Origin of the sequence: Paenibacillus sp. ACRSA (assembly GCF_022346845.1) — a bacterium.
Classification (GTDB): Bacteria; Bacillota; Bacilli; order Paenibacillales; family Paenibacillaceae; genus Paenibacillus.
Window position 1 is genome coordinate 57,672 of record NZ_JAKRNP010000009.1, and the last position, 115,343, is coordinate 173,014.

A 115,343-nucleotide genomic window follows, 5' to 3' on the forward strand; every position below is an offset into this window, starting at 1 on the left:
AAACAGATTGCGATCGCGGCTGGCGGAGGATCGGGTATGGCAATGCGGCTACCTCTGTCTGAACAGTTGCTTCGTGATGAAGCAGCCTCGGTAGGGCAAGCAACTGCTCTTGCATCGACAGTTATAACTGAATTCATAACGTATGGCGATGCTTTCGCCTCTGAACAATATCGTAAACAAACTGCTGGTAATTTGCTTGGTGCGGGTCTGTGGGAAGCATTGAATTGATTGAGATCTAACCGATCAGGAAGGGGGAGACGAGGATGTTATTGAATCGAGAGGTTAGTGGGAAACGCTGGCATTTGCGCCCAGATGGGATCGGTAAAGTGACAGGACAACTCCAATATCTGACGGATATGACACACCCGGAAATGGTCTATGGAAGAGTGCTTCGAAGCGTCTATCCTTATGCACGAATTCTTTCGATTGATACGACCGAAGCGGAAGCTATGGAAGGTGTTCTGGCTGTTCTTACGTCGAAGGACGTACCTGGCCTGAATCGTTTTGGCATCGCAACGCCAGATCAACCCGTATTCTGTGAGGATGTTGTACGTTATGTTGGAGATGCGATAGCAGCGGTGGCTGCCATCTCTCCTGAGCGTGCAGCACTTTCGCTGGATGCCATTCGTGTTGAATACGAAGAATTAGCTCCATTGGACAGTACAGATGAAGCACTTGCTCCAGGTGCACCTGAACTGCATGAGCATGGGCCGGGCAATGTATTACATCGTACCGAAATTAAACGTGGCAATATCGAGGAAGCTTTTGCAGGCTGTGAACATGTGGTGAGTGAGACGTATTATACACCTCGCCAGATGCATGCATATATGGAAACAGAAGGTGGACTTTTTGTTCCCGATGACGCGGGTAGGCTTCACGTGTATGCAGCTACACAACACGGGTATAAAGACCGGATGCAGCTCGCACGAATTATTGGCTGTCCAGAGGAAGATATCCGGGTCGTATCCTCGCCGATCGGTGGTTCTTTTGGTGGAAAAGATGAATTGAACGTGCAGCCTTATGGTGCACTCTTAGCTCTTCGCTGTTTACGGCCTGTGAAGATGCATAATTCGCGGAATGAATCTGTTCGTGCTGGCCTGAAACGGCATCCGATGAAGATTGAGATGCAAACAGGCATGAGTCGCGAAGGTATTATTCAAGCTCATCGAGTTCGAATTACGGCGGATACGGGTGCATATGCCACGTTAGGAGCGCCCGTGCTTAATTTTGCAACAGAGCATTGTCTTGGTTCCTATTCTATTCCGCATGTTGATGTGGAAGGGGTCTCTGTGTATACCAATAACGGTTTATCTGGTGAGTTTCGTGGGTTTGGTGGGAATCAGGCGATCTTTGCAATGGAAGGTCAGATGGATCGTCTGGCTGAAATAATGAATATGGACCCATGGGAATTCAGGAGACGAAATATGAGAGGGAAATCAGATCCCGGACCACTTAATCAGCGCATTCTCGTTACAAATGGTCTCTCTCAGGTGTGGGAGGCAATGGAACGCTCTGATCTATGGCAAAAATATCAGCAGCCACCGCCCAATTCGTCGCTGCCTCCATGGATCAAACGTGGAGTAGGTGCAGCTCTGGCTATGCATGGCGCTGGGTTAGGCTATGGAATTCCTGATCCTGCGGGAGGCCGCTTATCCTTGAATAAGGATGGCAAGATAGAGGTGGCTTTCAGTTACGAGGAGTTTGGTCAGGGTCTCATTGCTACATTGGAAATTATGCTCTGTGACTTGTTTCAATGCAGTACGTCGGATCTAAGCATCATCATAGGAGATACAGATCGGGTACCACACAGCGGTTCCAGCACAGCATCACGTTCAACCACGATGGCGTGGATGGCTCTGCAACGTTTGCATACACCATTTCGTTCGAAACTGTTGTCAGTCGCTGCGGCGAGTGTTGGGATTGCAGAAGAAGAACTTGTAACCGGACCTGGAGGGATATGGCTGAAAGGTCAGCTACAGTCAACCGGAATGCTGGTATCCTATGTGGATCTAATGCAGCAGGGTGAAGAGGAAGAATGGATTTTCGATACACAATTCGCATACCCAACAACGCCAGATCAGGTCGTAGGTGGACATTATCTATACACGTATGCAGCCGTTGCTGCAGAGGTTGAAGTCAACACATTGACTGGTGAGGCCAAGTTACTGGATACGCATCATGTCGTTGCCGCAGGTCCTGTCATCAATCCCATGGGTTTCATTGGACAGATTGAAGGCGGCAGTGTGATGGCACTCGGGTTTACATTAACTGAGGATGCACTCATGCAGGATAGCCGTTATGTAACAACCAACCTGGATACCTACTTAATCCCAACTATTCGAGATATTCATACTGACTTGAAAGTAGAAGCGATTGAAGATCTACCTGAAGGAGATCCATTTGGACCAAGGGGAATTGGTGAAATCGGATCTGTAGCACTAGCTCCAGCAATAACTGCTGCTATTCAGCAAGCGACAGGTGTATGGGTGAACCGCTTGCCTGTACCACGTGAACAACTGATGAAGCCTGTCGATGTACCGTTACAGGAAGGAGTACAACCCTCATGAGTAAACCGCTAGCTAACTTCTGGACAGCCGTTATTAATGGGGAAGAGCAGCAATTACAGATCACTCCAACGACTAGGCTTGTTGATATTCTAAGGACGCATTTGAATCTAACAGGTACAAAAGTATCTTGCGAGGTAGGTCGCTGCGGGGCATGCATGGTTCTAATGGATGGTGACCCGGTAAATTCCTGCTTATTGATGGCTTATCAATGCCAAGGTCGCGAGATCACAACGATTGAAGGACTGAGCGGAAATCAAGAAGGGGATCTGCACCCCATTCAACAAGCTTTTGTTGAAGAAGGGGGATTTCAATGTGGTTACTGTACGCCCGGGATGGTGATATCCACCAAAGCATTACTGGATCAACATCCGCAACCAACGCAAGAACAGATCGAAATTGGTCTCTGTGGTAACTTGTGTCGTTGTACTGGATATGGCGGAATCCTTCGTGCCTTAAAGAGGGCAGGGGGGAGCCAGAGTGAAGCGGATAAGATTACGGAAAATACGGAGAAGGAACGGAATGATTATGATGTCGTGGAATCTTAGGCTCATAACGTTAATAAGACCGGGTGCTGGAGTGGAGTTTTCCATAGCGCACCCGGTCTTTTCTGCGGAAGGCTCGTTCTAATTAGGTATATAAAAACGAAGCTCCATCTCTAACGAACCCAGTTGGACTTAAAGGCGGCAAAATTTCATTATCGGAATGCTAACGAATCGTTGGCACGTTAATACGTATTTTGGGCACGAGGATTAGCTCCATTTGGCGGTATTTCTTCATAATAAGCATTCTCAGATTCGATATTATGATAATTTGCTGACTTGAAAATGAAGCTATCCAAAAAATATCGCAATTGACTCGTATTTTATATACATAATAAATATTATGTAAACTTATTATTTTCGATATCAGCCATAAGCTCTGTCTATAAGCTTTTAGAAATCCATAGGTGTTTTTAGGGGCTAATTGAGCTGTATTTTGGTCTTAACGATGGAACAAAACGTATTAAGTTATTTCCCTTAAAATTTCTAGAATTAATGATTATATTAATCAATATGACGAAGTTTATAATCGTTTTCGATATGCAACATTAAAATTTATTTTTCTCCTTGCAATCTAAAATGTTTTCTTATTTGATCGTTGTTTAACGAACTAATCACACAGGAATCAAACGATAATATTGATAGTCTGATTAATAATGTAATTATATGGATTAAAAGGAAGTTTAGACAGGCGTTCTTTGAGAAATACAACTCCATTTTTGCTTCGAAACAGACCTTGAAGATGTAAAAATACAGTCCTGATTCGCTTATGACATGATGAAGCGAAAAGATGAGAAATGCGGCTATTACGCGGTTTTTAGATCATTCCCATATGGATTTGCGATGGATTTAGCAGCGCTTTCAATGTATGCTTTTGAAAACTGGAAAGGAAGTGGGAAAATGGAACGCGAACTGGCGTTGGAAATTGTCAGAGTAACAGAATTGGCTGCTTTAGCCTCAGCACCATGGATGGGAAGAGGAGATAAGAACAGCGCAGATGAAGCGGCTACTTTGGCCATGCGCGCCATGTTCGATTCCGTGTCTATTCGCGGCACGGTAGTAATCGGTGAAGGTGAAATGGACGAAGCGCCCATGCTGTATATCGGTGAGGAAGTGGGCAACGCGGAAGGACCTGAGGTTGACGTAGCTGTAGACCCTCTTGAAGGTACGGAGATCGTAGCTAAAGGTCTAAATAATGCTTTATCGGTTATTGCGGTGGCTGGGAAAGGAAACCTGCTCCATGCACCGGATATGTATATGGAGAAGCTAGCTGTTGGTCCTGCTCTAGTAGGCAAGGTCAGCATTGAGGATCCTGTTGAAGTCACTTTAGAAAAGGCAGCCGCCGCTCTGAACAAAAATATTTCGGATTTGACTGTCATGATCCTGGATCGTGTCCGCCACGAAAGTACAATCAAAACGCTGCGTAAGGTTGGGGTACGGATCAAATTCCTCAGTGATGGTGACGTTGCAGGTGCGATGGCTCCAGCTTTCCCGGAAGCGGGTATTGATCTGTATGTTGGATCGGGAGGTGCACCAGAAGGTGTGCTGGCTGCCGCTGCATTATCATGCTTAGGTGGCGAAATTCAAGGTCGCTTGATGCCGGCCAATGCCGACGAATTTCAGCGCTGCTTGCAGATGGGAATTGATAACCCCTATAAAGTATTAACGATGCAAGATATGATTGGCACAGAGGATGTTATTTTTGCTGCAACAGGTGTAACCCCAGGTGAAATTCTGGGAGGTGTACGTTATTTAGCGGATGATCGGGCTGAGACGGACTCCATTGTGATGCGCGCCAAAACGAAAACGATCCGTTTCATTCGTTCACAGCATTTCCTGCCGAACAAGGAAGTGTTGCACAAAGTAAGACAGCTACAGTCCATCCCAGAACCGTCTGATCGTATCCCGAGTCATATGAAGACAATGGAGCAGGCGGAGTTTAGCCAATCCTCTGTAGACCATGGTCTAATGACTTCAGCAGAACACGGATGAAGGAAACGCGCGACAGATCAATAGGGTTATAGAATAATAGGAGCTTTTATTAAATGGACTTTCTGAAACTAAATAAGATGGGGATTCTGCCTTGCGCAGATCCTCATTTTTTTGTGTAAAAAGCATTGACAACGTTTACAACCCATGAGAAAATGTACGCGCGTACATAAAATGATGAAATTTTAAACTTATATGTGAATTCTGACATGATTAACGATCATGTTCTATTCATTCAGTTCAGTTAAAGGGGGTGAATGTCGTGGCATCACGTAAAGAAGTGGCTGAGCTTGCGGGTGTCTCTGAGGCTACCGTGTCCCGTGTGTTAAATGGAGTTGGGCCGATAAAAGAGGAAACCAAGCGCAAAGTTCTTCAAGCTTCTGAGCAACTTGGATACGTTCCGAGTGCACTCGCTCGCAGTTTTGCCAGGAGTAAAAGCGGTAACCTCGGTGTAGTGATGCCTTATGTTCCTAAAGCTCATTTGTTCTCTGCCTATTTCTTCTCTGAAATGTTAAGTGGTATTGGGAACAAGGCGCGGGAAAGTGGAATGGATCTGCTCGTTATGTTTCGAACACCGGATGAAGTCATGAATTACACAGATCTGTTTCGCAGACAAAAGATAGATGCTTGTATCATTCTCGGTGCGAGAAACGATCCGGGAGAACTGTCGGCACTACAGCAGCTTCATCAGGAAGGGCATCCATTTTGCGTCATGAACCAGCATTTTGCAGGTCAATCCTTCGTCGAAGTGGATGCGGATCATATTGAGGGTAGCCGGCAAGCGATTCGCCATCTCACCGATCAGGGCTACCGCAAGATTGCTTTTCTCAATGGACCAGACAGCTATTCCAACAGTCAAGAACGGTTGCAGGGTGTTCAGATGGGGATGCAGGAAGCCAAAATGGAGCTAGATCCCAGCCTGTTATTGGAAGGTAACTACAGTAGACGAAGTGGTCAGGAAGCTGCGGGGCGAATTGCTGAACGCCTACATGAGATTGATGCTGTATTTGCAGCAAACGATCGGATGGCCATTGGGGTAATGCATGGGTTGCGAGAGCGCGGTATACCGGTTCAGGACTTTCCTGCTTTTGTTGGTTACGATGACTCCGATGCAGCCGAAATGGCAGTTCCACCACTAACCAGTGTACGGGTTCCCTTTTATGCGATGGGGGAGCTTGCTGCCAAGAAACTCATTAATGAGAAGGTAGGCAATCCATCTGCTAACGTCTCTAATTTATCTTCAGTCTCAACTAGACATCTATTACCCACCGAGTTAGTTGTACGTGCTTCATCGATCCGTTAATGGTAGATAATCACATAGATTCCCAAGGAGGAAATGATCATGTCAAAACATCTTCGTGTAGGAATGGTCGGATACAAATTTATGGGGAAAGCACACAGTAACGCGTATCGAAGCCTACCCATGTTTTTCCCGTCAGCACCTTTGCAGCCTGAAATGTCCGTCATCTGCGGACGTAACGAGCAAGGTGTTCAGGAGGCTGCTAACCAGTTCGGATGGTCTGAGAGTGTAACGGATTGGCGTGAGCTGGTAAAGCGAGATGATATCGATCTCATAGACATTAACGCGCCAAGTGATGCACACAAAGAGATTGCAATTGAAGCTGCACGTCAGGGTAAGCACCTATTCTGTGAGAAACCCTTGGCACTATCACTCGCGGATTCCCGTGAGATGCTCCAAGCTGCCGAGGATGCGGGCATCGCTCACATGGTAGGGTTCAACTATCGTTTCTCCCCAGCAGTGCAGTTAGCCAAAGATCTGGTGCAGAGTGGACGCTTGGGTAAAATCTATCACTTCCGTGCATTTTTCCTGCAAGATTGGATCATGGATCCGTCCTTTCCGCTCGTATGGCGATTGCAAAAAGAAGTCGCTGGCTCCGGTTCGCATGGCGATCTCGGCGCACATCTGATCGACCTAGCTCGCTTCCTAGTAGGGGAATTCAAGGAAGTTATCGGTATGAGCGAGACGTTTATCAAAGAACGTCCACTTGCTTCGGAAATGACCGGGTTAAGTGCCAAAGGCAGTGCAACCAGCGATGCACCGAAGGGCGAAGTCACCGTAGATGACGCAACACTATTCTTGGCGAAGTTCGCAGATGGAGCACTGGGAAGCTTCGAGGCTACACGTTTTGCAGCCGGTCACCGCAGCACCAATTCCTTTGAGATTAATGGTAGTCTCGGAAGTGTGCGGTTCGACTTCGAACGAATGAACGAATTGGAAGTTTATTTCACCAAAGATGAAGAAGATGTGCAAGGATTCCGCCGTGTACTTGCAACCGATCCAGCGCACAAATATGCCGAAGCTTGGTGGCCTGCTGGACACACGATTGGATTTGAACATACGTTCACTCACGAGATGTTAGAGCTTGTTACTGCAATATCGGAAGGTCGTCAGCCATCACCAAGTTTCCATGACGGTGTAGCCTGTCAAGCAGTGCTTGAAGCCGTTGAGCGCTCCATTGATGAGCGACGTTGGGTATCCCTTGAAGAGATGTGAGTCTAAGTGCATGTAGCTAAACTATAATGATAATTTAGGAAAGCGAGTGATTAGGTGATGAGTAAAGCATTGATCGTATGGGGCGGTTGGGATGGACACGAACCGGAGCAGGTAGCATCTATTTTTGAACGTATTCTGAAGGAAGAGCAGTTCGAAGTTGAAGTGTCCGATACACTTGAGGCCTATGCAGACGCTGAGAAGCTGCTTGGTCTTGATCTAATCGTACCGCTCTGGACAATGGGACAGATTGAACAAGAACTGGTCAACAACGTATCTGCAGCTGTTCAGAGTGGTGTAGGCTTGGCAGGTCTGCATGGTGGGATGTGTGATGCATTCCGTAATAATGTAGATTGGCAATTCATGACGGGTGGCCAGTGGGTTGCACATCCAGGTAACGATGGCGTAGAGTACACCATTAATATGAAGCGTGGCTCAAGTCCACTGCTTGACCACATTGAAGATTTTCAAGTAAAAACAGAGCAGTATTATCTTCACGTAGACCCTGCTGTAGAAGTGTTAGCAACAACACGTTTCCCTATCGTTAATGGTCCTCACGCTGCAAATGGACCTGTAGACATGCCCGTCGTCTGGACGAAGCGCTGGGGAGCAGGGCGAGTATTCTATAATTCACTTGGACATCATGCCGATATCGTTGAGATGCAGCAGGTAACCGAGATGATGAGAAGTGGCTTCAAATGGACAGCCGCAGGCAAACAACTTGCGAAGCAAAATAAAGATACGAAGAATGAAGTGTATACAGGTATGGCTGACAACCAAACGTAATGAGATAGAAGGACAGTAGTAGACCCACTAACAAGCTGGGTTATAACTAACGTGTATCAGACATTTTAAGCGTTTACGTATCAGTATAATCATATTAAAACATCATTTTATGTTTCCACATTTCTGTTCGATGGTGAAGGGAGCCCAAGTATGAGCGTTATGAAAGTTGGCATTATTGGCTGTGGTAAAATTAGCGGCATTTATATGGAGAATTGTCATCGGTTTGACGTGCTTGAACTCGTGGCAGTTGCAGATCTAGATCAGAAGCGAGCTGAGGAACAAGCAGCAGCTTATCAAGTTCCCAAAGTGTATACCGTAGAAGAAATACTGGCGGATCCTGAGATTGAACTGATTATCAACCTGACTATTCCTTCCGTTCATGCGAATGTGTGTCTGCAAGCACTGGAAGCGGGCAAACATGTGTATGTGGAGAAACCACTTGCGGTTACTCGTGAAGAAGGTCTTGCCGTACTAGAGACAGCCAAAAGAAAAGGATTGTTGGTGGGCTGTGCACCCGAAACTTTCTTCGGTTCAGGTATTCAAACTGCCCTTAAATTAGTTGAAGATGGTGTGATTGGCAAACCTGTTTCGGCAACAGCTTTCATGATGGGCAGAGGTCACGAGCACTGGCATCCGGATCCTGAGTTCTATTATGCATCAGGTGGCGGGCCGATGTTTGATATGGGGCCGTACTATCTCACAGCACTGGTGCAACTTCTGGGTCCGATCTCAACTATTGCTGGTATGACGGGTAAAGCAATGAACGAACGGACAATTACGAGTGAGAAAAAGCGAGGACAAACCATACCTGTTGAGATTCCAACACATGTAACAGGCTTGCTGCAGTTCGAACAGGGCGCTATAGGTACACTCATTACAAGCTTCGATGTGTTTGGCGGCAGTGTGTTGCCTCCGATTGAAATCTATGGAACGCATGGTACATTACAAGTACCTGACCCTAATACCTTCGGAGGTCCAGTCCGTTATAGACTTCTTGGAGAGCAAGAATGGACGGAGGTACCCCTACTCTCAGGTTACCAGGAAAATACACGCGGAATTGGTGTAGCAGATATGGCATATGCAGCGCATAGTGGCCGGGCACATCGAGCAAGCGGTGAGCTTGCGTACCATGTCTTAGAAGCTATGTGGGCATTCCATGATTCGTCGGATGACCAGACATTCTATCAAATGAAAAGCACTTGTCAGCGTCCGGCGCCACTGCCGGAGAATCTTCCTCTCTACACGCTTGATCAGTAACTTTACTTATGTTACAAATTGCAGCCTGGTGTCCTTGTATAAAGGGTTCCAGGCTGTTCCTGTTCACTACGGTTAAGCAGGGTGACTTCATTCTGAACGAAAATTAAGCTACAATGGACAATAATATAGAAATGAAAGAGGTAGGTAAACATGGTACGTTTCGGAGTCGTAGGCACCAACTGGATTACAGAAAGACTACTTGAGGCCGCAGCACATGTGGAGGGCTTCACACTGACGGCAGTTTACTCTCGGAGTGCTGAGAAAGCAGATGCATTTGCAGATCAATATAAGGCTGCACACCGATTCACGAATCTCGAAGAGATGGCAGCGAGTGATGAGATCGATGCCGTATATATCGCAACGCCTAATACATATCATGCGGAGCAGGCAGAGTTGTTTCTAAGAAATAAGAAGCATGTATTGTGCGAGAAGCCGCTAGCTGCAAATAGTGAAGAAGTTCGCCGATTAGTGGATGCTGCTCGTGAATCCGGGGTTCTGTTAATGGAAGCGATGAAATCAACACTAGTACCAGCATTCAAAACGGTTCAGTCGAACCTTCATAAAATTGGGCCTGTTCGCAAGTATATCGCAGGATACTCCCAATACTCTTCACGCTATGACAAGTATAAGGAGGGCATTGTGCTAAATGCATTTAAGCCAGAGCTAGCTAATGGCGCACTTATGGATCTGGGCGTATATTGTCTATATCCATTGATTACGCTGTTTGGTGCCCCTAATCAAGTACAATCCCAGGCGTATATGTTGACATCCGGCGTGGATGGTCAAGGGAGTGTTATTCTGAATTATGATGAGATGGATGCGGTTGTAACCTATTCCAAAATCTCTAATTCACATGTGCCTACTGAAATTATGGGTGAACTCGGCAGTATTTTAATTGATAAAATTGGATCGCCCGAACATGCCGAGATTCGATACAATGATGGTACGGTGGAAAAACTAGAAGCAGAGCAGAATTATCCAACGATGTTCTACGAAGTTCAAGAGTTCGTAAACCTCGTTGAAGCGGATAAACTAGAATCGGATATGAACACATATGAACGTTCCTATGAAACCATGTTAGTTATGGATCAAATCCGGAAACAGATCGGACTTGTTTTTCCAAATGATAAATAGGTAGAAGGAGGGTTACCGGATGCAAAAGGTATTAATTCTTGGGGGCACACGCTTCTTCGGCAAACGTCTGGTGGATCACTTGCTGTGGGAAGGTAAATCACAGATCACGGTGGCAACTCGGGGCAAAACGCGTGTGGATTTCGGGAGTGAAGTGAACCGGATTAAGATGGATCGGGAAGATCCACAATCTTTGGCAAAGGTTGCTCAAACAGACCAGTGGGATGTGGTGTATGACAATATTTGTTATTCACCCGATGCGGCCAAATCGGCATGTGAAGCATTCGCTGGTCGGACCAAAAGATATGTTCTAACATCAACACTCTCTGTGTACGGTGATCCTAAACCAGGATTTACAGAGGATGACTTTGATCCATATACTTACCCGCTGCAATATGGGAATCATGAACAGTTTTCTTATGGGGAAGGCAAACGTCTTGCTGAGGCTGTATTTTTCCAAGAAGCCGAGTTTCCGGTTGTTGCCATGCGAATTCCGATTGTGTTAGGGATTGATGATTACACAAGACGACTGCATTTTCATATTGAACATGTGCAAAAGGGAAAACCGATTGGCATGCCGAATCCGGAAGCCGAGATTGGATTCATTAATTCCACGGAAGCGGCTAGATTCCTCGCCTGGCTTGGACATTCTTCCATTACTGGGCCGGTTAATGCTGCCTCACAAGGAGCGATTAAATTATCAGAAATGATGAAGCTAATTGAATCCGTAACGGGGATGCAGTCCCAGATTCTATCCGAGACAGGTAAGGAAGATATGTCACCTTTTGGCATAAGTGAATCTTGGACGATGAGTACAGATAAGGCTGAACAAGCAGGTTATACGTTTGAATCATTGATGGACTGGTTTCCTGGTCTCGTTCGTGAAGTGGCTCTGGCTCTACAATCTGAGAGTTAATTACATCCGTCTTTTTTCACCACCTATTGCATATCCTGAAATACCGAGTATAATACTTGGTAAATAGACGAAAAGGGGATGCAATAAACGATGAAAACACATGCTGAATTGAACTCGCTTCTTGTTGACGATTATCTGGATCTCCTGAATATGGCTAAGCAATTAGGGGATAAGGAATGGGAACAATCCATTCTAACTGCACTGAAAGAAGAAGTTGAAGCTAATCGCCACCTGGATTCTATGGAAGTAAGACATGATCTATGGATGCAGTTTGAAGATATAAACGAGCAGATGCACGCGTTGTTAATTCAGTTGAAACATGCAGAGGATGCTGAGGATAAAGAACAGATTATCGAGTCGATCTGGGGATTGAAAGTGGATCGTACTGCGATTACGCGCAAGCTTGAGACGATGAGCAGGTCTAAATCCGGTCAATCTTAATCACTTCATTTTCATAATAAAATAAAAAAATATACGTGAGCCCACTTGCTTCCTTCCATGGAGATATGCAAGTGGGCTTTTTATAGTGATTGATTGAAGTTGTGTAAAAGCATGAAATGGATTACTAAACGGTTATAGTTGTTCGCTTAGGGTTATTTTGATAATGTATGTATAAGATATACAAGATACGTATGGTTTCTAACGATAACGAAGATGAGTGGGTTGAGCACACATGGGAATAGATCTGGAGAAACAGCGACTAAGTATAGAAGCAGCCAAATTGTATTATCAGTCTGATTATAGCCAACAGGATATTGCGGTCAGGCTCGGTGTATCACGTCCGACCGTATCTCGACTGCTGCAGTATGCCAAAGACCGGGGTTATGTCCGGATTGAGATTATGGATCCTTTAGAGGATATCGATATTATTGCTGGGGAATTAAAAGCTAAATATGATCTCGAAACAGCGCTTGTATGTTTCGCACCTCTGAAGAGCGATGATGAAATACAGAAGCAGATCAGTAAGAGAGCTGCTGATTATCTTCAGGATACTGTTCAAGATGCGGATATTATTGGTGTAACCTGGGGAACAACGATGCATGCTGTCGCTCGCCAGCTTCGTCCTAAACAGGTCAAGGGCGTAGAGGTTGTTCAGTTAAAGGGAGGCGTCAGTCACTCGCATGTGAATACCTATGCAGCTGATATCGTACATCTATTTGCGGAAGCTTTCCATACTGTGCCTCGATATCTGCCCCTACCTGTGATCTTTGATTCTATCGAAGTGAAGAACATGGTGGAAGCTGATCGACATATCGGTAGAATTGTAGAGCTTGGCCGGCAAGCGAATATCGCAATTTTTACGGTGGGCACAGTGAAGGAAGATGCACTTTTGTTCAAACTTGGTTACTTCAGTGAAGAGGAGCAGCAACTGCTGATACATACAGGAGCAGGTGATATTTGCTCACGTTTCTTTGATAATGAGGGGAAGCTAATCAGTGAAGAGATCAATAGCAGAACTGTAGGTATCGACCTGTCTGAGCTGAAAAATAAGGAGAAAGCTATTCTTGTTGCAGGTGGTCAACGCAAAATTGAAGCGATTCATGCTGCACTCCAAGGCCAATATGCAAACATTCTAGTTACGGATCAATACACAGCCCAAGCTTTGCTTCGTCTCTAATCGAAAGAGTGACAACATCTGCCATGTGCTCATGGCGGATGTTTTGCTGTGTAGAGCGAAAGCTAAGATGTGCAGTAATTGGGTAAGTACAAGTATTAGTTGTAATTAAGTAGAGCTTCATTCGCACAATGTGAACAAAAGTTCAGTTTGATTATTACATATGTTCATGTTAGTGTAGGATATAGAATACATCGTTTATATAAAGGGAGAGATATGAATGACTACACCACAATTAGCTAAAATGATCGACCACACTTTGCTTCGTGCAGACGCTACGCAGAGCGAGATGGTTAAACTGACAGAAGAAGCAAAACAATATCAATTTGCATCCGTATGTGTGAATCCAAGTTGGGTTGCTTATGCTGCTGAACAATTAAAAGGTACAGGCGTTGATATCTGTACTGTTATTGGTTTCCCTCTGGGAGCCTCTACTTCTGAAACAAAAGCATTCGAAACGACAGATGCCATTGCCAAAGGTGCAACAGAAGTTGATATGGTCATTAATATTAGCGCATTGAAAGACGGCAAAGACGATTACGTTGAGCAAGATATTCGTGCAGTGGTTGAAGCGGCCGCAGGTAAAGCTTTGGTCAAAGTCATTATCGAAACTTGCCTGTTGACTGATGATGAAAAAGTACGTGCGTGTGAAGCAGCTGTAAGAGCTGGAGCTGACTTCGTCAAAACATCAACTGGATTCTCTACTGGAGGAGCAACGCCTGAGGATATCGCTTTGATGCGTCGTACAGTAGGCTCAGATGTAGGTGTGAAAGCGTCCGGTGGCGTTCGTAGCCTCGAAGACATGCAAAAAATGATCGAAGCAGGCGCAACACGAATTGGCGCAAGTTCTGGTGTTAAAATCATGCAAGGCGGACAATCTACATCTTCGTATTAATCAGAACGATATCTCATTTAGATGTATGTTAAATCTTTATTAAAGTTTAACGAAATGATGTAAACGAACTGAGCTTGTCTTGAATGCCCGCATAATCGAATCAATTTCATAATACCTATAGCTGCTTCAATCAAGGCTAGATATAGATCAAAACGGTTCACTTTGTCTATATCTAGTTTCAGAAATCCATTGTTAATGAGTTATGAAATTGTTCAATCGTTGTTTTTGCAAGTTTATGCGGGTTAGACGGACAGGATACATTAAATACAGCAGTTTGTAGTGATATATTGAAAGCGCTTCATTCGTTTTTCGGGAAATTTATTTCATTTTCATTACAATCCATGAACAGAAACCTTTGAGCTGATTGAACAACTGGCTTAACTACCTTCAAAGGAGAGATTACATGAAATTTCTAATCGCCATACTCGGCTTACTTGTTGTTTTTGGGCTGGCTTATATCGCCAGCAACGGGAAAAAACAGATTCGATACCGACCGCTTGCGGTAATGATTGTTTTACAGATTATACTGGCATATTTCTTGCTCAATACAGCGGCGGGTACGTTTCTCGTTGGCAAATTCTCGACTGCATTTAAGGCATTGCTGGATTATGCGAATGAGGGGATTGCATTTGTATTCGGTGATTTAGTAACCATTGGAGCAGATGGTGGATCTGGTCCGTTCTTCCTCACCGTGCTGATGCCGATTGTGGTCATCTCTGCCTTGATTGGGATATTACAGTATATCCGAATCTTGCCTTTTGTTATAAAATATATTGGTCTGGTATTAAGCAAAATCAACGGAATGGGCAAACTGGAATCATATAACGCGGTTGCTTCGGCTATTCTAGGGCAATCTGAAGTGTTCATATCCGTAAAAAAACAAATTGGGTTACTGCCAAAACATCGGCTGTATACCTTATGTGCCTCAGCGATGTCCACGGTATCGATGTCCATTGTCGGTGCCTATATGACGATGATTGATCCGAAATATGTAGTGACGGCATTAGTGCTCAATCTATTTGGCGGTTTTATCATTGCTTCTATTGTGAACCCTTATCAGGTTACACCGGAAGAAGATATATTGGAGGTTCAGGAAGAGGAGAAGCAATCGTTCTTCGAAATGCTAGGTGAGTACATTCTAGATGGATTCAAAGTAGCCATAGTGGTTGCTGCGATGCTCATCGGTTTTGTCGCGTTAATCGCCTTAATTAATGGTATTTTCAGTGCGGTGCTCGGTATTTCATTCCAGGAACTGCTCGGTTATGTGTTTGCACCCTTTGCCTTTATTATGGGGATCCCATGGAAAGAGGCGATTCAAGCGGGAAGTATTATGGCAACGAAAATGGTATCCAATGAATTCGTCGCAATGCTAAGTCTTAGTGGTCAGACAGCATTGTCGGAGAGAACTACCGGAATCGTATCTGTATTCCTCGTATCGTTCGCCAATTTCTCTTCCATCGGTATTATTGCTGGTGCGGTTAAAGGACTTCATGAGAAACAAGGTAATGTGGTGGCCCGCTTCGGTCTGAAGCTGCTTTATGGTGCATCGCTTGTCAGCGTGCTGTCGGCGATCATCACTGGACTTTACTTGTAAGCTGGATTATTGGAAGGAGTGCTTCATTTATGTCAACATTCAAAAGAGTACATCTAATCGTTATGGATTCTGTAGGAATCGGCGAAGCGCCGGATGCAGCAGATTTTGATGATTTTGATGTAGATACGTTCGGTCACATTGCACGTGAACGCGGAGGTCTGAAGATGCCACATATGGCGAGTCTTGGACTGTCTAATATTAAAGAAATCGAGGGTATTCCTGTAGCGGCTGCGCCTAAAGCGTATTACACCAAAATGCAGGAAGCATCCAAAGGTAAAGATACCATGACAGGTCACTGGGAGATCATGGGCTTGTATATCGATACACCTTTCCGTGTGTTTGAAAATGGGTTCCCGGATGAGCTAATTCAGCGAATTGAAGAAAAAACAGGTCGTAAAGTGATTGGTAACAAACCTGCGAGCGGCACGGAAATTCTGGATGAATTAGGTGCTGAGCATGTTGAAACGGGCGCACTGATCGTATATACGTCGGCTGACTCGGTACTGCAAATTGCAGCGCACGAAGATGTCGTTCCTTTGAAGGAACTGTATGAGATTTGTGAGTTCTGCCGTGAAATTACGCTTGAAGATCCTTACATGCTGGGTCGTATTATTGCACGTCCTTTCGTGGGTGAAGCGGGTGACTGGAAACGGACAGCGAACCGTCATGACTACGCGCTCAAACCATTTGGTCGTACCGTAATGAATGAACTTCAAGATGGTGGATTTGATGTTATCGCTCTTGGTAAAATCGCAGATATCTATGATGGTGAAGGTGTAACCAAATCTGTTCGTACCGTTTCCAATATGGATGGAATGGACAAGTTGTCCGAAACGATGGACGAGGAGTTCACTGGACTTAGCTTCCTAAACCTCGTTGATTTTGATGCCTTGTATGGTCACCGTCGTGATCCACAAGGGTATGCACAAGCCCTTGAAGATTATGATGCACGCCTGCCAGAAATTTTTGCGAAAATGACAAACGATGATCTGCTGCTGATTACAGCCGACCATGGTAACGATCCAACATACCGTGGTACAGACCACACACGTGAATATGTACCATTGCTGGCATACTCCCCGCGTTTCAGTGAGGGGAAACAGCTTGACCTACGCAGTACCTTTGCTGATCTTGGTGCGACCGTAGCGGAGAACTTTGGTGTGAAAATGCCGGAGTATGGTACAAGCTTCTTGAAAGATCTGAAGTAAGTACGTAAAGGTTGAACTTAACGGATCTAAGAAATGACTCTAACTTGATCGAGAATTCGACAAACGTATGACTTTGAAATGCAAACCATGGTCAGGGATCGGGGGAAACTACAGTTACTTCGGTTCCTCGTCCATTATATAGACGAACGTATTAACATATTGGAGGAGATTATTCTATGAGTACACATATTGGAGCAAAACCTGGAGATATTGCTGAAACGATTCTTTTGCCAGGAGATCCGTTGCGCGCAAAATACATTGCTGACACATATCTTGAAGACGTTGTGTGTTACAACGAGGTTCGCGGTATGCTCGGCTTCACAGGTACATATCAAGGGCACCGCATTTCGGTGCAAGGTTCAGGGATGGGGATTCCGTCCTTTGCTATCTATGCAAATGAATTGATTAGTGAATATGGTGTGAAAAACTTGATTCGTGTAGGAACTTGCGGCGGAATGCAGGAGCATGTACGTGTACGTGACGTTATCCTTGCACAAGCAGCATGCACAGATTCAAGTATGAATAAACACGTATTCGGTGGATATGACTTCTCACCAATTGCTACATTCTCATTGCTCAAAGAAGCATATGACCGTGCTACAGCTAAAGGGATGAAGATTCACGTCGGTAACGTCTTCAGTTCCGATTCTTTCTATCGCGACGACCGTTCCGTAACAGAGAAATTGATGAAACATGGCGTGCTTGGCGTAGAAATGGAAACAACAGCATTGTACACCATTGCTGCCAAGTTCGGTGTTAACGCACTTACAATCCTAACTGTAAGCGACCACTTGCTCACAGGCGAAGAAACCTCAGCAGAAGAGCGCCAAAAAACGTTCAATGACATGATGGTTGTTGCTCTGGACACAGCAATTACTTTGTAAAAGAACAATCCATTGTCAGTACGCATACCGCACAAAGGTTTACTGCACCAATAATAATTTGATTTTATCGAAACTTTTGTTTGGAGCAGGGAGTGGAGGCAATGGAATCGATTCTGAAGAAGCGGAGCGTTCGCCTTTGTCTTCACATTTCAACCTCATATGAGGTGATTCAGAGAAATGTAAAGACAACAGCGATCGAAAGAACGATCCATTGCCGGAACGGACTCCGCACTAAGTGTTCTGTAAAATCAACATACACAAGGAGAGAGCATCATGAGAATGGTAGACATTATCGCCAAGAAACGTGACGGAAAAGAATTAACAACAGAAGAGATTGATTTCGTCGTTCAAGGATACACACAAGGAGAGATTCCAGACTATCAAGTTAGCGCATGGGCGATGGCTGTATTTTTCAAAGATATGACGGACAAAGAGCGTGCAGATCTGACGATGTCGATGGTGAATTCGGGTGAAACGATTGACCTGTCTGCCATTGAAGGCATCAAAGTAGACAAGCACTCCACAGGTGGCGTCGGCGATACAACAACGCTTGTACTGGCGCCGCTCGTAGCCGCGCTTGATGTGCCCGTTGCCAAAATGTCCGGTCGTGGACTTGGTCACACAGGTGGAACAACAGATAAGCTCGAATCCGTTGCTGGTTTTCACGTGGAGCTTGAAAAAGAAGAGTTCATTCGACTCGTTAACGAACACAAGGTAGCGGTAATCGGACAAAGTGGTAACCTTACGCCTGCGGATAAGAAGCTATATGCTTTGCGTGACGTAACAGCTACTGTTAACTCCATTCCACTGATCGCCAGCTCCATTATGAGTAAGAAAATCGCTGCAGGTGCGGATGCGATCGTATTAGATGTGAAAACGGGTGCTGGTGCATTTATGAAAACAGCAGAAGATGCCAAAGAACTCGCACATGCGATGGTGAGCATTGGTAACAATGTTGGACGTAAAACGATGGCCGTGATCTCTGACATGTCCCAACCGTTGGGGCTGGCTATTGGTAATGCACTTGAAGTAAAAGAAGCGATTCTTACACTGCAAGGTAAAGGGCCTAAAGATCTGGAAGAGCTGTGTCTGGCACTTGGACGCCAAATGGTATTCCTCGCTGGCAAAGCAGACTCTCTTGAGCAAGCTGAAGAGAAATTGAAAGAAGTCATCCAGAACGGTAAAGCACTGGAGAAATTCAAACACTTCTTAGCCAATCAAGGCGGAGATGCTTCTGTCGTGGATCATCCAGATCGATTGCCACAAGCTCAATACCTTATTGAGGTGCCAGCAGATCAAGACGGTTTCGTATCAGGAATCGTTGCGGATGAGATTGGTACAGCTGCGATGCTGCTTGGTGCGGGCCGTGCAACCAAAGAGTCCGAGATCGATCTGGCTGTTGGTCTGATGTTGAACAAAAAAGTGGGTGACCCTGTCAAAGCAGGCGAATCACTCGTAACGATCCACGCTAATCGTGAAGATGTGGCGGATGTAATCGCGAAGATTAAAGAAAATATTACGATTGCAGATAAAGCGGATGCCCCAGTATTGGTGCATGATATCGTAACCGAATAGTTTAAAACTCAATCAGCCGAGTATGCGGTTGAGCATGCAACCCCCGAATCTATGGTTGACATAGGTACGGGGGTTGTTTTCTTTTACAGAACAAGAATACGTTTATCTTGTTTCCGCTATGTCATTTTTTATTTACGTAAACATCAGGATTTGAGATAATATTAGAGTTATATTTTACCTTTTAAGGAGGGAAGAAGTAGGCTAGATAACAAGATTCAAATGTTCCTGAGGTTTTAAATGTGTAGAGTTTCATGAAGTACATACGAGTAGGAGGAGTTTACGTTGTTTAGCAAATCTCAGCAAAAGCTTGTTAAAAGATCAAGTATTGTATTAAGTATCATGATTCTACTATTCGCATCAACAGTGCAATTCAAGGCTGAAGCAGCAAGTTCTAATTTTGCCCCAGGTGAACTGGAAGCGGGCGCAATCATGCAATGGGGTGGAACCGTGCTTCTGGCAGCTGCGGAGAATGCAACGAATATCGATCCTAGTATTATGGAGCAGGTGCATCACTTTGGACAACAGGCATGGCAAGATGCCGATGCAACGACGAAATCTGAGATTACGTCTTCCATTGACGGTTACAATGATTTATGGGGAACAAATAGAAAGTACAGTCTACAATGGTCATCGGATGCACAAATGTATCTGGTGAACAAATGGAATGAATATTTTGGTGCAGGTGCGCGGATTAATGATGCCAACCATACAATAGAAAAGGTAGCTACAATTAATTCAATTATTGTCCCTTCTACAGTAAAAACTACAAACCGGCCAGGAGAAACTAAATATGATCTTGGTACGTTTATGAGTGGCGTGATGCACTATGTATATAGTGTACATACAGATATGTACGGGAAGATACAGTTAAGCACATATCCTCATCGGACGATTTGGCCAAGCACTCTCACAACACAGCAATTTCCCAATGCATTTGCAGCTTATAGATCAGCAGTCAAAGAATTAGATATGACATCGACTTACCAGACAGTCATGCCTATTTTCGTAGATAACAGCACAGAGCAGAGCATTCAGTATAATCCTTTAGCTGTACCTAGCAACTTCCCAACGAGAATAACGATTCCAGCTCTGAAAGGAATTGTGAATGGTCAAGGTATAATTACAACACTCGAGAAACCGAACATTGGTCGAGTGGGCAATAGTCTCACTGGAGAGATCGCCATTAGTTACCCTACATACATTGGAGATACAGGTACGTTCACTGATGCGGATGCTGTAACTCGTATGCCTTCTGAAGCACCGGTTGACAATGGTGGGAGCGGTAACGGTGATGGAAGCTCGAATGACACACTCTCTTACTCTCCACTAGATCTGTTTGTATACAAAGCCATGCTGCAATTTATCCAAGAATATCGGGATAATCAATCCAATAGTTTGGATCAGCTTTTGGAGTATATGAAGTTAAACGATTCTGGAAAGCCTGCCAACACGCAAGCCTGGAATGGTTGGTTGAATAGCTTCTCCCAATAAAGATGTACAGTGCAATAATTGTGTACAGAAGAAAACACACTATTAACGTATAGTGTGTTTTTTGCATTTCATATTTACCGTTGCACATTCCGTTCAAAGCTGAAAGGAACGCTCCGTTAGTTGTCATTCCGTTTCTCATACGCCAACACCGAATCTGCACTTGTGTAAATGTATGGAGTGGATGGCTCGGATACAGGGGTAACCTGTGTAGCCCGTATCTCAATGGTGTCTTTGCCATCTACTTGGGCAGAACCAATTGTGCCGTTAATCTGCACCCAACTATCCGTTGGGAAGGTATTTGCGTTTTCAATATGAATCATTACGCCAAATGGCGCAGCATCCGCTGGACAGCACATGACAAGAAATCGTCCTAATGCAAAATGAGATTCATGCTCCATACTTTTGTCACGATATACGAATCCTGTTAACGATATTTCTTTACCTGCGAATTGGCGCTGAAACATGTCGATCGTACCAAGCGTTTCGGAGAAAACCTCAGGATAGACCTGGATAACCGGCTCTACATATAATTTCTCGGCTAAGTCGGCAAATTCTCTACTATACTCATCTGGAGGAATAAATTGTACGTCAGCTGTGGATGCCGTCGTAACCGTTGGCTGTTGTTGGCTAAGATCCTGCACGTTTAGTTTTGCTGTGGAATCAGGCAAAGGCTCCTTTCGCCGAATCTCCGGAGGCGCATAGGTGAGCGACATTCCCTTCTGGCTCGCCATAGAGCTACCCAAAGCCTGATCTGGCAGTAGGAAGCCAAATATCAAGGGAAGGGCAATTAAGCCGTACAGGGCCGAACTACGGACAAAGCCCGCAGGCGGTGGGTGTTCACAGTCGCAATGCACCTCACTTCTACTGAAAAGACCATGCCACGCCATTATGATGGCAATAAATAAAAAGGGAATCGGACAGCATAACAACAGCTTCTGCATTGTAGGCGCCAAGTAATAATGAAGAGAATCACTTGAATTCAGGTGGAAAATATAGAAAGCAATTCCCCCCATCCAGCTTGCACGAATCAGACTGTGCCATTGAATGTTATTTGGCTTCGAGAACATTTTTCTCGTCATCGTATGACCTGGATTGTACATCTCGTCGTCACCTCTTTTATTGATGGATCCTATTCATACAATTAGGTTCATGCCAGCATATTAATCAACCATGACCCGGCAAATACAAGTGTAATGATGGCTAAACTTAGTCCAATTACGAAACGAGTTCGGAAGGTTGAGAGCAACATTAATGTACTTTTGAAATCAAGCATTGGGCCGAGTACAAGGAAGGAAACTAATGAACCTAGTGCGAACGTATGCGAGAACGCTGAAGCTACAAAAGCATCTGATGTCGAGCACAAGGATAGTACATAGGCAAAACCCATCATGAAAACATAGGAAGCCACAGGACCGTTACCAAGGGAGATCAGATCACTTCGGCTAATAAAAGTCTGGATACAGGCGGTAATCAAGGCACCAATCACCAAATACTTGCTCATATCCACGAATTCGTCTCCAGCATGAATGAAGAAGCTCCGCCAATTTTTAACATGATTGTGTTCATGAGAATGGTCATGTGTATGTGGTTGAGCCATCTTAAAACCAGGATGTGTCTTCACTTCGGTAATGGTTGTTTTTGGTGTACGGAGAGGGTTACGACGAGCGAACACATACACTAGACCACCCACGGAAGCTGCCACAGCAAATGCAAGCCCCATACGTGCAATCGTGATCTCAGGATGAGAGGGAAATGCAAGCAAGGTAGCTGTAAATACAATGGGATTCACCACGGGTCCACTCAGAATAAAGGTAACCGCAATGTAAGCTGGCATGCCTTTATGCATTAGTCGCCGCACGACGGGGATCATACCGCACTCACAGATCGGAAAGACAATACCTAATAGTCCAGCAACGAGCACTCCGCCAATGGGGTTTTTGGGTGTGAGCCTGCGTACCATTTCTTCAGAAACAAACCATTGCATTAGCGATGACAGGAGTACCCCCATTAGTAGAAAAGGGGCAGCCTCTAAGAAAATACTGACGAAAACGGTTTTCATATTTTGCATAGTTTCGCTATTCCAAGCAGCTCTGAGATCAGGAGCCATCGTAATTAGTACAGGAACTAGAAAGGCACAAGGGATAAGGAACGTTAAGAGCTTCATATTGGCTGCCATCTTCATCAGTAACAGACCTCCACAACTGAGACTTTGCTAGAATATATGCTTGTACGTGCAGGGACATACATCATTTGTGAGCCCTAATCAACAAATTTACGATTAATGACCGTTAGATTGCCATAGTGTTGACAAGCTATACACAAATACGATATATTGCTTTATGTTGTTAATCGTAATAATTACGATTAAGTTGAATTAAAGTACACTAGACTAATTAAAAGGTTTACGTGTGCGTAGTAAAAGACCCATTAGATTGGAGGAAGCAGAGATGTCGGAACAACAAATAAAAGAAAAGGTGCCCGTAACCGTCCTAAGCGGATATTTGGGCGCAGGCAAAACAACGTTGCTCAATCACGTACTGCATAATCGAGAGGGTATGCGTGTGGCGGTCATTGTAAACGATCTTAGTGAGGTTAACATTGATGCTGGGTTAATTCGGGATGGCGGAGGGTTATCCCGTATAGACGAGAAGCTCGTAGAGATGTCTAATGGCTGCATCTGCTGCACATTGCGGGAGGATCTGCTAAAAGAGGTAGAACGACTTGCACTGGATGGTTCATTTGACTACATATTGATCGAATCCACGGGCATAGGCGAGCCTGTACCTGTTGCCCAGACGTTTACGTATATCGATGAGGAGCTTGGTATAGATCTCACGCAATTTACTCGTCTGGATACGATGGTAACGGTTGTGGATGCAGCTCAGTTCTGGCGTGACTTTTACTCAAAGGAAACGCTGAAGGATCGTGGACAGGAAGCAGGCGAGGACGACGTTCACGGAATCGTACATCTACTGACGGATCAGGTTGAATTCTGTGATGTCCTTATTCTCAACAAATGCGATTTAGCGACAGAAGAAGAACTGTCTAAGCTTGAAAAAGCACTGCATGCGATGCAACCGGAAGCCAAATTGATCCGCACGACACAAGGTCAGATTGATCCGCATGAAATATTGAACACAGGCCGATTTGATTTTGAAAAAGCAAGTCAGTCTGCCGGTTGGATTCGTGAACTGATGAAAGAAGAACATACTCCCGAGACAGAGGAATACGGCATTCATTCTTTTGTATATCACCGTAAACGTCCTTTTCACCCAGAACGCTTACTTCATTGGATTGCCAAGTGGCCAAATACGATAGTGCGTTCCAAAGGCTTGATGTGGCTGGCTACGCGAAACCATATGGCAATCTCTTTCAGTCATGCCGGCACATCGAAGCAGCTCTCGCCAGCAGGTATATGGGTAGGTGCGATGAGTGAAGAGGAGCGGCAGTTACATTTTGGCGACACGTTGCCAGCTATTCCAGACTGGGATGATAAGTGGGGCGACAGAGTAACCAAACTTGTATTTATCGGCATTGATATGAACCGGGTAGAGATTGAGCGTACGCTCGACGAGACACTTCTAACCGAAGAAGAGATGCATATGAATTGGAGAGAGCTGAAAGATCCTTTTCCACAGTGGAGTAGAAGCTGAAGTCTTGACAAAAGAAAAGGCATAAGCTAGTATCATTAAATAGTAATAATTACGATTAGATAAGAGGAGGCAACAACCATGAGAGTCATTGTTACATTAGCCTGCACTGAGTGCGGAGATCGCAACTATACAACGACGAAGAATAAGCGTAACCATCCCGAGCGCCTTGAGATGAAGAAGTATTCACCACGTTTGAAGAAGATGACGATTCACCGAGAAACACGTTAATTTTTTTTGTCTTTTTTACATCGTAATAATTACGAAAAGAGGAAGAATCATGATACTATCCTCCATGCGTGATGTCGTGTTTGGATATGGTAAAGAACCTGTCATTGATCAACTGTCGTTAGATATTCATGTGGGAGAATTCGTAGGTATTACAGGCCCCAATGGTTCTGCGAAGACAACCATGCTGAAATTGCTGCTAGGGCTGCTTAAGCCCTGGAGCGGTTCGGTTCATATGAACATTCAGAATATCCGCGGTAAAAAGTTAGAGATCGGCTATGTGCCTCAACAGGTGGCATCATTCAATAGCGGTTTTCCCAGCACCGTGATTGAATTGGTACGATCAGGATGTTATCGCAAGCTTGGGCTATTTCGTAGATTTACTGCCGAACAGGAAGCAATTGTTGAGCGCAGTCTTCGTGAAGTGGGCATGTGGGAATACAGGAATACGCGAGTAGGCGAACTGTCCGGGGGACAGAAGCAGCGTATCTGTATTGCACGAGCTCTGGCAGGACAGCCGCAAGTTCTTGTATTAGATGAACCGACAACGGGGATGGATCGACGCAGTCGGGAAGGCTTCTATGACTTGATGCGCCACTACGCAGATGTTCATGGCCTGACCATCATAATGGTTACACATGGCCTGGAAGAGATGGGCAACCGATTAGATCGAACGATTACGTTGGAGCGCCAAGAAAGTGAGGAATGGCAGTGTTTGAGTACGAATTCATGCAGCGTGCCTTTTGGGCAGGTGGATTAATAGGCATCATTGCTCCCATCTTGGGGGTCTACCTCATGCTTCGAAGACAGGTGCTAATGGCTGATACATTATCCCATGTGTCGCTAGCGGGCGTGGCGCTTGGTTCGGTTATGAATCTGAATCTAGTTATCAGTGGCTTCGCCGTTGCGGTCATTGGTGCATTGCTGGTTGAACAATTGCGGAGAAGTTATCGAACTTATAGTGAGGTTCCTGTCGCCATTATTATGACATCAGGACTTGCACTTGCCGTTGTACTTATGAGTTTGCAAACGAATCTGTCCAAAACCTTCAGTTCCTATCTGTTCGGTTCAATTGTTGCTGTCAGTAATATTCAGCTACTGATGATGGTCGTGGTATGTGTTATTGGTTTAGCCTTTTTCATTGTTCTTCGAAGACCACTATACAATTTAACGTTTGATGAAGAGACGGCCTCTATCGGTGGCGTTCAGGTTAAAGGGTTATCGTTCGCATTTGCCGTTCTGACAGGAATGACAGTTGCAGCAGCTATGCCTATTGTTGGTGTGTTGCTCGTATCTGCACTCATTGTGCTGCCAGCAGCACTCGCACTAAGAGTATCACGCAGTTTTGCTACAGCGATTGTTATTGCTGTGGTCACAGGACTTATCGGAATTTTTAGCGGTTTGACAACTTCTTATCATTTGAACACACCACCGGGAGGTACGATTGCACTAATCCTGTTGGTACTTCTATTGACTGGAATATCAGCGCAAAAGCTGGTTTCACTATATAACCGTAAACGTCACCGCGTAGCAAAAACACAACAAAGAGCAATACTATCTATCCATTCAAAGGAGAATATATAAAATGAAATTCAGCAAAACAGCAGCATTTGGACTTTTTTTCAGCCTCGCACTCGTTGTGGCAGGTTGTGGGCAGACGAAATCAGCTTCGGAGACAGATCCTTCTACAGCTAGTACTCCAGCAGCAACGGAAAGTAAATTAAACGTACAAGTAAGCTTCTATCCGATGTATGAATTCACCAAAAATGTCGCAGGCGACCTAGCAGATGTACATACACTTGTTCCAGCTGGTATGGAGCCTCATGATTGGGAGCCAACACCTCAAGACATGGCTAGCATTGAGAAAGCAGATGTGCTTGTATACAATGGAGCTGGAATGGAGTCTTGGATTGATCAGGTTAAGGACAGTTTGAGTAATGACAAACTAGTTCAAGTCGAAGCAAGCAAAGGCATCAACCTGCTTGAAGGCGGAGAGCACGACCACAATCATGGTAGTGAAGGCACGGCAGAAGAGCATAACCACGATCATGACCATGCAGACGAAGCTTCTACGGAGGAGCATGACCACGATCATGATCATGCGAATGAGGGGACAACAGAAGAGCATGATCACAATCACGACCATGCTGATACAGCTACTACAGAAGAACATGATCATGACCATGACCATGGAGACGAAACAGCTACTGAGGAGCATGCTCATAGCCACAGTCATGATCACGGTGGACTTGATCCACACGTATGGTTGTCACCGGCATTAGCGATACAAGAAGTACGTAATATCGAAGCGGGCTTAACAGAAGCTGCGCCAGAGCACGCTGAACAATTCAAACAAAATGCGGATGCGTACGTAGCTAAACTAGAAGCATTGGATACCGATTTCAAGGCAGCTGTCACAGATAGCAAGCGAAAAGACTTTATTACGCAGCATGCTGCTTTTGGATATCTTGCACAGGAGTATGGATTGCAGCAAGTACCTATCGCAGGCTTGTCTCCTGAACAGGAACCATCCGCAGCACAGATGGCATCCGTAATCGATTTTGCAAAGGAACATCAGGTAAAAACGATTTTCTTCGAAACGCTCGTTTCTTCTAAAGTATCTGAGACAATTGCAAATGAAGTGGGAGCGAAGACGGCTGTCTTGAACCCAATTGAAGGATTGACCGAGGAAGAGATTTCAGCAGGAATGGATTACATTAGCGTAATGAGACAGAACTTAGAAGCCTTGAAGCTCGCGCTAAACGAATAAACATCGGATTTGATGCACGTTAATGAAAGAGGTACAATAATACAATAAGCTGAGGAAGGCACGTGATGTCATTCCTTTGCCGACTGGCGAAGCAGAGAGCACAGGGATGTGCTCTCTTCGTTGTCTAAGGCAACCGGATATGAAGCGGGAGTAGGGGGAACCTTTTATGAGTATTGATCCAGAACTAGATGTAACAGAAGCAAGTCTACACCACGATATAAGCGGATCTGATTCCACAGTGACCAGCATGCACGCCACAACTCAGGCGAGTGCAGATCAAGAAGAGCTTCTGAGTGACCAGCCTGCTCACCTATGGCGAAGACGTAAGTTAGAATTAATGTCTTGGACAGAGCGGGATAAACAGACGGTAATTCCAAAAAGGACGACCCTGTGGAATGGGGTAGAGGTCGATGTCGAGCTTGGTGAGGCACTTACTCTGCTTCAGCATGCAGGGATTGCTACAGAGTTTTCTTGTGCAGGTGTAAGTCCTTTGGATGAACCTATCGATCACTCCCTCTATGCGTATGTTACACTAGTGAAAAGTGAAACAGCAGATCGATTCGTCCAATACGCGATACAGAATATGCGTCATAGACTTCTGGTTACATTGGAGACAGGCAGTGGGCGTTATGATCTATCTTCCTTTTTCATAGGACACAATCGCAGCTTCTGTTGGTGGATGCAGCAATGTGCCGCTCATTTTATGAAAGGAAACGATTAACTCTTCTATAACGTAATATACGGAGAAGTCTAACTATTGATCATTTTTCTGTGGCAAGGGAGGTGAGACGGTACTTGAATAAATGGCTCAAAACAATCTTGTTTCTAATCGTCTCTGTGTTTCTGACACGATTTATTCCATTCTCATCTTTATTTCGAAACCTCGATACGATGATTCACGAGTTCGGTCATGCGGTGGCGACGTTATTGTTATCGGGCAAAGTATTACGGATTGAACTGTACGCGGATCATAGCGGAGTCACCTATTCCACCATGCTCACGCCAGGGCGGTCCATTATTGTGTCCTTAGCAGGCTATATCTCTGCATCATTGTTCGCCTGGTTGTTGTTTTATCTATATCGGAAAGGACGACACATGTGGGGTCTGGGCATTATTACAGCAATAGCCCTTGTATCCCTGCTGCTCTATGTAAGAGGAGAGTTTGGCATGTTGTGGCTTACCGGTTTTATTGCCTTAAACGTGGTCATTATGATCTTTGGTGCCAAAATCGTGAAGTTCTACTACCTATTCCTCGCATTCCTAACCTTAGAAGAGTCTGTCTTGACTGCAATGTATGTAGGATTACTATCCTGGACACAGCCTTCTAGAGCAGGTGATGCAGCTAATCTGGCACAGCAAACGTTCATGCCTGCGATGTTCTGGGGAACATTATTCGCCTTGTTTGCACTCTGGTGTGCCAAAGGCGCATTAGCGTTATTTTTCCGGAAAGAAAGTAATAGTGGCCGAACATCGCGTTCTCGTGGTTTAAGTAAGTAAATGCTGGACAAAATGAAAGGGGCTCCCGTTTTCTGGGAAGTCCCTTTTTGCGTTACATCCATAGTTAGTCCCCTATGTTATCCCACAAGACATAAAAATAATAAATCTCTTCTAGGAGTGACTGATCATCTTGCGCAGCAACGCCACCCTTGATTCTAGCGAGCGTACCTAAAATATCATAAATGGTTTCACGCTCGACGCTGAACTGGATGCGGTTTACAATGTGATCCCACGCGTTCATGGCATAATCTGCTTCAGACTTGGCTTCACGCCATTGCTTGTTCTGCACTTGCTTCTCTAGTGACTGTATCGACTCTAATAAACGATCCTCCGTACCGAAAGGCCTTTTAAGAAATGATCCAGATGCGAGAATAGCACAGAACAAAATAATTAAGGTAATTGGAACAATGTATAGCAACCAGAATCGTGTTTTCATTCAAGCCCTCCTGCATCGGTATGAACGGAGCGTTCTGTTCGTAAAGTTTGAAATAGAGCGGGAAAGAGGTTGTCTTAGAAAGGGCCTTCGTAATCTCCCATATCTGTTTTCTCGGAGAAATGATCGTGGAAGAGATCGATGTAGAGTTTGTCGTTCGGCAAAATCGCGGCAAATGCAATGTCCTGAATCGTCAGCTTTTCCCGTTTTAATTGCTCAGTTAACCAGTTTATATCTTTGTGACGTTCCTCCAGGTTTTGTTTAATTAGAACGCCGTCAATGATTAATTCGGTCATCAACCGGCTTTTTGGTGGGTGCAGATTCATATCTTTTGCTGTCAGTGGTTGATGTTCAGGTTGGAGTACAACCGAGATACTCCCATCTGGCTCCAAGATCGCGTAGCTAAGAGTGGTAATATCGAATACATCCTTCTGCCGAAGCATCATGGTCAATTCATCGAACTTAACCCTCATTTTTTTCAGGTTTTGTTCAAGGATTTTGCCATCCTGTATGACCAAAGTGGGATCAGAGTCCAGCAATTTCGTAATGGTACGATTCTTTAGTGTTATATATTGAAAGATGATAGTGACAATCGTGAATATGGTTAGTGCCACAAAATGAATCCATGCCTTCGACGATAAATCTGTCGCAAACGTTCCTGCAATGGAACCAATCGTAATGCCGTTAATGTAATCAAAGTAGGTTAAATTGCCCATCTGCTGCTTACCTAAAACTCTGGTATAGATCATCAGCGTCAGAAATGCAATTATGGAACGTACTGCAACGACCCATGTTTCTTCCATCATGTCGTGTTCACCAGCCTTCACTTCATCCAATAATCAGCAGATTTGAATGTCCTACAGGTTCGTAGAGAAGTGTCATAGCTTTAGCACTTTTCTTAGAACTATAACAAGTTTTTCCTACGTTATTGGATATTATTCGAAATGAGGAAGTGCAGGAACGAAGCATGAAAAATCCGAAGTGGGATGAGCACCCAACTTCGGATTATATGAAGAAAGAATTATTAAATTAGCCTGTTTACCACCACCGAGATGAGTAGAAGAGGCCTACACGCCAGCATAAGCCATAAATCCGCCATCCACCGGAATAACGGTGCCCGTGACGAAGCCAGACTGACGTTCATCCGCGAGCCACATCAATGTGCCAAGTAGATCCTCCGGTTTGCCGAAACGACGCATTGGTGTATGTGCAATAATTTTGCTAGAACGTTCGGTAGGTGAGCCATCGGGCTGCAATAACAAATTACGGTTCTGTTCTGTGAGGAAGAATCCTGGTGCAATCGCATTTACGCGTATTCCAGATTCAGCTAGGTGCACAGCGAGCCATTGTGTGAAGTTGTTAATCGCTGCCTTAGCTGCACTATACGCTGGAACTTTGGTCATAGGAGAAGGGGCACTCATCGATGAAATGTTAATGACGGTTGCCGGGGCATCCCGTTCCACCATCTGTCTTGCAAAAATCTGTGTAGGAATAAGAGAGCCGACAAAATTGAGATCCATGACCTGACGGAAACCCTCTACACTGACGTCAAAAAAAGTCGTAACATCGGCTTGGTCTAGATCTTCAAGTTTGAAAATCTCGTTCGTTGTATTGGCACTGGCGTTATTGCCACCAGCACCGTTAATCAGAATGTCACAGGGACCCAGCTGTTCAAGCACTGCCGCGGCAGCGACCTGCACACTATCTGCCTGAGTAACATCACAAGACACTGCAATCGCAGTACCTCCAGCAGCTTCGATCGAAGCGACGACGGCTTCTCCCTTAGATACAGTACGATTAAGTATAGCTACTTTGGCGCCATGGCGAGCAAGCTCTTCAGCCATTGAACGACACAACACACCAGCGCCTCCTGTTATGACAGCGACTTTCCCCTCCAATCGAGAGGTTCGCTTACCGATGAAGTCACTCATATTTTTGCCCTCCTCTGTAGAGAATCCCACACGCCCCAAAGGTACATAATGCCCATCGCACGGTCATAGAGTCCGTATCCCGGTCTGCATTGCTCACCCCATAAATGACGTCCATGATCTGGTCTGGCATACCCTTCATACCCAATATCATGATAGGCCTCGACGATACCTGCGATATCGACATTGCCGTCTTGACTACGGTGAGAGGTCTCAATGAAGTCCCCATTGTCATAGACCCTAACATTACGAATATGGGCAAAAGGAATACGATTCTTGAATTCATGGATCATTCCGATGATGTCATTATCTAGATTAGCTCCAAGCGAACCACTGCATAAAGTCACACAGTTACTTGGGCTATCATATAGTTCAAGATATTTTCTTACATTATCCTGATTAATTATAATCTTAGGCAGACCAAAGATTGGCCAAGGTGGATCATCCGGGTGAATAGCCATTTTTATGCCTAATTGTTCAGCGGTGGGGATGATCTCCTGCAAGAAATAACGAGCATTTTCCCACATATCATCTTCTGTTACATCTTTATAGGCTTCAAAAAGTCCTGTTAAATACTGTAAGCGTTCAGGTTCCCAGCCTGGCATTGTTAATGAAGAATTCTCTGTAATGTTACGAACGAGCTCCAACGGCTCGATATTAGCGATCCTGCTATTCTCGTAGAAGAGGGCAGTGGAGCCGTCCTCCAATTCCTTATGAAGATCCGTACGTAGCCAGTCAAAGATGGGCATGAAATTATAACAAATCACCTTAACACCGACTTGAGCTAGCTTTTCCATCGTTTTTTTATAATTGGTAATGTATTGATCACGACTTGGTAGACCTAATTTGATATCTTCATGCACGTTAACACTTTCGACCACGTCCAAATGTAATCCAGCTTGATCTGCAGCAGCTTTTACTGCCAAAATTTTGTCCATCGGCCACTCATCACCTGCTGGCACATCATGCAATGCCCACACAATGCCTTCAACACCCGGAATTTGCCGGATGTGATCCAACGATACCGTATCATTGCCTTCGCCAAACCAGCGAAAAACCATTTTCATTACGTTCACCTCATCAAGTTTAGTAGGAAGCATGGTTGCATCATTACGCCAATGCTGTGCGAGCGATCGGGTTAGACCTGATACAACATGCTGTAAAGCAGGTAAGGCGGTGTCACCTTAAATATGTACCTATTTTGAAGCCAGACGTGAAGCTGGAGTGGTGCGTTACCCAAAAATCAAATGCTTATGATCTTCAAGTTTGTTCTACTAACATACTACCATACAAGTATAATATTGTGGAAGCGCTTTATATTGATTTAGTATGATATTACATCGATTTTATTGTGATTTGCTTGAATTTCATTGCATTTTGTCGAAAGAAGTAGTAATATCATATAATAAGTTTAAACGTTTAAACCAACAGACTAATGAATAATGAATTATAGAGGTGAACCCATGGGACAACAAGCACTACATATTTTTCAGAATTGTATTCCTTTATTTCAGGTACTCAGTGATAACCATCGGCAATCGATCCTGCTCATGCTTAGTGAACGAGGCAAGATGACAGTGAATGAAATCACGGAACAATCCAGCTTGTCACGACCTGCCATTTCTCACCATTTGAAGTTACTGCTTGAAAAAGGGCTGATCTCGGTGGAGCAGAAGGGTACACAACGTTATTACTCTGCATCGCTACAATCCTCGGTTGCAATGTTGAAAGAACTCGTTGCGGCTTTGGAAGAAGAGTGCATATAGGCATATGAAAGAGGTTCTTGAATAATCGAGGCGTAATAATCGATTTATAGAAATAAAATCCTTCAACTAAAGTCTAATTGGATTTTATGTGATCAATAGGTTCGTCAGTTTAAACGCTTCGTCATTCTAACTTTAAAGGAGCATGATAACATGAGTACCCTACAAGAAATCAGCAGTCATGAAGTTGAAGAGATTCTACAGCACCAGCATGAATTTTTCCGCTCAGGAGCAACACGCTCTGTAGATTATCGGATTGAACAACTAACTCGTCTGAAACAAGCGATCCAACAATATGAAAGCCAGCTTATTGAAGCACTCTACCAGGATCTAGGTAAAAGCGAGTTCGAATCTTATACCACCGAAGTTGGATTCATGTTAGACAGCATCACACACACGATAAAAAAAGTGAAGAAATGGGTCAAACCGGTCAAAGTAAAAACACAAATGGCCTTGATTGGCTCCAAAAGCTACATTATCCCTGAACCTTATGGCTCAGTACTGATTATTGGACCGTTTAATTATCCATTTCAGCTGTTAATCGAACCGTTAGTAGGTGCCATTGCAGCAGGCAACACAGCTGTGCTTAAAGCATCTGAGAACACACCAGCGGTATCCGCTGTCGTACATGAATTGATTGCTTCAGTGTTTGAAACTTCTTATGTACAAGTTGTAGAAGGGGCGAAGGACACCACCACAGCTCTTATTAATGCGGCATTTGACTATATCTTTTTTACAGGCAGTGTACCTGTAGGTAAGATTGTCATGGAGGCTGCGGCCAAAAACTTGGTTCCTGTTACGTTAGAGCTTGGAGGCAAAAGCCCAGTTATTGTAGATGAGCATGCAGATCTTAAGGTCGCAGCACAGCGCATTATGTGGGGAAAATTACTCAATACCGGTCAGACTTGTATAGCGCCGGATTACCTCCTAGTACATGAACGTGTGAAGGAACAATTGATCACAGAGATGAAGCAAGCGGTGGAGTCCTTCTATGGTTCTGATATCCAGCATAATCGCGATTATGGACGAATCGTAAATAACGCTCATTTCAAGCGGTTAACAACCATTATTGAGCGCGATCAAGCTCAGGTTATATATGGTGGACAGTCGGATGAAGATGATCGTTATATCGAGCCAACCCTCATTGATGTAAGTTCATGGGATGCAGCTAGCATGGAGGACGAGATTTTTGGGCCGATTTTGCCGATTATCACTTACAGACACATCGACGAAGCCATTGCGGGTATTCTCAAGCGCCCGAAACCATTGGCTCTGTACCTGTTCACGACAGACACTCAATTGCAAGACAAGGTCATGTCGGAAGTGTCCTTTGGTGGTGGATGTATTAATGATACCATTACACATGTCGCTAATCCTAGACTGCCATTCGGTGGGGTAGGAAACTCTGGCGTCGGCTCTTATCACGGAAAATTCAGCATTGAGACATTCTCACATTTCAAAAGTGTGCTTAAAAAGAGTACCAAGTTGAATCTTCCTATTCTGTATCCACCTTATGCGGGCAAGCTCAAAACCATTAAGCGGCTGTTAAAATAGTTACTTCTCATTCGCTTGCTCCAATCTGTATTGAGAAGGTGATACACCAGACCAGCGCTTAAATTGACGACTGAAATGAGCAATATCCTTGTAGCCCAGCATCGAGGAAATTTGCTGAATGGATCTTGTCGAATTAACCAGTAACAGCTTCGCTTCATGCAAAACCAATTCGGACAAAACAACGCGCGGCGATTGCCCAAACACTTGCTTGAATACCCGATTGCAATGAGAAGAGCTGATCCCCAATTCTGACGCAATATCATCGATGCCATAGTGCGTATCTGTTTCCCGACCTTGCTTGAATTGTTGACTAACCAAGCCTTGCAGTCGGTTTCGTATTTGATGAGCGAGCTCAATCTTCTCATAGCTGTCTGTAAATGACTGAGCTACTTCTTGTGAGACAGCTTCCCACAAATGACCGAATAGTTCAAATACAGCGGATTGAAGCTGCATACGTTGCACCATTGCACTGGGAGTAGGATGTGGGGCAGTGTTCATTAATTTACGAAGTACAGGCTCGATTTTCTGTGTTACTGGACTATCTGAACTGAACAAAACTTGTTTGATTCGTGCAAGCAGGGAAAGAAACAATTGGTCATCGATATCAAAATGCATGCAGAAATATGTAAAACCTTGATCATTACGACTTTGGCTGGAATGAATGCTACCTGGAGGAATCAGGAGTAATTCGCCAGCCTTTTGTTTGTAAATTTGACCGTTAACCGTCATCCATTGTTCGCCCTGTGTTACATAATTCAATTCGTATTGAGGATGCTCATGTGCCGGATAATCCCAATCTGCAGCAACACTGCGCAAATGGATCGCAAATAGATTGACGGTCGTCTGTACATCCGGGTAAAAGACTTCATGTACACTTTCTCCTAGAAGTGGAGGCAGATAGGTAGAAGACATATTAACTCTCCTTCAATGGTTAGAATAGTTGATTCAGAGGTTACCGTCCTTTTTGAGCATTTACTATAAGATAGAGAGTGAGGCTTTAAGAGTCATTGTAAGCGCTTTATTGTATTGTACTACATTAGCTCGATTTGGGTAAATATCCGATTGATTTGACCATGGTATCTAATTCCACGCCCATGATAGGATGGGGCTAATGAAAACGTATGCATACCATTTGAGAGGGGTCATGTTTCATGAGCGCATCCAAATCTATTTTTTATAATGCCCATCACTCACCCATTGGAGCTTTTGCTAGTTTCACTTTAGGTTATAAGGGAGCGAAGGGTGGACTCGGACTGGAGCTGGGAAAGCCAGCAGATCAGAATATTTATATTGGTGTTCAGTCTAAGGATGGCGAGACATATCAAGCACTTCCTTTTTATGAAGCGACAGAAGACGAGAGTGTCCGATATGACGTGGAGAAACTGGATAGTTCAGATGCAGCGCAGACAGCAGGATCACAGGAAGTTGCGGAATCTACAGCACATTCTGTGCGAGTACAGCAGCCGTTCATTTCGGCTTTTCGAGATGAAGAGATCACTCGTAAGTTCACTTCCGGAACAGATACATGGACAGCAGGAGATCTTACATTCCGCATATACTCACCGGTACGTCCTGTGCCAGAGCCGCTGAAGGGTGAGCGTGAAGCATTAATGGATGCGCTTGTGCCTGCGGTACTGGTTGAGATGACGATTGATAATACGCAGGGACAACAGGCACGCAAAGCGTATTTTGGATATCAAGGCAATGATCCTTATTCAGCAATGAGAATGATTGGTGGCCCAGAAGGCGGCTCTTTAACAGGTGTAGGTCAAGGACGCTTAACCGCGATCATGTCTAAAGATGATGGATTGTGGCCCGCTTTAGGTTTCACATTAGAGAAAATTCTTCAAGAGAAACATGTTGAAAATCTTGCGTTTGGCTTGGGTGGTACGGCTGCATTGTTAATGGAGGTTCCGGCAGGCGAGACACGTACATACCGTTTTGCAGTCTGCTTCTATCGCGGAGGCATTGCTACTTCTGGAATAGATACAACTTATTGGTATACTCGATATTTTGCAAATATTCAGGAAGTAGGGCAGTATGCACTCAATCGGTACAATGAATTGGCATCATCCTGCGAGGAGGCTGATCATCGTCTGGGAACGGCTTCTCTCTCAGAAGATCAGGCTTTCATGCTTGCTCATTCCATCCATAGTTATTATGCAAGCACACAGCTGCTTGACGCTGACGGTGAACCGTTCTGGATCGTTAACGAAGGGGAATATCGCATGATGAATACACTGGATCTGACGGCAGATCAGTTGTATTTCGAATTGGCTCTTAATCCGTGGACTGTGCGGAACGAGCTGGAATGGTTTGTGAAGCGTTATAGTTACACAGATCATGTTCGTTTTCCAGGTGAAGAGAAAGAATACCCGGGTGGCATTACGTTTACACATGATATTGGAGTAGCTAATGTATTTTCTAGACCCGGACATTCAGCCTACGAGCTTGTAGGCATTGACGATTGTTTCTCTCAGATGAGCCATGAGGAATTAGTAAACTGGCTCTGCTGTGCGACGGTTTACATTGAGCAGACGCAGGATCACAGCTTTGTCCAAGACATGTTACCTGTTATTCAAGATTGCTTCCAAAGTATGCTTAACCGAGATCATCCGGAAGAACAGCAACGTAATGGTCTCATGGGGCTGGATAGCACTCGCACCAAAGGCGGAGCAGAGATTACAACCTACGATAGTCTGGACGTATCGCTAGGGCAGTCCCGCAACAATATCTATTTGGCAGGAAAATGCTGGGCCGTTTATGTCGCTCTGGAGAAACTGTTTGCAACAGAGAAACTTGTCGATCTCTCCCTTCAGGCGGGACGCCAAGCTGATCTTTGTGCAGCCAGTGTTGCAGCACAGTTAACAGAGGCTGGCTACATTCCAGCGGTTATCGCGGAGAACAATGATTCTCGGATCATCCCAGCTATTGAAGGTTTGGTATTCCCGTATTTCACAGGATGTGAAGGTGCGCTTGATGTTAATGGCCGTTTCAGCTCATATCTGCAAGCACTGAGAACGCATTTGAACACGGTTCTAGTACCGGGTACCTGTCTATTTGAGGATGGTGGATGGAAGCTCTCTTCTACAAGCAACAATTCATGGCTTAGCAAAATCTATTTATCTCAATTCATTACACGAGAGCTTCTGGGGGTTGTGTGGGACGAATCCGGCAAACAAGCCGATGCAGCTCATGTGAACTGGTTATTGCATCCGGAAGAGTCCTACTGGTGCTGGAGTGACCAGATCCTATCTGGCGTTGCAGTAGGAAGTAAATATTATCCGCGTGGAGTAACATCTATTTTGTGGCTTCTTGAAGGTAAGGGTCATCAATTAGGACGTATTTACGCAAGCAAGGAGGCTGTACAATGAGTCGATCTATCGTTCAGACGGACTTATCTGGTCCACAGTATGATGCATGGCTGTCTTACCGTTCAGGTTCAACTACAAGAGGGGGAGTAGCGAAACATGCTCCTTCCTGGATCCGGCACATTATTGTAAATGAAAAACATGAGATCTTATCTACTGCTGTTGCTGAACTTATACAGGGATTAGAGAATCTATACGGTGTAAAACCAACTATAAATCAAACTCAATCAGCTCAAACGAACTCAGATGCAGCAGCAGGGATATGGCTGGGCACTTGGTCTGGTTCATCCAGTGTAGCTGGACAATTCAGTGAAAGTGAACGTACCTCCGTTCAGGGAGAAGGCTATGCCATTCGTTTTAATGAAGAGCTAGGTCAACTGGTTATTGGAGCTGAATCCGCTCAAGGTGTCCTTTATGGTACGTTTCATGTTCTGAGAGAGCTTACTCTAACCCCAGAAAGTTCGATTGATGCCGAACCTCTGGAGTCTAGATTACGTTACATTGCAGAACAACCACGTAATTCTTTACGGATGATTAACCAGTGGGATAATGTGGATGGCAGTATTGAGCGAGGTTACGCCGGCGAATCCATCTTCTATGAAAAAGGTGAATTCACTCGTGATCTTGGACGGATACGAGATTATGCAAGGCTTCTTGCCTCAACCGGGATCAACGCGATTTCTATCAATAATGTGAACGTACATCAACGTGAGTCATTGTTTCTGACTGAACATTTCTTAGGGGATGTGGCGCGCGTTGCATCTGAATTCAGAGCGTATGGCATTCAACTTTTCCTAAGTATCAATTATGCAAGTCCAATCGAGATCGGTGGGTTGAATACAGCAGATCCTCTTGATGAGCAAGTTCGAGAATGGTGGAATGTGCATACCGCTAAAGTGTATGCTGCCATACCTGACTTTGGAGGTTATTTAGTAAAAGCAGATTCAGAAAATCGACCTGGACCTTTCACATATAATCGTGATCATGCGGATGGTGCCAATATGCTCGCAGAAGCCCTACGTCCATTCGATGGAGTTGTTATCTGGCGCTGCTTCGTCTATAACTGCAAGCAGGATTGGCGTGATCGTTCAACGGATCGCGCACGTGCAGCTTATGATCATTTCACTCCGCTCGATGGCCGCTTTGCGGATAATGTCATTTTACAAATCAAAAATGGCCCAATGGACTTCCAAGTTCGTGAAGCAGTATCTCCACTGTTTGGTGCCATGGAGCAGACGAATCAAGTGATTGAGTTTCAGATTACACAAGAATATACGGGTCAGCAGCGTCATTTGTGTTATCTGGTACCACAATGGAAGGACGTCTTGGATTTTGATACGTATGCCAAAGGCGAAGGGTCTGAGATTAAAAACATTGTCGATGGATCGATGTTCAACAGACCTTATAGTGGCTTTGCAGCCGTTTCGAACATCGGTTCAGATGCTTGCTGGACAGGACACCCACTTGCTCAGGCTAACTTATATGGATATGGAAGGCTGGCTTGGAATCCGGAGTTGTCAGCTGAAGAGATCGCTGAGGAATGGATTCGCCTAACGTTTGGACATGACGAAGAGGTGATTCATACCATCTCAGCCATGTTGTTGAGCTCACTGGACATTTATGAGAACTATACGGCACCTCTGGGGGTAGGCTGGATGGTTAACCCGAATCATCATTATGGTCCTAACGTGGATGGATATGAGTATTCCAAATGGGGGACTTATCACTTTGCCGATTGCGAAGGCATCGGTGTGGATCGCACAGTGCGTAGTGGTACGGGATACACCTCGCAGTACCACCAGGAGAACACGGACAAGTTTGAATCCCTTGAACAGTGTCCGGATGAATTGATATTATTTTTCCATCATGTACCTTATACACATGTGCTTCACTCCGGCAAAACGGTCATACAACATATTTATGATACTCACTTTGAAGGAGCAACGCAGGCGGAAGAGCTGGCTAATCAATGGAGAAGTCTTGAGGGCAAAATTGATGCAATCATATACGACAAGGTTGCTGCATTGCAGGAGGAACAGGCTGAACATTCGAAAGAATGGCGAGACATGATTAATACTTACTTTTATCGTAAAAGCGGCATCAATGATGAACAGGGCAGAACGATTTATTAACGTTAAATAGAACCTATACCTTAGAGATCATTCGTGTATGGACAGAAGAAGGAGGCGCAGCATGAGACAACATTCCATTCCAGAGACAATGAAGGCAGCTGTTATGAAGGAACCAGGTCACATCCACATTGAACAGCAAGCAGTTCCCGTACCTAAGGCAGATGAAGTACTCATTCAAGTCATGGCTGTAGGTGTATGTGGGTCTGACGTACACTATTTTGAGCATGGTCGGATTGGTCGATTCGTTGTGGAAAAGCCGATCATACTAGGTCATGAATGTGCAGGAATCGTGGCAGCCGTTGGTTCTAGCGTGACTGGGCTTAAACAAGGAGACCGAGTAGCCGTCGAGCCTGGGGTGACTTGTGGCCGGTGTTTGGCTTGTAAGGAGGGGCGCTATAATTTGTGTCCAGATGTGCAATTCTTGGCGACACCTCCTGTTGATGGAGCATTTGTTCAGTACATGACGATACGTGAAGATATGGCATTTCCGATCCCAGATCATCTTTCGTTCGAAGAAGCAGCCTTGAACGAACCATTCTCGGTGGGTATTCATGCCGCGCGTCGGAGTAAGCTTGCTCCGGGAACAACGTTAGCCATCATGGGGATGGGGCCTGTTGGTTTAATGGCTGTAGCCGCGGCGAAGTCGTTCGGAGTGGAGCAAATTATTGTGACAGATTTAGAAGAGGTTCGACTTGAGGCTGCACGCCGACTCGGAGCTATGCATACGATCAATGTTCGAAATGAAGATGCTCTTCCAATCATTCGTGGACTCACGAATGGTCAAGGTGTTGATACTGCGTGGGAAACTGCGGGCAATCCCAAAGCACTACAGACAGCGCTATATTCACTACGGCGTGGAGGGAAGCTTGCCATTGTGGGTTTACCTGCACAAGACGAAATTGCACTGAATGTTCCTTTTATTGCGGATAATGAGGTGGATATATACGGGATATTCCGCTATGCGAATACGTATAGTGCAGGAATTGAATTCCTGAGCTCTGGTCAGCATGACGTGATGACACTGATTACCGATCGTTATAGCCTGGAGGACACGCAGCAGGCGATGGAGCGGGCTTTGCATAACAAAAGCGGAAGTCTTAAAGTGATGGTTTACCCTAATGGAATGCAGTAAAATAACCCATTCTTGATAGGTCATTCGAACGAACAGCGATTCTTAGACATCCGCTGCTGTTAAGCCCCACCCTGTGGGGCTTATTTTTTTATTTTGCAGTCATAATAAGCTATACAAGCCCATATAAAGTGGTATAATTCTTGGAAGATTTTAATAATTACGCGAGAAAATAGAGGACAGAAATCGCATGAAGATGCAACGCGTTCGACTGGAAGCTTTCTATACGAAGGCTACATCGGAATAGCAAGTGTAATGTTGTTCGATTTATTGAGCGAAAGGATATGAAGGTTGTGAGAACACATGAATTTACGATTCACACAGATTTTCACCGGGATGATCTGATGTCTGTATCTTCTCAAGCATCACGCTTTGCCTCCGATATTTCAATGTCGTTTTTGGATGCTGATTATGAACGTCGAGTTGATGTTAAAAGCTTGCTCGGGATGGCTCTTCTTCCTATAAAGCAAGGGAGCATTGTCAGATTGCAAACCAGAGGTTGGGATGAACTTGAGGCTCTAGAGTACATGTTAGATGTGCTGGAGAAAAGAAGGAAGTAGCTCTAGAAGAGGTGGAAATGACGCCGAATTGTAACTTTTTTAATGTTTGTTCAATTCCTGCTGGTGCTTCTTGCAAAAAAAGAGTATAATAAAATTTAGTTTGATTCTAGGAAGTACCCATTTTAAAGGAGTGTAAATAGATATGCCAAAAGCTGATATCCATCCAAAGACACAAATCGTAATTTTCTACGATGCAAGCGCTGATTACAAATTCCTGAGTTCTTCGACTAAATTCTCGAACGAAACAATGGAATGGGAAGATGGTAACACTTACCCAGTAATCCGTGTGGACACTAGCTCCGCATCCCACCCGTTCTTCACTGGTAAACAAAGAAACGTGGACATCGGTGGTCGTGTTGACAAGTTCAACCGTAAATACAACCTCAAAAACTAGTCTGTCCATAGATTGCATGAAAGCCTTGAGAATTCGTTCTCAAGGCTTTTTTGTTTCTATTGAGAACTATATGTAGATATTAGCCATATGTGCGGTCAGACGAACTTTAGACATGATTCTGCATATTTAGGATTGCGCTTACATCACATTCAAGGGTACACTAAGAAACAGAGCAAGATCATATTGAAGGAGGACATTGACATGAGTAGCATTACACATATGGTAACTTTTACACTTTACGTGGGCAAGGATACGCCAGAGGCAGAGAGCTTTTTACAAGAAAGCCAAACGGCATTAGCTGCTATCCCAGGTGTGGAGCAGTTTCAAGTGTTTCGCCAAGTGAGCGAGAAAAATGAATTCGATTACAGCTTTTCGATGGTTTTTGCGAATCAAGCGGCATATGATGCTTACAACAACCATCCGGTTCATGTCCAATATGTAGCTGAACGCTGGGAAAAAGAAGTAAGTCGTTTCCAAGAAATTGATCTGATTCAACATACATCATAAATCAAAATCATAGTTGTTCAAACGGGAGTTTCGAAATCGTTTTCCATAAAGGTAGGTGTTCATGTTGAAACAGTTGGATCTTACAGGAAAAACGGCGTTGGTTACTGGAGCAACGGGTCAATTAGGAAGGGTTATTGCACGTACTCTTGCTGATTGTGGTGCGAATATTGCCCTGCATTACATAAATAATGAGGCCAAGGCTCAGGAACTTCAACGTGAGATTGAGAGTATAGGTAAACAAGCGGTTATTGTTCAAGGTGACATCACCAGACCAGAGACGGCTCCACGGTTGCAAGAACAAATTCAATCTAGCTTAGGTGGAGTAGATATCGTTGTAGCGAATGCTGTCATTCAATATGCGTGGACAACGGTATTAGAACAGGCACCTGAAGATTACCTCGGACAATTCGAGTCTTGTGTAATGCAGAGCGTTTACCTAGCCAAAGCCTTTATTCCTTATATGAAAGAGGTTAAAGGTGGGCGTTTTATAGGCATCAACACCGAATGCGCAATGCAAAATTTCGAGACTCAGTCCGCCTATACTGCGGGTAAACGTGGAATGGATGGCTTGTATCGTGTACTGGCAAAAGAGGTCGGTGAATATCAGATCACTGTTAATCAGGTGGCTCCTGGCTGGACGATTAGTGAACGTGATCGTTCTAGTGAACCTGGACATGATGAAGGCTATACACGTACTGTGCCATTGAAGCGAAGAGGGGAAGATCAAGAAATCGCTAATGCGGTTGCTTTTCTTGCATCCGATCTCTCTTCGTTTATTACGGGAGCTTACATACCAGTTAATGGCGGTAATGTTATGCCCGCGATCTAATACATCTTTTAATCCGTACAACAGTTAAATAGAGCATTTCGACCTGAAATCCGTTTGTCCTATGACAGACGGATTTTTCTTTTTGTATTCATGTAGACTATATCTATACATACATATGAATTTGATTCGATATTCAAAACATTGGGGTATAAGAATAGGTATATTCATAAAGTGGAAGCCTAACTCAAAATAAGCAATTAAAGGAGATCATCATGAAGAAAACAATCGCAGACGTTCTTGTCGAAGCTCTATTAAATGCCGGCATCAAGCGGATCTATGGCATTGTCGGTGACTCTCTTAATGCTGTCCTGGATTCGATTCGTCGTTCGGGTAAAATTGAATGGATCCATGTTCGGCATGAAGAAGTTGCCGCTTTTGCAGCCGGTGCAGATGCCGAAGTAAGCGGTAGTATTGCTGTGTGTGCAGGTAGTAGCGGCCCGGGAAACACACATCTAATCAATGGTTTATACGATTGTCATCGAAACCGCGTACCAGTACTGGCTATCGCTGCTCATATTCCGAGCGACGAGATCGGGAGTGAATACTTTCAGGCTACTCATCCAGAATATCTGTTCCAAGAGTGTAGTCACTATTGTGAAGTCATTACAACAGCCAAACAGATGCCTCGTTCATTAACGATGGCCATTCAAACGGCAGTAGCTCGTTCAGGTGTTTCGGTCGTTGTGTTACCTGGGGATGTTGCGGCGCTAGAAGCGGCAGATCTTCCTGTTCCTGAACATGTATACCATCCAACTAATCCTGTCGTGCATCCTTCTGAGCCTGAACTAATCAAGCTTGCGGAATATCTGAATCAAGACAAAAAAATCACATTGCTGTGTGGAGCCGGTTGTGCAGGTGCTCGTGTACCTCTAATGGAGCTATGTGAACGTCTCAAATCACCCATGGTCATTGCGCTGCGAGGTAAAGAATATCTTGAATATGATAATCCGTACTCTGTAGGATTAACGGGTCTAATCGGATATTCGTCTGGCTACCATGCGATGATGGATTGTGATGTGTTATTGATGTTGGGGACGGATTTCCCTTATCGTCAATTTTACCCTGAGGATGCTACGGTATTACAGGTCGACATTCAGGCCTCACATCTTGGGCGGCGTACGAAGCTCGACTTCGGTGTCTGTGGTGATGTGAAATCAACAATCGAAGCCTTGATGCCATATTTAACAAAAGAGCATTCTGATAAACACTTGAAGAAAAGTGTTGATCGTTATATCAAAGTACGTAAAGAACTGGACGAACTAGCCACCGGCAAACCAGGTAAAACGCCAATCCATCCCCAATACTTAACAAAAATCATTAGTGATGCTGCTGCTGAGAACGCAATATTCACCTGTGATGTAGGCACGCCTACGGTGTGGGCTGCTCGATATATTGAAATGAGCCGTAATCGCAGGCTGCTTGGTTCATTTAATCACGGCACAATGGCTAATGCGCTGCCTCAAGCGATTGGTGCTCAAGTTGCAAATCCAGGTAGACAGGTCATCTCACTCTCTGGAGATGGTGGTATTGCAATGCTTATGGGCGATCTGTTAACGCTGAAGCAGCATAACCTACCAATTAATGTGGTTGTATTCAACAACGGTGCACTAAGTTTTGTTGAACTGGAGATGAAGGCTGCTGGTTTTTTAGAATCGGGAACAGAACTTGTGAATCCTAACTTTGCTATGGTCGCTCAGGCCATGGGGATAGAGGGCATCCGAGTGGAAGACCCAGCGGAGCTGGAGGGAGCAGTCGAGCGTGCACTTCAGCATGATGGACCTGTCCTGATTGACGTTGTCGTTAATCGTCAGGAGCTCTCGTTGCCTCCGAAGATTAATATTAAACAGGCTGAAGGATTCACGTTGTGGATGATGAAAGCTGTACTCAATGGTCGAGGCGATGAGCTGATTGAACTAGCTAAGACTAATTTGATACGGTAAGCAAGATAACACGTTTAGAGTTAAGATAACTGCCCTAGCTGAGAGCTAAACAACTCTATTTCTAGAATCATATTCTTTGTTCCACTTTCCACTTTTTGAAGTATTATAGGACAGATTCACGTGTAAACAAGGGAGTCAGCTATGCCTCATATGAGGACGGCACTCCTTGTTCAATCACGTTGTACACATCCACATTATCGTGCATCATATTATTTAAAATTGTTTTTATTTTCTAAGTCCTATAAAATAAATAGTGTCAGATACGATTATGTGTCTTTTGACATACATATGTTGCATGATGTGTTACTAGCTGCTTCATTATTCATTTATTGGATCCAACGACGAGAGAATACACACACATGGAGGAGATCAGAATGAGTCATACAGGAAAAGTAGCCATTATCACTGGAGCAGGAAGTGGATTGGGACAGGCAGCCGCATTGAAGCTCGCTGAGAAGGGCGCATCTATTGTGGTCGTTGATCTAGTTGAAGCAACAGGCCAAGAAACAGTTAAACAGATTGAGGCGTTAGGTGGCAAAGCTATTTTTGTTCAAGCCGATGTAAGTAAGGCAGTAGATGTGGAAAACTACGTGAAGAAGACAGTCGAGGAATTCGGACGAATTGATATGTTCTTCAACAATGCGGGTATTTCAGGACCGGGTGTCAAATTAATCGAACATACCATTGAGCAATTTGATCAAATTATCGATATTAACCTGAGAAGTGTATTTTACGGATTGAAATATGTGATTACTGAAATGCTCAAAACAGGCGGAGGTGCAATTCTCAACACTGCCTCTACAGCAGGAATTGTAGGCGTTCAAGCCGTTGCTCCTTATGCAGCAACGAAGCATGGTGTTGTTGGATTAACGCGTACAGCTGCAATCGAATATGGCAAAGATAACATTCGTGTTAATGCGATCGCCCCGGGTACGATTGAAACCCCTATGGTTGTTCAGTTTGGTAAGGATAATCCGGAAGTGTTCAAAGCAACCGTTGATAGTATCCCATCCGGACGTTTAGGTAAACCGGAAGAAATTGCGAATCTGGTTGCGTTCCTGCTTGGTGACGAAGCCCCATATATTAATGGTGCTGTATATCCAATTGATGGTGCCGTAACTGCGCAGTAATATCGAATAGTAACCTTACGCGTACTAGGCTAGGCAAACATAATAAGGAAGTATACAAAAAGGCATCTGTCTGAAGACAGTGCCTCTTTGTGTTATCCCCCTAGCCGATGTGAAACTTACGTAACTGCTGAGAGATATGAGATTAAGTATTAACGATCCAAGGATTCTACATAATCTTTGGCTTCTTTAAGAGATAATCCTCTAGCTTCACGGAGTCGCTTGATGGCCTTAATTTTCTGATCCTTCTGAAGCAGGGAGAGCAGCTCCTGATCTAATTCAGATGGCGGTGTGTCTATTGTCGAAGACGAAGCGGTAAAAGACGTTGACGAAGCGTATTGCTGGGATGAGGATGAAGTTAAAGGAACCGAAGCATTTGACGGCATACGGGCGCCATTCTCCAAACGCTCGACATCTCTTTTTAATTCATTCAGCTGTCGCTGTAAGCTTGCCATCCGGACTAGCGAAATTAACATAAATAACAAAAATACGATAAATATCATTGTGTTCATTTCCATGATGTTGAGCCTCACTTTCAGTTAAAACAATTTGGTTAGAGTTGTAACGGAATCTCCTTCACACCCCGGACAATCATCCCAGGTCTCCATTCAAGCTGATCCACGTCAGCTTGAAGTTGCATATTAGGGAATCGACGTAGGAGTGTCATCACAGCGATCTCCCCCTCTAGACGGGCTAGTGGAGCTCCCAGACAGAGATGAATTCCTTTTCCAAAAGCTAAATGAGGACTTTTCTCACGCGTGATGTCGAATACGTCTGCATCTGGAAATTGTTGCTCGTCCCGATTAGCAGAGTCCAAAGCAACGATAACCAATTCGCCCTGGCTAACATGCTGATCTCTGAATTGAATATCCTCTAGTGCCCAGCGCGATGTGCTAAATTCAACAGGTCCGTTGTAACGGAGCATTTCTTCAATGGCTTGATGAATTAACTCGGGTTGTTCAATGAGAAGATCTCGCTGGCTCGGGTGCTCTAATAAAGCTAGGATACCATTGCCAATCAGATTAACCGTTGTCTCGTGACCAGCAATAATTAGCAGCGCAACAACGCCTAACAGCTCGTTCTCTGTTAACTTCTCACCAGCTTCTTCTGCAACGACTAATTGACTGATGAGATCATCCCCAGGCTCTTTACGAACCTTATCAAACCAAGCATTTAGATATTCAATAAACTCTTGGGCATGCTGTTCAAACATCTCGGCGTGCTCAGAACTCGTAGCATCAATGATCGTGTTAGACCACATCCGGAATTTATCCTGATCTTCTAGTGGTACACCAAGTATTTCACTAATTACGATGATGGGTAGCGGAAAAGCATAATCATCAATCAGGTTCATTTGATCCTTGGACTCTAGTTGATCCAGTAGATTGTCTGCAATAGTTTGAATATGATCTCTCATTCCTGCAATCCATTTAGGGGTGAACGCTTTCTGCACAAGTCCACGTAAACGGCGATGATCTGGTGGATCGGAGAATAACATATTATTGACAAAAATGCTCTGATTCTCAGCTCCATATCGTTTGGCAACGTCCTTACTCAGTCGTGAATCTTTCAGTATCTCAACAGCATCCTCATATCGCGTAATGATCCAGCCGAATTCACCACTCGGGAACATTACTTTATAGATCGGATTGTTCTTTCTTAGATTTTCATATACGGGATAAGGGTTCTGCGTAAATTCTTTGGTGAAAAACTCTGGCTGGGAAGATTCATTCATGTTCAATGGGTAAATCTCCTTTCATCTAAGAGCTTGAAATATGATATTCTTGTTTAAGGAATTACAGGGAACTTTTGTGGGTTCATACATAAAGTTTGATTCATGTATATATTCCATATCGAAATGCTGAAACCTGTCTTCAACGATAAAAATGTAACGGAGGCGAAGTGTGCATGTCTAATCCTCAATTACCACTGCATCATCATCATATCCCTGCAAGTCCCCTTGTCCTGGGCTGTATGCGGTTTGGAGGCGAGTGGGATGGACTCCCGATTACCGATGAATTAGTCTACGAGGGACACCAGGCTGTGGAAGCTGCTCTTGAGATTGGCATTAATCATTATGATCTGGCGGATATTTATACACGAGGCAAGGCGGAGCATGTGTTTGGACGTATATTAGCAGAATCAGCAGGCTTAAGGGAACAGATCATCATTCAATCCAAATGCGGCATACGTCTTGTTGGAGATGATGATGGCCCACAACGTTATGATTCGTCAGGTTCACATATCCTCGCCAGTGTGGATGGTATCCTTCAACGTTTAGGTGTCGATTATTTGGATATCTTACTGTTACACCGTCCAGACCCGCTTGCACACCCGCAAGAGGTTGCGGAAGCCTTGGCTAAACTTCATCATTCCGGAAAGGTAAGGCACTTCGGTGTTTCCAACATGGGCTCAGAGCAGATTCGTCTCCTGCAGTCCTATAGCAACGTGCCTTTTATCGTGAATCAGCTTGAGATGAGCTTAGATAAAATTGGATTTGTCGAGGCTGGCGTGACCGTGAATCGTCCTCAAGCACTCCATAATGTATTCCCTTATGGAACAATGGAGTTCTGCCAATCGGAGCATATACAGCTCCAAGCTTGGGGTGCAATTGCTCAGGGACGTTTTACAGGAAGAGTCGTTGATGGCCAAAGACCAGAGATCGAAGCTACAGCCCAAATCGTTGAACGTATGGCGAAGGAACGTGGCGTTACAGCTGAGTCTATTGTACTTTCCTGGTTAATGAAACACCCTGCGGGTATTCAGCCTATTATCGGCTCGATCCGACCAGAGCGTATCAGAGCCTGTAAGGATGCGGTTCAAACCGAACTAACTCGCTACGAGTGGTATGAGTTATATTCGGCTTCTTGTGGACGGCGAATGTAGAACGTAGAGTGAACGATAGAGAATTTCGTGAGCACAGGTTATTGCCTGTGCTTTTTTGCTGGATTGACGTTCATATTTACACTCTTACCCATGTCCATGGACTTATATAAAAAGCCTGATATGAAGGACGTTACAACCATTTTTACCGTTTTCTACGGTGGTTTAGCGTATGCTGTGATAAAATGCCTAGTATAAGAACATACGATCTGTTTATTGGAGAGGAGATATCTTGACGATGGAGATGCTTAAACCACCCGCCGAGACATTATATGAAACTGAATTACGTGCACTACGAGAAGAAGATACAGGGAAACGTCCCCCACATTGGTTGTTATCTCCTGTGTACGTCAGAGATTTTATTATTGGTAGGGATAAGCCCGCTATATTGAATGGTGAGGAGGTTCCAATCACACGTAAATTTTACGGTAATGATGTACTAATCGAACGTGCAGTCGTCACACTTGCGGGCAACCGAGGATTGATGTTAGTGGGTGAGCCCGGTACAGCGAAGACCATGCTCAGCGAGTTGCTCTCCGCAGCGATCTCAGGAACGAGCTTGAATACGATTCAGGGCACAGCAGGCACGACAGAAGATATGATTAAGTATTCATGGAATTATGCCATGCTGCTCGATAAAGGTCCTTCAGAAGCTGCTCTTGTACCGTCCCCTCTATATAATGGAATGAAAAAAGGAATCATTACACGTTTCGAAGAGATTACCCGTTGTCCAGCAGAGGCACAAGATAGCTTGATCAGTATTCTCAGTGACAAGGTGATGAGTATCCCCGAACTGGATGGTGGCGTTTTGTTCGCGCAATCCGGATTCAACGTGATTGCTACCGCCAACATACGGGACAAAGGTGTCAATGAGATGAGTGGTGCATTGAAGCGTCGTTTTAATTTTGAAACGATCAAACCAATCAGCAATGTCAAAATGGAAGCCAAAATTATTGAGTCACAGGCTCGGAGCCTATTATTACATAGTGGTATCGATATTGATATCAATACAGATGTGGTTGAACTGTTAGCCACAACCTTTATGGAGCTTCGAACAGGATTAACGCGAGAAGGATTCAAGCTCGATACACCACAAGCGACAATGAGTACGGCTGAGGCTGTATCGGTCTATGTTCAGAGCGCGATGACTTCCTATTATTACGAAGATAAAGATATCGCATTAGATCGGCTTGTTCAGAACATGCTTGGAACGATTGCTAAGGAAAATGAGAAAGATCTTTCGATTCTCAAATCCTATTTCTCTAAGATTGTGAAGGAGCGAGCACGGGAAGAAGGGATCTGGAAGGATTATTATGAGGAGAAAAAATGGATCGGTTAGAAGAAGCTCGGCAGCGAGAGCTTGAACATGTCGAGACGTTATTTGATTCTCAGGTGTACAACCTGAACAATGACACAATCTATTTTCCTATCCGCCATCATAGTCCAGCGTGTTCTTATCATTTGCTACGGTTAATAGAGGAGTACAAGCCCGATACCATCCTCATTGAAGGGCCGGAGAGTGGTAATCCTTATCTGGATGTATTAATTGATGAAGCTACCACTCCACCCATTAGCTTGTATTACACCTATGAGACGGATCAAACGAGAGAAGCTTGTTATTATCCCATGCTGCGATATTCACCCGAATATGTAGCTCTGAAAGAGGCCTCACGGCTTGGCATACCAGCTCAATTCATTGATCTGGATTATCATCATTTCTCGAAGCCGAGAGAGCAAGAGCAACAACACGTATCCGTTCAAGATGAGACATTGCTCGCAGGGTCTGACTTTATTCAACGGTTGTGCCACAAAACGAATTGTCGCAGCTTCGATGAGTTGTGGGAGAAAGTATTTGAGATTGCAGGGCTTGAGAAGACAACACAAGCATTCATCCAGGATGTATTTACCTATTGCACGCTATCTCGTATGTGTTATTCAGACGAGCAACTGCAACGTACAGGGGATCTCGCAAGAGAAACTCATATGAGACAACGTATACAAGAGGCTAAGCTGGTATATGACCGCGTACTGGTCATTACGGGAGGATTCCATACTTATGGGCTTGTTATGCCCGATTTGAATTCAACAAGCTCCGAAAACACTAGTTTATCGCATCCTTCTCAAGAGCCGGAGCTGGAACCCGTACGGAAGCAAATGTATCCGATGGTGTACACATTCGCTGAAGCAGATCGATTAAATGGATATGCAAGCGGGATGCCGTATGTCAATTATTATGAACAGATCTGGAATCACATCCTACGTCATAACCAGTCACCCTATTATGCAACCGCTGTGGAGGTTCTATCTAAACTCACGCGTAAGCTTCGTGAGAATCATGAGTATGTATCTACAAGCGATGCGATTGAAGCTTATAGCATGATTCAGGGACTCGCCTCACTGCGTGGCAAGAGAGAAGGCGGAGTTTACGAGTTAATGGATGGAGCGTTATCCGCCTTTGTAAAAGGTGAGCTTACATTAGCTACAGATAAACCACTGCAAGAGCTTCAGCATGTATTAACCGGAGATGTTATCGGTACAGTCGCACCAAACCGCTATAGTATTCCAATTGTTGAAGACTTCAAGAAGCGCTGCGATGAGGCCAAGCTTCAGCTGCGAACAACAGGTCAACATAAGAAAGTGTTAGACCTGTATGCGAAGCCTGAACATCGCAAGCTCAGTCAATTATTTGAATGTACGACGTATCTTGTTTCGGACTTTGCCAAACGTCAGACAGGCCCGGATTGGATTGCACAGCGTGATATGAATTTAGTTCGGGAGACGTGGGTGTATGCATATTCCTCCAGAGTTGAAGCACGCTTGATCGAAAATTCGCTATATGGTGGAACGATTCAGGAAGCAGCAACTCGGAAGATCGAAGAAGCGATGAACAGCATCCCAGATCATCATAGTGGGGAGCTTGCCAAGGCGATGATGCAAGCCTTGCTGATGGGGCTACAAAGCACCTCGAAACAATTGGTTGAGAGGGTTCGAAGTGCGCTGAGAACGGATGGTAACTTCTTATCCTTGTGTGCCAGTCTTCGAATACTACACCGCATTCATCAGCATCGCAGACTTCTTGGTCTATTTGAAGATCAACAGTTGCCTGATATGGTGCTCGAAGCATATAACAACGCTGTGGACAAGCTACTGCATCTCTCTAGAACAAAACCTGATGAGCATGAAGCAATCATTCAAGGGTTGAAGCTGCTTGCCATGCTGGCAGAATCCTCTGAAGAACGTTATTTAGATGATACATTCAGAATACATTTGAATGAACTATTAACGGATCATCAGCTTCCTGCTCAATTGGAAGGCGTATGTATTGCCATTTCCTCAGGACTTGGTGATCGGCCAAGACAGGAGATCGCAGAACGAGCACGTGGATACATCCATGGGGCTCCGGAACAGATGCGCCAGACTGCACTATATTTGCAAGGTGTATTTGCCGTAGCTCGTGATGCTTTCTTATATGAAGACGAACTGCTGTATGAACTAAATCTTCTTATTGAGCAGCTTCCATTGGATGAATTTATGAGTATGGTACCTGAACTGAGGTTGGCATTCACCTATTTCACACCGATGGAGACGGGTCTCATCGCTGACAGAGTCGCAAGTCTGCACCAGGTTCAATCCGAGGAATTAGGACGAGCACCAGTAGATGAACAGCTACTCCAAGCAGCTAGATCATGGGATGAAGCGATGCGAAAGGAGTTTGACGCATGGAAGCTGACCTGAATAACGAGGTACCGACTAGTGATCATCTAGATAGCGTTAACGATGAATCTACGGAGGTACGGAACACAGCCGAGACCATTAATCGCTGGCGCCTTATTCTCGGTGATTCAGCAGAGGACGGCTTGTCTAACAACGCAGCATTTGATTCCGAGAATTTTCAATATCAAGAAGTTGATGAGATTCTAGGTTATTTATATAACCGTGAGTACGGCGAGGAACAGGGATACCGCAAAACAGGTGGACAAGGCGCTTCGGATCTGACGGTTCCTAAATGGCTTCATAAAGTTCGAGAGCTCTTTCCTAAAACGACAGTGGAGATTTTGGAAAAGCAGGCGCTTGACCGTTATGGCTTAACAGAGCTATTAACCGACAAGAAGCTGTTAGAATCCCTTGAACCAAATATGAATTTGCTCAAGAACATTATGCAGTTTAAAGGTCGTATGAAGGGCGATGTACTCCGGAGTGCCAAAGAGATCGTGCGCACCGTGGTTGAGGAGCTTCGCAGTAAGTTAGAGTCTCAGACCCGAGCCAGTATTCTAGGAAAACGCAGTCGTTACACATCTAGCTCTGTACGCTCTTTGCGTAATCTGAACTTCAAACGAACCATCACCAGGAATTTGAAAAATTATGATAAAAATAAACGAAGATTTGTGATAGATCGTCTCTACTTTGACGGTTCGACGCAGAATCATAACAAGTGGGACATTATCATTGGTGTCGATGAGAGTGGAAGTATGATGGACTCCGTGATCTATAGCTCGGTTATGGCTAGTATTTTCTATCGTCTGAATGCACTTCGCACGAAATTATTTATATTTGATACCCAGGTCGTTGATCTGAGTAATCGACTGGAAGACCCTGTGGACGTTCTCATGAATGTACAGCTAGGTGGGGGAACGCATATCGCCAAAGCGTTAAGGTACGGTGAGACGTTAATCGATAACCCTGGCAAAACGATCTATATTCTCGTCAGTGACCTGGAAGAAGGATTCCACATCAATCATATGTATCAAGCGTGTAAAGATATTATTGATGCGGGCTGCAAATTACTCGTGCTCACCGCACTCGATTTCAACGGAGATTCGGTCTACAACAAACATGCTGCGCAGACACTCACGAATATGGGTGCGCATGTTGCAGCCATCACACCGAATGAACTCGCCGACTGGATTGGCGAGATTATCACATAAGGATGTTTGCAGGATAACATAGAACCACATAACCTTTGTTGTTGGTAAACTTAACCTTAAGGAGGAATAAATATGATTACAGTTGATCGCGGAATTGAAGGTTTAGTTGAAAAGTTTGCAGTGATGTGCTCTCAAGACTATTCACTCAAAACAGACCGTAGTGATGAGATTATTGAATATGTTATGGGGCGTACAGACAAGTTTCCTGAGATGATGGGGAAATCAAGCCATTATGTCTATTATACAATTGATATGTTATCGAAGCTTGGCAAAAAGGATGACGGAGATGTGTTTTACCGTGCAGGAGCTATTGTCATGCATCTGGAATCCAGCTACGCTAAACGCCAATCATGGCGAACAAGTGCATTCGAAATATGTATTAGCGCTGTATTCTCCCCATACGGATTAGCTGGTAGAAGCCAAACCCCTGATCGCATGGATTACTTGCTTAACCGTTTGAAGAAAATCAAGCAATTTGCTGGTGAAGAGGAAATCCAAGAGGAATTGAATGGCAGATTGAAGCGTGCGCAGTGGCTCTTAAATAACAAAGAGAATCAGGGTAACTATCAGGATATCCTTCAAGCGCTGATGTTATTACATCTGTACTCCAAGCTAAGCGACGCTCCCTCGCATGCTGCCCAGGTGCAACAATATAAGCAATCTCTGCCACCACTATTGCAATATGTGATGGAAGATGATTCGGAGAAGCTGCGGGATGAACTACATACATTAATTGAGCCTGCAATCGTGCGTAATATGCAAGGAAAGCATAACAGCTCTGCCAAAGTGCTGAAGGATGAGCCTATTCAGCAAAAGCGCAGTCAGCTTATAGCTGAGCATTATCCGCATACTGAACTCTCTTCCAAAGAACAAGGCTCACATAGTGAGTTTCATCAAACGATGGTACTGCTCAGCAGCGCTGTGCTGTATCTGATTAATATTCATGGAGGCAAACAGCGCTTCCTAGATGCGAAGACGGAGACAGGAGCTGTTTTGCTAGATACCATCCAACGTTTACATGAGGTATACCCCCTCGAAGTTCGCCAGTATTTGCTCGGCTTGGACTCCAGGCCGAAGAATGCAAATGCTCTGCTTGAAGGACTGATCTCCCTGGAGGAGCCTTATCAGTTGATTGAATTGTTACGTGATGAACTCAATGCGTATATGATATCTTGGAATACGCTGCACGCTGCTATTGCGAGTCAACCAGAGCAAGCGGCACGCGCATATGAGATTCTCAAGACTCCTTTTCTCAAAGCCGTTATTCAGAAAATAATGGAAGATAACGGAATTACATTACTTAATCCGGAAGCGACTATGGAGGAAGCTGTGTTCAACGCTCTTCGTCAGCCATTGGATGGAGGAAGACAAGGCCTTGCGATTGCCCGGTATTTAAATGGCGAAACGTCATTAGAAGAATATTGGGAAGATCCAAACAGTCGTGGATTGTTTAATCATCTGAATCGGGATAGAAAGCGAGTTAACAATCTAATCAGCGTTAGCTTTCTGCCACTTGATTCGGAAGCGATGCGCCGGTTCGCTATCTTGACGACTCATCCGGATTGGACGCTGGATATTATCTCGGATATGTATAGCTCTTATGCTTTCAATGGTGAGAAACTACTGCAACGTTATGGACAAGATCCTCAGGTGAAGCGTGAGCAATTACTTACCAGTCTATTCTCGCTTAATGGAATGACGGACTACAGCTACAAATCGATGCCACAGGATGAATATTGTCGCATCATTCAGCAGAATCTGGATTATGCTATTGCACAATATAAGAAACTGCCTACAGACACTCGTATTTTGATACTGGAAATTGCTTTTGAACAACGTGAAGAGCTTCCAAAGCAAAAGCTGGCTGAGGCGATTCGCGTGGGACTACAGGATTCTTCTAAGAAAGCAACGAGCACCGCGTTAGCTGAGTTCAACCGCATACCGGATCAGGAATTATATATGTTGATATATCGCTCAGAGAAAAAAGCAGCAATCAAAGAGATGGCTTTATCTGCAATCCGAACACTAGAGAATAGCAAGTCATTATACGAGGAGCTGTTAAAGAGCGAGAAATCAGCAGACTGGAAAAACCTTATTCAAATCCTGCAAGAAACTGCAGATCAGAGTCCAGAGTTTGCACATGCTGCGCTTGCTGATCAAGCAGATACCAAAAAGCTATCTAGACTCGGCTGGTTGTCGGTGAAGGATTTACCTGCTCTCATTCGCTCTGTGGATAATCAACCGTTAGATGATCGCATCAAGCAGTATGCCCTAGTGCAGTCGCTGGAGCATACATCTGCTCCGAATGAACGACTTAATGAGCTTCGCGAATATATTAGCGAGGAATCGTTGGCACGTTTTGTGAATGAGTTACTCCATGTGTGGATTCAAGATGGCGCTCCTGCCAAGGAGAAATGGGTGATGTACCTTGCAGCACTCTTTGGTGATATTCAAATTGTGAATATATTGGCTTCTCAGATCAAGGATTGGACAGAAAATAGCCGAGGTGCAATTGCAGCAGATGCTGTAAAAGTGCTTGCATACCTTAAAGAGCCTTCTGCTCTAATGGCGATCGACAAAATTAAACGTAGTGTGAAGAATCGTCAGGTTAAAGGTGCAGCAGAGGAAGCGTTGCAGCTCGCAGCAGACAATCTGGGACTCACTTCGGAGCAGCTGGAAGATCGATTGGTTACAACTCTCGGATTCGATGAGAAAGGTACGTTACAGCTAAGTTATGGTGAGCGCTCATTCCTCATCAAGGTGAGCAGTGATCTGCAAGTCGTCGTGCTGAATGAAGAAACAGGCAAATCCGTGAAGAGTCTGCCTGCTCCCGCGCAAAAAGACGATGCTGAGCTCGCCGCTAAATCCAAGGCACGTTTCACACAACTGAAGAAAGAACTCAAATCCATGGTTACTATCCAGGCACAGCGACTTGAAGAGTCATTGTCCAAGCAACGTTTATGGTCTGCAGAGGACTGGAAAGACCTATTCGTTCGCAATGTCATTATGCGTAAATTCGCTGTTGGTCTCATCTGGGGAACGTATGAAGATGGGGAACTGGTAGACACCTTCCGTTACATGGAAGATGGTACGTTTAATACCGTGGACGAGGATGAGTACGAGCTTGCTTCGACTGCACGCGTTGGGCTAGCACATCCACTTGAGCTTGAGCCATCTTCATTAGAAGCTTGGAAGACACAATTAGAGGATTATGAGATCAAGCAACCGTTTGAACAGCTAGAACGTGAGGCACACGTCGTTGAGGATGATGACAAAAATAAAGTTGAATATGAGCACTTGCCAGAGGCCGAATTCTCGCCAACTGCTCTGCCAAAAGCATTGGAGAAATACGGATGGATCAAAGGCCCAGCACAGGACGGTGGCTGGTATCATGAATTTTACAAGGAATATGGAGACCTCGTTGCAGAACTGCAGTTCAGTGGTACTAGCATCACGTATTATGATGGGTTAGAAGAGATTACACTTGAAGGGCTACACTTCTTCAAACCGGAGAATAACAGATCTTATTATTATGGTAATAACAAAGCTATTCCGCTCGGACAAGTATCTGGACGCATATTCAGTGAGACCATCTATGATATTTTGAGAGCAACGGGGCGTTGATCAGGTGAGTTCATTTGAACAGAAGTTTCGGATATTCTCCAATTTATGTACTGAAGATTATTTGATTCGATATGCGAATAAGGGATTATACAAGCGGTCTTTAAAAGAGTTAGACAACGGCGTAACGGTAGACTACACATGGAACGAGACATCCGTCAGTTGTGAGCTAAGTGAAGGCTCCACGTGTACGTTGCAAGATACGCTAGATCAGTGGCAATGTTCATGCCCATCTGAACAGATCTGCAAGCATGTGTTAATTTCAATCCTCTATTATCAGCGGGAGCATGCATCGACAGATATTAAAAATTCGGATGAGCAAGATGAAGCAGATGGCGTAACCGGCGTAAATCAGGCAAATCAACTTGATGAAGTTCATGTAGATCAGGCTTCATCGTCTAAGGTCACAGCATCCCGATTTCGCTGGATGGTTGAATCCAATCTAACAACATTGATTAAATCACTCAGTTCTTCAGTCATTGAAGAAGTGCTGTTCCGATTGAGATATCCTGAAGCCATAAAAGTGTTGGAAGACACGCTTCTTACGGTATATCTTGTGAATCAGGACATCGAAGTTTCGTTCACCGAAGAGCCCAGTCTCGCTAAAGCTCTGTGCAAGGTGAAGCAAACATCTGGAAATATCGCTAAGCTCGAAGCGTTGCTTCGATATCGGATGCAACAAGGGATAGATGATACCGAATCTCTAAATACCAAGGCATTCGATCTGAAGTTCTCACTACAGACGGTTAGGGAATGTCGTGTTATTCTGGCTGAAATGCTCAAGACAGGCTTAGCTCGCCTTCCTGAGTCCTATGTGGCAGCGTTGGAAACGCTAGCGATTACAGCCCATAGTGGTAATTTACCTGATATCGAGCGTAGTTTACGCGGAATTCAGGGGGAGCTGCAGTTGTTCTTTAACCGACATGTACGCTTCTCTATGCCCACATTGCTAAGCCGAGTAAGCAAGCTGTATCTTGCACTTCACGTCCTTGAACAGGAAAAGGCGTCAGCGATTCAACAAAGCCAGCTTATTGGTCGCTTCCGCAGTAAATATTATACGGTGCCCGAGCTGCATTTGTATGGAATCGGAGCAGACGCATGGGAGACACGCTCAGGCTTCCGAGGCATCACGTATTATTTCTATGGGTTAGATGATCAGCAGATCTATACGTATAGCGATGTCAGAGCCACTTATTATGAAGATCAAGAGTTCTCTTATACGGAACATTATGGATCTTACATTCCATGGCTGCCTCAAGTGACATTTCGTCAGTTTGCAGGCGAAGAAGTGCAATTCAGCGCTGTCAAAGTCAATGAAGAACGCAGGCTATCTTCTGGAGAAGGAGCTAAGCTTACGATTCTCCCTCGGACAGAAGTAGAGAATGTGAATTTAGAGTGGTTGGTTCAGGAAGTTTCATCAATTCTAGGTTATGATTCACAGGAAGTTAGCTTGTTCTCGGCTCCTAAAGAGCAACTTGCTATGGTTAAGGTCTCGCGCATTTTGGAGCATCACTTCGAACCAAGCACGCAGGATCTTATGCTTACGATGTTGACAGAAGCAAGTGAAGAGCTCGTGCTGACATTACCTTATGCCTCGGATTGGGAAACGACGATTAAACGGTTGGAATCCGGATATGGTGCGGCAGCCCTAGAGCATTTCTATGCTTTTGTCCGAGTGGAGCAGCAGCAGATTGTCCCTATCAGTTTTCTGAAAGGAAGCACTGTATTCAGTCTTAAGCTGGATCTGGGTTATGGAAGGATGAAGAGACTTGGAAGACTATAATTACCTCATGCAGAGATTCGAGAGTTGGTCGGAAGAGTTGTTATTGCGAGGTTTATCCCAGTTTAGCACGAGAGATCTGGATGTACTGCAACCACTGGTGGAGGAATCATTGCAGTTGCAGATGGTGTTTTTACACGAATTGGTTGACCATGTAATCCAGGAAGGTCGCCGAGTCGCTCTTGGAGAAGGCGATGAAGATGTATTGTTATTTCAGTTTTGTCGTCTGACCCAATATGTACAGCTAAGTAGTAAGCAAGACACCCCGTAACATGGTAGTGAAGCTTATCTGAGCGATATAGAGTTTGGTTCACCCGAGCATGTAGCTATAATTTAATCAATGAATTTCATATGTGAATCAATTGCATAATACCTTTAGCTGCTTCAATCGGGGCTAGATATAGATCAAGACGGTTCAATTTATCTATATCTAGTAGCATACTTTCATGTTTAGTGAGTTATGAAATTGATTCATGTTATAAAAATTTAGAAGATTTGCAGTCGGCTCTTACCTCTGCAAATCTTTTTTTCATCTGTGTAAGTAAAAGTCGTTTTCGCATCGAATATAGTAGGGTCAGCACATATGGATATGATGCCATCTCAACAGGACGGAGAGGAGGGAGTTGGTAGTTGTGAACGAAGAACAGATTAGACATGCAATAGCAAGTGGTGATGCTGATGCGATGGAATGGGTGATGAACCATTACGCCGGTTTGTTATGGAAAGTCGCTCATTCTATTCTCTATCAGGCATCGATCCAAGAGATTGAAGAATGCGTAGCAGATACTTTTTTTACGTTTTGGCAAAATCCAAATGCATTTCAATCCGGTCGAAGTAGTCTCAAGAATTATCTGGCCACGATCGCCAAACATAAAGCTATAGATCGCTATCGAAAGCTAAACCGTAGATCTGAGCTTACATATGAAGATGAGATTCATGCACAGCATGCAGAAGACTTACTTGTTCAGCTCATTAGTAAGGAAAACGATGTGGAACTTAAACAATTAATAGAGTCTTTTCCAGAGCCGGAACGAGAGATCATGAAGCGCCGCTTTTACGATGGACAACGACCCCATGAGATATCGGAGGCATTGTCTCTGCACGTCAGGCAAATTCACAATAAGCTGTATCGCTCCAGACAGCGCTTGAAAACATGGTGGATTAATAGGAAGTAGGGAGGCGACACGATGAAAGAATCCAACCAACCGTTCACGGAACAAAATCTTGCTAATATTAAGCGATTGTTCTATGAAAAAGTAGCGATGAATGAAACCGGAACGGATAAACCATCCGCTGTATCTCATGATTTCCCCACACCTCTAACACAGACCAGACCTCGGAGAAAAAGGGTTCGCAAAGCGATTTCCATCCCTGTTGCTGCTGCGTTTTCCTTATGCCTGGTGACGGGGGCTGCTGCTTCTGTGGGAATCATAGATTTATCTTCAGTTCTACATTTTCTGGGCGAAGATCGTTTAAGTATTTTAAAGCCTGTGCATCAGGTCAGTGAGGATCAGGGGATTCGAATGGAAGTTATTGGTGCAGCTAGGGACGGGGACACCACGGAGATCTATGTTGCGCTTACCGATCTGACAGGGCATCGCATTGACGATACATTGGATATTTATGATTTCAGAGTATCTGGAGGAAGGGCAAATAACGCACAGGTCGTACAATACGATGAATCGAAGCAAACAGCCATTGTTCGCTTTCTCATTCAAGGAAAAGTCAGCGCACAACGAATTACGGTTCGCATTAATACGATGATGTCAGGCGCAGCACGTAATGATGATTATAGTGTGCCTGTGGACTGGGACAAATTACTGCAAGAAAAGAACACCACAAGCTACGATATTCTGGATAGAGGTACTGATTCTATCAGCGGAGTCGGCGGTGAAGCCGGTAATGAGTTGTGGGAGATCGGCAAGATTCCTGTACTCCATCAAGATGTAACCCAGATCCATGTTGAGGGAATGGATTGGATGCATATTTCGAATATTGGCTTTATTGACGATCAGTTACACATTCAGACTAATCCAGATAAGGAGATCGGGGAGTACAATCATGGTCACTTCTACTTTACGAATGAGCAAGGAAAAAAGCTTGATATACCCGAATACTCCATTAGCTACGGGCATTATATGAGGGATGGCGTGGGATATGGAGGAGACTATATTGAGTACGTGTATGATCTATCTGCTCTGTCTAAAGCTGGTCAATTGCATCAGTTAAAGCTTAAGGGGAGCTTCAGCAACATCACAGAAGTCTTGAAAGGAAACTGGACAACTACGTTTGACCTCAAAAAGAATGTTATAGGTAAAGTGGGAACCACCCAGCTTATTGATCCAGACGGTTCACAAGTCCCAATTTCAATTCAACTCTCCACCATTGGCGTTACTCTTACAGGAGAGAAACTCAAGCAAATTCCGTTAGATGATTTGCGTATGGAGATTTATCTAAAGGATGGTTCGCGGCTTACTGCCGTCTCCGGTTTTATTAGCCTGGATCAGGATCTCATTAAGTGGATATCACCCTCAACGATTCCAGTGCACGATGTAAGTTATCTGCTTATCAATGGACAGAAGGTAGCTCTGCAAGATGAATAAAGAATCTTAATGAAGAAGATTGAATAGAAAAGAATGCGTGGACATTATCGCAAGATATTCAAACTTTGTATCCATTTTTTATGTAAACGTGGAAGTAAGTTATGGAAGTGAATTTCATGTCATATCCCTATAGATGACGCATACCATTAGGCGAATGCGGTCATAAGGGAGGAACCAAAATGTCTATAAGCGAGCCGCTACTTGTTCAGATTGTCCATCAACATATCCCGGCTGGTGCATCAGTCGTCACAATTGATAAACCGATGAAGCATCCTGCCATTTATGCTGCTGATCTAACGGGAGATGGCATTCCGGAGATTGCAACAGTCTATCAGTTGAATGGTGAACTATACTTACTTATTCTGAAGTTCTACAACGGGCAATGGATCAAGATGTCGCTTACGAAAGGACTGGGGTATCGGGTTACGTTGCTCACGGCTGCGCCAGTTACATCTACCTCTAGAAATAATCTTATTGTGGGCTGGCAGCTAGGCGCCATCTGGTCGAAGCTGGCTGTATACGATTGGACGGATTCGGGTCTGAAGGATCTAACCCCGGACGATGTTGTATTTAGCCATGCAGAAATTATTGATATGCCTGGACAGCATGGACGAGATGGCAAAGTAGAAATTGCACTATGGATTCATGATACAGGCGAAGCCTACCGGGTAGATATCATTCGCTGGCAAAATGGCAAGTGGGTATCTGCACCGGATGTCTATCCCTACTATTTCCCCAAAGTTGTGCAATATTATGAGAAGCTCACGCAGCACTATCCGGACTATATTTTCTATTGGAGCTACCTCGCAGATGCACAATACAAAGCAGGCATGTTCCCAGCTGCACTAGCTTCTGTTCAGAAGGCATTAAGTTTCCCTGACCCGTATCCATCTAAAGAAGCATTACTTGCGCTTGAGAAAAGCATCAAACAAGCCATGGAGAGTGGTAGCCATGCGCGGGAGGTCACGTGGTTATATCCCGTTTCCGTTCGAACCGTGCAAGGGACTCGGTGGGGGTATATGGATGAACAAGGGCATATTCGACTGGAGCCCGTGCTTGATGATGCTCGTGATTTCCAATCAAACGGTCTTGCCGTTGTCGTACAAAATGGGAAGGCTGGCGTCATTAATTTGAATGGACAATTTGTCGTTCAGCCCCTTTACGATAGTATTAATTCGTATGTGGAAGGTCGAGCCATCGTTATTGATTCCCAAGGATTCAAAATGATTGATGAGCAAGGTCATGTTTTGACCCGACGAGCTTATCCATTTATAGCGAATTTATCTGAGGGAAGAGCTTTATTTTATGATACGGACAGCAGCACAGGTGGGGGAACCAGCCAATATGGTTATCTAGATCATTCAGGTCAAGAGGTCATTAAGGCACAGTTTCAGTCAGCTTACGATTTTCGGCAAGGGAAAGCCGTAGTGCAAATTAAGGATAATGAGTATGCGTTAATTGATCTCAACGGAAATAGACTCGCGACCTATCCTTATCCGTATGTAGGCCCACTAGGAGACGGACTGCTTGCTTTTCAGAAGGAGACCGCAGGTAAATATGGTTACATCGATGAACGTGGCAACATTATCATTCAGCCTCAGTTCAGCACAGCACTTCCATTTCATGATGGTCTTGCTATTGTTAACACCTCAGAGGACTATAAATCAAGTTATGGTGTGATTAATCCGCAAGGACAGTTCGTCATTCAGCCCACTTATAACGATATCCGAGAGCTTGGAGAACAGCGGTTTGCACTTGGTCAAGCGATTGATCCAGAGCAGCCTTACATTGGTTCCTTGTATGCTATTGCAGATGAAGGTGGAAAGTTACTTTCGCCATTCTCGTATCGGGAAGTGGGACAGTTTAAACAGGGATTACTTTCTGCGTCAGATGGCAAACGTACTTATTTACTCGATCGCAGTGGTCAGCCTGCTCCAGGATATCCTCACGTAGAAGGCTCAGGAACATTAGAGGTCGTGGCACCGAATCTGATCAAAGCGTATGTCGATCAACGTCTATCTTATGTAAATCGAAGCGGACAGGTGGTATGGAAACAAAATACGATCGTCCCGCTCCATCCACCGTACCGTGTGCGTGAGGAAAAGTATAAGCCTAACGTAGACTACTTGGTATATTATCCGCAAGTTGAAGGGATGGCAGATCAAGCCGCGCAGCTGGGGGTTAATGCCAAACTAAAAGCTTTATCACAGGTTAAGCCTATTCCTGCAGATCAGAAGTTAGATTATTCCTATACGGGTGACTTTGAGATCAGCTTCTATAAGCAGCAGTTACTTCAATTACAGCTTACAGGGTACAACTATCCGTTTGGTGCAGCACATGGCATGCCTACGATGATTTACGCCATTATTAATCTAACAAATGGGCATATGTATGAGCTCAAAGACTTATTTAAACCAAACAGTGATTATGTTAAGGTTCTAAGTCGAATTGTGGCTGATCAGATTAAGAATGATCCACAATATTCGTATGTGTTTCCAGATACGTATGAGGGGATTAGCCCAGATCAGCCGTTCTTTGTGACAGCAGATGCACTACATCTGTATTTTGCTCCATATGAAATTGCACCTTATGCCGCTGGATTCCCAACCTTCAACATTCCGTTTATCCAGATCAAGGATATCATCAATACGGAGGGCGAGTTCTGGAAAGCTTTTCATATGTGAATCTACATCGACTTATAGGATACACAAATGAGGATATCTAGAGTAGGAGCAAACACCGAATGTCCCATTCGCACAGGCAAGTCGTCCACCCAACGCGTAAACTGAAGTAAGTTCAGTGGAGCGAGGTGAAAATGCATGGCTAAACCAAACACAATACGCGTAAAGGCAGAGCGATATAAAGATCGTCCTGTATGTGTGACCCTCCATAATGGTGAAACGTATATCGGCTACATTAGGGATGTGAAACATGAAGGCGTGGTAATTGCCGGAGGAGGCAAGATATCGAACACGGTGGCATCCAGTGGGAAGCCCCATTCTTCTAAACGCAGCAAGGTTACTCGTGGTAAGGATAAGGCTGTTCGAGCTAACAACCTCCGTAAACGGGTTAACAGCTCACGTAAGTCTTCCAACCATAAGCGCACCACTTCGAATGCGCAGATCTCATCCTTCATGCCGATGATGGGTTCATTATTAGGCGGGCTAGGAGGAGCGACTTCGGCTGGGGGTATGCTGGGTGGAGGTATGCGCCTGTTCGGTATGGTTCAACGTTTCGTACCTGTCGTAAAAATGGGCTACGGCATGATCAAGTCTATTCAGCCATTTATGGGTGCAGTGCAAGGTCTAATGGCTCCTCAGCAGACTAGTCCACCTGAAGCTGAGGCAGAGGAGGAATAATTCAATGTTTAAGCCCCGAGGAAAAGGTAGCCTGAGGGGCTTCTCTTCTTTTCATTTACTTCGAAAACAGATGTGCAAACATTCTGCTATAGCTATATGCAAGTACAAACGGGAGAAAATAAGAGCAGAATGTCCAAAAAATATTCCATCCATTAAAATAAACAACGTGTCCCATGGTCTTCGCGATCCATTCGATTAATGTTAGGGTAAATGCTGCAACAAGGATTGACGGCCAAGGCTTTTTCTTATGTACAAGAATAGCATACATCATTAAACAACCTGCCATCGGATAGATGCCTAAGTCCATCGGAAGAGCAGCATAAGATTCGTTCCTCGTGTTGGGTAGAATGTTCCAGAAAAAATTAAACCCCACGCTGTTAATGCATGCTGAAGTTGCGATCCCGAGCGGATAATATACGAGCAATATTTTTAACTGTCGCCTTAATACCCATCCACCTATAATGACAGGAATAACAAACCCTACGATAAAGTTCCCTAGCATGATATCCCCCCATAATCTATTAATCTTTTCAATGATCGATCTTAAGTGATGATTTCTTAATTTCGCTTCATTTCCTCTAGTAGGCGATCTAACTTATCCGTAAGAAGCTTTAATTTTTTGTCATAGTGTTTATATGTGTAGAAACCAATGATTGCCTTCACTACAAAGAAAAGTACTGCGGCGATTACGATTAAAACATAGTTGTGTGCTAGCTGTTTGAGCCAATCATTGATCGCACTGATGGGGTTCGCCTCCCTTGACAACATGCATGATTTGGTTAAGATGTCCAAAGTTCATTTAAGTCATACATTTTGAAAATACATAGCTTCGATTCGTTTACATGTCCAATCTATACCGTTTGCCGAACAATGACTTACAGGTATAAAATGAGAGTAACAACCAATTTTTCTATGGGAGGTTGAAAATGACGAGCTTGTTTGTAATCGAAGCGAACCGTGTATTGTTGAACCAAGCAGAGGGAGAGCCTAAGCTGATTAAAGGCGGGATCACCAGTGACAGCTTCTCTGTTATACATAGCTTCTATCGCGGATGGATTCCATTTGGCTATCTACGAGATGTCCAGGGCGTGTGGTGGTTTGACGGCCGCAAGACCAAAGTGACTTTAGTAAGTCGGAGTACGGACGAATTCCGGGTACTGGACGATGATTACGGGTTGGATGCCAAGCATGTTTATCTGGAGGATAAGCTAATCCCCAACTCGGATGCGGCAAGCTTCGAATTACTGCCAGGTTCGCCTTATTTCGCGAAGGACAAGCATCGACTGTATGTGAAGAATGGAGATCGTTTTCATACATGGGATGATATTAATGTCGAGACCGCTGTGGCTCAGATGGATTACTGTACCGATAGAGATCATGTGTTTCATCTATACAATTCGTTATCCTACGCTAATAGTAGTAAAGATCAGTTGCTTGGTTGGCTGCAGGAAACTTATCCTCATGTTCAAGGGTGGTGGCAACCCGACTATAACGAATCAGCACATGGAGCAGAGCGGATACAAGGCCAGTGGTATAAGACAGATCAAGCGGTCTTCTACTGTGAGGAATTTGGTGGATCCGGCCGAAAAGAGACTCGGTTAGTATATAATCTGGTACGAGGTGCTGATCCTGCATCGTTTGAAGTGTTCAATGATCAATATGCTCGTGATGCAGCAGGAGTCTATTGTACTTGGAGAAAAGCTACGGGAACTGATCAGCAGACTTTCGAAGCGCTAGGTGGTTTGTTCGGGAGAGATTCGCAGAATATTTTCTATAATGGATATGCTGTTGCAGGAGCCGATCGTGACACATTTCAATGTTTGCTAACGTCGGGGTCATTGGGGCTTTCGAAAGACAACAATCACGTCTACCGTGCACAGTTTGTGCGAACAAGCAGACCGTTTGGTCATCCTGATTATGTACTCGAACAATTACCTGGCGCTGACGCGAAGAGCTTTACGATCTGGTCAGACAACGGAAGCTGGGCAGTTGATCAAGATCATGTATATCAGTGGGGAGATTGGGCTAAGAAGCTTGATCGTGCTAGCTTTACTTATTTGTTCGATCACGGGGTAGAGAGCTGGGCATATGACAAGCATGGGCTATACAATGCTAATGGTCGGCGTACAGTGAAGGGAATCGATGGCCAGACTTTTCAAGCGTTCAATCGTTATTGGGGAAAAGATGAACACAACGTATTTTGCTTCACCACAGGTGGAATACAGCGGGCGGCGGATGCAGCGACGTTTCGAGTGACGGACAAGACTGGGGGAGCGGAGGACGCTAACTTCACCTATGTAATCACAGACGACGGAACAATCCAAAAATCAAAGAAAAAATAGCCTATAATAACACATAACCTTTATAAAAAAGTTGCGAAGCATTGCCCCATTCGATATGATTGTTTAATGCGGTGTTTGGGTGACATTACCTGAGTTAAACCAATAACATATAATGATGAAATGATGATAAAAGATAGTGAGGTCTGAATAATGATTGCAAAAACAGAAGAAGATTTTAATGGTTTGAAGGAAATTGGTAAGATCGTAGCGATGATTCGTGATGAATTAGTACAAAAAACGGTTCCTGGCATCACAACGAAAGAGCTTGATGATCTTGCCGGTGAGCTATTTGAGAAAGAAGGTGCAGTTTCCGCTCCGAAAAGTGAATATGATTTCCCTGGATTTACTTGTATCAGCGTTAATGAAGAAGTCGCCCATGGTATTCCTGGAGAACGTGTAATTCAAGAAGGAGATCTCGTCAATATTGACGTATCTGGATCTAAGAATGGTTATTTTGCAGATACAGGGATTTCTTTTGTCGTAGGCGAGGGTGAAGAAGTACTGACTAAGATCTGTGAAGTGGCTAAATTGGCATTTGAAGCTGGGCTTAAAAAAGCAAAACCAGGTTCCAAAAAAAGCGGGATCGGCAAAGCTGTATTCCAAACTGCCAGACAAAATGAACTAACGGTTATTAAGAACCTCACTGGACATGGTATCGGACGTACAATACATGAAGCTCCTGACCATATTTATAACTATAATGATACTTCGGATGATGAGTTGTTAAAAGAAGGTATGGTTATCGCATTTGAACCATTTGTCTCTACCTTGGAAGAAGAAGTATTCCAAAAGAAAGATGGGTGGACGTTTGCAACAGAGAAAAGTTATGTCGCCCAAATGGAGCATACCATTATCCTTACGAAGCAAGGACCCATTATCATCACACTTTAATGTCTTTAATAGCATAATGTTGTTTGATGTGTAAAGTAGAGTCGATTCCAGCTCAGGAATCGGCTTTTTGCTGTCTGATTAGTGATACGGATCGCGCTTTGTAACGTACGTGAATATTCCAGTGTATATTAGGAAAACTCATAGCATTAGGGCTTACGCGTTATTCTTTACTTTTAGAGTTGATTATTTATTAGTTGCCCAATAGAATCGATAATAGTTGTTTTGTATTAGCATCTAGTCAGAATTCGGGAGGTTTATGTTATGCACATTTTAATTCTAGGAGCTACTGGACGAGTAGGAAGCCATATCGTTGAACTAGCGCTCAAGGATGGACACCATGTCACTGCATTGGTTCGTAATCCAGATAAGTTGCAAGTTGAAGATCGTAATCTAGCTATTGTTCCAGGTAATGCATTGAATCAAGAGGAGCTTGCGCATGCTATGAAAGGTACAGATGTTGTGATTAGTGCATTGAACACAGATGGAACAACAACGCTGTCTGAGAGTATGCCATTGCTCATTGAAGGTATGCACAACGAAGGTGTACAACGAATCATAACGATTGGAACCGCCGGCATTCTGCAAAGTAGGATCTCTCCGGAGCTTCTCCGTTATCAGTCTAGTGAATCTAAACGGAAGTCAACTCGTGCAGCAGAAGAACATCATCGTGTATATACGTTGCTCCAACAATCTGCGCTGGACTGGACGATCGTATGTCCTACGTATTTGCCAGACGGAGAACGTATTGGCACGTACCGGGTAGAGCGCGATGTGTTACCTGAAGGAGGCGTTGAAATATCTGTTATGGATACAGCAGAATTCGCTTACAAGCAGATCAAAGATCAAACTTATATTAAGTCTCGTGTGGGTATTTCTTATTAATTGATGCTTATAGATTGCTTTAAATAATAATGAATTGTGATTGTAATTGTGGGGGAAAGAATGATGAAAAGTATAGAACGCAGGAGAATAAAACTTGGAGATGTATATGCCATCGATATACCTAACGGTAAAGTTGCTTTTGGTAGAAGGTTCAAGGATGCATGTATAGCTATTTATAGTTACATTGGGAGTTCGTATGATGACACCCCCCAGGAAGAGGATTATCAGTTTGTAGTAGGGGTGTACGATGATGTGTTAAAGTCAGGACAGTGGCCTGTCGTTGATCACCGTCCATTTACAAACGAAGAAGAAGCTTGGCCACCACCTATGTGTGTCATTGACCGATTGTCAGGTGAATATTCGTTGTATCATAAGGGGGAAATGCGACATTCCAGTCAGCAGGAATGTGAGGGTCTAGAAATCGCCGCTGTCTGGGAAGCGCATCACATTGTAGATAGAATAACAGGTAATGATATGTGGCATAAAAATCCTTTAAATTAAGATAGTTACGTAGAAGTAGTATTGGTATATAAGAAAGTTGAGAAAGTTGAATAATTACGTATAACATAAGGTGAAATAGAAGAAAGTATATGTATGGAATACAGTTAGCATATTTAACCATATAAAATGAGAGGAATTACCGGGGTAATACATACCGGTAGACACATTTATCCATATATTACGACTGTAATTGCGGATTAATGGAGTAAAGAACTGATTATGGATTGATAATATCGATAAGATCGTTAAGGAATTACAATAAAATACATTGAAAAGTATTGACCGGTCTAAAAACGGATTAGTAAACTATAGCAAGTTGAGATGATTGGATAAGTGCGTAACAAATTGAGATGAACTTGTGAAATGATGTATGGGGAATTGAGTTGATGATGATAAGGAAATGTATGTATGAATTAATGAATTAATAATCAGAAGGCACACAGTAAGTCTAAGAAATAAGAATAACTACTAAGATTAAAATAAAGCTCTAAAGCTCATTTTCATTTTATTTAATAACTGTTTCACAAAACTCGTATTTTGTACATATGTACACAATTCCTTTTGTCAGCACTCCAGTTTGCCGGCGACTCTGCGAATAAACTCCCTGCGTGAAATTGATTTTTTCCTTGCCAGTTTGCCGGCGACTCTGCGAATAAACTCCCTGCGTGAAATTGATTTTTTCCTTGAGAGCACCTGTAACCTCAATGCTTCATAATCATCCATGCTATTCATTTTCACTGTATTGCCGAATTTAAGATTTCCCCATTCCGATCTTATATCTTCTGTGCTATCCACGATTTCATCGTTGTTTGTGCGGACTGTAAGCATATAATCAAAAATATCATCACTTGTGATTATCCTGCTTCCATTGGGAATTCGATGTTTAAATCCCTCGTCGTCAAGTCCAAGTTCAAATTTACAATGTTCTACATATGAACTGAACAATTCACTTGAATTGAATGGTGCAATACGATTTAGTTCCAATTTATTCGCTATTAGATTTAGAAGTGTGCTTTTCCCCGAGCCGTTTCCTCCATATAAAATTGTGATTTTTGAAAAGCTCAATTCGGAAAACCGATTTTTTGAGAAAATGCCACATGGGTAAGTTTCGTCGACATATCCAAAGCTACCGCCATTGTATGCCATTCTTTGTTCTATCAATGAGGATTCTTCATCTATAGGCAGTATGAATTTATCTAAATACATTTTCATTCCTCCGTAATTGATCTAACCTGCTCTTATGTTTTCTCTTCCGTTTCAATTTGAAGTTTTCAACTAGTAAACCTCCTCGATAATGTGGGAGCTTCCTCTTCTAAAAGCATTGATTGCTCAATCCCCTTCCATTCATAGTCGATGTAGGTATTATAGCAGAAGAAATCTACTTATCTTATCTTGGTTGTGCTAATCTGCCTTTAGCTTAATGAATTAACGGTAACGGGTATGTAACGATTAGATATACACCTAATCGGACTATGTTCTTGTCCCTAGACACTCCTCTTTCCCTCTGACCGAACATTTTTTTAAGGCAATAGATCGATCAGTTGTCCACGCAAGTCTTGGTTTCTATACCTCAATAGGATTAAACAAACTGGTTGCGTCAATTACAAGATCCATTTTAGAAGACCAACGTCTACGTCTACATATAGTCCCCTTGCCGACATCCTGTAAGGTAAAGCTTTGTATTTTATATAAATCAAGTATACCAATCCATCAGTAAATACGATACTATTGCGTTCTGTAAATGTTTTTGCTATGATCTTTTTACGGAACTGCTTAGTTCTATATATTAAATTTGGAGGAATAAGATATGACTTCACAAAGAGTATTAATTATTGGTGCTTCTGGCAAAGTAGGTTCAAAAGTTGTTCAAGAGTTTGATAAAAACAGTGAGGGCGTCACCGTCCGCTTGGCGACAAGTCGTCGAGAAACCGCCGAAAAATGGGAAGCAGAGGGCCGTGAAGCTGTTGTACTTGACCTTAATGAGAAGAGAACCTTTCCTACAGCACTAGCGGGCGTAGACCGGGTATTTTTACTAACTGGATATACGGCTGATATGCTAACACAAAGTAAACATTTAGTTGATGCTGCAGTCGATGCTGGTGTCAGTCACATCGTTCATCTGGGTGTCTTTACCTCGCGCCGTGACCTTATCCCGCATTTTATCTGGCATGACTTTATCGAAACGTATATTGAAGCTAGTGGAATTAGCTGGACGCATCTGCATCCCAACGTCATCACTGATAGCATCTTCACACATACTTCGTTAAAGGAAACGGGTTCGTTTTCAGTATTATGGAATGATGCACAGCAAGGCTGGGTATTCGCAGAAGATATAGCTGCTGTAGCGGCTGCGGTATTGCGAGAGGGTCCAGAGAAACATGGGAGCGCCAATTACTATCTGAGCACGGAAGTGTTGACAGGTCCAGAAGTTGCTGACATTCTATCTGAGACTTCAGGAAAACAAATCAATTGTATTACACTCAATCCTTCAGCGTTGGAAGAGCACCTTTCTCAAATAACTGATACTGGCGAACTTGCGTACACGGAAAGTGCCGTCATCACAATGAAACTAGGCTCGACTGGTCAAATGACTGCCCAGACCGTTGTTCGCGACGACGTCTTCACAGTTTTAGGTCGCCCTGGGTTGACTATGGCGGAATGGGCGCGTCAGAACTTAATTTGAAGATTTGCCAAAAGGAAGATGAGAAGTTGATCCAGTACTGCCTTGGGGAAAAAGTAAAAATTTCTTCAGTATATCTACCTAAGGATGTGGCTCTGTAGTTCACATTGTTTGCATGAAGTCTTGTTCGAAACTTGATTGTATATTATAGATCTTATTAATAATTTTGTTTTTTTAAATTCCAATGAAGCAAAGAAGCCGAGCACATAACATATGTGCTCGGCTTCTTTGCTTCATAATTTACACTTGTTTTAATACGATAGGCATCATCAGCTTATCAACAATTCTTTCTATATATTGTTTATTATTAGACTGATTTCTGGCGTAAATAGTATTATACATTACTAACGCAGGACCAATATCTGCAATTAGCTCTACATCGTCGTCAGTAAGTTGATATTCAGTAACATGTGGTTGAAGAATGGATGTAATCACAGTTCTGTAACTCCAGTAAAAAGCATCACGCATACCTTGATCTAATTGTTCATTTAGCGCGTTACAAATTGCATTCATTGCTTTTTGATATTTTTTATTATCTTGCATAAATAGAAGCGATAGCAAATCTATCAACTGTCCACGCAAGTCTTGATTTCTATTCAACCCATTTATTGATATCTCAATTGGATTGGCCAACATGGCAGCCTCAATGACAAGTTCCATTTTAGAAGACCATCGTCTGTATATTGTCCCCTTGCCGACCTTCGCTTGAACAGCAACTGCTTCTATGGTTAATGAGTCATAACCTTTTTCAGCTAACAATTCTAAGGTTGTCTCAAGAATGACCTTATTGCGTGACAGATCTAGAGGACGCCCTCTTTTTTCTTCTGTTGTGTCCTCTTTTTTATTATCATGTGACATAAAACCTTGCCACCTTTCCTATAGGGTAAAGCTCTGTGCTTATAATAATTTTAGTATACCATTTCGTTACTAAATTAGTTACTACTGCGTCCTGTAAGCTTATGTTTTATTTGCACATTTTTTTTGAAACTAAGTAGTTCTATATACAGAATCGACCTTAAGAATAATACTTATGTAGCATTGCGCTCATTGACTTATACGTTTTGTATTCAATTGATTACTCATGTTATATAGATTCTATATATTTACATATAATGTTTTCTAGTGGACTGCTCACACGCATTCTCTACAACATTGATCTAGCCCGGATATTTTAAAAACACTTAATACTATAAACTAACTTTGTTTCGGATTTATGAAGCGCTTAAAGGCGTCCTTATATATGGCGGGTATTTAGGTCAACTTGTTTGCTCTTTGTAGCAATGTAAATTCCTTTTTCCCCTCTGCAATTCTTGTCCATTCCGGCAATCGGGACAAGAACTTGTACCGATAAAATAAAAAATCCGGGAGAATAGCGACTTCAATGAGACCATGTTCTTGTCCCTCGACAAGTTTTACGAATTCTCTTCTCTTATCAAGTAATGTAACCGCTATAAAATAGCTCGGTTGAGCCATTTCGCTCTATCCCCTATTTCAATTAGTATAGATCTACCAACATTATAAATAGAAATACGAGGAGACGGGTATGAGCAATTCAAACACATTCAATCCATTTCGCAGACTACATTTTTATGCGGCATGGCTAATCACCCCCCTATTGATTACGCTAAGCTTGTCAGGTATTGGCTTCCTGTTTTATAGCAATGTGGAGAATAACCTTTATGAGGAGCCCTTCTTCGGGGTGAGTACAGTAACTACCAGACAAAACCTAGACGAGGCGGTTCAACAGATCAGTTCCAACTACGCTGGATACAACATTGGGAAGATTAGCATAATGGATGAACCCTACAACAATAGAGTAACCGTTAGTAATGCCGAGGGTGAATCACTCTACATTTTCCTGGATCATAATAACCAGATTGTTGCTGAGCAAAATGCAAAATACACATACTCCAATTTGATGAGAAATTTTCATAGCTCCTTACTGACCGGGAGCACGTTCATCCGTTACCTTGTTGAATTAACTGCTTGCTGGGCGATATTTTTGATTGTCTCTGGTGCGTACATGACATTCAAGAAAAGACTACTCACCAAAAAAAATAATCAGGTAAAACATCCATTCCGATTCCAGAAAATTCATGCAATCCTTGGTCTAGTTACTGCCATTCCATTGATCATTATAGTAGTAACAGGTATCCCCTGGTCTGTATTCACAGGTAGCTATATTAGCTCATACGCGCAAGAGCATCCAGAACTAGGCAGAACCGAGCTGAAGTACAATCCGCCACAATCGGACGTTAATGAGATTCCATGGGCGACTCGAAGTCAGAATCAACCAACCTCAGCACATGTGGGACACGGTGATCATCATACAACTGCTCCTGCGTTAGTGAATACTCCTAATCAGCAAAGCCTTACATCGATTGTTCAGAATGCTCAGAGAGAAAATATAACGAGGCCATTCTCTATCGTATATCCTTCCAACGAACAAGGTGTATTCACCGTAACTAAAGGAAGCAATACCGGGGTTACTGGACTTGATGTAAGCCCGTATGAAGAAACAACAGCTTATTTCGATCAGTACTCCGGCAGTCTGATTGCCAGAATTAATTTCGAAGATTACGGTATTATCGGAAAATGGTTCACTTGGGGTATCCCTCTTCATGAAGGACATTTGTTTGGCGTAGCAAACCAAATCCTTAATTTGTTGGTATGTCTTGCCTTTCTTGCTGCAATTGTAATGGGATTCCTCTCATGGATGAGAAGAATGAAGCCGGGTGATTATAAAGCTCCACAACGGATCAATAAGCCTTGGTCCATAGGTGCAGTACTCGCGCTATTGATTTTAGGCATATTGATGCCGCTTTTCGGTATATCTGTACTAGTTATTTTTATTATTGAACTCTTTGTTTATTTCTTCACTCGGAACCGTGCAAGAACCGCGTAATACGATTATAATGCAGATTATCTACCACAATCTCCATGTTCCAATAAATCTTTTCACTACCCTTTAAGTAGCTAAAGCAAACACCGTTCTGTAGACCTCTAATTAGACTAGCAGAACGGTATTTGCTTTGTTTTGTAGTTTAGTTGGGCTTCAGAAGAATTCTTAGAAGATCCCTCTGTTCACGTTTCTAAGAACCAATCTGTTAGTTGTATAGCTTCATTCTTGTAAACGTAAAGAGTTCAATATAACCGATACGGAGCTGAAGGCCATTGCAGCAGCCAACCAAGGCAGCAAGAAACCAAGGGCTACTATCGAAATACCAATGACATTATACGCAAGTGCCCAGAACAGATTTTGCTTGATATTTCGCATCGTTCTTCGGCTAAGATCGCTGGCATCCGCTATACCGTTCAAATCCCCTCGCATCAGGGTTACACTCGGTGTTTATTTTGGTTAGGTCGGGTCATGAAATTCATAAACCTACCCAAAATCAAAAAAAGCAACTAATCACGTAAATCAGCTGCCTCTTTGGACTAAACTGTAATCTCATAATTTGATTGACCTGATATAATCATAACTTTAAATCGTTAGCAACTCTTATCTACCGCTTCTATTATTTTATAACAAAGTATTGCCATTTCTGCACCAGACTCTTTTGCACCGCTTCTTATCCAATTAGCGGCTACACTGTAGATAGCTCCGCTCCAGAAACAAGTAGCGTAGTGGATCAGTACGGAGTCTTCCTTAGATCGATTTAACTGAGTTTCTTGCAATTTACGAAGAACAATATCGGCCATATTAACTTTCAAGATAATTTGTAAGCAGTCTATATGTTGTTCTAAAGTTTGAAATAAAGCTAACCAATAATCATATGAATTCTGAATGGGATGATGCAGATTCATTGCATCTACGATCTTATGAATAATCTCCATCAGCGTACTTTGAAGAATATCTTCTTTAGAGCTGTAATTACGGTAATAGGCAGTGCGTGAAACCCCAGCACGTTTTACAATGCCAGTAATCGTTATTTCCTCAAATGCATGATCCTTCATGAGCAATACCAAAGCAGCTTCAATACTTGATTTTGTGATCCGATTGGACTCCTCATTAGACAGTCTGAGCCCCTCCGTACGTTGTAAATCGATATTTACTTCCTCTGACATTACAATCCCCCTTTCTTTGTTAAGCCCGTTCTCGTGTGTATTGATCCTATTTGATTCGATGTTACAATTGTAATGTCAGTTCGAATGTATATTATTACTTTTATTATGTCAATTGAATAGGAGATGAATTACATGAAAGCACTAATTCTTGAGAAACCAGGACAATTGAATGCGCTTACTGTTGTTACTAATCGGGAGATACCTGATCCAAAAGACAATGAGATCCGAGTAAAAGTCTATGGAGCGGGTCTAAACCCTTCGGACTACCAAGTGGCTGAGCATCCTGGTTTGGACTCTGAGAAGAAACGCGTACTAGGACTAGAAATTGCAGGAATTGTTGATGCCATTGGCAACAGCGTAGACAATTTCAGTATTGGAGACCGCGTGTATTATCTTCGAAGTATTGACAATCTCGATGGAGGATTTGCAGAGTACTCTGTAACTACAGCTCATACAGCAAGCAAACTTCCAGATGACGTACCATTCGAACTAGCCGCAGTAGTTCCGGCAGCCGGATACACGGCATATCAAGCAATTATACAGAAGCTTAAACCTCAATCTGGTGGTACGATATTGATCCATGGTGGTGCTGGAGGTGTTGGAGGATATGCAATTCAATTAGCAAAACTATGTGGATTAAAAGTGATTACCACTTGCTTAGGTAAGGATTTTGATTATGTACGTACTCTTGGAGCAGATGAGGTAATTGATTATACGCAAGAAAATATGTATGAATTAATCTCAAACATAACAAATGGTCGGGGTGTTGATTATATTTTAAATACAATCAGTCCTGATAGTGCGACAAAAGACCTTGAAGTGCTTGCCTTCGGAGGAGAACTGGTCGTAACCGCTGGTTTTCCTGATTTTAAGAAAATTCGCTTTTATGATAAAGGGATGTCGATACACGAGATAGCTCTTGGTGCATCTCATACACAAGGGGATTTCAAGGCACAGATCAATCTTGCGAAAATTGGAGATCACTTTAGTAAACTAATTTCTGAAGGAAAGATTGTCCCGCCACAAATTACATCAATCACTATAGATGATATCCCTGCCTACTTAAAAAAAATGAAAGAAGGTAAGGTAACAGGCAAAGTTGTAGCCATAATCAATCAGGTTAAGTAAAGGCTCTCCCTAACTCCCTTGTTTATGCTTAATGTTTAGATATACATCTAATCGTTATATGGACTATGTTCTTGTCCATTACGGCAATCGGTACAAGTTCTTGTCCTTAGCTTGGGACAAGAACTTGTACCGATAACATAAAAAAGCCGCTAAATTAGCGACTTCTTGGGAACATATTCTTATCCCCCGACAACAATATATCCCCTCTCTATTGGTAATCTGTCCTAGTTGTGTTCTTTAAAGAGCATCATTCTCTTGCTTAGCCAGTTCTCTAATTCTGATAAGTAATCAAAGTCTTCAATTTTCTCCCTCAATTCCGACTATACCCACTGGGATTTATGAATACCGCACTCATATTGAAGGCTGTTATCAATTTATCAGCAAAGTCATCGCAACGACTGGACAAACTTATATCATATCAAGTAGGAATACCATATGATATGGTATTCTGAGTTTAAAAACAAATTATATGAATGTGAATGACAAGCATCATAATTAAGATATAATACTTACACTTTACTGCCCATTTGTGAAACAAAACAAAAGCAGCTGATCACGTAACAGCACCCCATTTTAAAGACAAGACTCAGAAATGGAGGTACAGTTCCCATAATACGTGGAATCTCCCTTTTAGAGATAAAGTATTCTATAGGGGGTATGCCATTCCCTTGTCAACTTTCCGTAGCTGAGAATGCACCTGGTTTTTTGCAAGATTGAACAGCCCATTTTTTACAAAAACCGGGCTGTTCTAAGAAGGAATAATTTTCTCATAGTGAAGGCCAACCCGGTTTTAACTACAGCTGATAGAAATATAATTATTCCTTATTTCCAATATCTTTCAAGAATTTCAGGACAGCTTCGCTCATCTCTTTGTATTTGGTCCAATGAAGATAATGATGACCTTTTAAGGGAAGGATTGTACTTGAAGTATGATCCGTAAGCTGGGTTTGTAAAAAGGTAAATTGAGATTTCCCATCCTCACTCACCCTGCCATCGTCTCTTGTAAAAAACAATACGGGCAGTTCTGATGGAAATGACATATGAGCAGTTTTTTTCACATTACTAACCAGCTCATTTGCTTCTTGAACTATATTACTGTTATAACCGTTCCATGCCGTCATGGCTTTGGTCATTGCTAAATTCTCATTCGAGTAAGCACCCTCACTCGCAAGAGGAAGATAAGCACTATCATCCAAAGATGTAGCTAGTCTAGCTAATCCGGTGGGAGCCGCATATCTCATAATACCCGGCATGGACGGAGGGGTTTCATTGAAGTAAGCAAGGGCCGCTGGCAAAGTCGCGTCTATTCCTACTATTGCTTTAACCTCATCAGGAAACTCATGAGCATAGTACATGCTGTAAATTCCGGAAATCGAATGTGGCATTAACACATAGGGCCCTTTAATATTTAATTGCTTCAGTGCACTCCTTAGTTCCCCAACGATGTGCTCCACCGTTCTTTTCTTATCCGTCCTATCACTCCAGCCATATCCGAATGGCTCCAGAACGACAACTCTGTTATGTTTGGACATTTCATTAATTAAAGGCTCAAAATCCAGCACAGGTGAGGCTGTACCCAGGCCGCTTAACAATACAATAGTGTTGGATCCGTTACCCTTTGTATAGACATGCATCCGTTTATTTTCAATTTGGATATACTGCCCTATTGCCGGGTATTTATGCTGTTCTACCAGCTTCATGACATGATGAAAACCAATCCAAATGAATACAGCGGACAAAATGAATAGAAGCAGTCTCTTGAGAATGATTAAAATCTTATTTTTCTTTTTGACGATCACTTAGTTACTTGGCTCCTTTCCATTCTTTTCAGCGTTGACCAATTTAGAGCCTCTTAGTTACATTTAACCTTTCTTACTCTTGGAATACAGCTTCCCTAAAAAAATGTTATTTTCCGGCTCAACTCCCCTTTTTCTATTTGTAATTAAATACGGCAGCTTTAACACGCTAGTCTTCCTAACATCTGCAGTTTCAATCATTAATTTGTTGATCTCCTTGGAACCTATTATAAGGCTCCAAGTTTATGGTGAAGTAGGGGCTAAGTTTAAGTTTAGCTTAAATTTTTTGTGGTGCCCTATTAGGTATACGCTTAATCGACAATAGGAATAGGAACATGTTCTTGTCCAATACGGTAATCGGTACAAGTTCTTGAACCAGGCCAAGGACAAGAACTTGTAGTGATAAAATAAAAAGAGCCGCTAAAATAGCGACTTGAATGGTATTTTATTTCTTTTCGGCGTGATCCATGTTATTTACCTTCCTTCAAGAATTGCTCAATTCGAGCTTGAATTGAATCACGAACCTCAGCGAATGTAGCTGTGATCTCTTCCTCTGTACCTGTCGCTTTGGCTGGATCATCGAAGCCCCAGTGCCATCTTTCTGCTTTGTCATTACGTACAACTGGGCAATTATCGTTGGCATGACCACAAAGCGTAATGATGTAGTCTGCTTGTTTTAAAATCTCAGGATCAATAACATCTGATGTATGATTCGAAATATCAATGCCAGCTTCATTCATCGTTTGAATAGCTCGAGGATTTAAGCCATGTGCCTCTAATCCAGCACTTCTCACCTCATATTTGTCACCACCAAGCGCCTTTAAAAATCCATCGGCGATTTGGCTTCTACAAGAGTTTCCTGTACACAAAAAGTAAATAAGTGGTTTGTTGTTCATGATTATTGATCTCCTTTATCTTTCGTTTGGTTTACTTGTACTTTGGCTTCGCCAATTTTTGAGTTAATTAACGTTTTCATGACCATAGCGATAATAACTAATGCTACTGTGATTACGGCAATCAACAACCAAACGTTTATGTTGGTTGAATGAATCAGGTGTAGCCACAGATACAGTCCGGTTAACGTGATAAATAGCGTTGGGATGGTGAGCACAATTCCAATTTTGAAATAACTTCCCCACGTGATTTTCACATCTTTGCGGGACAGTACATGTAGCCATAAAAGTGTGGCGAGCGATCCAATCGGTGTAATTTTTGGACCCAAGTCACTCCCGATAATATTGGCATAAATCAGCGATTCCCGAATGACACCTTGCGTGCTGGTTCCATCAATAGCAAGCGCATCAATCATCACCGTCGGCATATTGTTCATTACCGAAGACAATACTGCAGCTAGAAAGCCCATGCCAAGTGTGGAGATGTAGAGCCCCTGGTCGGCAATAGCTTGAATGACCTTCCCCAGTTCATCTGTCAATCCGACATTTCGTAGTCCATAAACGACGACATACATACCGATAGAGAAAATCACGACTGCCCATGGAGCCCCTTTAATAAGCTTCCAGGTTTGAATAGCGTGACTCCGCCTTGCAGCTAAGATAAACAAGAGGGCTATAACCCCAGCGATAACAGACACCGGAACTTGAATGAACTCGCTCATCAAGTACGCAATCAGTAGTACGACTAAGATCACCCAAGATATGTTGAACAATTTCTTATCCTTGATCGCTTCGGCTGGCTTTTTGAGCTGACTGACTTCGTAGTTGCCTGGAATACTCTTTCTAAAGAACAAGAACAGGACCAGAAGACTTGCCAATATTGAAAAGAAATTCGGAACAATCATACGACTTGCATACTCAACAAAGCCAATACCAAAGTAATCGGCGGAAACGATATTGACGAGGTTACTCACGACAAGCGGAAGTGAAGTTGTATCTGCAATAAAGCCACTTGCGATGATAAAAGGTAAAATCATCTTTTGATCAAATTTGAGCGCTCGGACCATAGCAAGCACAATGGGCGTTAAGATCAGTGCGGCACCGTCATTTGCAAAGAACGCTGCAACCCCTGCCCCAAGCGACACAACATAAACGAACATCAGTTTACCATTACCTCTTGCGAGCCTTGCCATGTGTAGTGCAGCCCATTCAAAAAATCCGATTTCATCTAAAATCAGTGAAATTAAAATAATAGCTACAAAAGCAAGCGTGGCGTTCCATACGATTCCTGTGACTGTACCTACATCGGATAGACTGACGACTCCAAAAAGAAGAGCAAGGACAGCTCCAGCTGAAGCCGACCATCCAATATTAAGCCCCTTAGGTTGCCAAATCACAAAAGTCAGTGTAAGCAAAAAGATTAATATCGCGATCAGAGTCATGCTTCCTCCTGAGGGCCGCAGCAGTTTTTCAATCCTGCTATTTTATCCTTCATGGACGGCAGATAAGGATACACACACTGAACATATGCTTCTGCATCTGGATTGAGAGAATAGTACACCCACTGCCCTTTTTTCTTTTCATTAAGGAGACCGGCTGCCTTTAGTTTTCGAAGATGCTGACTGGCGTTTGGTTGTGACATGCCAATAATGCCTGTGATATCGCATACACAAAGTTCCCGTTCCTGAAGTAGCGCAATGATGGTCAAACGTGTTTTATCAGCTAATAACTTATACGCCTCAGCCATCTCCTGAATTCTTTGCTCCATATGTACCCCCCTGTGGATTAGTCTTGTCGGCTTCATTTAATGATATAAGCATATAATAAGTCACTTATATAAGCAATGACGAATATAATAAAGTTTAGTGCACCAAAAAAACAGAATGATCAAGTGGTCGGATGGGCTTCTATCAATCCATATAATGCTAGAAGCGCGTATGACGGTGTAGGTGACCTCTCCATTTATATTCATCGTGATCATCGCGGTAAAGGGGTCGGAAAACAGTTACTTCAGAAATTAGAGGAAATTGGTAAGCAGAATAACTTTCATAAGTTTGTTCTTTTCACCTTTCCATTTAATACGCTTGGTCAGAGCCTATATCATAATGCTGGATACCGAGAAGTAGGTGTATTTCAAAATCAAGGCTTTCTGGAAGGAAACTTTGTAGATGTGATGGCTATGGAAAAATTATTATAGGTATCTATGGTTCACGAACGATACATTAAACTAACTGCCCGTTAGCTTAAGGAAACCGGCAAAGAATCTTATCATCATATGTACAATGACACAATGATCTTGTCCTTTTCGCTTATCTTTTTGCCCTTTGCGTCATATTCCCTCCGCTAATGTACATTGATTATTTATTAAACTATATAATAAGTGCTGCTACGGAGTATTTGGTCATCTTTAGCATATTCTAAATTATAATTGGTGTATTTTTTCTGCAATAGGTGGCCATTGAATACGTTTTTTTCTGTCGGAGAAGTATAAGAACTTGTACCTATTCCTGTTTGCTTAGAATCCTCCTTATTAGGCCGCCTACTACCATAACCGAATCTTCTATGCTTACAAAAGTGTACTCGGAAGACTTATCTGGTTATGATAATTGAAGATTGCGATGGCTTGCGATCTTTCTTACTAAGAGAAGTCCATCATGACAGGTATTTGTACAGGATATCTTTCATTGGCTCGTCTTCACCACCTTCTCCGCTTTTGCTTTCCCCATCCATTTTCTTACGCCTAAAGCCCTATGTAAACGTTCCACGTCATAGGCTCCAGTCCATTTATGCAAATGTTGGATATCTATATATAGGCAGCTGCATAGAGTGTAAGTAGACATTTCACCAAAGAAGGAGAATGAGTATGTATCATAAATTATTTCATCAAAATCAATGGCATAATCCAATGCCTAACATCCAGAAGGGCCTCACCCCTCCGTATTGCAATGAAAATGTAAACCTTAGTCACCCTGGCGGAAATATAAAATTAAGAGATTATGGACAACAACCACTTGTAATCAATATGGATCAAGCCGCAAAGTATAATCAAAATTATCGTACAACTCTATGGACAGGAGAGCATTTTCAAGTGACTCTGATGAGTATCGGTGTTGGCGAAGATATCGGTCTGGAAGTCCACCCGACAACCGATCAATTCATACGGATTGAAGAAGGTCAGGGACTTGTGCAAATGGGAGACGAGAAAGACAAATTGAATTTTCAAACGATGGCCTGTGAGGATTATGCTGTTATGGTGCCTGCAGGAAAATGGCACAATATCACCAACACAGGCAGTATACCACTTAAAGTTTATGTGATCTATGCGCCGCCTGAGCATTCTTATGGGACAGTTCATGAAACAAAAGCCATTGCCATGTCTTCTGAAAGTTAGTTGATCGTATTCTAATGTAATACAAATTTTAATTCAAAAGCCTGATTTCTCTTCATTCGTGTTGAGAAAAATCAGGCTATTTCTTAATTTAATTACTTATCGAGGTATCGATACAGGGTTGTTTTGCTAATACCTGTTTCTTCACGAATCTCAGCAAGACTGTACTCTTTACTTTCATACATCTTCAGTTGTGAATTCCCGTTCGAGAGCCCCAGGCATAATGCTCATTTCTGTACGCCAATAATTACTTACCCGAAATGACACAATGTTATTATCCCCCATTTGAAGATTGACGTTGTTCTTCCCTCCATTTTATCCAGGTAACGCCCAACCTCCTCTTGATGCAGATTCATTTGTATTTTTACTTTGTCTCTCGCTTAGCTTTGAAAGCATATCCTTCGTCATGGCCTTCAAGTCGTAGCGGGCATGAAATCCCCATTCTGTTTTTGCTGACGTCGCATCAATGGAATGCGGCCAGCTATCGGCTATCGCCTGTCTCTTCGGATCAACGTCGTAATCTAGGATAAAGCCGGGAGACTCCTCCCGAATTGCTGCAGCGATCGCCTCCGGATCCACGCTCATTGCGGTGACATTAAATGAGTTTCGGTGCATCAACCGGAATGAATCCGCTTCCATTAAATCGATGATTGCGTTCAGGGCATCCGGCATATACATCATGTCCATGTTTGAGTCTTTGGCAATATAAGATGTATACCGGCCAGACGTCACGGCTGCGTAATAAATTTCTACCGCGTAATCCGTCGTGCCTCCGCCGGGAGGTGTCATGTAAGATATCAAACCTGGGAATCGCAACCCCCTAGTATCCAGGCCGTACTTGTGAAAATAATAATCACAAAGCAGTTCGCCGGACACTTTGTTCACGCCGTACATCGTATTGGGTCTCTGAATCGTATCCTGCGGAGTATTATATTTTGGAGTCGTTGGGCCAAAAGATCCAATGGAGCTTGGAGTGAACAATTGGCAACCGAGCTCTCTGGATATTTCAAGTGCATTCATCAATCCGCCCATATTCAAATTCCAGGCAAACAGGGGTTTCTCCTCTGCCGTAGCCGACAACAGCGCAGCTAAATGGATGATGGTATCAACTTCATACCGCTTGGCGATTTCAAACATTGCCTTATCATTCGTCACGTCCAGCAGCTCGAATGGCCCTGATCGGGTAATTTCGTGGGCTGATGACCTGAGATCCGTAGCAACGACGTGATCCGCACCATAAATTTCACGTAATTTAACAACTAACTCAGAACCGATTTGGCCTAGTGCTCCGGTTACCAAGATCTTGTTCATAAGACATTCCTCCCGAAATGTACTCCCGCGGATGCAGCTAAATCAGCTTCATTTCCTTGCCAACTTTCTCATAAACAGAGATCACCTGGTCGAGCATCTCCTTAGTATGGGCAGCTGTCGGCATGTTGCGTATTCTTCCAGTTCCTTTCGGAACCGTAGGAAATACGATTGCCTTGGCATAAACGCCTTCTTCATAGAGCCGTTTGCTGAACTGTTGGGTGGTTACTTCATCGCCAATAATACAAGGTGTGATCGGAGTTTCACTTTGGCCTACATCGTATCCAAGCCGGCTCAAGCGAACTTTCAAATGATTGCTATTCTCCCACAGCTTATCAATCAGCTCTTTGTCATTCATCAAAATGTCGATAGAAGCGCTACAAGAAGCGATTGCAGCCGGAGGTAGAGATGTCGAGAACAGAAACGGACGGCTTCTCAGCTTCAACCATTCGATTAATTGTTTTTTACCGGCCACATAACCACCGACAACGCCGATCGCCTTGGAAAGAGTACCAATTTGAAAGTCAATGCGGTCGGACAAATCAAAATGTTTCACGGTTCCCGCTCCTGCTCCGAGAACGCCCGAACCGTGGGCATCATCGACATAAGTAATTAGATCGAATTCTTCTGCTATTTTCACGATTTCGGGTAGCTTTGCTATATCACCATCCATGGAGAAAACCCCGTCGGTGATGACCATAATTTTGTGGTACTGACCTGATTCCTTGGCCTTTTTCGCCTGCTGTCTTAAATCATTCATATCCGAATGCTTAAAACGAATCACCTTGGCTCTCGACAGGCGACAGCCATCAATAATTGAAGCGTGGTTCAGCTCATCGGATAAAATCGCATCATGCTGATCCATTACCGCGGATATAGCAGCCATATTACAGTTAAATCCCGATTGATACACGATAACGGCTTCCGTTTTTTTGAAACGAGCCAGTTTTTCTTCAAGCTCAATGTGAAGTTCCATCGTACCATTAATTGTTCTTACAGCCCCTGCCCCTGCCCCGTATGTCTGCGCCCCCTTAACTGAAGCATCAATCAGGCGGTAATCTGTTGCCAAGCCCAAATAGTTATTAGAAGACAAATTGATTAGGGACTTTCCGTCCATACGAATAACAGGACCATTTGCACCCTGCAGTGTATCGATGAAGTTATATAGCCCTTTATTCTTTAGATCTTCGATGTTCGAACTTAAAAATTGGTTCAATACTTGACTTGACACTTGATTACCTCCTCGATATAGTTTGTCCTCATACAGGAGACATTCTATTCTTCAAGAAAACCTTGTTACAAAGGGGTTTATACTAATTTCAATGTAGCACTTTTTTTATTATTTGTACACATATGGAGGACAAAAAACCAAAAAATAGGCAAATATACATCGTGATTATTCCCCCATCCCGGAAGCAATCGCTATTAAATTTTTGCTTATATCTTTTGCTATTCGCTACCGTGCCCAACGCAATGAGATGAGTCGTATGGGAATGCTTGCCGAAGTTATGCTCGCCTCACCACTTAGATATCTGTCTAATCAGTAATGGGAACAAGTTATTTACAAGTTCTTGTCCCTCGACATTTACTCATCTCTTACAAGATGAAAATGGAAGTATATCGTAACGCAACATGGCCGTTAGTGAGCAAAAGCAGCTGATCACTTAGATCAGCTGCTTTCTTGGTTTTATTACGTTATCGTTTCCCCGTTTAGAAATCTATTATATGTTGTTGCTAATAGACTTCATTTACCGTTCCCCCATTGTGCAAGAATAGTATCATATTCTTTATTCGTTATTGGCAAAATGCTCCCATGCCGTTTCTTTAATGATCCAAATGAATATTGTTCAGGATGAAGCTTCTGCCAACTTGCCCCGGAGGTATCATCAATCTGAGATGTGAGAATAGGAAGATATCCGCCATTACTACTATATTGATCTACAAACAACCCCCACTTTTCCTCATTATTGAATTTAAAGAACGCAGGCCCTTCCACATCATTCCCAGTCAACCCAAGCCCTAAGGAATCAAGTGTAGCAATATGCTTCCAATCCCCATTTAAACGCTTACAGGATTCAATCGTTATATGTCCATCTCCAGATGCCCGATAGTACATATCATCTGCTCTTATAATACTTGTATCAATAATTGTCCCCCGCTCACCTCTCGTAATATAAAGTTCTGCCTGTGTAAAGGTGCGGAAATCTTTCGTCCTGCTGGCATAGATATGCATACCTTGGGGTTGTTTTTCTTTCGACAATGTGCTGGAAGCCCAAAACACCAAATAATTCCCTTCTTCTTCATCATAGATGGCTTCGGGTGCCCAAACACAGCCAGCCTCTCTAGGTGCAACTTCAACACTTCGAGGTTCTGACCAATTTACCAGATCGGTAGACTCCCAAATCAGCAACGCATGACTCCCGTTAACAGTTGGCTGTGATCTTTCCCAACCACCGCGATGATAGATACTAAGATCAGTAGCTATTAAATAAAACAAGTTGTGATCGACGCCACGAAGTAAAAAAGGATCACGACCCCCTTTTTCCCCTATATCCGAGCGGAGAACAGGTTGGTTTTGATTCAGGTCTTGCCAGTGCAGGCCATCTTTGCTCAAAGCAAAATAAACCTGCTCACCATCTTCCTGATCCCCAATAAAATGAGCAAAAACATAACCATACAATGATAAATTTGAACTCATGTTCCTTCCTCCTTCAAATTCTATTCATTACACATGACACAAAATCAGCGCCTATAACAGACGCTGATTTTTTAGTATAAATTGTGTTTATTTGGGATAAACCTTTTACTGAACTTCTCTAAATGTTGCATCTGCCTTTGAAGTTGTATCGTTAATAGAATCAATTCTCAATTGATAGTTGGAATGCCTTAGATATCGATCTGGAACATTGTAAGATTGGTATGAAGCAAGAGCTGGATCAGCAAGTCCAGGAACTCTCATGAACGAAGCATCGCGGTTAAACGCAGTCGTCCCATCTGATTGTACTAACACAAGTTTATAATTACTATGCTTTAAGTAATACCCGGGGAAATTGGTTGATTCAAATGAAATCGTTCCCCCACCTGCGAGCCCTGGTACAATCTTGAATTTTGAATCGTCTAGAGGTGACACATTTTGATCAATTCGTGCTTGGAAGTTCGCGTGTCTTAGAAACCTTCCAGGAAAATTATACGATTCAATTCGCTTGATTTCACGGCCAGCTCCGCTTGCATCCCGAAACGCGTCCATAGCTGGTGTCCACTGTCCATTGGTATCTCTTGCTCCCATATCATAGCCGCCTTCTGGCCCTGGAGGTAAAGTTTCTGGAGCCCAATAGAACACCCCGGAATCATTGCCCCCGATACGTTTCATCAAATTGATCCAACTATCAATCGTTCGTTTGGTTTGAGTACCTCGATCCCATCTTCCACCCACTTCAGCCATCATTACTGGCTTATTGTACTTATTATGCAAATATTCAGCTCTCTCTCCTACGAATTGAATATCATTAATACCAGCGTAAGATGAAAATCCTATTAAATCGGTTTTTCCACCATTATTGAAGAATGGGTCAAGAAAAGATTCCAGATCCCGTTGGGGGCCTGCTAGATGTATCATGGTAACACTTGATGGGGATACCGCTTTCACTGCATCATATCCTGCGTTAAATAACCCCACCATCTGGACTGGATTTCTGAGACTACCTTGCCATCCAACGATACCAGAGTTTGTTTCATTGCCGATCTGAACCCATTTAGGAATAATACCCTCATTTGTTAGTGCAGTCATATAATTAAACGTATAATCGTACAACGTGGTCTTCATATCTTCATAACTTAGATTTTGCCAAGCAACGGGTGCTACTTGACGTCCCACACTATTCCATGTATCCCCATAATGAAAATCAATCATAATATCCATGCCTTTAGCATGCGCGCGCTTAGCTAATGCAATACTCCCTTCTTGATCTGCATAACGATCAACATCGTTTGGATTTACCCAAGTTCGAATGCGAACAGCGTTAATTCCGAATTCTTCTTGGAGAATATCAATCAGATCACCTTCCGTACCATCTTTATAGAAGAATTTATCTCCTTGTGCTTCAAGTAATGGCAATATGCTAATATCTGCTCCATAAGCAAACGTACGATCCTCTGTTTCTGCATGAATTGAGTTAGATTGTAATAGAGTGAAAAACAATGCAACAATTAACGTCACTGCACTAATCTTAGCCATGATTTTTTTCATAGTTCCTCCTATAATTTTATTATTTTGTAACTTAGGAGTTCCCTGCTAAAAAGTTGTCAATCTGTGACTGAATTTCTTCCTTAACCTTGTCAATTCCAGCTGCTTTAAGCTGATTAATCAAGTCTTGCTGTCCTTTATTCAAATCATTAATGATGCCATACCCCAATGGGAGATTATACCTCATCATCACATTACCGATATTTGCGATCTCATTTTTCACCTTTGTATCAACTAAAACGAAACTTTCCAGCGGATAATGATATAAATTGGATTGACTTGCCGCGATGATATCCAAGGCTTCTTGAGGTGTGTTCACATTCTCGCGATTAAGATGCGAGTTCCAGCCCCATACGGAGTATCCAGGATATTGAGAGGATCTTGGCCCTGCCGAATATTTGTCTTCACCCTCAGGAATATAATGCTCTCCAGCAATACCGTACATGGCAAGGTCATGAATTTCCTTATCATTTTGTAATAAATCATTGAACATCAATGCACGTTCAGGATTTTTTGACGTAGAATGAATAGCTGTTCCATTTTGTGTAGAGATTGCTGCATTCACCTTGCTGTTTGGTGTAATATCAACAATCTTGAACTCCATATCTCTATTCTCTTGTTTCGCTTCAGCGATCTGTGCACCTAATGTCAATACGTTGTGATTACCTGCCGCTACTTTTCCAGCCTTCATTTCCTGCCATCCATCATTTTTATTATTCACAATATTTCTCGGCCAAGCTCCGTTGTCCGCTAGATCCTTATAGTACTCGAGAATTTCTTTATATTCAGGCGTTTCTGCGACATTAAATAACTTTCCGCTCAAGTCATCTAGTTTAAACGCAAGAGGTAATCCAGGATCAATAAGACGCCAATTGTTTTTTTGTAACAAGGTCTGATTATCCCATAAATTCCACATACCACCGTTGGCAGAAGCATTAAAGGGAATAATTCCTTGCTCATTCTTAGCAATCGTTTTTAAATAAATTGCAAGCGTATCTAAACTATTAACTTCCGGTAAGTTGTTCTTTTTCCGGAGATCTTCGCGAATCAAGGTGAATCCATCGGTCACTTCCACATGATTGTTGGGAACCATATAGAGTTTGCCCTCAACTTTTGCCTGATTCCAGCTAACTTTAGGCATGTTTTCCCATGTCTGAGGTGCATACTTTTGCAGCATCTCATCTGTTAATTCCAAAAAACCGCCCATCGTAGCCTGATTGGTATAGAAAGCCCAGTTCGCTGTATAAATTAAGTCAAAATCCTCATTAGCAGCAAATTTAAGGGGATACTTCTGTGCCCAGTCTGACCAATCCAAGAACTCAACACTGACGGTTGTGTTGATTTTTTCTTTCAACTTTTGATTTAGTTCAGTATAAACCTTTTCATAATCAACAGGTTTTGGTCCTAACATAATCATTTTTAATTGCACGGGTGTAGAAGAGTCATCGCCTACAGCAGGGCTTAATGAGGATTCTTTGTTGCCTCCTGACGAGCAGCCACTTAGTACGACTGTAAGCAATAATGCTATTGCCGAAATCATGACTAAGTATTTTCTTGTTAATATCATGTTTCTGTTGCCTCCCCTGAAATCAAGTGTTTTGGGATAAACATTGAAGTGAAGAATATTATCCCTATTCGAAAGTACAAATCAATCATAAGATGTAAGCGTTTTCCGAACAATCTGATAATCCTCTGATTATCTTTGAATATCTTATGTATATCAGACTCAGGTTAAATTACAAAGAAAAAGCGTCCTTGGACGGGTGCCAAGAGCGCTGTGAGAACAGATTGTCATACAACTTACTTTGATTAGGTTTTATTTAATGACTTTTCATAGATGTATTTTTGTTTAATAGATATTGGTTCGCTTGCTTTTCAACTTCTTTTTTTACCTTTTCCAGTCCAACAGCGTGAAGTTTATCGCTAAGAAGGTCAAACGCCTGATCAACATCTTCAACGGCACCGATATATATAGGTCTTGCATATTGCTCCGAAATCTCTACAATCGCTGTTAATTCAGGTTCTACAGCCTCCGAATTAAAGCTGAAACCAGCATAGGTTGAGGGAATTAATATCTTTTTGATTTCATTTAAATGCTGTATATAAATATCGGGCCATGAATTCCGTGGCAAGAACAGACTCTTGTTAACAAACCAGAATCCGGATTTATCCATCGGATACGTATTGGTTTCAGTTGTTACTCCTTCAGGTAATGCAATTTTGTTGTCATCCGTAATGACATAATTCTTACCTTCTAGTCCGAAGTATGCCAAGTAGACATACTCCGGTTCTTCCATTAATAGATCAATGACTTGCAATGATTTCTCTGGATGTTTGGAACTTGAAGAAACGGCTAGTCCATTTACCAACCAAGAGGATGCTGGAGCATTTCCTTTAGCATCTATCGTTGGTATTATTTCTGCTTTAATCCCCTTTAACTCGCATTGTTCTAGCGTAGACTCAATATCATTTGAATTGCCAAAGGCGACAGCACTTCTACCTTCGCAAAAGTTATCTTTTGAACGAACTTGATTTGCATAAGGATTATCATTCATATAACCTTTATCTCGCCATTTTTTCATGATTCCGGCTGCATACTTCTGCGCGCTCAAATACGGTTCTTCCAACATGGAATAGATGGCACCAGATGGATCCTGATAATCGTAAGTCATGCCTTGTGCATAGGTAATTCCTGAATCCATAGGTGCACCAGGATATGCAATTTTATCTCGGACAATATTATAGTATGGTGTTGAGAGATCATATTGACTATCCAAGTTCATTGGAATCATGTTCGCCTCATGCTTTTTTATGGCTTCAAGATAAGGTTCGAGTTCAGACACTCGACGAATGCGAGAAATTCCATATTTTTCTCTCAAATCTTGACGAATTACAGTCACTCCTGTTGTCACATCCGGAGTAGAGGTTGGAACCATATATATGTTGCCTTTAATCTTTGCAGCATCCCATGCCTTGGGGTTTAGTTGGTCATGGTGTCTGGGCAAGAACTGTTCGATCATGTGTTCCGTAATTGACAAGAAGGCTCCCCTCGATACTTGCTGTGCATAATAACTCCATGACGAGGCATAGATGATATCCACATCCCCTGAGGCAAGAATTGCTGGATACTTTAAATTCAGTTCCTCCCAACGAATATATTGAATGTTAAGCATGGTATTCAGATCGTCCATTAATCTGTTGTTCAATGTTTCCAAAACTTCGGGGAATCCTTGTGGAGCTTCACCAATCAAATACATATTTAATGTGACTACATCATTTTTTTTGCTTGTGTTTACTGTATGTTCCGTAGGCTGTGATTCAGTTAACTCTGTAGCCATTCCTTTTTCAGAATTGCGTTCAAGAACATAGACAAAGATGACTATGACTGCCATCATACTAACGAACCACAGGAATATTTTATTTTTCTTAAGTTTCATCTTCCCTCCATCTCATACGGCGTTACATGAAGGTACGCATTTAATTATGCGCATCATCTTCAGTCAAAATGAGTGGTAGCCGCAAAATAACTTTCATCCCTTGATAAGGCTGGCTGACGAAGACCATCCCATATTTCTGGCCATACATTAATTGAATTCGTTCCTGAATGTTTCTCAAACCAAATCCTCCCGTATTTTTGCTACGAGTACCATGAAGTAAACTTTCAGTTTCAGAAGATGCCATTCCAACACCGTCATCTTCCACAATAATGATCAAGTCTTGTACCTCAATGTACGCTGAGATTTCAATCGTACCTGAACCACTCTCATTTTCCAAAAGTCCATGAATAATGGCATTCTCTACTAAAGGTTGCAACATGATTTTTGGCACTTCATAAGGAAAGAAATCGCTAGAAACTCGAATAGCAAGCTTAATTTTGTCTCCAAATCGCATATTCTGTATAGCTGCATATGCCTCGATATGGCGCAGCTCGTTTTCTAATGTGACCTTTTCTTTTCCATTCGATAAACTCAGCTTATAAAAAGTAGCCATTCTCTGAACCAGCTCTGTAATCTCATTCGGATTGTTTGTTAGAGCCATTATGTTAATTAGATCCAATGTATTATACAGAAAATGAGGATTAATCTGAGCTTGTAGCGCCATCAATTCTTTATTCTTCACTTCTCGCCCCAATAGATAAGTCTCATCCATCAGATGAGAAATGTTCTTAACCATTAAGTTAAAATTTTCAGTCAACTCCCCAATCTCATCCCCATTCACTGGAAGATCCGCAACTTTGAAGTCTCCACTCTTCATCTTACGAACGAGATGTGTCAGTTTGCGAATTCGCTTGGTCATTGTACCTGCGGCGATATAAGATAATAGAAATACTAATGGTATCGCCAACAGATATAACTTGATCATTTGATCACGTGCCTTATTACTGGCTGACAGAATATCTGAGTAGGGTACGATTAGCGCGATCTTCATATTTGTTAAAGGGATGGAACGAAGGCCAAGAAACATTCGGTTATCATTTATTATGAAGTGTTCATCTTGATAATTGTTTGGGTAAGAAAGCCATTCCTCCCGATGATTGCTTATCACATTCATAAAGTCTTTCTCGTTTAGTTGACTTGTGATTGAAGACCCGAGACTCTCGAGTCGTTCGTTAAACAGGATTACAGAAGAATTCGGTGTAAGTAGCGCATGATCCAGAACGGAGCGAAACGCATCTGCATAGAGCCGAACTTTAATGATTCCACTAATCGTCTGAATATTGTGCATAGCAGGAATTTTACGAATAACAGAGATACCTTGGTTATCTACATCATAATTGAATGATCTCGTTGGTAACCAGTCAAATGCATCAGATGAGGATAAAAATGGCTTAAACCAGTCTAATTTCTCAAGCTCCTCCATTTTCAGATAATCAAAGTTGCCTGGCTGACCGGCGAGACCTGACTCCATATATAACTGAAAGGTTTGTATATCCGAGTTAAATCGAAACTGATTCATCGCATTGCTTAGAGCATTGGCATCCTGATACCAGAGATTAATATCCTCATATCTAGAGGAATCTGCAATCAACGAAGCCTGAACAGTATCATTAAAAGCGATCAAATTCAAAATTTCCGTAATGGATCGTGTCTTAAACGCAATATAATCCTTCGTTTCATCTAACACTTTCTCTGCAGAAAACAATGCCTGCTTCTCACTCTCAATCCTAATCTGATGCAAGTTTATCGTCAGAAGAATGAGAAATGGGATGCTGAATACAACCAAGATCATCAAAGCCATTTTATAATGAAGGCTCCATAAAACTTTACGTTTACCCCTCATCTAACACATTTCTCCCGAAACTCAGTCGGTGTGCATCCTGTCGTTTTCTTGAAAAACGTTGCAAAATAATTGGCGTCAGTGAATCCAAGATTTACAGCAACTTCATGCAATTTCATGTCAGCGTTGGAAAGAAGGATTTTGGCTTGTTCAGTTCTAACTTCATTGATATATTCCTTGATGGTTTGACCTCGCTGCTTTTTGAAATATACAGATAAGTACGTTTCGTTAAAGCCGATATATTCAGCAATTGTTTTGATGGTGAAGCCTTTATCAGAAAAATGATTGTGAATGTAACGAATAATCTCCCGAATTTTAACCTGATCCTCACCAGAGCTATCCTGAAAGAGCTCGAGAAAAGACAGTACGTAGGATTCTAAGATTTGAAGATTCATAATGCCATCGAATTCTTTCCATATATATCTACGTTCTCCATCCCCGTCGATCTCCTTGAGTCCGTACTGAATAGCCATCTCAAGAATAATCATAAGATATTGGAAGTAGACGTCTTTGACATGTGCAATATTCAAATCACAGGATCTTTTGGCTCGTTCAGTCAGTTGAAATAATTGCTTTTTAGCAGCATCAATGTTCTCTTTACGTAAATCCTCTCGGAACTGTTGGAGTTCATGCCGTTCAATTGAAAAAGTGACTGATTCCCCTAACAAATCTGCGAAAAAAAGTTCTTTCCTTCATTATAAAAGAGTGAATTGCAGGCTTTCATTGCTCGTTGATAAGCGAGCGGAATATCGGATAGCAGCCTCACTGGCTCACTAATTCCAACTTGAAAAGAAATAGTAGGATCCAAAACTTCCGATAGTTCAGTAATCATATCTTCAATCTTTTCTCTGCCCTCTTGGAAACTTGATCCGAATGCACCAGGTAAAATAATAACTAGCCATTGACTAGAAGTAAATCCGCATATCCCTTCGTGCTGTGGAAGCAAAGGGCGCGTTATCAACTGGTACAGCACTTCTTGTTGCATTTTGGATATGTCTTCAGGATATTTAGAAGAGCCCCAATAAAGGGCTGCTGTGATGACCGTAAAAGAATTATTGTATCTGAGTAAGAATGTATCTTTACTTTTCAAAGCGAGCTGTACATGTTGAGAATCCGGCTCTACAATTAACTTGCGAACCATCTCTTGACGTAGAACCGCGAGAGACCAGTGAGTGTCATGATGCTGTTGCCAATCTACAGAAATTTTACGTTTTTCTTCTTCGGCTGTAACCAAACGTACGGCTGCCATAACAGCGTCTTGGACTTCTTTCAGATTAATTGGCTTTTCGATATAATTTAGCGCACGTGTTTTGATCGCGGATTTCAAATACGCCTTATCCGAATAACCACTAAGAAAAATAAGTTGTCCCTCCCCTCCTATTTCCCGATAAGACGAAGCGAACTGAATTCCATCCATTCTTGGCATGCGAACATCACATAGAAGAATATCAGGCTTCCATTCCTTTGCTATATCTAGCCCGGTTAGGCCATTGGGAGCTGTGCGTATGTCAGTCAAGCCGATCTTTGAAGCTTTGAAATGACGCTCTAGCACTTCTCTTGTGCGAAATTCATCTTCAATAATCAACAATCTCATATTTGTTCCCCCTGAATGAGTGCTGTTGCTTCATTTACTCTAGAATAGCAAAGAGGAGACTTGGAGCCTCCTCGATTAAACGGTACCTATGACTTTCAAATAAGTACACGTTACTTTTTTAAATTTTATCCTTTTACCGCACCTAATGTAAGACCTTGTACGAAATATCGCTGAATGAACGGATATGCAAACAATATCGGCCCGGTCGCTACAATGGTCATAGCCATTTTAAGACTTTCGGAAGGGATCTGCACACTCACAACGGCTCCAGAAGAAATCATGGCCTGGCGCATACCTTCCATGTTACCAAGCATATTATAAAGGTAATATTGAAGCGGCATTAAACGTTCGTCTGATATAAACAACAGCGAATAATACCAATCATTCCAGTAGCCTAGAGCGATAAAGAGTCCGATCGTTGCCAATGCGGGCTTGGATAGTGGAATAATGAGCCTGAAGTAGATCAAGAAATCACCCGCTCCGTCGATTTTGGCAGATTCAGTAATTGCCTCCGGAATACCACCCATAAAGGACTTCATGACAATGATATAGAACACGTTCAGAAGCATGGGGAGAATCAACACAAGAAGTGTATCTTTAAGATTCAGATAATTGACAATTAGCAAGTACCAAGGAACCAATCCCCCGCTGAATAGTGTTGTGAAGAAAAACAAAAACGAAAATTTATTTCTCCATTTAAAATCCTTTCGGGCTAGTACATACGCCGTCATTGATGTAAGTAATAATCCAAAGACAGTACCGAGAACCGTAACAATAATTGTAATTGCATATGCATTCAGCATCTGAGCGGGATACTCGAATAGTATACGGTAAGCTTCTGTAGAGAAAGAGGTTGGAAGTATTTGAAATCCATTTTCAACAATACTTTGTTCCGAAGCAAACGAAGACGATAAAATTAAAACGAACGGAAACAGGCAAAAAAGCGAAATTATCGTAAGCAGCATGTAACCAATCAGATTCATGATTAGTTTGTCGCCTCTCATCTTACGATGACTAGGAGAACTTGAAGTAGATGTTTTCTCAACTTGTGTACTCATGGAATATCGTTCCTTTCTCAGAATAATGCGCGATCCTTGTCGTATTTGCGAACAGCATAGTTAGCTAAAAGAATAGTGATTAATCCCAATACAGATTGATAGAATCCTGCTGCTGAAGACATCCCAATATCATTGGACGTGATTAGGGATCGGAATACAAATGTGTCGATTACATCAGTAGACGAGAACAAGAGACCGTTATTTCCGACCATGTTGTAGAACATCCCGAAATCCCCACGGAATATGTTACCGATCGCGAGCAATACGAGAATAATAACTGTTGGAAAAAGGTTAGGTATCGTAATGCGCCAGATACGTTGAAAAATATTAGCTCCATCAATCTCAGCCGCTTCATACATCTCACTGTCAATACTTGTGATCGCTGCCAAGTACATAATGGTTCCATAACCAACAGCCTTCCAAGCAGATACTAATATAAGAATAATAGGCCAGTAAGAAGCTGTGTTATAAACATCAATCGGATTAAGACCAAAGAATTTCAACACAACATTGAGTGTTCCATATTCAAAGTTAAATAGATTGTACGCAATTGCCCCTACAACTACCCAAGAAATAAAGTAGGGCAAAAACATCATGGTTTGAAAGATTTTCCTAAACCATTTATTGGCGACCTCAAAAAGCAAAATAGCCATCATAATCTGAAATACGTTATTAACTATAATAAAGGCCAAATTATATAATGCTGTATTTCGCGTTACTGTCCACGCATCGCCTGACTGGAAGAAGAAACGAAAATTATCAAGTCCGTTCCAAGGACTGCCGAATATGCCCCCACTGTAATTAAATTGTTTGAATGCAAGCACAATACCTGCCATCGGAATATAAGCAAAAACAAAGAAAAATATCACGGCTGGCAATAACATTAGCAAAAGCGTTCGATATTGTACCACATCTCCCCAGAAGCCTTTTTTCATGTTGCTCCTCCTTATAAGTTTCTAATCTGACCTCATTATAAGTTGGAAGCGTATACATTTATATATGGTAGAACTCCGTTCTTCTTTGAAAATCTTATATCATTCAAAGCTGCTTTTAGGAGCGGTTAGTGGGGAAAACAATTGTCTGAGCATCAAAAAAAGCCGCCGACAGGCGACCTTTTGAGCAAGAATACGATTTTCAACTGAAGAATGATCTAGTAAGTACATTGAAGGCTGTTATATCTCTTAAGTATCATTATCAGGACGCTGGATCATATAGTTCTGCATCATGTTCGGAGACCCAATCAATTTGCCTGTATCCAAGGCCAGCATTCGTTTGCTGCACATCCAGCACCTCTAATTCAGGTGCCTGCCAAGGCGCTTTTTTCGCTTCCATCGGTCGTTCCCTCCTTTCTATTACTTGTGCATACAAACTTTTCAAGATACGTTATGTATCTTAATTAAAATTATATGACACAATACGTATCTAAGCAAACAACCTATTTCATCCCCTTTGGAATAATAATTGATGTTGAATTTTTCGATCATTAAAAACTTGTTGGTACGTCTTATTGCTAACTGTAAGCCATCTAAAGCCATCCACGAGTAACCATAATAGCTGGATTTATTTATGTTCAATTTCATCAGCGATTAATATCAAGTCTTTTACAATGTTATCAGGTGTAAGATTTTCTGGATTCGTGCTTTGCAATCTTTTCCACTTGTAACATAATTGTCTTATAATCTGGATTTCCAACTAGACCAACTTTTATTTTGGTTTCATCCATAAGTTTTATGAATTTCTCCATATACGAGATAACAACTGATTTTGCTCTTTCTTTACCTTTGTCTTGTACGTGAAGTCTCTCATTGTGATTATAAAAGCATTTTAATTATTTAAGTTGGCTCAAAATAATCCTTGCCTTAAAGTGCACATTAAGCCATATCATACAGTTGCACCTACCGACAATATTGAACCAAGGAGGAATGTAAATCATGGCTTTTACGATAAAAGAAGCTTCTGAACGGCTAGGTTGCCCCGCACATACCATTCGTTATTACGAAAAGGAGGGATTACTTCCTTATATCAAACGGGATCAATATGGCAATCGCTTGTTTGAGCAAGAACACCTGGATTGGATTAACTTGATGACTTGTTTCCGGGCAACGGGAATGAAGATTTCATTGATGAAACAGATGGTCAATCTTGCGTTGGACGGTGACTCAACGATTCCAGAACGAAAAATGATCCTCAACCATTACAAAGAAGATTTGTTTAGACGTCAACGCGAACTTGCAGAAGCCATTGATGCGGTTAACAATAAATTGTCTATTTATGAGAGCATTGAAAAAGGTGAGCTCCAATCAGAGAGTAACATGTTAAGTCAAATGGAACCAAGGTGAACAATATACCAATTAAAATGTTAGCGAGGGATTAGCATATGCATCAAAGAAAGCTAGGCAACAGTGATTTGAACGTATCTAACATTGGACTCGGAATTATGGGGATGTCTCCTGGAATGTATGGGAAAACCGATGATACACAGTCCATTATGACCATACATCGCGCTTTGGAGTTAGGCGTTACATTAATCGATACAGCAGATGTCTATGGAAATGGACACAATGAAGAACTCTTGGGCAAGGCAATTTATGACCGGCGGGATCTGGCTATTATTGCTACTAAATTCTCCTATACGCCAAATTATGAAGAGATTAATGGCCACCCTGATTATGTAAAAAAAGCAGCTGAAGAAAGCTTGAAGCGGTTGGGAGTAAATTATATCGATCTCTATTACCAACATCGTGTTGATCCTAATGTTCCTATTGAGGAGACTGTCGGGGCTATGTCCGATCTGGTGAAGGAAGGAAAAGTTCGGTATCTGGGTCTCTCTGAAGCTTCTGCTTCCACGATACGCCGTGCGCATGCAGTACACCCGATCTCTGCGTTGCAAAGCGAATATTCTCTATGGAGCCGGGACATTGAGGATGAAATCCTGCCTACGGTAAAAGAATTAAATATTACCCATGTGGCTTACAGCCCACTAAGCCGAGGTTTTATTTCGGGTGAGCTTCGCAAGTTTGAAGATCTTCACCCTCATGATATGCGGAGATATATGCCACGTTTCCAAGACGTCAATTTTCAAAAAAACATTGAAATTGTAGATCAAATTAAGGAAATTGCTCAGGAAAAAAACTGCACGCCATCGCAGTTAGCTATAGCATGGACGCTAGCTAACGGTGCGCTTCCAATCCCTGGAACCAAACGGATCAGTTACTTAGAGGAAAATGCAGCTTCTGCCGATATTACGCTTAGTGCTGAAGACTTGGCTCGTATTGAAGAGGTTAGTCCAAAACACGGGGTTCATGGTACACGTTACATGGAAGAAGAAATGTCTAAGCTTAACCGATGATTGCACTGATACGACATCCATCATAGATTAAACAAAAGCAGCTGATCCATTGATTAGCTGCTTTCTTTTGATCATTAAGCTGTAGTTTTCGTATGTTTTTGTCCTGGACATGATTTATGCAGCGCCTAATCATATGAAAGGTTTAGCTACTTAGATATAATTTCGGAGATATTGTCTTTCGCTTCAGTCGTCCAATCGCGTCGATATCTTCCCTTTTCTAACTTCATGTCAATAAGATCAACGACCTGTTGCAGAGATATGATTTGCGCCATAATATTTTCCCGGTGGCTTTTGAAGAGTTCCACTAACTCAGGATATTCTGCGGGATCAGCATCGGAGGAGACCCCTAGAAATGGACGTATTTCATCCAGCGACATTCCCGTTTTTTTCAGACAAGTTAACAGACTAATCATATCAATATCTTCCTGTCCGTAAACGCGATGCCCGTTACCCTTTCGTTCAGCCCGGGGAAGTAGTGAAATCTTTTCATAGTATCGAATCGTATCTTCAGATATGCCCGTATGCGTGGCAATTTGTTTTATCGTATAAGTCTGAACTTTCTTCATCCGATCCCCTTCCGTAACGATTGGGTTTATTTCGCATTATACATCTTGATGCTGGCTCCAAGTCAACTCTCTGACTCTTTGGAATTTTTTTTAATTTCTCCGTCTTGACTTGGAGTCTACTCCAAGTTATATAGTATGCCTCGTTAGGCATTTGCTCTATATGAGGAGGAAACACACTATGAATAAAAGCCACACTGAAAATATTGCTGCTATATCGGGGGCAAGCGCAGGAATCGGATTAGCCTTAACCCGTAAATTTCTATTGGAAGACTGGCAAGTGATTGCGATCATTCGCTCAGACTTCCCAGCGGACGACACACTAATCCAAGAAGCAATGCACACGGGTAGGCTACGCATTTATAAAACGAAGGATCTATCTGACTATTCCAGCTTAATGCGACTGATTGGAGAAATAAAAAGCAATGAGCAGCGGATTGATATTTTGTTCAATAACGCCGGAGGCTCTTTTCCCACACTGAGCTATTCCAAACAAGGACGTGAAATTCATTACGAGCTAATGACTGTCGTTCCGTACATTATTCTGATGGAATTAAAGGAACTTATAAAAAAAGGGCACTTCAAAACGGTGATCAACACCTCATCGGAAGCGATTAAATTCACAAGAAAATTCACTATTGAAAACCTTGAGCATCCTAAAGTCTTTCGCAAGCTCATCGGTCCTTATGCCACGTCTAAGTTAGCACTTTCGCTGTGGACCCAAGCCATTGCACCACAACTTGCCCAGGAGAATATCAAGATTCGTAGCGTTGACCCTGGTGGTACCAACACACTAAGGAAAGAAAACAGATCTGGATTACCTTTGTTGGTTCTCCCATTAATGAAGTTATTTTTTTCTCCTCCGACCCACGGTGCCAGCAGGCTTTATGAAGCTGCTCTGGGGCAACACCAGAATGAAAGCGGCGTGTTATTGATAAAAGGTAAGATTACGGAATTAAAATTCAAAGATCAAGCGAAGAATGTCCTGAAAAGGGTCAATGAAATTTACGAACATGATTACGGTTATTATCCTGTAGCCACACATATCTCAAATCATAAGTGAATGTTAACTAATGGAGTACCCGCACTAAAATATGCACTTGCAATTATAAACCGATCGGTTTATAATAATACAAACAGTACAGGAAGTGAGGCGATAAATGAACAATCCCCCTTCATGTTTCTGAGCCAAATAACTTGTGTATACAAAAATATAACAACTAATGGAGGTATTTATCATGGCCAAAGTAAATGTAGGTACAGAGAATGAACAACCAATTGAACTGTATTATGAAGATCATGGTGCGGGAAAACCAATTATTCTGATTCATGGCTGGCCTTTGAGTGGACGATCCTGGGAGAAGCAAGTTCCAGCCCTGATTCAAGCGGGTTATCGTGTTATCACATATGACCGTCGTGGATTCGGTCAGTCTTCTCAACCTTGGGATGGTTATGACTATGATACCTTTGCCTCGGATTTGCATAAATTGATTTTGCACCTTGATCTGCATGATGCCACATTAGTCGGATTCTCCATGGGTGGCGGGGAAGTTGCACGTTACGTGGGAACCTATGGAACAGAACGCGTATCTAAAGCCGTATTTGCGGGAGCGGTTCCTCCCTATCTCTATATAACTGAAGACAATCCCCAAGGAGGATTGGATGATGCAACGATTGCAGAATTCCAAAACGGGGTAAAAACGGATCGTCTAGCATTCCTGGACGGTTTTACTAGCAACTTTTTTGCTGCTGGAGACCGTACAGACCTTGTAAGCGAACCATTCCGTATCTATAACCGTGATATTGCAGCGCTGGCTTCACCTAAAGGCACACTAGATTGTATCGCTGCCTTTGCCCTTACTGATTTCCGTCAGGATCTGGAGAAATTCAACATTCCTACACTGGTTATCCATGGCGATTCCGATGCCATCGTGCCTTTGGAAGTGAGTGGACAACGTACTCATGAATCTATCCCTGGCAGCCGTCTCGTCGTTGTCGAAGGTGGACCACACGGATTTAATGCGACGCATTCTGAACAATTTAATGCGGCATTGATCGAATTTTTTCAAGGTTAAACTGAAACTGAATTCGACTGATGATTTTAGCAAGAAGAACAAACTAAGTGAAAAAGCAGAGCGCCTCCTATGGAGGAGGATGTCCTGCTTTTTCATGATTTTATAGGATATGTATATGAAGAACGAACACCCTCTTGCGCATTGGTAACACACAAAAAAAGCTACGATGCATAACATTGATGGCTACTTGGTACATTATAAATCTGAATCGATTCCAGATGGGTATCGAAATCGGACAGTAACTTGCATTTATAAACCGATCGGTTTATACTGATACAAACAGTACAGAGAGCGAGGAAAATGTAATGAATAATTTAACTCCCCCATTCACTCTTGAGACAGCAATTCAAAAAACACGTATGGCAGAAGACAGCTGGAATAGCCGAGACCCTCAGCGTGTCTCCCTTGTGTACACTGAGGATTGTTATTGGAGAAATCGGAGCGAATTTATAACTGGCCGCCCAGCAATTGTTGCTTTATTAACTAGAAAATGGGCTAAAGAATTGGACTACCGCCTCATTAAGGAGCTTTGGTCATTTACGGATAACCGTATTGCCGTTAGATTCGCATATGAATGGCGTGATGATAGTGGCAATTGGTTCAGATCGTACGGGAACGAGAATTGGGAATTCGCCGATGACGGCTTAATGCAACGTAGATTTGCTTCGATTAATGACATGCCGATTAAGGAAGAGGAACGGAAGTTCCATTGGCCTCTCGGTACACGTCCCGCTGACCATCCAAGCCTAAGTGAGTTAGGCCTATGACTCGCACTGTTTTTGAAAAATCTGATGTCATCCCTCTCGTTACCGAGGTATTTCGTGAATTAGGTTATGAAGGTGCGTCCTTGAGTAAAATTACAGCCCGTACGCGTCTATCCAAAGGAAGCTTATATTATTTCTTTCCGGGCGGAAAAGATGAGATGGCTGCTGAAATTCTTGCTCATATTGATCAGTGGTTTATCAAGAACATTTATGAACCGCTCGAAAAGAATGAGCCCCGGGCAGCCATTGATCATATGTGGCAAGAGGTCGATACTTATTTTAAATCTGGTCAGCGTATATGCCTTATTGGTGCATTCGCTTTGGACGAAACAAGAGATCGATTCGCTGCTGTGATTCGGCAATATTTTGTAAGATGGATTGAAGCCTTCAGCGCGGCACTAGTTCGAGCGGGCATCTCCAAAGAGACTGCCGACCAAATTTCAGAGGAAACGATTGCTGGTATTCAGGGAGGATTAGTCCTGAGTAGAGCACTTCATGATGAATCCTTTTTTGAACGTACGCTGGCAAATCTATCAAAACGAGTCTCAACTTATGTTTCAGAAAACAACTCTGCCCACTGAAATGAGAATGTTCTTCAGAAACACTGGTGAGAAAGATTCTCCACCAAAAAAACAAGTGATTCTAATCACTTGTTTTTTTAAAAGAATGATCATGAACTGTTAATCTAACTTTATCTCGCCAGTCACGAAAAATTAACCGATTTAATTCCAATTTGTAGGGGGTTCAAAACCATGAGTAATTATGTCATAGATCAATTGAGATTTGTTCGCCGTCAGGCAGTTAATTATGTGGAGAGCATTAGTGACTCTGCCGCTGAAATAATTCCAACAGGTTTGAAAAATAATATAAAATGGAATCTGGGTCACATGTATGTTATACATGAGAAGTTCGCTTTCCAACTTGCTGGGGAAGAAACCAAATATCCGGCTAATTTTAACAAGTTGTTTGATCCAGGAACGAAACCGTCTGACTGGAATATAGAGCCTCCAACGATGTCTCAAATAATCGACTTGCTAACTGAACAAATTAAAAGAGTTGAATTGTTACTTTCGAGCAAGTTGAGTGAAGAAATCAATCCTCATTACAAGTCGTCAACAGGACTTACCTTTACAAAGGTAGAACAGTTACTTGGTTTTCTGATATATCATGAAGCAATGCATTTTGCTACAATTAAAAATATCAAGAGCATAACTTTTCAATCGAACTAAGCAACACATTGGTAATTTCAGCGATATCGAACGGCTTGATCGCAAACTATTAACAAGCATTTGAACACACAAAAAAAGCAGCGAATCAGAGTTTCGTCGGCTGCTTTTTTTGGATTATTTACTGCTTAGCTTAGTCCCTTTAACTGGGTGTACTTTCGATATGCGTTATAATAACTGGCGATATAGAATACAAGCATGAGCGCGGGAATCGACCTCAGAAGGACAAATGGTGTTTCGAATAGTATTGCCTTCCAAAATAATGAACCTTGCATGTTCCAAAGACCTTCAGCTAGAAATATTCCGGAATCCTTGTAAAGCATATAACAAAATGTCAATAATACTATACCTAAACCAGATGAATACCCCATCGCTCTTTTATAATAATTGCGCTTGGATTGGCGATCCGAGAAAATCTCATTCAGCCCATCATCTTCTTTTTGCCAATATCGAATACCAGCAAGTCGGGAGCCCGTTATGTAAGACCAACCGAAGTCTTCATATATTCCTTTGTAGTCATTTAACTTGTCCTTTGATAAATTATCTTGATAGTCAAGTCTCATCACATATCTTTTGTCTGTTTTCTCGAAAGTGTATATCCCTAGACTGCTAATTTTTGTACAACGATACCCTTTTTGAGAATAATTGTTCAACCATTGCTCCTCTTTCTCAATATCAAAAAACAACTTGAATCTTTTCATTTTACTCACTTCCTTCGTATAAAGATAATATATGAAGCAGTCTGTTTTGTTCCATCTTCAGAATGGCTCTTCCTTCTGCGGTGATCATGTAAACTTTTCTCCGACCTGATTCTCCTACAGATTCAATCCAACCGTGTTTATTCAAATTTTCAATTGCACCATACAATGTGCCGGCTGCTAAAATCACAGTACCTTGACTTGTTTCTTCTATCTTCTGCATTACGGCATAACCATGGAGAGGTTGTCGTAATGCTAATAGGATGTAATGCATCGTTTCAGACAGCGGTAATAACTTATGCTTCATATCTGCACCCTCTATTCAGTTCGACTATATAGTTCAACTGAACATAATATAATACAGTTCAACTGAATAGTCAACCATAAGGATAAAATAAAAAAAGCCACTGCAATAGTGACTTTACCAGGAATTTATTGTTGTCTCCCAACAGGCTTTGTTTTCATCACCCTGTTAGTCTCATGATTTAGTACCCTTGACGTTATTCACATATGCTTTGAAACTTGTATATGCATTTTCTATATCCGCTACACGAACATCCTGGTTATCTGCATCGCTTATGTCTGGAATTGGCAATGATCCGTATTTTTCAATCTCACTTGATATCGGCTCAACACTAGAAAAATACTTAAAAGAAACGATACGTGCCTGAGTAAACGGTGTCTCTCCTCGATACATTGCAGCCATTTCAACCAATAATTCAGTTAAAGATTGAGGTTGAATTTCAGGGAATTCATTGGCAGCAACCTTACCAGCATCATCTGGATTAATTGGCCCATGTGGAGCAACATACCATTCATCTGCAGCTGCTAACAGGCGTTTATAAGAAAGAGTTTTGGGAAGATCTCCTATGGCGTTGTAGTCCATCGAATCTTTTGTTTTTTCTGAAGGAGCTTGCGCCTCCTTAGTTTTGACCTTTGTGCTGTTCGTGGTTGATGTTATATATGCAAAAGTACTCGCTCCTATAATTAGTATCACAATCATAACAATCCACTTTTTATTCATTTGCTCCCCCTTATTTATGCTTTATTTTCCGAATCATCTTACCCACTTCTTCATGTCGATCTCTTTCTCCTTCTATTTCTCAGCTTTCCGCTTCTTAATAAATGACGGCTCTCCAATATCTATTATTTCTTTTTTTATTGTAAACGTACTTCTTACTGTTGACAAAAGCCTAACTTGATCATATATTGATTAGGGAAATAAAGTTTCCCTAAGGAAACAAACTAGCATTAAGGAATGTTTTTTATATAAAGGAAATATAGTTTGCTATAGGCGAAGGTTATGAAGGGGCGAAGAACAGTGATACAAATTAGTCAGCTTAACGTAGATTACTTCGGTAATCCAGCGCTTCAAGATGTAAATATGGATATCCCGCTGGGATACACCATTGGTATCATTGGACCTAATGGTGCGGGGAAATCAACGTTTATCAAATCTCTACTGGGTATTATAAAAAAACGTACGGGAAACATTCTAGTCAATGGAACCGCAATTGCCCAAAACAGAAAAAACATCGCATACGTACCTCAAAAAAGCGAAGTGGATTTAACTTTTCCCATCACGGTACGGGACACCGTTTTGACCGGAACTTACCCTAAACTAAAATTGTTCCGTAGACCTGGAAAGAAAGAAAAAGCACACGTGGATCACTGCATGAGCTTGGTAGACATCACGGATCTAGCGAATAAACAAATTAGTAATTTGTCTGGGGGGCAGCTTCAGCGAGTATTTATTGCAAGGGCACTCGCTCAGCAGGCAGATATTTTCTTCCTGGATGAGCCCTTCGTAGGCATTGACCTTGTTAGCGAGAAGATCATTGTGAATCTTCTGAAACAACTCCGGGAACAAGGAAAAACCATATTGATTGTTCACCATGATTTACATGAGGTTGAAGAATACTTTGACAAGGTCATCATTCTCAACAAAAAATTGATTGCTTTTGGAGATGTGTCCAGTACCTTTACTACGGAAAATATACAATCCGCTTACGGGTCTTCTCTGGGCACGATTCAAATTCGAGGGTTGGGAGATGGTCAGAATGATTGATATGTTGTCAACATGGCTTGATATCCCGGTGTATGCACTGAACGCTGGACTATCAGCGATTATTTTGGGAATTGTTTCGGGAGTTCTCGGCAGTTTCATCGTACTTCGGAAAATGTCCCTAATGGGTGACGCGTTGTCACACGCCGTTTTGCCGGGAGTTGCCTTATCCTATATTTTAGGCATTAACATGTTGGTTGGCGCTTCATTGTTCGGTCTGCTTGCAGCAATTCTTATTCAATTCATTACCAACCGCAGCACCATTAAAAGCGATACGTCCATCGGTATTATCTTAAGTTCATTTTTTGCATTGGGGATTGTTCTCATCACGTTTGCCAAGAGTGGTCTGGACTTGACCCATATTCTATTCGGTAATATTTTGGCTGTACCGCAATCCGAAATAACGCAATCCTTCATTATTATGCTGGTCGTTATCGGTGTTGTTTCACTCTTTTACAAGGAACTGCTCATCAGCTCGTTTGACCCAGTCGTATCTAAAGCAAATGGATTAAATATTAATTTTTATCATTACTTGCTGATGCTCCTGCTTTCGGTTGTCACAGTTTCATCCCTTTCACAGGTAGGCATTGTACTCGTCATTGCGATGCTCGTTATTCCGGCTGCTACCTCTTATCTGTGGACGAATAAGTTGCTTCATATGATTGTGCTAGCCTCCATATACGGTGCGTTATGCGGTGTAATCGGAGTCATTCTGAGTTTCGAATTCAATCTTCCGACGAGTGCAACGATTGTCCTTGTTGGAATGACTGGCTTTGCGATTTCGTTTATTCTCTCTCCCAAAAACAATTTCTTTAGGAAAGGATTAAAAACACAATGAAAAAACAATTAATCGGCGTTCTTATTGCTTTAATGGTCGTATTGTCAGCATGCTCGCAAACGAATTCCAATAGCACCGAGGCATCAACTACTCCTGATGAAAAATTACAGATTGTAGCTACGTACTCCGTTATTGCGGATATGGTGGAGAATATCGTAGGTGATAAAGGTGAAGTGCACAGCATGGTTCCGATTGGAACAGATCCACACATGTATGACCCTTTGCCACAAGATACTCAAAAAATATCACAGGCTGATCTCGTGTTTTATAACGGACTTAACCTAGAGACTGGGAAAGGCTGGTTCCAGGATCTTCTGAAGGTTACCAACAAAACGGATGCTGCGTTCGTCGTGTCGGAAGAAGTAACACCGATGTATCTCAGCGAAGAAGGAAAAGAAACACAGGAAGATCCTCACGCATGGCTTGATATCCAAAATGGAATTAAGTATGTAGATGTCATTACAAAGCGAATTATTGAGAAAGATCCAGATAACAAGCAATATTACTTGGATAATCAAGCGGCCTACGTTGCCAAATTAGAAGAAGCTGATCAATACGCCAAGGATCAAATTGAGAAAGTGCCTGCAGAAAAGCGGATTTTAGTTACGAGTGAAGGTGCATTCAAATACTTCTCCAAGGCTTACGGTTTTGAGGCAGCGTATATTTGGGAAATTAACACGGATAACCAAGGTACTCCTGAACAAATGAACCGGATAATCGATATTATTAAAACGAATCAAATTCCAGCTCTGTTTGTTGAAACGAGCGTTAACCCTAAAACGATGGAAACCGTTTCTAATGAAACAGGTGCCCCTATTCACTCCAAAATATTTACAGATTCCCTCGCCAAAAAAGGCGAAGAAGGTGACACATACATTACGATGGTGAAATGGAACATCGACAAAGTTACAGAAGGTTTATCGCAATAATGATCAAAAAAACGAGTCACCTTTTCGGTGACTCGTTTTTGACGTCTAGCCATTTTGCTGTGAATTGACATGTCTACGTTAACCACTTGATAATCAAACGGTCTAGCCGAGTTTCTCACATACCCTATATCCTTGAGTAATCAGCGCGTCCCCCTACTTTATAATATGATCCTCCGGGTTAAATGGAGTGGCAAGTTTGAGACACCGTTCACTGTACAGAACGTGCAAGTGCTGCAACAGAGCTGCGGAAATCGGGTCTGCCGTCTGCCGTCCACAAAAGCTCCGTCACAAATGTATGGCGATTCGGATCGTACAGCGGATCTCCTATAATGTTCTTGTACGTTCTTGCGTGAAACACAAATAGCGTCTTTTCATCCTCCTCTGACACCGTGAACGAATTATGACCGGGACCATACATCGAGATGCTCTCATCTGTCGAGAGAACCGGTGCTTGCGACTTGCGCCATGAGGTGGCATCAAGCAAATCAGCATCCGCGTCGGCTTCAAGTAAGCCCATGCAATAATTGAAATCAGTGGCGCTAGCCGAATAAGAGAGAAATACCCGATTCCCCTTGCGAAGAAATGCCGCACCTTCGTTCACTTTATAACCAATGATCTCCCAGTCATATTCCGGCTTCGAAATCATCGTCTGCTGCCCAGTCAGCGTCCACGGATTGCTCATTTTAGATATATACAGATTAGAGTTACCTTCGATATTCGGATCCTTTTGTGCCCATACGTAATAACGGCTTCCATTATGCTCAAAGGTAGTGGCATCAAGGGCGAAGCTTTCCCACGCGGTACGAACCTGCCCTCTTTCCGTCCAACTACCTTCGAGCGGATTGGCATTTTCATTCTCTAGCACGTACATCCGATGGTCGAACAAGCCTTCATTCGTTTCCGTCGTATGTGCGGCAGCGAAATACACGTACCATTTGTCATCAATAAAATGCAGTTCGGGTGCCCAAATATTAGCACTAAGGATACCCGTCTCGCGCTTTCTCCAGATCACTACAGGCGTTGATGTAACAAGCTCCTCCAGGTTCTGGGCTCTACGGATTTCAATCCGATCATACTCCGGAACAGATGCTACGAAGTAATAGTAACCGTCCAAATGTCTGTAAATAAAAGGATCAGCTCTCTGCTCAATTAAGGGTTGAATGTCGTGTGACGCTCGTTGTTGGATTTCCATCTTATCACCTGTTTCATCAGAATATACTACCCTTTAACAGCACCTGCAGTCATACCGTCTATGAAATATTTCTGGAAAGCAATAAATAGGATGAAAATTGGAATAATGGAGAAGAAAGAGCCCACGATCAATAGGTCATAGTTATTGCCATAAGGAGTTAATAGCGTTTTCAAACCAATGGGCAGTGTATATTTACTCTGATCTCCGAGCACCATGAAAGGCCACAATAGATTATTCCAGCTATTCATACCATTTAGAATGGCCATTGCTGCAAAGGATGGCTTCATAATCGGCATAATTAGCCTAAAATAAATCGCATACTCGTTTGCTCCATCAACCCGCCCAGATTGAATAATCTCTTTGGGTATGCTTCGTAGATATTGCCTGAAGAAGAATATTGTCGCGGCATTAGCTATACCGGGCAGAATGATTGCCGAATAGCTATTCACCATTCCCAAATCATTAATTAAGCTGTACAAAGGAACCAACAGTATTTCGAAAGGCACCATCATAATGAGCAAAACACATATAAAGAGGAAGTTCTTACCTTTAAAATCATATGCTGCAAAACCGTAAGCAACAAATGCGCTTACAAAAAGGGTTAAAACCACTTGAACGACTGTTAAAATCATACTGTTCCAAAACCACACAAAATAATCATGTTGCCCAGTAAACAAATAAATGAAATTATCAAAACTCATGATTTCAAAATCCAAACTTAGGTTAAGACCATACCTAACTAATGATTCACCTGGTTTAAAGGAAGATAGGGCCACTGCATAGAATGGAATCATAATTAAAACGAATAGTATAATAAATAAACAAATAATTACTGTTCTAGAGATGAAATCACTCCTCGTCTGACTTTTGCCCACTTTAATCCTCCCCCTTTTTGAACATTCCACTAAATTTCAACTGCGTTAAATTGATAACCATAGCAATGACTAATAGAACGATCCCAACTGCAGCTGCGTAACCCAGCTTGTTCTGCTCAATCCCTTGTCTATATAGATATCCAACAATGGTTAAGCCAATATTTTTGGGTGAATTGTTACCGTTAAACATCATCAAACTCTCCGTAAACATGGCTAAACCTGCATAAACACTTATTGTCGTAACATATACCGTGGTCGGCTTCAATAATGGCATTGTGATCGTTCTAAACTTCTGCCAAGCAGATGCCCCGTCAATTGAAGCAGCCTCATAATATTCATTGTCAATGCTTTTCAAACCGGATAGATAGTAAAGCATATTCACGCCTGTCCATCTCCAACATGCGAGGATTAACAGGGCTGCCATACTCCAATTTCCGTCTTTCAAAAATTTAATAGGCTCTACACCAAATAGACCTAGGAAACTGTTCATTAATGAACCTTCCATCTCACCGAATGTAAGGCGGAAAATGGTACCCGCAACTGCGACAGATGTCAATGCAGGGAGAAAGAACGAAGATTTAAAAAACTCTCTTCCCTTCATTAACTTACTGTTGATCATAACGGCGAATAACATTGGAAAAGGAATTAACAGTACTAAGGTTCCTAACATGTACACAACGCTATTTTTAATAGATGTCAAAAACACTTTATCAGTAAGTAATTTCGAATAATTTGCTTCACCAATCCATTTAGGATCCTGTCCCAACATCCGATCTTGAAAGCTCATGACGAATGAATTTACAAGCGGAAAAAACCAGAATATCAAAAATATAAGTATAAATGGCAAGACAAAAACATAAGGTGCAACTTTTTGAGAGTATACAAATCTCTTTATCATATTCTCAATCTCCCTTGACTAAGGTTAAACCTGCCGACTACTATACCTGCCGACAGGTTTAACCAAATCATTTACTTATTCTATTTATTTCAATTCTTGTTCAATGGCTGCTTGTGCTTCATCCAACGCTTCCTTCACGTCTTGACCATCTTCAAAGATAGCGTTCAAAGTAACCGTATTAAATATATTGCCGATGGTTGGTGAAGCTTTAACGGACTTGATCGCTCTAATTTCGTCCTTGATTTCATTCAAAGTATCAAATGCATTTGTTTTGAAGTATTGGACGTATTCATTATCAGGGTTTTTCGTTACTGCATCATCTTTCCATACTTCCATGTTGATTGGGTCAAATCCAAGTGTATTCCAGATTTCAGTCGTAGCTTCTTTCGAAAGCTTAGCAAAGGCTACAAATTCTTTGGCCAATTGAACGTCTTTGCCACTCTTCGTAACAACTGTGCCAGTACCGCCTAAGCCAACGGAACGAGGATTACCTTCTTCAAATACAGGCAATGGAGCAATTGCATACTTACCTTTAAGGTCCTTCATTTCGTTTACAAAGCGGGACATGTACCACTCAGGCATCAATGCGCTTGCGTAGTTGCCTTTGTTGTATTCGCCTTTTGCTTCTTCTGTGTCGGGCTGTCCGCCTGGGATCGTATGAATAACATTGTTCTTCTGCAGATCAACTAACATTTCATACGCTTTAATCATTTCAGGCGAGTTCACTTTTGGATTACCATTTTCATCTGTAAAATCAGTGTTTTGCTGAGCTAACAGCAACGATGCTTGCCACGTAGCAGATGTATCAGCAGTACCTAAGTACTTGCCAGTCTTTTCATAAACCTTGATCCCTGCTTGTTTGTAATCTTCCCACGTTATGATTGTCTTGTAATCAACACCTGCTTGTTCGAGAATTTCAGTATTGTAGAAAGCAAGCGTTGCACCTACGTGATAATCAAATCCATAAACCTGATCGGCTTTGGAATAAATCTCGACACGCGAAGGAACGACAACGTCTTTGTATGGTGCAAATACATCATTCAAAGATTCCAGGGGAACGTTGTCACCTTCCAAGAATTTAGGGAATTGACCAAGCTCAATATCCGCGATATCAGGAGCACCTTTTCCGCTTGTAACTGCCAATAAGAGCTTGTTGTGCATATCATCGTAAGGCATAACCGTTACGTTCAACTTAATCTGTTTGTCTGGGTTCTCTTCGTTCCATAAGCCCAGCATTTTATCCAAATGCTTGCCGTGCAAATCCACAAATGTCCAAAACGACAATTCTGTTGCGTTCTCACCGGCATTAGCGCCTAATTGCTGTGTTTCCGTATTTGAATCAGAAGGGCTACCACATGCTGTAAAAAAAAGAGACATAATAAGGACTGTAACGATGGAAATTAACGTACTGCGTTTTTTCATTTGTTCGTCATCCTCTCTTTTTGTGTTATGCATTTGGAAAGTCGGCTGACTAGTTAGTTCTGTTAATTTAAGCGGTTTCAGTCCATCTTAGCACCACCATTCTCAACATCATTCTAACCTTTCAAAGAAAAGACCCCTTCGCAACAATTTCTCAGATTTCATATTGTAAGCGCTTTACATGCCGTATTATAATATATATGAAATAAGCTTTATATAACCAATTGATTATAAAATCATAAAGTTTATGGGGAGATGCTACTCTTTGAAAAAGCTGGCGCTCTACAAACAAATTCAAGAACATATTATTCAGAAAATTAAATCAGGGCAGCTTCGGCCAACAGACCGCATTCCTTCTGAACAAGAACTGATGGACGAATTCAGAGTCAGTAAAATAACCGTCAAGAACGCCCTAACCCTACTCGCTGACGAAGGATTGATTATACGCGTACAAGGCAAAG

Annotated in this window: 105 protein-coding genes and 3 pseudogenes (2 of these 108 cut by a window edge); 67 read left to right on the forward strand and 41 right to left on the reverse strand. The window is 42.7% G+C overall.

Annotation, left to right across the window (positions count from 1 at the left end; genetic code table 11):
- The 18 genes from MH215_RS22050 to MH215_RS22135 form a co-directional block, all read left to right on the forward strand.
- Window positions 1-228 carry the 3' end of an FAD binding domain-containing protein gene (locus tag MH215_RS22050; protein WP_239293329.1) on the forward strand. Its footprint begins 681 nt before the window's first position, so 228 of the gene's 909 nt are visible here — the last part of the coding sequence; its start codon lies off the left edge, out of view; its stop codon occupies window positions 226-228.
- 35 nt (window positions 229-263) lie between these two features.
- The gene (gene pucD / locus MH215_RS22055) at window positions 264-2,567 is read left to right on the forward strand and encodes a xanthine dehydrogenase subunit D (protein ID WP_239293330.1); all 2,304 of its coding nucleotides are present in this window, start codon (window positions 264-266) and stop codon (window positions 2,565-2,567) included.
- Window positions 2,564-3,112 (forward strand): (2Fe-2S)-binding protein, encoded by a 549-nt coding sequence (locus MH215_RS22060; RefSeq protein WP_239293331.1) that lies wholly within the window; start codon window positions 2,564-2,566, stop codon window positions 3,110-3,112. Before pucD ends, MH215_RS22060 begins: the two co-directional genes overlap by 4 nt.
- A gap of 894 nt (window positions 3,113-4,006) precedes the next feature.
- A complete protein-coding gene (gene glpX, locus MH215_RS22065; RefSeq protein WP_239293332.1) occupies window positions 4,007-5,098 on the forward strand; it encodes a class II fructose-bisphosphatase in 1,092 nt (363 codons plus the stop codon).
- 250 nt (window positions 5,099-5,348) lie between these two features.
- The gene (locus tag MH215_RS22070; RefSeq protein ID WP_239293333.1) at window positions 5,349-6,398 is read left to right on the forward strand and encodes a LacI family DNA-binding transcriptional regulator; all 1,050 of its coding nucleotides are present in this window, start codon (window positions 5,349-5,351) and stop codon (window positions 6,396-6,398) included.
- A gap of 39 nt (window positions 6,399-6,437) precedes the next feature.
- Window positions 6,438-7,610 carry a Gfo/Idh/MocA family protein gene (locus MH215_RS22075; protein ID WP_239293334.1) on the forward strand — a complete coding sequence of 391 codons (1,173 nt, stop codon included), beginning with the start codon at window positions 6,438-6,440 and terminating at the stop codon, window positions 7,608-7,610.
- 57 nt (window positions 7,611-7,667) lie between these two features.
- Window positions 7,668-8,393 carry a ThuA domain-containing protein gene (locus MH215_RS22080; RefSeq protein WP_239293335.1) on the forward strand — a complete coding sequence of 242 codons (726 nt, stop codon included), beginning with the start codon at window positions 7,668-7,670 and terminating at the stop codon, window positions 8,391-8,393.
- Between the two features lie 150 nt (window positions 8,394-8,543).
- The gene (locus tag MH215_RS22085; RefSeq protein ID WP_239293336.1) at window positions 8,544-9,650 is read left to right on the forward strand and encodes a Gfo/Idh/MocA family protein; all 1,107 of its coding nucleotides are present in this window, start codon (window positions 8,544-8,546) and stop codon (window positions 9,648-9,650) included.
- A 150-nt stretch (window positions 9,651-9,800) separates the two neighbouring features.
- Window positions 9,801-10,784 carry a Gfo/Idh/MocA family protein gene (locus MH215_RS22090; RefSeq protein ID WP_239293337.1) on the forward strand — a complete coding sequence of 328 codons (984 nt, stop codon included), beginning with the start codon at window positions 9,801-9,803 and terminating at the stop codon, window positions 10,782-10,784.
- A gap of 19 nt (window positions 10,785-10,803) precedes the next feature.
- Window positions 10,804-11,697 carry an NAD-dependent epimerase/dehydratase family protein gene (locus MH215_RS22095; protein ID WP_239293338.1) on the forward strand — a complete coding sequence of 298 codons (894 nt, stop codon included), beginning with the start codon at window positions 10,804-10,806 and terminating at the stop codon, window positions 11,695-11,697.
- Between the two features lie 90 nt (window positions 11,698-11,787).
- Window positions 11,788-12,138: a hypothetical protein gene (locus tag MH215_RS22100; RefSeq protein ID WP_239293339.1), complete on the forward strand. Its 351-nt coding sequence runs from the start codon at window positions 11,788-11,790 to the stop codon at window positions 12,136-12,138.
- A 238-nt stretch (window positions 12,139-12,376) separates the two neighbouring features.
- Window positions 12,377-13,315: a sugar-binding transcriptional regulator gene (locus MH215_RS22105; RefSeq protein WP_239293476.1), complete on the forward strand. Its 939-nt coding sequence runs from the start codon at window positions 12,377-12,379 to the stop codon at window positions 13,313-13,315.
- A 217-nt stretch (window positions 13,316-13,532) separates the two neighbouring features.
- Window positions 13,533-14,207: a deoxyribose-phosphate aldolase gene (deoC, locus tag MH215_RS22110; protein ID WP_239293340.1), complete on the forward strand. Its 675-nt coding sequence runs from the start codon at window positions 13,533-13,535 to the stop codon at window positions 14,205-14,207.
- Between the two features lie 403 nt (window positions 14,208-14,610).
- The gene (locus tag MH215_RS22115) at window positions 14,611-15,801 is read left to right on the forward strand and encodes a NupC/NupG family nucleoside CNT transporter (RefSeq protein WP_239293341.1); all 1,191 of its coding nucleotides are present in this window, start codon (window positions 14,611-14,613) and stop codon (window positions 15,799-15,801) included.
- A 29-nt stretch (window positions 15,802-15,830) separates the two neighbouring features.
- Window positions 15,831-17,009, forward strand: a complete 1,179-nt coding sequence (gene deoB, locus MH215_RS22120; protein ID WP_239293342.1) for a phosphopentomutase — start codon at window positions 15,831-15,833, stop codon at window positions 17,007-17,009.
- 176 nt (window positions 17,010-17,185) lie between these two features.
- Window positions 17,186-17,893 (forward strand): purine-nucleoside phosphorylase, encoded by a 708-nt coding sequence (gene deoD / locus MH215_RS22125; protein WP_056691414.1) that lies wholly within the window; start codon window positions 17,186-17,188, stop codon window positions 17,891-17,893.
- Between the two features lie 273 nt (window positions 17,894-18,166).
- Window positions 18,167-19,468: a pyrimidine-nucleoside phosphorylase gene (locus MH215_RS22130; RefSeq protein WP_239293343.1), complete on the forward strand. Its 1,302-nt coding sequence runs from the start codon at window positions 18,167-18,169 to the stop codon at window positions 19,466-19,468.
- A 282-nt stretch (window positions 19,469-19,750) separates the two neighbouring features.
- On the forward strand, window positions 19,751-20,959 hold the full coding sequence (locus MH215_RS22135; RefSeq protein WP_239293344.1) for a hypothetical protein: 1,209 nt from the start codon (window positions 19,751-19,753) through the stop codon (window positions 20,957-20,959).
- 116 nt (window positions 20,960-21,075) lie between these two features.
- On the opposite strand, the gene MH215_RS22140 is transcribed toward MH215_RS22135, so the two are convergent.
- Window positions 21,076-22,059 carry a TIGR03943 family putative permease subunit gene (locus tag MH215_RS22140; protein ID WP_239293345.1) on the reverse strand — a complete coding sequence of 328 codons (984 nt, stop codon included), beginning with the start codon at window positions 22,057-22,059 and terminating at the stop codon, window positions 21,076-21,078.
- A 47-nt stretch (window positions 22,060-22,106) separates the two neighbouring features.
- Window positions 22,107-23,141: a permease gene (locus tag MH215_RS22145; RefSeq protein WP_239293346.1), complete on the reverse strand. Its 1,035-nt coding sequence runs from the start codon at window positions 23,139-23,141 to the stop codon at window positions 22,107-22,109.
- A gap of 265 nt (window positions 23,142-23,406) precedes the next feature.
- On the opposite strand from MH215_RS22145, the gene MH215_RS22150 reads away from it, so the two are divergent.
- From MH215_RS22150 to MH215_RS22180, 7 genes are all read left to right on the forward strand, one after another.
- A complete protein-coding gene (locus MH215_RS22150; protein ID WP_239293347.1) occupies window positions 23,407-24,612 on the forward strand; it encodes a GTP-binding protein in 1,206 nt (401 codons plus the stop codon).
- A gap of 78 nt (window positions 24,613-24,690) precedes the next feature.
- Entirely contained in the window at window positions 24,691-24,840 is a 150-nt protein-coding gene (gene rpmG / locus MH215_RS22155) for a 50S ribosomal protein L33 (protein WP_036613813.1), read from the forward strand.
- A gap of 49 nt (window positions 24,841-24,889) precedes the next feature.
- Complete coding sequence (locus MH215_RS22160) at window positions 24,890-25,597, forward strand: metal ABC transporter ATP-binding protein (RefSeq protein ID WP_239293348.1); 708 nt, start codon at window positions 24,890-24,892, stop codon at window positions 25,595-25,597.
- A complete protein-coding gene (locus tag MH215_RS22165) occupies window positions 25,543-26,421 on the forward strand; it encodes a metal ABC transporter permease (protein ID WP_239293349.1) in 879 nt (292 codons plus the stop codon). The genes MH215_RS22160 and MH215_RS22165 overlap by 55 nt, the downstream gene beginning before the upstream one ends.
- A 1-nt stretch (window position 26,422) precedes the next feature.
- Entirely contained in the window at window positions 26,423-27,607 is a 1,185-nt protein-coding gene (locus MH215_RS22170; protein WP_239293350.1) for a metal ABC transporter substrate-binding protein, read from the forward strand.
- Window positions 27,608-27,773: 166 nt separating this feature from the next.
- On the forward strand, window positions 27,774-28,328 hold the full coding sequence (locus MH215_RS22175; protein ID WP_239293351.1) for a hypothetical protein: 555 nt from the start codon (window positions 27,774-27,776) through the stop codon (window positions 28,326-28,328).
- Between the two features lie 74 nt (window positions 28,329-28,402).
- Complete coding sequence (locus MH215_RS22180; protein WP_239293352.1) at window positions 28,403-29,104, forward strand: M50 family metallopeptidase; 702 nt, start codon at window positions 28,403-28,405, stop codon at window positions 29,102-29,104.
- A 64-nt stretch (window positions 29,105-29,168) separates the two neighbouring features.
- Here MH215_RS22180 and MH215_RS22185 read toward each other — a convergent pair whose 3' ends face one another.
- The 4 genes from MH215_RS22185 to uxuA form a co-directional block, all read right to left on the reverse strand.
- On the reverse strand, window positions 29,169-29,540 hold the full coding sequence (locus tag MH215_RS22185; protein WP_239293353.1) for a DUF4363 family protein: 372 nt from the start codon (window positions 29,538-29,540) through the stop codon (window positions 29,169-29,171).
- Window positions 29,541-29,614: 74 nt separating this feature from the next.
- Window positions 29,615-30,343, reverse strand: a complete 729-nt coding sequence (locus tag MH215_RS22190) for a DUF421 domain-containing protein (protein ID WP_239293354.1) — start codon at window positions 30,341-30,343, stop codon at window positions 29,615-29,617.
- A 261-nt stretch (window positions 30,344-30,604) separates the two neighbouring features.
- A complete protein-coding gene (locus MH215_RS22195) occupies window positions 30,605-31,468 on the reverse strand; it encodes an SDR family oxidoreductase (protein ID WP_239293355.1) in 864 nt (287 codons plus the stop codon).
- Window positions 31,465-32,532, reverse strand: a complete 1,068-nt coding sequence (uxuA, locus tag MH215_RS22200; protein WP_239293356.1) for a mannonate dehydratase — start codon at window positions 32,530-32,532, stop codon at window positions 31,465-31,467. Before uxuA ends, MH215_RS22195 begins: the two co-directional genes overlap by 4 nt.
- Before the next feature lie 396 nt (window positions 32,533-32,928).
- Between uxuA and MH215_RS22205 the strand changes: the two genes are divergently transcribed.
- Together MH215_RS22205 and MH215_RS22210 are read left to right on the forward strand one after the other, a co-directional pair.
- A complete protein-coding gene (locus tag MH215_RS22205) occupies window positions 32,929-33,231 on the forward strand; it encodes an ArsR/SmtB family transcription factor (protein ID WP_056691371.1) in 303 nt (100 codons plus the stop codon).
- 150 nt (window positions 33,232-33,381) lie between these two features.
- On the forward strand, window positions 33,382-34,782 hold the full coding sequence (locus MH215_RS22210; RefSeq protein ID WP_239293357.1) for an aldehyde dehydrogenase: 1,401 nt from the start codon (window positions 33,382-33,384) through the stop codon (window positions 34,780-34,782).
- On the opposite strand, the gene MH215_RS22215 is transcribed toward MH215_RS22210, so the two are convergent.
- The gene (locus MH215_RS22215) at window positions 34,783-35,694 is read right to left on the reverse strand and encodes an AraC family transcriptional regulator (RefSeq protein ID WP_239293358.1); all 912 of its coding nucleotides are present in this window, start codon (window positions 35,692-35,694) and stop codon (window positions 34,783-34,785) included. It lies immediately after the preceding gene.
- 239 nt (window positions 35,695-35,933) lie between these two features.
- On the opposite strand from MH215_RS22215, the gene MH215_RS22220 reads away from it, so the two are divergent.
- The 9 genes from MH215_RS22220 to MH215_RS22260 all read left to right on the forward strand — a co-directional run bounded on the left by MH215_RS22220 (window position 35,934) and on the right by MH215_RS22260 (window position 46,774).
- A complete protein-coding gene (locus MH215_RS22220; RefSeq protein WP_239293359.1) occupies window positions 35,934-38,156 on the forward strand; it encodes a glycoside hydrolase family 52 protein in 2,223 nt (740 codons plus the stop codon).
- The gene (locus tag MH215_RS22225) at window positions 38,153-40,285 is read left to right on the forward strand and encodes an alpha-glucuronidase family glycosyl hydrolase (RefSeq protein WP_239293360.1); all 2,133 of its coding nucleotides are present in this window, start codon (window positions 38,153-38,155) and stop codon (window positions 40,283-40,285) included. The genes MH215_RS22220 and MH215_RS22225 overlap by 4 nt, the downstream gene beginning before the upstream one ends.
- Before the next feature lie 61 nt (window positions 40,286-40,346).
- A complete protein-coding gene (locus MH215_RS22230; RefSeq protein ID WP_239293361.1) occupies window positions 40,347-41,417 on the forward strand; it encodes an NAD(P)-dependent alcohol dehydrogenase in 1,071 nt (356 codons plus the stop codon).
- Window positions 41,418-41,707: 290 nt separating this feature from the next.
- Window positions 41,708-41,974, forward strand: coding sequence for an HPr family phosphocarrier protein (locus tag MH215_RS22235; RefSeq protein ID WP_056692525.1), 267 nt, complete (start codon window positions 41,708-41,710; stop codon window positions 41,972-41,974).
- 142 nt (window positions 41,975-42,116) lie between these two features.
- A complete protein-coding gene (locus MH215_RS22240) occupies window positions 42,117-42,368 on the forward strand; it encodes a type B 50S ribosomal protein L31 (protein ID WP_056691355.1) in 252 nt (83 codons plus the stop codon).
- Window positions 42,369-42,569: 201 nt separating this feature from the next.
- The gene (locus tag MH215_RS22245; protein ID WP_174715295.1) at window positions 42,570-42,875 is read left to right on the forward strand and encodes a Dabb family protein; all 306 of its coding nucleotides are present in this window, start codon (window positions 42,570-42,572) and stop codon (window positions 42,873-42,875) included.
- A 61-nt stretch (window positions 42,876-42,936) separates the two neighbouring features.
- On the forward strand, window positions 42,937-43,704 hold the full coding sequence (locus MH215_RS22250) for an SDR family NAD(P)-dependent oxidoreductase (RefSeq protein WP_239293362.1): 768 nt from the start codon (window positions 42,937-42,939) through the stop codon (window positions 43,702-43,704).
- Window positions 43,705-43,916: 212 nt separating this feature from the next.
- Entirely contained in the window at window positions 43,917-45,644 is a 1,728-nt protein-coding gene (poxB, locus tag MH215_RS22255; RefSeq protein ID WP_239293363.1) for a ubiquinone-dependent pyruvate dehydrogenase, read from the forward strand.
- A 374-nt stretch (window positions 45,645-46,018) separates the two neighbouring features.
- Window positions 46,019-46,774, forward strand: a complete 756-nt coding sequence (locus tag MH215_RS22260; RefSeq protein WP_128102183.1) for an SDR family NAD(P)-dependent oxidoreductase — start codon at window positions 46,019-46,021, stop codon at window positions 46,772-46,774.
- A gap of 149 nt (window positions 46,775-46,923) precedes the next feature.
- On the opposite strand, the gene MH215_RS22265 is transcribed toward MH215_RS22260, so the two are convergent.
- Both MH215_RS22265 and MH215_RS22270 read right to left on the reverse strand, forming a co-directional pair.
- Window positions 46,924-47,289, reverse strand: coding sequence for a ribosomal protein L7/L12 (locus tag MH215_RS22265; RefSeq protein ID WP_186380914.1), 366 nt, complete (start codon window positions 47,287-47,289; stop codon window positions 46,924-46,926).
- A gap of 35 nt (window positions 47,290-47,324) precedes the next feature.
- Complete coding sequence (locus tag MH215_RS22270; RefSeq protein ID WP_239293364.1) at window positions 47,325-48,512, reverse strand: cytochrome P450 family protein; 1,188 nt, start codon at window positions 48,510-48,512, stop codon at window positions 47,325-47,327.
- Window positions 48,513-48,679: 167 nt separating this feature from the next.
- Between MH215_RS22270 and MH215_RS22275 the strand changes: the two genes are divergently transcribed.
- From MH215_RS22275 to MH215_RS22325, 11 genes are all read left to right on the forward strand, one after another.
- Complete coding sequence (locus MH215_RS22275) at window positions 48,680-49,657, forward strand: aldo/keto reductase (protein WP_239293365.1); 978 nt, start codon at window positions 48,680-48,682, stop codon at window positions 49,655-49,657.
- Window positions 49,658-49,892: 235 nt separating this feature from the next.
- Window positions 49,893-50,993: an ATP-binding protein gene (locus tag MH215_RS22280; protein ID WP_239293366.1), complete on the forward strand. Its 1,101-nt coding sequence runs from the start codon at window positions 49,893-49,895 to the stop codon at window positions 50,991-50,993.
- Window positions 50,981-53,389: a DUF5682 family protein gene (locus MH215_RS22285; protein WP_239293367.1), complete on the forward strand. Its 2,409-nt coding sequence runs from the start codon at window positions 50,981-50,983 to the stop codon at window positions 53,387-53,389. The genes MH215_RS22280 and MH215_RS22285 overlap by 13 nt, the downstream gene beginning before the upstream one ends.
- Window positions 53,374-54,579, forward strand: a complete 1,206-nt coding sequence (locus tag MH215_RS22290) for a VWA domain-containing protein (RefSeq protein WP_239293368.1) — start codon at window positions 53,374-53,376, stop codon at window positions 54,577-54,579. Before MH215_RS22285 ends, MH215_RS22290 begins: the two co-directional genes overlap by 16 nt.
- Window positions 54,580-54,651: 72 nt before the next feature.
- Window positions 54,652-58,203, forward strand: a complete 3,552-nt coding sequence (locus MH215_RS22295; protein ID WP_239293369.1) for a DUF4132 domain-containing protein — start codon at window positions 54,652-54,654, stop codon at window positions 58,201-58,203.
- Between the two features lie 4 nt (window positions 58,204-58,207).
- Window positions 58,208-59,983 (forward strand): hypothetical protein, encoded by a 1,776-nt coding sequence (locus MH215_RS22300; protein ID WP_239293370.1) that lies wholly within the window; start codon window positions 58,208-58,210, stop codon window positions 59,981-59,983.
- Window positions 59,970-60,251 (forward strand): hypothetical protein, encoded by a 282-nt coding sequence (locus MH215_RS22305; protein ID WP_239293371.1) that lies wholly within the window; start codon window positions 59,970-59,972, stop codon window positions 60,249-60,251. Before MH215_RS22300 ends, MH215_RS22305 begins: the two co-directional genes overlap by 14 nt.
- Before the next feature lie 361 nt (window positions 60,252-60,612).
- Window positions 60,613-61,155, forward strand: a complete 543-nt coding sequence (locus MH215_RS22310; protein WP_239293372.1) for a sigma-70 family RNA polymerase sigma factor — start codon at window positions 60,613-60,615, stop codon at window positions 61,153-61,155.
- A gap of 12 nt (window positions 61,156-61,167) precedes the next feature.
- On the forward strand, window positions 61,168-62,583 hold the full coding sequence (locus tag MH215_RS22315) for a hypothetical protein (RefSeq protein ID WP_239293373.1): 1,416 nt from the start codon (window positions 61,168-61,170) through the stop codon (window positions 62,581-62,583).
- 179 nt (window positions 62,584-62,762) lie between these two features.
- Complete coding sequence (locus MH215_RS22320; protein ID WP_239293374.1) at window positions 62,763-65,267, forward strand: WG repeat-containing protein; 2,505 nt, start codon at window positions 62,763-62,765, stop codon at window positions 65,265-65,267.
- A 135-nt stretch (window positions 65,268-65,402) separates the two neighbouring features.
- Window positions 65,403-65,942, forward strand: a complete 540-nt coding sequence (locus MH215_RS22325) for a hypothetical protein (RefSeq protein WP_239293375.1) — start codon at window positions 65,403-65,405, stop codon at window positions 65,940-65,942.
- Window positions 65,943-65,997: 55 nt separating this feature from the next.
- On the opposite strand, the gene MH215_RS22330 is transcribed toward MH215_RS22325, so the two are convergent.
- Window positions 65,998-66,444, reverse strand: coding sequence for a CBO0543 family protein (locus MH215_RS22330; RefSeq protein WP_239293376.1), 447 nt, complete (start codon window positions 66,442-66,444; stop codon window positions 65,998-66,000).
- Between the two features lie 424 nt (window positions 66,445-66,868).
- Between MH215_RS22330 and MH215_RS22335 the strand changes: the two genes are divergently transcribed.
- The 4 genes from MH215_RS22335 to MH215_RS22350 all read left to right on the forward strand — a co-directional run bounded on the left by MH215_RS22335 (window position 66,869) and on the right by MH215_RS22350 (window position 70,558).
- Complete coding sequence (locus tag MH215_RS22335; protein WP_239293377.1) at window positions 66,869-68,284, forward strand: DKNYY domain-containing protein; 1,416 nt, start codon at window positions 66,869-66,871, stop codon at window positions 68,282-68,284.
- Between the two features lie 150 nt (window positions 68,285-68,434).
- Window positions 68,435-69,175 carry a type I methionyl aminopeptidase gene (gene map, locus MH215_RS22340; protein WP_239293378.1) on the forward strand — a complete coding sequence of 247 codons (741 nt, stop codon included), beginning with the start codon at window positions 68,435-68,437 and terminating at the stop codon, window positions 69,173-69,175.
- A 243-nt stretch (window positions 69,176-69,418) separates the two neighbouring features.
- Entirely contained in the window at window positions 69,419-70,057 is a 639-nt protein-coding gene (locus MH215_RS22345; RefSeq protein WP_343224609.1) for an NAD(P)-dependent oxidoreductase, read from the forward strand.
- A gap of 60 nt (window positions 70,058-70,117) precedes the next feature.
- Window positions 70,118-70,558 carry an Imm26 family immunity protein gene (locus tag MH215_RS22350; RefSeq protein WP_239293380.1) on the forward strand — a complete coding sequence of 147 codons (441 nt, stop codon included), beginning with the start codon at window positions 70,118-70,120 and terminating at the stop codon, window positions 70,556-70,558.
- Window positions 70,559-71,122: 564 nt separating this feature from the next.
- Here MH215_RS22350 and MH215_RS22355 read toward each other — a convergent pair.
- Window positions 71,123-71,764 carry an ATP-binding cassette domain-containing protein gene (locus MH215_RS22355; protein ID WP_239293381.1) on the reverse strand — a complete coding sequence of 214 codons (642 nt, stop codon included), beginning with the start codon at window positions 71,762-71,764 and terminating at the stop codon, window positions 71,123-71,125.
- Window positions 71,765-72,365: 601 nt separating this feature from the next.
- Here MH215_RS22355 and MH215_RS22360 point away from each other — a divergent pair.
- Window positions 72,366-73,241, forward strand: a complete 876-nt coding sequence (locus MH215_RS22360) for an SDR family oxidoreductase (protein ID WP_239293382.1) — start codon at window positions 72,366-72,368, stop codon at window positions 73,239-73,241.
- Between the two features lie 237 nt (window positions 73,242-73,478).
- Here MH215_RS22360 and MH215_RS22365 read toward each other — a convergent pair whose 3' ends face one another.
- Window positions 73,479-74,096 carry a TetR/AcrR family transcriptional regulator gene (locus MH215_RS22365; protein WP_239293383.1) on the reverse strand — a complete coding sequence of 206 codons (618 nt, stop codon included), beginning with the start codon at window positions 74,094-74,096 and terminating at the stop codon, window positions 73,479-73,481.
- A 393-nt stretch (window positions 74,097-74,489) separates the two neighbouring features.
- Window positions 74,490-74,711 (reverse strand): hypothetical protein, encoded by a 222-nt coding sequence (locus MH215_RS22370; RefSeq protein ID WP_239293384.1) that lies wholly within the window; start codon window positions 74,709-74,711, stop codon window positions 74,490-74,492.
- A gap of 70 nt (window positions 74,712-74,781) precedes the next feature.
- Between MH215_RS22370 and MH215_RS22375 the strand changes: the two genes are divergently transcribed.
- The gene (locus MH215_RS22375) at window positions 74,782-76,143 is read left to right on the forward strand and encodes a PepSY-associated TM helix domain-containing protein (RefSeq protein ID WP_239293385.1); all 1,362 of its coding nucleotides are present in this window, start codon (window positions 74,782-74,784) and stop codon (window positions 76,141-76,143) included.
- Window positions 76,144-76,359: 216 nt separating this feature from the next.
- Here MH215_RS22375 and MH215_RS22380 read toward each other — a convergent pair.
- Window positions 76,360-76,587: pseudogene (locus tag MH215_RS22380) on the reverse strand (heavy metal translocating P-type ATPase); the annotation flags it as partial.
- Between the two features lie 143 nt (window positions 76,588-76,730).
- Window positions 76,731-77,306 carry a TetR/AcrR family transcriptional regulator gene (locus MH215_RS22385; protein ID WP_239293386.1) on the reverse strand — a complete coding sequence of 192 codons (576 nt, stop codon included), beginning with the start codon at window positions 77,304-77,306 and terminating at the stop codon, window positions 76,731-76,733.
- A 132-nt stretch (window positions 77,307-77,438) separates the two neighbouring features.
- On the opposite strand from MH215_RS22385, the gene MH215_RS22390 reads away from it, so the two are divergent.
- A complete protein-coding gene (locus MH215_RS22390; protein ID WP_239293387.1) occupies window positions 77,439-78,434 on the forward strand; it encodes a zinc-binding dehydrogenase in 996 nt (331 codons plus the stop codon).
- Window positions 78,435-79,249: 815 nt separating this feature from the next.
- Here the strand turns inward: MH215_RS22390 and MH215_RS22395 are convergent.
- The 4 genes from MH215_RS22395 to MH215_RS22410 all read right to left on the reverse strand — a co-directional run bounded on the left by MH215_RS22395 (window position 79,250) and on the right by MH215_RS22410 (window position 82,891).
- A complete protein-coding gene (locus MH215_RS22395) occupies window positions 79,250-80,233 on the reverse strand; it encodes an alpha/beta fold hydrolase (RefSeq protein WP_239293388.1) in 984 nt (327 codons plus the stop codon).
- A gap of 467 nt (window positions 80,234-80,700) precedes the next feature.
- Window positions 80,701-81,126 (reverse strand): arsenate reductase (thioredoxin), encoded by a 426-nt coding sequence (gene arsC / locus MH215_RS22400; protein ID WP_239293389.1) that lies wholly within the window; start codon window positions 81,124-81,126, stop codon window positions 80,701-80,703.
- A 2-nt stretch (window positions 81,127-81,128) separates the two neighbouring features.
- Window positions 81,129-82,565 (reverse strand): arsenic transporter, encoded by a 1,437-nt coding sequence (locus MH215_RS22405; RefSeq protein WP_239293390.1) that lies wholly within the window; start codon window positions 82,563-82,565, stop codon window positions 81,129-81,131.
- Complete coding sequence (locus MH215_RS22410; RefSeq protein ID WP_239293391.1) at window positions 82,562-82,891, reverse strand: ArsR/SmtB family transcription factor; 330 nt, start codon at window positions 82,889-82,891, stop codon at window positions 82,562-82,564. The genes MH215_RS22405 and MH215_RS22410 overlap by 4 nt, the downstream gene beginning before the upstream one ends.
- A gap of 75 nt (window positions 82,892-82,966) precedes the next feature.
- Between MH215_RS22410 and MH215_RS22415 the strand changes: the two genes are divergently transcribed.
- Window positions 82,967-83,320 (forward strand): N-acetyltransferase family protein, encoded by a 354-nt coding sequence (locus MH215_RS22415; protein WP_481857474.1) that lies wholly within the window; start codon window positions 82,967-82,969, stop codon window positions 83,318-83,320.
- A 666-nt stretch (window positions 83,321-83,986) separates the two neighbouring features.
- Window positions 83,987-84,514, forward strand: coding sequence for a cupin domain-containing protein (locus tag MH215_RS22420; RefSeq protein WP_239293392.1), 528 nt, complete (start codon window positions 83,987-83,989; stop codon window positions 84,512-84,514).
- A 92-nt stretch (window positions 84,515-84,606) separates the two neighbouring features.
- Here MH215_RS22420 and MH215_RS22425 read toward each other — a convergent pair.
- From MH215_RS22425 to MH215_RS29355, 14 genes and pseudogenes are all read right to left on the reverse strand, one after another.
- A pseudogene (locus MH215_RS22425) lies at window positions 84,607-84,699 on the reverse strand (helix-turn-helix domain-containing protein); the annotation flags it as partial.
- 127 nt (window positions 84,700-84,826) lie between these two features.
- On the reverse strand, window positions 84,827-85,822 hold the full coding sequence (locus MH215_RS22430) for an L-threonine 3-dehydrogenase (protein WP_239293393.1): 996 nt from the start codon (window positions 85,820-85,822) through the stop codon (window positions 84,827-84,829).
- Between the two features lie 37 nt (window positions 85,823-85,859).
- Window positions 85,860-87,050, reverse strand: coding sequence for a glycine C-acetyltransferase (locus MH215_RS22435; protein WP_239293394.1), 1,191 nt, complete (start codon window positions 87,048-87,050; stop codon window positions 85,860-85,862).
- Window positions 87,051-87,563: 513 nt separating this feature from the next.
- Window positions 87,564-88,517 carry a glycoside hydrolase family 43 protein gene (locus MH215_RS22440; protein WP_239293395.1) on the reverse strand — a complete coding sequence of 318 codons (954 nt, stop codon included), beginning with the start codon at window positions 88,515-88,517 and terminating at the stop codon, window positions 87,564-87,566.
- A gap of 105 nt (window positions 88,518-88,622) precedes the next feature.
- Window positions 88,623-90,065, reverse strand: a complete 1,443-nt coding sequence (locus tag MH215_RS22445; protein ID WP_239293396.1) for a glycosyl hydrolase 53 family protein — start codon at window positions 90,063-90,065, stop codon at window positions 88,623-88,625.
- A 31-nt stretch (window positions 90,066-90,096) separates the two neighbouring features.
- Window positions 90,097-91,629, reverse strand: a complete 1,533-nt coding sequence (locus MH215_RS22450) for an extracellular solute-binding protein (RefSeq protein WP_239293397.1) — start codon at window positions 91,627-91,629, stop codon at window positions 90,097-90,099.
- Window positions 91,630-91,882: 253 nt separating this feature from the next.
- Window positions 91,883-93,499 carry an ABC transporter substrate-binding protein gene (locus tag MH215_RS22455; RefSeq protein WP_239293398.1) on the reverse strand — a complete coding sequence of 539 codons (1,617 nt, stop codon included), beginning with the start codon at window positions 93,497-93,499 and terminating at the stop codon, window positions 91,883-91,885.
- Between the two features lie 40 nt (window positions 93,500-93,539).
- Window positions 93,540-95,342: a sensor histidine kinase gene (locus MH215_RS22460; protein WP_239293399.1), complete on the reverse strand. Its 1,803-nt coding sequence runs from the start codon at window positions 95,340-95,342 to the stop codon at window positions 93,540-93,542.
- Entirely contained in the window at window positions 95,339-95,869 is a 531-nt protein-coding gene (locus MH215_RS22465) for a helix-turn-helix transcriptional regulator (protein WP_239293400.1), read from the reverse strand. The genes MH215_RS22460 and MH215_RS22465 overlap by 4 nt, the downstream gene beginning before the upstream one ends.
- A gap of 131 nt (window positions 95,870-96,000) precedes the next feature.
- Window positions 96,001-96,927: a response regulator gene (locus tag MH215_RS22470; RefSeq protein ID WP_239293401.1), complete on the reverse strand. Its 927-nt coding sequence runs from the start codon at window positions 96,925-96,927 to the stop codon at window positions 96,001-96,003.
- 131 nt (window positions 96,928-97,058) lie between these two features.
- On the reverse strand, window positions 97,059-97,991 hold the full coding sequence (locus MH215_RS22475) for a carbohydrate ABC transporter permease (protein ID WP_239293402.1): 933 nt from the start codon (window positions 97,989-97,991) through the stop codon (window positions 97,059-97,061).
- A gap of 17 nt (window positions 97,992-98,008) precedes the next feature.
- Window positions 98,009-98,926, reverse strand: coding sequence for an ABC transporter permease (locus MH215_RS22480; protein WP_239293403.1), 918 nt, complete (start codon window positions 98,924-98,926; stop codon window positions 98,009-98,011).
- A gap of 259 nt (window positions 98,927-99,185) precedes the next feature.
- Window positions 99,186-99,323: a paeninodin family lasso peptide gene (locus MH215_RS22485; protein ID WP_239293404.1), complete on the reverse strand. Its 138-nt coding sequence runs from the start codon at window positions 99,321-99,323 to the stop codon at window positions 99,186-99,188.
- A gap of 170 nt (window positions 99,324-99,493) precedes the next feature.
- Window positions 99,494-99,735, reverse strand: a pseudogene (locus tag MH215_RS29355) (alpha/beta hydrolase); the annotation flags it as partial.
- A gap of 187 nt (window positions 99,736-99,922) precedes the next feature.
- On the opposite strand from MH215_RS29355, the gene MH215_RS22490 reads away from it, so the two are divergent.
- Together MH215_RS22490 and MH215_RS22495 are read left to right on the forward strand one after the other, a co-directional pair.
- Window positions 99,923-100,330, forward strand: coding sequence for a MerR family transcriptional regulator (locus tag MH215_RS22490; protein WP_239293405.1), 408 nt, complete (start codon window positions 99,923-99,925; stop codon window positions 100,328-100,330).
- Window positions 100,331-100,368: 38 nt separating this feature from the next.
- Window positions 100,369-101,340 carry an aldo/keto reductase gene (locus tag MH215_RS22495; RefSeq protein WP_239293406.1) on the forward strand — a complete coding sequence of 324 codons (972 nt, stop codon included), beginning with the start codon at window positions 100,369-100,371 and terminating at the stop codon, window positions 101,338-101,340.
- A gap of 146 nt (window positions 101,341-101,486) precedes the next feature.
- Here MH215_RS22495 and MH215_RS22500 read toward each other — a convergent pair whose 3' ends face one another.
- Entirely contained in the window at window positions 101,487-101,906 is a 420-nt protein-coding gene (locus MH215_RS22500; protein WP_239293407.1) for a MerR family transcriptional regulator, read from the reverse strand.
- 178 nt (window positions 101,907-102,084) lie between these two features.
- Here MH215_RS22500 and MH215_RS22505 point away from each other — a divergent pair, with 178 nt between their 5' ends.
- The 5 genes from MH215_RS22505 (at window position 102,085) to MH215_RS22525 (ending at window position 105,971) form a co-directional block, all read left to right on the forward strand.
- On the forward strand, window positions 102,085-102,966 hold the full coding sequence (locus MH215_RS22505) for an SDR family NAD(P)-dependent oxidoreductase (protein ID WP_239293408.1): 882 nt from the start codon (window positions 102,085-102,087) through the stop codon (window positions 102,964-102,966).
- Between the two features lie 175 nt (window positions 102,967-103,141).
- Window positions 103,142-103,978 (forward strand): alpha/beta fold hydrolase, encoded by an 837-nt coding sequence (locus MH215_RS22510; RefSeq protein ID WP_239293409.1) that lies wholly within the window; start codon window positions 103,142-103,144, stop codon window positions 103,976-103,978.
- A 305-nt stretch (window positions 103,979-104,283) separates the two neighbouring features.
- Complete coding sequence (locus MH215_RS22515; RefSeq protein ID WP_239293410.1) at window positions 104,284-104,745, forward strand: nuclear transport factor 2 family protein; 462 nt, start codon at window positions 104,284-104,286, stop codon at window positions 104,743-104,745.
- Complete coding sequence (locus tag MH215_RS22520; protein WP_239293411.1) at window positions 104,742-105,323, forward strand: TetR/AcrR family transcriptional regulator; 582 nt, start codon at window positions 104,742-104,744, stop codon at window positions 105,321-105,323. The genes MH215_RS22515 and MH215_RS22520 overlap by 4 nt, the downstream gene beginning before the upstream one ends.
- A gap of 171 nt (window positions 105,324-105,494) precedes the next feature.
- Window positions 105,495-105,971 (forward strand): DinB family protein, encoded by a 477-nt coding sequence (locus tag MH215_RS22525; protein WP_239293412.1) that lies wholly within the window; start codon window positions 105,495-105,497, stop codon window positions 105,969-105,971.
- Between the two features lie 125 nt (window positions 105,972-106,096).
- Here the strand turns inward: MH215_RS22525 and MH215_RS22530 are convergent, their stop codons facing one another.
- The 3 genes from MH215_RS22530 to MH215_RS22540 form a co-directional block, all read right to left on the reverse strand.
- Window positions 106,097-106,669: a DUF2812 domain-containing protein gene (locus MH215_RS22530; RefSeq protein WP_239293413.1), complete on the reverse strand. Its 573-nt coding sequence runs from the start codon at window positions 106,667-106,669 to the stop codon at window positions 106,097-106,099.
- A gap of 1 nt (window position 106,670) precedes the next feature.
- Window positions 106,671-106,973 (reverse strand): PadR family transcriptional regulator, encoded by a 303-nt coding sequence (locus tag MH215_RS22535; protein WP_239293414.1) that lies wholly within the window; start codon window positions 106,971-106,973, stop codon window positions 106,671-106,673.
- Window positions 106,974-107,144: 171 nt separating this feature from the next.
- The gene (locus MH215_RS22540; RefSeq protein ID WP_239293415.1) at window positions 107,145-107,690 is read right to left on the reverse strand and encodes a hypothetical protein; all 546 of its coding nucleotides are present in this window, start codon (window positions 107,688-107,690) and stop codon (window positions 107,145-107,147) included.
- Window positions 107,691-107,990: 300 nt separating this feature from the next.
- Here MH215_RS22540 and MH215_RS22545 point away from each other — a divergent pair, with 300 nt between their 5' ends.
- Genes MH215_RS22545 through MH215_RS22555 form a run of 3 tightly spaced genes read left to right on the forward strand, consistent with a single transcriptional unit; the run spans window position 107,991 to window position 110,498 of the window.
- Complete coding sequence (locus MH215_RS22545; RefSeq protein WP_481857479.1) at window positions 107,991-108,734, forward strand: metal ABC transporter ATP-binding protein; 744 nt, start codon at window positions 107,991-107,993, stop codon at window positions 108,732-108,734.
- Window position 108,735: 1 nt separating this feature from the next.
- Window positions 108,736-109,569, forward strand: coding sequence for a metal ABC transporter permease (locus tag MH215_RS22550; protein ID WP_239293478.1), 834 nt, complete (start codon window positions 108,736-108,738; stop codon window positions 109,567-109,569).
- Window positions 109,566-110,498, forward strand: a complete 933-nt coding sequence (locus MH215_RS22555) for a metal ABC transporter substrate-binding protein (RefSeq protein WP_239293416.1) — start codon at window positions 109,566-109,568, stop codon at window positions 110,496-110,498. Before MH215_RS22550 ends, MH215_RS22555 begins: the two co-directional genes overlap by 4 nt.
- 208 nt (window positions 110,499-110,706) lie before the next feature.
- Here the strand turns inward: MH215_RS22555 and MH215_RS22560 are convergent, their stop codons facing one another.
- From MH215_RS22560 to MH215_RS22575, 4 genes are all read right to left on the reverse strand, one after another.
- The gene (locus MH215_RS22560) at window positions 110,707-111,690 is read right to left on the reverse strand and encodes a glycoside hydrolase family 43 protein (protein WP_239293417.1); all 984 of its coding nucleotides are present in this window, start codon (window positions 111,688-111,690) and stop codon (window positions 110,707-110,709) included.
- A 26-nt stretch (window positions 111,691-111,716) separates the two neighbouring features.
- A complete protein-coding gene (locus MH215_RS22565; protein ID WP_239293418.1) occupies window positions 111,717-112,565 on the reverse strand; it encodes a carbohydrate ABC transporter permease in 849 nt (282 codons plus the stop codon).
- 1 nt (window position 112,566) lies between these two features.
- A complete protein-coding gene (locus MH215_RS22570) occupies window positions 112,567-113,463 on the reverse strand; it encodes a carbohydrate ABC transporter permease (RefSeq protein WP_239293419.1) in 897 nt (298 codons plus the stop codon).
- 84 nt (window positions 113,464-113,547) lie between these two features.
- Window positions 113,548-114,885 carry an ABC transporter substrate-binding protein gene (locus MH215_RS22575; RefSeq protein WP_239293420.1) on the reverse strand — a complete coding sequence of 446 codons (1,338 nt, stop codon included), beginning with the start codon at window positions 114,883-114,885 and terminating at the stop codon, window positions 113,548-113,550.
- Between the two features lie 262 nt (window positions 114,886-115,147).
- Between MH215_RS22575 and MH215_RS22580 the strand changes: the two genes are divergently transcribed.
- Window positions 115,148-115,343: the 5' end (the start) of a GntR family transcriptional regulator gene (locus MH215_RS22580; protein ID WP_239293421.1), read on the forward strand. Its footprint extends 869 nt past the window's final position; 196 of the gene's 1,065 nt are visible here — the first part of the coding sequence; its start codon is at window positions 115,148-115,150; the stop codon falls past the right edge of the window.

Bases quoted from the DNA above. Each gene is read 5' to 3' on its own strand.
- MH215_RS22245 (WP_174715295.1), top strand. From the start codon at position 42,570: ATGAGTAGCATTACACATATGGTAACTTTTACACTTTACGTGGGCAAG.
- MH215_RS22080 (WP_239293335.1), top strand. From the start codon at position 7,668: ATGAGTAAAGCATTGATCGTATGGGGCGGTTGGGATGGACACGAACCG.
- MH215_RS22560 (WP_239293417.1), bottom strand. From the start codon at position 111,690: ATGGAAATCCAACAACGAGCGTCACACGACATTCAACCCTTAATTGAG.
- MH215_RS22385 (WP_239293386.1), bottom strand. From the start codon at position 77,306: ATGTCAGAGGAAGTAAATATCGATTTACAACGTACGGAGGGGCTCAGA.
- MH215_RS22215 (WP_239293358.1), bottom strand. From the start codon at position 35,694: ATGTCTTCTACCTATCTGCCTCCACTTCTAGGAGAAAGTGTACATGAA.
- MH215_RS22520 (WP_239293411.1), top strand. From the start codon at position 104,742: ATGACTCGCACTGTTTTTGAAAAATCTGATGTCATCCCTCTCGTTACC.
- MH215_RS22365 (WP_239293383.1), bottom strand. From the start codon at position 74,096: ATGTCACATGATAATAAAAAAGAGGACACAACAGAAGAAAAAAGAGGG.
- MH215_RS22190 (WP_239293354.1), bottom strand. From the start codon at position 30,343: ATGATGGAAGAAACATGGGTCGTTGCAGTACGTTCCATAATTGCATTT.
- MH215_RS22420 (WP_239293392.1), top strand. From the start codon at position 83,987: ATGTATCATAAATTATTTCATCAAAATCAATGGCATAATCCAATGCCT.
- MH215_RS22530 (WP_239293413.1), bottom strand. From the start codon at position 106,669: ATGAAAAGATTCAAGTTGTTTTTTGATATTGAGAAAGAGGAGCAATGG.
- MH215_RS22440 (WP_239293395.1), bottom strand. From the start codon at position 88,517: ATGAGTTCAAATTTATCATTGTATGGTTATGTTTTTGCTCATTTTATT.
- MH215_RS22290 (WP_239293368.1), top strand. From the start codon at position 53,374: ATGGAAGCTGACCTGAATAACGAGGTACCGACTAGTGATCATCTAGAT.
- MH215_RS22280 (WP_239293366.1), top strand. From the start codon at position 49,893: ATGGAGATGCTTAAACCACCCGCCGAGACATTATATGAAACTGAATTA.
- MH215_RS22175 (WP_239293351.1), top strand. From the start codon at position 27,774: ATGAGTATTGATCCAGAACTAGATGTAACAGAAGCAAGTCTACACCAC.
- MH215_RS22515 (WP_239293410.1), top strand. From the start codon at position 104,284: ATGAATAATTTAACTCCCCCATTCACTCTTGAGACAGCAATTCAAAAA.
- MH215_RS22195 (WP_239293355.1), bottom strand. From the start codon at position 31,468: ATGAGTGACTTCATCGGTAAGCGAACCTCTCGATTGGAGGGGAAAGTC.
- poxB (WP_239293363.1), top strand. From the start codon at position 43,917: ATGAAGAAAACAATCGCAGACGTTCTTGTCGAAGCTCTATTAAATGCC.
- MH215_RS22260 (WP_128102183.1), top strand. From the start codon at position 46,019: ATGAGTCATACAGGAAAAGTAGCCATTATCACTGGAGCAGGAAGTGGA.
- MH215_RS22360 (WP_239293382.1), top strand. From the start codon at position 72,366: ATGACTTCACAAAGAGTATTAATTATTGGTGCTTCTGGCAAAGTAGGT.
- MH215_RS22375 (WP_239293385.1), top strand. From the start codon at position 74,782: ATGAGCAATTCAAACACATTCAATCCATTTCGCAGACTACATTTTTAT.
- MH215_RS22355 (WP_239293381.1), bottom strand. From the start codon at position 71,764: ATGTATTTAGATAAATTCATACTGCCTATAGATGAAGAATCCTCATTG.
- MH215_RS22100 (WP_239293339.1), top strand. From the start codon at position 11,788: ATGAAAACACATGCTGAATTGAACTCGCTTCTTGTTGACGATTATCTG.
- MH215_RS22450 (WP_239293397.1), bottom strand. From the start codon at position 91,629: ATGATATTAACAAGAAAATACTTAGTCATGATTTCGGCAATAGCATTA.
- MH215_RS22220 (WP_239293359.1), top strand. From the start codon at position 35,934: ATGAGCGCATCCAAATCTATTTTTTATAATGCCCATCACTCACCCATT.
- MH215_RS22205 (WP_056691371.1), top strand. From the start codon at position 32,929: ATGGGACAACAAGCACTACATATTTTTCAGAATTGTATTCCTTTATTT.
- MH215_RS22285 (WP_239293367.1), top strand. From the start codon at position 50,981: ATGGATCGGTTAGAAGAAGCTCGGCAGCGAGAGCTTGAACATGTCGAG.
- map (WP_239293378.1), top strand. From the start codon at position 68,435: ATGATTGCAAAAACAGAAGAAGATTTTAATGGTTTGAAGGAAATTGGT.
- MH215_RS22455 (WP_239293398.1), bottom strand. From the start codon at position 93,499: ATGAAACTTAAGAAAAATAAAATATTCCTGTGGTTCGTTAGTATGATG.
- MH215_RS22090 (WP_239293337.1), top strand. From the start codon at position 9,801: ATGGTACGTTTCGGAGTCGTAGGCACCAACTGGATTACAGAAAGACTA.
- MH215_RS22480 (WP_239293403.1), bottom strand. From the start codon at position 98,926: ATGAAAAAAGGCTTCTGGGGAGATGTGGTACAATATCGAACGCTTTTG.
- MH215_RS22475 (WP_239293402.1), bottom strand. From the start codon at position 97,991: ATGAGTACACAAGTTGAGAAAACATCTACTTCAAGTTCTCCTAGTCAT.
- MH215_RS22415 (WP_481857474.1), top strand. From the start codon at position 82,967: ATGACGAATATAATAAAGTTTAGTGCACCAAAAAAACAGAATGATCAA.
- MH215_RS22570 (WP_239293419.1), bottom strand. From the start codon at position 113,463: ATGATAAAGAGATTTGTATACTCTCAAAAAGTTGCACCTTATGTTTTT.
- MH215_RS22250 (WP_239293362.1), top strand. From the start codon at position 42,937: ATGTTGAAACAGTTGGATCTTACAGGAAAAACGGCGTTGGTTACTGGA.
- MH215_RS22085 (WP_239293336.1), top strand. From the start codon at position 8,544: ATGAGCGTTATGAAAGTTGGCATTATTGGCTGTGGTAAAATTAGCGGC.
- MH215_RS22095 (WP_239293338.1), top strand. From the start codon at position 10,804: ATGCAAAAGGTATTAATTCTTGGGGGCACACGCTTCTTCGGCAAACGT.
- MH215_RS22170 (WP_239293350.1), top strand. From the start codon at position 26,423: ATGAAATTCAGCAAAACAGCAGCATTTGGACTTTTTTTCAGCCTCGCA.
- MH215_RS22075 (WP_239293334.1), top strand. From the start codon at position 6,438: ATGTCAAAACATCTTCGTGTAGGAATGGTCGGATACAAATTTATGGGG.
- MH215_RS22240 (WP_056691355.1), top strand. From the start codon at position 42,117: ATGCCAAAAGCTGATATCCATCCAAAGACACAAATCGTAATTTTCTAC.
- MH215_RS22320 (WP_239293374.1), top strand. From the start codon at position 62,763: ATGTCTATAAGCGAGCCGCTACTTGTTCAGATTGTCCATCAACATATC.
- MH215_RS22115 (WP_239293341.1), top strand. From the start codon at position 14,611: ATGAAATTTCTAATCGCCATACTCGGCTTACTTGTTGTTTTTGGGCTG.
- MH215_RS22210 (WP_239293357.1), top strand. From the start codon at position 33,382: ATGAGTACCCTACAAGAAATCAGCAGTCATGAAGTTGAAGAGATTCTA.
- MH215_RS22390 (WP_239293387.1), top strand. From the start codon at position 77,439: ATGAAAGCACTAATTCTTGAGAAACCAGGACAATTGAATGCGCTTACT.
- MH215_RS22145 (WP_239293346.1), bottom strand. From the start codon at position 23,141: ATGAAGATGGCAGCCAATATGAAGCTCTTAACGTTCCTTATCCCTTGT.
- MH215_RS22165 (WP_239293349.1), top strand. From the start codon at position 25,543: ATGGCAGTGTTTGAGTACGAATTCATGCAGCGTGCCTTTTGGGCAGGT.
- MH215_RS22130 (WP_239293343.1), top strand. From the start codon at position 18,167: ATGAGAATGGTAGACATTATCGCCAAGAAACGTGACGGAAAAGAATTA.
- deoC (WP_239293340.1), top strand. From the start codon at position 13,533: ATGACTACACCACAATTAGCTAAAATGATCGACCACACTTTGCTTCGT.
- MH215_RS22185 (WP_239293353.1), bottom strand. From the start codon at position 29,540: ATGAAAACACGATTCTGGTTGCTATACATTGTTCCAATTACCTTAATT.
- arsC (WP_239293389.1), bottom strand. From the start codon at position 81,126: ATGAACAACAAACCACTTATTTACTTTTTGTGTACAGGAAACTCTTGT.
- MH215_RS22370 (WP_239293384.1), bottom strand. From the start codon at position 74,711: ATGGCTCAACCGAGCTATTTTATAGCGGTTACATTACTTGATAAGAGA.
- glpX (WP_239293332.1), top strand. From the start codon at position 4,007: ATGGAACGCGAACTGGCGTTGGAAATTGTCAGAGTAACAGAATTGGCT.
- MH215_RS22140 (WP_239293345.1), bottom strand. From the start codon at position 22,059: ATGTACAATCCAGGTCATACGATGACGAGAAAAATGTTCTCGAAGCCA.
- MH215_RS22335 (WP_239293377.1), top strand. From the start codon at position 66,869: ATGACGAGCTTGTTTGTAATCGAAGCGAACCGTGTATTGTTGAACCAA.
- MH215_RS22500 (WP_239293407.1), bottom strand. From the start codon at position 101,906: ATGAAGAAAGTTCAGACTTATACGATAAAACAAATTGCCACGCATACG.
- MH215_RS22535 (WP_239293414.1), bottom strand. From the start codon at position 106,973: ATGAAGCATAAGTTATTACCGCTGTCTGAAACGATGCATTACATCCTA.
- uxuA (WP_239293356.1), bottom strand. From the start codon at position 32,532: ATGAAAATGGTTTTTCGCTGGTTTGGCGAAGGCAATGATACGGTATCG.
- MH215_RS22510 (WP_239293409.1), top strand. From the start codon at position 103,142: ATGGCCAAAGTAAATGTAGGTACAGAGAATGAACAACCAATTGAACTG.
- MH215_RS22485 (WP_239293404.1), bottom strand. From the start codon at position 99,323: ATGGAAGCGAAAAAAGCGCCTTGGCAGGCACCTGAATTAGAGGTGCTG.
- MH215_RS22575 (WP_239293420.1), bottom strand. From the start codon at position 114,885: ATGAAAAAACGCAGTACGTTAATTTCCATCGTTACAGTCCTTATTATG.
- MH215_RS22505 (WP_239293408.1), top strand. From the start codon at position 102,085: ATGAATAAAAGCCACACTGAAAATATTGCTGCTATATCGGGGGCAAGC.
- MH215_RS22430 (WP_239293393.1), bottom strand. From the start codon at position 85,822: ATGAACAAGATCTTGGTAACCGGAGCACTAGGCCAAATCGGTTCTGAG.
- MH215_RS22150 (WP_239293347.1), top strand. From the start codon at position 23,407: ATGTCGGAACAACAAATAAAAGAAAAGGTGCCCGTAACCGTCCTAAGC.
- MH215_RS22350 (WP_239293380.1), top strand. From the start codon at position 70,118: ATGATGAAAAGTATAGAACGCAGGAGAATAAAACTTGGAGATGTATAT.
- MH215_RS22495 (WP_239293406.1), top strand. From the start codon at position 100,369: ATGCATCAAAGAAAGCTAGGCAACAGTGATTTGAACGTATCTAACATT.
- deoD (WP_056691414.1), top strand. From the start codon at position 17,186: ATGAGTACACATATTGGAGCAAAACCTGGAGATATTGCTGAAACGATT.
- MH215_RS22405 (WP_239293390.1), bottom strand. From the start codon at position 82,565: ATGACTCTGATCGCGATATTAATCTTTTTGCTTACACTGACTTTTGTG.
- MH215_RS22060 (WP_239293331.1), top strand. From the start codon at position 2,564: ATGAGTAAACCGCTAGCTAACTTCTGGACAGCCGTTATTAATGGGGAA.
- deoB (WP_239293342.1), top strand. From the start codon at position 15,831: ATGTCAACATTCAAAAGAGTACATCTAATCGTTATGGATTCTGTAGGA.
- MH215_RS22325 (WP_239293375.1), top strand. From the start codon at position 65,403: ATGGCTAAACCAAACACAATACGCGTAAAGGCAGAGCGATATAAAGAT.
- MH215_RS22410 (WP_239293391.1), bottom strand. From the start codon at position 82,891: ATGGAGCAAAGAATTCAGGAGATGGCTGAGGCGTATAAGTTATTAGCT.
- MH215_RS22555 (WP_239293416.1), top strand. From the start codon at position 109,566: ATGAAAAAACAATTAATCGGCGTTCTTATTGCTTTAATGGTCGTATTG.
- rpmG (WP_036613813.1), top strand. From the start codon at position 24,691: ATGAGAGTCATTGTTACATTAGCCTGCACTGAGTGCGGAGATCGCAAC.
- MH215_RS22460 (WP_239293399.1), bottom strand. From the start codon at position 95,342: ATGAGGGGTAAACGTAAAGTTTTATGGAGCCTTCATTATAAAATGGCT.
- MH215_RS22540 (WP_239293415.1), bottom strand. From the start codon at position 107,690: ATGAATAAAAAGTGGATTGTTATGATTGTGATACTAATTATAGGAGCG.
- MH215_RS22315 (WP_239293373.1), top strand. From the start codon at position 61,168: ATGAAAGAATCCAACCAACCGTTCACGGAACAAAATCTTGCTAATATT.
- MH215_RS22265 (WP_186380914.1), bottom strand. From the start codon at position 47,289: ATGGAAATGAACACAATGATATTTATCGTATTTTTGTTATTTATGTTA.
- MH215_RS22295 (WP_239293369.1), top strand. From the start codon at position 54,652: ATGATTACAGTTGATCGCGGAATTGAAGGTTTAGTTGAAAAGTTTGCA.
- MH215_RS22330 (WP_239293376.1), bottom strand. From the start codon at position 66,444: ATGCTAGGGAACTTTATCGTAGGGTTTGTTATTCCTGTCATTATAGGT.
- MH215_RS22160 (WP_239293348.1), top strand. From the start codon at position 24,890: ATGATACTATCCTCCATGCGTGATGTCGTGTTTGGATATGGTAAAGAA.
- MH215_RS22550 (WP_239293478.1), top strand. From the start codon at position 108,736: ATGTTGTCAACATGGCTTGATATCCCGGTGTATGCACTGAACGCTGGA.
- MH215_RS22275 (WP_239293365.1), top strand. From the start codon at position 48,680: ATGTCTAATCCTCAATTACCACTGCATCATCATCATATCCCTGCAAGT.
- pucD (WP_239293330.1), top strand. From the start codon at position 264: ATGTTATTGAATCGAGAGGTTAGTGGGAAACGCTGGCATTTGCGCCCA.
- MH215_RS22225 (WP_239293360.1), top strand. From the start codon at position 38,153: ATGAGTCGATCTATCGTTCAGACGGACTTATCTGGTCCACAGTATGAT.
- MH215_RS22525 (WP_239293412.1), top strand. From the start codon at position 105,495: ATGAGTAATTATGTCATAGATCAATTGAGATTTGTTCGCCGTCAGGCA.
- MH215_RS22490 (WP_239293405.1), top strand. From the start codon at position 99,923: ATGGCTTTTACGATAAAAGAAGCTTCTGAACGGCTAGGTTGCCCCGCA.
- MH215_RS22445 (WP_239293396.1), bottom strand. From the start codon at position 90,065: ATGAAAAAAATCATGGCTAAGATTAGTGCAGTGACGTTAATTGTTGCA.
- MH215_RS22230 (WP_239293361.1), top strand. From the start codon at position 40,347: ATGAGACAACATTCCATTCCAGAGACAATGAAGGCAGCTGTTATGAAG.